The sequence below is a fragment of the Paenibacillus shenyangensis genome (genome assembly GCF_000346635.1).
GTDB lineage: Bacteria > Bacillota > Bacilli > Paenibacillales > Paenibacillaceae > Saccharibacillus > Saccharibacillus dauci.
In genome coordinates, this window is sequence record NZ_AOIG01000014.1 from 1 (window position 1) to 115,343 (window position 115,343).

Annotated in this window: 97 protein-coding genes and 2 riboswitches (1 of these 99 running past the window's edge); of the genes, 49 read left to right on the plus strand and 48 right to left on the minus strand. The window is 48.4% G+C overall.

Annotated elements, in window-relative coordinates:
* Positions 1-84 precede the first annotated feature (84 nt).
* Both H065_RS0112085 and H065_RS0112090 read right to left on the minus strand, forming a co-directional pair.
* Positions 85-501, minus strand: a complete 417-nt coding sequence (locus tag H065_RS0112085; RefSeq protein WP_017813327.1) for a LysM peptidoglycan-binding domain-containing protein — start codon at positions 499-501, stop codon at positions 85-87.
* A 211-nt stretch (positions 502-712) separates the two neighbouring features.
* A complete protein-coding gene (locus tag H065_RS0112090; RefSeq protein WP_017813328.1) occupies positions 713-1,627 on the minus strand; it encodes a phosphatidate cytidylyltransferase in 915 nt (304 codons plus the stop codon).
* A gap of 97 nt (positions 1,628-1,724) precedes the next feature.
* Here H065_RS0112090 and H065_RS0112095 point away from each other — a divergent pair, with 97 nt between their 5' ends.
* The 3 genes from H065_RS0112095 to H065_RS0112105 all read left to right on the plus strand — a co-directional run bounded on the left by H065_RS0112095 (position 1,725) and on the right by H065_RS0112105 (position 4,226).
* The gene (locus H065_RS0112095) at positions 1,725-2,276 is read left to right on the plus strand and encodes a C40 family peptidase (RefSeq protein WP_017813329.1); all 552 of its coding nucleotides are present in this window, start codon (positions 1,725-1,727) and stop codon (positions 2,274-2,276) included.
* A gap of 208 nt (positions 2,277-2,484) precedes the next feature.
* A complete protein-coding gene (locus tag H065_RS28255) occupies positions 2,485-3,066 on the plus strand; it encodes a hypothetical protein (protein WP_051058720.1) in 582 nt (193 codons plus the stop codon).
* A 413-nt stretch (positions 3,067-3,479) separates the two neighbouring features.
* Positions 3,480-4,226: a class I SAM-dependent methyltransferase gene (locus tag H065_RS0112105; protein ID WP_026136191.1), complete on the plus strand. Its 747-nt coding sequence runs from the start codon at positions 3,480-3,482 to the stop codon at positions 4,224-4,226.
* Between the two features lie 104 nt (positions 4,227-4,330).
* Here the strand turns inward: H065_RS0112105 and H065_RS0112110 are convergent, their stop codons facing one another.
* The 4 genes from H065_RS0112110 to H065_RS0112125 form a co-directional block, all read right to left on the minus strand.
* Complete coding sequence (locus H065_RS0112110; RefSeq protein ID WP_026136192.1) at positions 4,331-5,230, minus strand: diacylglycerol/lipid kinase family protein; 900 nt, start codon at positions 5,228-5,230, stop codon at positions 4,331-4,333.
* A 348-nt stretch (positions 5,231-5,578) separates the two neighbouring features.
* Positions 5,579-6,814, minus strand: coding sequence for an MFS transporter (locus tag H065_RS0112115; RefSeq protein ID WP_017813332.1), 1,236 nt, complete (start codon positions 6,812-6,814; stop codon positions 5,579-5,581).
* 249 nt (positions 6,815-7,063) lie between these two features.
* A complete protein-coding gene (locus tag H065_RS0112120; RefSeq protein WP_017813333.1) occupies positions 7,064-8,338 on the minus strand; it encodes a sensor histidine kinase in 1,275 nt (424 codons plus the stop codon).
* Positions 8,338-9,015 (minus strand): response regulator transcription factor, encoded by a 678-nt coding sequence (locus H065_RS0112125; RefSeq protein ID WP_017813334.1) that lies wholly within the window; start codon positions 9,013-9,015, stop codon positions 8,338-8,340. The genes H065_RS0112120 and H065_RS0112125 overlap by 1 nt, the downstream gene beginning before the upstream one ends.
* A 250-nt stretch (positions 9,016-9,265) precedes the next feature.
* Here H065_RS0112125 and H065_RS0112130 point away from each other — a divergent pair, with 250 nt between their 5' ends.
* The 4 genes from H065_RS0112130 to H065_RS27005 all read left to right on the plus strand — a co-directional run bounded on the left by H065_RS0112130 (position 9,266) and on the right by H065_RS27005 (position 14,771).
* Positions 9,266-10,453: a hypothetical protein gene (locus H065_RS0112130; RefSeq protein ID WP_017813335.1), complete on the plus strand. Its 1,188-nt coding sequence runs from the start codon at positions 9,266-9,268 to the stop codon at positions 10,451-10,453.
* A gap of 418 nt (positions 10,454-10,871) precedes the next feature.
* Positions 10,872-11,681 (plus strand): polyphosphate polymerase domain-containing protein, encoded by an 810-nt coding sequence (locus H065_RS0112135; RefSeq protein ID WP_017813336.1) that lies wholly within the window; start codon positions 10,872-10,874, stop codon positions 11,679-11,681.
* The gene (locus H065_RS0112140) at positions 11,674-12,366 is read left to right on the plus strand and encodes a DUF4956 domain-containing protein (protein ID WP_017813337.1); all 693 of its coding nucleotides are present in this window, start codon (positions 11,674-11,676) and stop codon (positions 12,364-12,366) included. The genes H065_RS0112135 and H065_RS0112140 overlap by 8 nt, the downstream gene beginning before the upstream one ends.
* Positions 12,367-12,497: 131 nt before the next feature.
* Positions 12,498-14,771, plus strand: a complete 2,274-nt coding sequence (locus H065_RS27005; protein ID WP_017813338.1) for a carbohydrate-binding domain-containing protein — start codon at positions 12,498-12,500, stop codon at positions 14,769-14,771.
* Between the two features lie 70 nt (positions 14,772-14,841).
* On the opposite strand, the gene H065_RS0112150 is transcribed toward H065_RS27005, so the two are convergent.
* From H065_RS0112150 to H065_RS0112160, 3 genes are all read right to left on the minus strand, one after another.
* A complete protein-coding gene (locus H065_RS0112150; protein WP_017813339.1) occupies positions 14,842-15,792 on the minus strand; it encodes a copper amine oxidase N-terminal domain-containing protein in 951 nt (316 codons plus the stop codon).
* Positions 15,793-15,940: 148 nt separating this feature from the next.
* A complete protein-coding gene (locus H065_RS0112155; RefSeq protein ID WP_017813340.1) occupies positions 15,941-16,474 on the minus strand; it encodes a hypothetical protein in 534 nt (177 codons plus the stop codon).
* 218 nt (positions 16,475-16,692) lie between these two features.
* On the minus strand, positions 16,693-18,351 hold the full coding sequence (locus H065_RS0112160; protein WP_152425886.1) for a glycoside hydrolase: 1,659 nt from the start codon (positions 18,349-18,351) through the stop codon (positions 16,693-16,695).
* Positions 18,352-18,823: 472 nt separating this feature from the next.
* Between H065_RS0112160 and H065_RS0112165 the strand changes: the two genes are divergently transcribed.
* From H065_RS0112165 to H065_RS0112175, 3 genes are read left to right on the plus strand one after another with little or no spacing between them, the layout of a single operon-like run.
* Entirely contained in the window at positions 18,824-20,071 is a 1,248-nt protein-coding gene (locus H065_RS0112165) for a hypothetical protein (protein WP_017813342.1), read from the plus strand.
* A gap of 48 nt (positions 20,072-20,119) precedes the next feature.
* Positions 20,120-21,358, plus strand: coding sequence for a Zn-dependent hydrolase (locus H065_RS0112170; RefSeq protein WP_017813343.1), 1,239 nt, complete (start codon positions 20,120-20,122; stop codon positions 21,356-21,358).
* Entirely contained in the window at positions 21,351-22,556 is a 1,206-nt protein-coding gene (locus H065_RS0112175) for an amidohydrolase (protein ID WP_017813344.1), read from the plus strand. Before H065_RS0112170 ends, H065_RS0112175 begins: the two co-directional genes overlap by 8 nt.
* Before the next feature lie 133 nt (positions 22,557-22,689).
* On the opposite strand, the gene H065_RS0112180 is transcribed toward H065_RS0112175, so the two are convergent.
* Positions 22,690-23,433, minus strand: a complete 744-nt coding sequence (locus H065_RS0112180) for a hypothetical protein (protein ID WP_017813345.1) — start codon at positions 23,431-23,433, stop codon at positions 22,690-22,692.
* A gap of 181 nt (positions 23,434-23,614) precedes the next feature.
* Complete coding sequence (locus H065_RS0112185; protein WP_026136195.1) at positions 23,615-24,553, minus strand: prenyltransferase; 939 nt, start codon at positions 24,551-24,553, stop codon at positions 23,615-23,617.
* Between the two features lie 222 nt (positions 24,554-24,775).
* On the opposite strand from H065_RS0112185, the gene H065_RS0112190 reads away from it, so the two are divergent.
* From H065_RS0112190 to H065_RS25860, 4 genes are all read left to right on the plus strand, one after another.
* Positions 24,776-25,117, plus strand: coding sequence for a zinc ribbon domain-containing protein YjdM (locus tag H065_RS0112190; RefSeq protein ID WP_017813347.1), 342 nt, complete (start codon positions 24,776-24,778; stop codon positions 25,115-25,117).
* A gap of 505 nt (positions 25,118-25,622) precedes the next feature.
* On the plus strand, positions 25,623-26,681 hold the full coding sequence (locus tag H065_RS0112195) for an LLM class flavin-dependent oxidoreductase (RefSeq protein WP_017813348.1): 1,059 nt from the start codon (positions 25,623-25,625) through the stop codon (positions 26,679-26,681).
* 115 nt (positions 26,682-26,796) lie between these two features.
* On the plus strand, positions 26,797-26,952 hold the full coding sequence (locus H065_RS27895; protein WP_193746777.1) for a hypothetical protein: 156 nt from the start codon (positions 26,797-26,799) through the stop codon (positions 26,950-26,952).
* Between the two features lie 77 nt (positions 26,953-27,029).
* Positions 27,030-27,395, plus strand: coding sequence for a DUF3139 domain-containing protein (locus H065_RS25860; RefSeq protein WP_017813350.1), 366 nt, complete (start codon positions 27,030-27,032; stop codon positions 27,393-27,395).
* Positions 27,396-27,616: 221 nt separating this feature from the next.
* Here H065_RS25860 and H065_RS0112210 read toward each other — a convergent pair whose 3' ends face one another.
* Positions 27,617-28,804, minus strand: coding sequence for a hypothetical protein (locus tag H065_RS0112210; RefSeq protein WP_017813351.1), 1,188 nt, complete (start codon positions 28,802-28,804; stop codon positions 27,617-27,619).
* 196 nt (positions 28,805-29,000) lie between these two features.
* A complete protein-coding gene (locus tag H065_RS0112215; protein ID WP_017813352.1) occupies positions 29,001-29,834 on the minus strand; it encodes an undecaprenyl-diphosphate phosphatase in 834 nt (277 codons plus the stop codon).
* 205 nt (positions 29,835-30,039) lie between these two features.
* On the opposite strand from H065_RS0112215, the gene H065_RS0112220 reads away from it, so the two are divergent.
* The 3 genes from H065_RS0112220 (at position 30,040) to H065_RS0112230 (ending at position 33,287) form a co-directional block, all read left to right on the plus strand.
* Positions 30,040-31,062, plus strand: a complete 1,023-nt coding sequence (locus tag H065_RS0112220; RefSeq protein ID WP_026136196.1) for an SDR family oxidoreductase — start codon at positions 30,040-30,042, stop codon at positions 31,060-31,062.
* A gap of 220 nt (positions 31,063-31,282) precedes the next feature.
* The gene (locus H065_RS0112225) at positions 31,283-31,816 is read left to right on the plus strand and encodes a sigma-70 family RNA polymerase sigma factor (protein WP_017813354.1); all 534 of its coding nucleotides are present in this window, start codon (positions 31,283-31,285) and stop codon (positions 31,814-31,816) included.
* On the plus strand, positions 31,803-33,287 hold the full coding sequence (locus tag H065_RS0112230; RefSeq protein ID WP_017813355.1) for a DUF4179 domain-containing protein: 1,485 nt from the start codon (positions 31,803-31,805) through the stop codon (positions 33,285-33,287). The genes H065_RS0112225 and H065_RS0112230 overlap by 14 nt, the downstream gene beginning before the upstream one ends.
* Before the next feature lie 164 nt (positions 33,288-33,451).
* On the opposite strand, the gene H065_RS0112235 is transcribed toward H065_RS0112230, so the two are convergent.
* Positions 33,452-33,880 (minus strand): MarR family winged helix-turn-helix transcriptional regulator, encoded by a 429-nt coding sequence (locus H065_RS0112235; RefSeq protein ID WP_017813356.1) that lies wholly within the window; start codon positions 33,878-33,880, stop codon positions 33,452-33,454.
* Positions 33,881-34,000: 120 nt separating this feature from the next.
* Between H065_RS0112235 and H065_RS0112240 the strand changes: the two genes are divergently transcribed.
* The 3 genes from H065_RS0112240 (at position 34,001) to H065_RS25865 (ending at position 36,778) form a co-directional block, all read left to right on the plus strand.
* Positions 34,001-34,591 carry an NAD(P)H-dependent oxidoreductase gene (locus H065_RS0112240; protein WP_017813357.1) on the plus strand — a complete coding sequence of 197 codons (591 nt, stop codon included), beginning with the start codon at positions 34,001-34,003 and terminating at the stop codon, positions 34,589-34,591.
* A 159-nt stretch (positions 34,592-34,750) separates the two neighbouring features.
* Positions 34,751-35,344 carry a TetR/AcrR family transcriptional regulator gene (locus tag H065_RS0112245; RefSeq protein ID WP_036629904.1) on the plus strand — a complete coding sequence of 198 codons (594 nt, stop codon included), beginning with the start codon at positions 34,751-34,753 and terminating at the stop codon, positions 35,342-35,344.
* 525 nt (positions 35,345-35,869) lie between these two features.
* The gene (locus H065_RS25865; protein WP_017813360.1) at positions 35,870-36,778 is read left to right on the plus strand and encodes a copper amine oxidase N-terminal domain-containing protein; all 909 of its coding nucleotides are present in this window, start codon (positions 35,870-35,872) and stop codon (positions 36,776-36,778) included.
* Between the two features lie 284 nt (positions 36,779-37,062).
* On the opposite strand, the gene H065_RS0112260 is transcribed toward H065_RS25865, so the two are convergent.
* The 9 genes from H065_RS0112260 to H065_RS0112300 all read right to left on the minus strand — a co-directional run bounded on the left by H065_RS0112260 (position 37,063) and on the right by H065_RS0112300 (position 49,862).
* Positions 37,063-37,746: a DUF4956 domain-containing protein gene (locus H065_RS0112260; RefSeq protein WP_017813361.1), complete on the minus strand. Its 684-nt coding sequence runs from the start codon at positions 37,744-37,746 to the stop codon at positions 37,063-37,065.
* A gap of 26 nt (positions 37,747-37,772) precedes the next feature.
* Entirely contained in the window at positions 37,773-38,480 is a 708-nt protein-coding gene (locus H065_RS0112265) for a polyphosphate polymerase domain-containing protein (RefSeq protein ID WP_017813362.1), read from the minus strand.
* 28 nt (positions 38,481-38,508) lie between these two features.
* Entirely contained in the window at positions 38,509-40,293 is a 1,785-nt protein-coding gene (locus tag H065_RS0112270; protein ID WP_017813363.1) for a CotH kinase family protein, read from the minus strand.
* Positions 40,283-41,986, minus strand: a complete 1,704-nt coding sequence (locus H065_RS0112275) for a CotH kinase family protein (protein ID WP_017813364.1) — start codon at positions 41,984-41,986, stop codon at positions 40,283-40,285. Before H065_RS0112275 ends, H065_RS0112270 begins: the two co-directional genes overlap by 11 nt.
* 113 nt (positions 41,987-42,099) lie before the next feature.
* Positions 42,100-43,521 carry an exopolysaccharide Pel transporter PelG gene (gene pelG / locus H065_RS0112280; protein WP_017813365.1) on the minus strand — a complete coding sequence of 474 codons (1,422 nt, stop codon included), beginning with the start codon at positions 43,519-43,521 and terminating at the stop codon, positions 42,100-42,102.
* Positions 43,497-44,936 (minus strand): GT4 family glycosyltransferase PelF, encoded by a 1,440-nt coding sequence (gene pelF / locus H065_RS0112285; RefSeq protein WP_017813366.1) that lies wholly within the window; start codon positions 44,934-44,936, stop codon positions 43,497-43,499. The genes pelG and pelF overlap by 25 nt, the downstream gene beginning before the upstream one ends.
* Complete coding sequence (locus tag H065_RS0112290) at positions 44,933-46,786, minus strand: DUF2194 domain-containing protein (RefSeq protein ID WP_017813367.1); 1,854 nt, start codon at positions 46,784-46,786, stop codon at positions 44,933-44,935. The genes pelF and H065_RS0112290 overlap by 4 nt, the downstream gene beginning before the upstream one ends.
* Positions 46,787-46,789: 3 nt before the next feature.
* Positions 46,790-47,689, minus strand: a complete 900-nt coding sequence (locus H065_RS0112295; RefSeq protein WP_017813368.1) for a hypothetical protein — start codon at positions 47,687-47,689, stop codon at positions 46,790-46,792.
* Entirely contained in the window at positions 47,682-49,862 is a 2,181-nt protein-coding gene (locus H065_RS0112300) for an NAD-dependent epimerase/dehydratase family protein (RefSeq protein ID WP_017813369.1), read from the minus strand. The genes H065_RS0112295 and H065_RS0112300 overlap by 8 nt, the downstream gene beginning before the upstream one ends.
* Positions 49,863-50,238: 376 nt before the next feature.
* On the opposite strand from H065_RS0112300, the gene H065_RS0112305 reads away from it, so the two are divergent.
* Positions 50,239-51,273 (plus strand): hypothetical protein, encoded by a 1,035-nt coding sequence (locus H065_RS0112305; RefSeq protein WP_017813370.1) that lies wholly within the window; start codon positions 50,239-50,241, stop codon positions 51,271-51,273.
* 133 nt (positions 51,274-51,406) lie between these two features.
* Here H065_RS0112305 and nudC read toward each other — a convergent pair whose 3' ends face one another.
* The gene (nudC, locus tag H065_RS0112310) at positions 51,407-52,252 is read right to left on the minus strand and encodes an NAD(+) diphosphatase (RefSeq protein ID WP_238557951.1); all 846 of its coding nucleotides are present in this window, start codon (positions 52,250-52,252) and stop codon (positions 51,407-51,409) included.
* Between the two features lie 116 nt (positions 52,253-52,368).
* Positions 52,369-53,190, minus strand: a complete 822-nt coding sequence (locus tag H065_RS0112315; protein ID WP_017813372.1) for a YkgJ family cysteine cluster protein — start codon at positions 53,188-53,190, stop codon at positions 52,369-52,371.
* A gap of 419 nt (positions 53,191-53,609) precedes the next feature.
* Here H065_RS0112315 and H065_RS0112320 point away from each other — a divergent pair, with 419 nt between their 5' ends.
* Positions 53,610-54,395 carry a class I SAM-dependent methyltransferase gene (locus tag H065_RS0112320; RefSeq protein WP_017813373.1) on the plus strand — a complete coding sequence of 262 codons (786 nt, stop codon included), beginning with the start codon at positions 53,610-53,612 and terminating at the stop codon, positions 54,393-54,395.
* Between the two features lie 66 nt (positions 54,396-54,461).
* On the opposite strand, the gene H065_RS0112325 is transcribed toward H065_RS0112320, so the two are convergent.
* The 4 genes from H065_RS0112325 to H065_RS0112340 all read right to left on the minus strand — a co-directional run bounded on the left by H065_RS0112325 (position 54,462) and on the right by H065_RS0112340 (position 60,930).
* Positions 54,462-55,475, minus strand: a complete 1,014-nt coding sequence (locus tag H065_RS0112325; RefSeq protein WP_017813374.1) for a catalase family peroxidase — start codon at positions 55,473-55,475, stop codon at positions 54,462-54,464.
* A gap of 92 nt (positions 55,476-55,567) precedes the next feature.
* A complete protein-coding gene (locus H065_RS0112330; protein ID WP_238557952.1) occupies positions 55,568-58,279 on the minus strand; it encodes a DUF4084 domain-containing protein in 2,712 nt (903 codons plus the stop codon).
* 439 nt (positions 58,280-58,718) lie between these two features.
* A complete protein-coding gene (locus H065_RS0112335) occupies positions 58,719-60,416 on the minus strand; it encodes a DUF4179 domain-containing protein (protein ID WP_017813376.1) in 1,698 nt (565 codons plus the stop codon).
* The gene (locus H065_RS0112340) at positions 60,403-60,930 is read right to left on the minus strand and encodes an RNA polymerase sigma factor (protein ID WP_017813377.1); all 528 of its coding nucleotides are present in this window, start codon (positions 60,928-60,930) and stop codon (positions 60,403-60,405) included. Before H065_RS0112340 ends, H065_RS0112335 begins: the two co-directional genes overlap by 14 nt.
* 269 nt (positions 60,931-61,199) lie before the next feature.
* Between H065_RS0112340 and H065_RS0112345 the strand changes: the two genes are divergently transcribed.
* The 5 genes from H065_RS0112345 (at position 61,200) to H065_RS0112365 (ending at position 67,372) form a co-directional block, all read left to right on the plus strand.
* Positions 61,200-62,360: a hypothetical protein gene (locus H065_RS0112345; protein ID WP_017813378.1), complete on the plus strand. Its 1,161-nt coding sequence runs from the start codon at positions 61,200-61,202 to the stop codon at positions 62,358-62,360.
* A 253-nt stretch (positions 62,361-62,613) separates the two neighbouring features.
* On the plus strand, positions 62,614-63,951 hold the full coding sequence (locus H065_RS0112350) for a hypothetical protein (RefSeq protein ID WP_152425888.1): 1,338 nt from the start codon (positions 62,614-62,616) through the stop codon (positions 63,949-63,951).
* A 244-nt stretch (positions 63,952-64,195) separates the two neighbouring features.
* Complete coding sequence (locus H065_RS0112355) at positions 64,196-64,756, plus strand: ECF-type riboflavin transporter substrate-binding protein (protein WP_017813380.1); 561 nt, start codon at positions 64,196-64,198, stop codon at positions 64,754-64,756.
* 82 nt (positions 64,757-64,838) lie between these two features.
* A complete protein-coding gene (locus tag H065_RS0112360) occupies positions 64,839-66,545 on the plus strand; it encodes an ABC transporter ATP-binding protein (protein ID WP_017813381.1) in 1,707 nt (568 codons plus the stop codon).
* A complete protein-coding gene (locus H065_RS0112365) occupies positions 66,542-67,372 on the plus strand; it encodes an energy-coupling factor transporter transmembrane component T family protein (RefSeq protein ID WP_017813382.1) in 831 nt (276 codons plus the stop codon). The genes H065_RS0112360 and H065_RS0112365 overlap by 4 nt, the downstream gene beginning before the upstream one ends.
* Positions 67,373-67,984: 612 nt before the next feature.
* On the opposite strand, the gene H065_RS0112370 is transcribed toward H065_RS0112365, so the two are convergent.
* The 4 genes from H065_RS0112370 to mdxK all read right to left on the minus strand — a co-directional run bounded on the left by H065_RS0112370 (position 67,985) and on the right by mdxK (position 72,714).
* A complete protein-coding gene (locus H065_RS0112370; RefSeq protein ID WP_017813383.1) occupies positions 67,985-68,839 on the minus strand; it encodes an alpha/beta fold hydrolase in 855 nt (284 codons plus the stop codon).
* A gap of 250 nt (positions 68,840-69,089) precedes the next feature.
* The gene (locus H065_RS0112375) at positions 69,090-69,347 is read right to left on the minus strand and encodes a hypothetical protein (RefSeq protein ID WP_017813384.1); all 258 of its coding nucleotides are present in this window, start codon (positions 69,345-69,347) and stop codon (positions 69,090-69,092) included.
* A gap of 347 nt (positions 69,348-69,694) precedes the next feature.
* Complete coding sequence (gene pgmB, locus H065_RS0112380) at positions 69,695-70,381, minus strand: beta-phosphoglucomutase (RefSeq protein WP_017813385.1); 687 nt, start codon at positions 70,379-70,381, stop codon at positions 69,695-69,697.
* On the minus strand, positions 70,381-72,714 hold the full coding sequence (gene mdxK, locus H065_RS0112385; protein ID WP_017813386.1) for a maltose phosphorylase MdxK: 2,334 nt from the start codon (positions 72,712-72,714) through the stop codon (positions 70,381-70,383). The genes pgmB and mdxK overlap by 1 nt, the downstream gene beginning before the upstream one ends.
* A 640-nt stretch (positions 72,715-73,354) precedes the next feature.
* On the opposite strand from mdxK, the gene ypfJ reads away from it, so the two are divergent.
* The gene (ypfJ, locus tag H065_RS0112395; RefSeq protein ID WP_017813388.1) at positions 73,355-74,206 is read left to right on the plus strand and encodes a KPN_02809 family neutral zinc metallopeptidase; all 852 of its coding nucleotides are present in this window, start codon (positions 73,355-73,357) and stop codon (positions 74,204-74,206) included.
* A 266-nt stretch (positions 74,207-74,472) separates the two neighbouring features.
* Here ypfJ and H065_RS25870 read toward each other — a convergent pair whose 3' ends face one another.
* Positions 74,473-77,142: a DUF4084 domain-containing protein gene (locus H065_RS25870; RefSeq protein WP_017813389.1), complete on the minus strand. Its 2,670-nt coding sequence runs from the start codon at positions 77,140-77,142 to the stop codon at positions 74,473-74,475.
* A 254-nt stretch (positions 77,143-77,396) separates the two neighbouring features.
* Between H065_RS25870 and H065_RS0112405 the strand changes: the two genes are divergently transcribed.
* Both H065_RS0112405 and H065_RS0112410 read left to right on the plus strand, forming a co-directional pair.
* The gene (locus H065_RS0112405) at positions 77,397-78,170 is read left to right on the plus strand and encodes a TIM barrel protein (RefSeq protein WP_017813390.1); all 774 of its coding nucleotides are present in this window, start codon (positions 77,397-77,399) and stop codon (positions 78,168-78,170) included.
* A gap of 252 nt (positions 78,171-78,422) precedes the next feature.
* The gene (locus H065_RS0112410) at positions 78,423-79,736 is read left to right on the plus strand and encodes a hemolysin family protein (RefSeq protein WP_017813391.1); all 1,314 of its coding nucleotides are present in this window, start codon (positions 78,423-78,425) and stop codon (positions 79,734-79,736) included.
* A gap of 174 nt (positions 79,737-79,910) precedes the next feature.
* Here the strand turns inward: H065_RS0112410 and H065_RS0112415 are convergent, their stop codons facing one another.
* From H065_RS0112415 to H065_RS0112435, 5 genes are all read right to left on the minus strand, one after another.
* The gene (locus H065_RS0112415) at positions 79,911-81,287 is read right to left on the minus strand and encodes a hydroxysqualene dehydroxylase (RefSeq protein ID WP_017813392.1); all 1,377 of its coding nucleotides are present in this window, start codon (positions 81,285-81,287) and stop codon (positions 79,911-79,913) included.
* Between the two features lie 198 nt (positions 81,288-81,485).
* On the minus strand, positions 81,486-81,794 hold the full coding sequence (locus H065_RS0112420; protein WP_017813393.1) for an ArsR/SmtB family transcription factor: 309 nt from the start codon (positions 81,792-81,794) through the stop codon (positions 81,486-81,488).
* Between the two features lie 167 nt (positions 81,795-81,961).
* Entirely contained in the window at positions 81,962-82,849 is an 888-nt protein-coding gene (locus H065_RS0112425; RefSeq protein ID WP_017813394.1) for a TIGR01777 family oxidoreductase, read from the minus strand.
* A gap of 517 nt (positions 82,850-83,366) precedes the next feature.
* Complete coding sequence (locus tag H065_RS0112430; RefSeq protein ID WP_017813395.1) at positions 83,367-84,284, minus strand: SDR family NAD(P)-dependent oxidoreductase; 918 nt, start codon at positions 84,282-84,284, stop codon at positions 83,367-83,369.
* Positions 84,285-84,434: 150 nt separating this feature from the next.
* Entirely contained in the window at positions 84,435-85,346 is a 912-nt protein-coding gene (locus H065_RS0112435; RefSeq protein WP_017813396.1) for an SDR family NAD(P)-dependent oxidoreductase, read from the minus strand.
* 315 nt (positions 85,347-85,661) lie between these two features.
* Positions 85,662-85,764: riboswitch (TPP riboswitch) on the plus strand.
* 168 nt (positions 85,765-85,932) lie between these two features.
* Here H065_RS0112435 and tenA point away from each other — a divergent pair.
* From tenA to H065_RS0112460, 5 genes are all read left to right on the plus strand, one after another.
* Complete coding sequence (gene tenA, locus H065_RS0112440) at positions 85,933-86,619, plus strand: thiaminase II (RefSeq protein ID WP_017813397.1); 687 nt, start codon at positions 85,933-85,935, stop codon at positions 86,617-86,619.
* On the plus strand, positions 86,616-87,212 hold the full coding sequence (locus H065_RS0112445) for an ECF transporter S component (RefSeq protein WP_017813398.1): 597 nt from the start codon (positions 86,616-86,618) through the stop codon (positions 87,210-87,212). The genes tenA and H065_RS0112445 overlap by 4 nt, the downstream gene beginning before the upstream one ends.
* Positions 87,190-88,782, plus strand: a complete 1,593-nt coding sequence (locus H065_RS0112450; protein ID WP_026136200.1) for an ABC transporter ATP-binding protein — start codon at positions 87,190-87,192, stop codon at positions 88,780-88,782. The genes H065_RS0112445 and H065_RS0112450 overlap by 23 nt, the downstream gene beginning before the upstream one ends.
* A complete protein-coding gene (locus H065_RS0112455; RefSeq protein ID WP_017813400.1) occupies positions 88,779-89,522 on the plus strand; it encodes an energy-coupling factor transporter transmembrane component T family protein in 744 nt (247 codons plus the stop codon). The genes H065_RS0112450 and H065_RS0112455 overlap by 4 nt, the downstream gene beginning before the upstream one ends.
* Positions 89,523-89,949: 427 nt before the next feature.
* Positions 89,950-90,360, plus strand: a complete 411-nt coding sequence (locus H065_RS0112460) for a GNAT family N-acetyltransferase (protein WP_017813401.1) — start codon at positions 89,950-89,952, stop codon at positions 90,358-90,360.
* Positions 90,361-90,550: 190 nt separating this feature from the next.
* On the opposite strand, the gene H065_RS25875 is transcribed toward H065_RS0112460, so the two are convergent.
* From H065_RS25875 to H065_RS0112475, 3 genes are all read right to left on the minus strand, one after another.
* The gene (locus H065_RS25875) at positions 90,551-91,018 is read right to left on the minus strand and encodes an SMI1/KNR4 family protein (protein ID WP_017813402.1); all 468 of its coding nucleotides are present in this window, start codon (positions 91,016-91,018) and stop codon (positions 90,551-90,553) included.
* Between the two features lie 6 nt (positions 91,019-91,024).
* A complete protein-coding gene (locus tag H065_RS0112470) occupies positions 91,025-91,588 on the minus strand; it encodes a pentapeptide repeat-containing protein (protein WP_017813403.1) in 564 nt (187 codons plus the stop codon).
* Positions 91,589-91,900: 312 nt separating this feature from the next.
* Positions 91,901-93,301 (minus strand): amino acid permease, encoded by a 1,401-nt coding sequence (locus H065_RS0112475; protein ID WP_017813404.1) that lies wholly within the window; start codon positions 93,299-93,301, stop codon positions 91,901-91,903.
* A gap of 541 nt (positions 93,302-93,842) precedes the next feature.
* Between H065_RS0112475 and rlmN the strand changes: the two genes are divergently transcribed.
* The 4 genes from rlmN (at position 93,843) to H065_RS0112495 (ending at position 98,768) form a co-directional block, all read left to right on the plus strand.
* Entirely contained in the window at positions 93,843-94,949 is a 1,107-nt protein-coding gene (rlmN, locus tag H065_RS0112480; protein WP_017813405.1) for a dual-specificity RNA methyltransferase RlmN, read from the plus strand.
* Positions 94,950-95,247: 298 nt separating this feature from the next.
* Positions 95,248-96,339 (plus strand): hypothetical protein, encoded by a 1,092-nt coding sequence (locus H065_RS0112485; RefSeq protein ID WP_017813406.1) that lies wholly within the window; start codon positions 95,248-95,250, stop codon positions 96,337-96,339.
* A 35-nt stretch (positions 96,340-96,374) separates the two neighbouring features.
* Positions 96,375-97,250: a GGDEF domain-containing protein gene (locus tag H065_RS0112490; RefSeq protein ID WP_017813407.1), complete on the plus strand. Its 876-nt coding sequence runs from the start codon at positions 96,375-96,377 to the stop codon at positions 97,248-97,250.
* 222 nt (positions 97,251-97,472) lie between these two features.
* Positions 97,473-98,768 (plus strand): glycosyltransferase family 2 protein, encoded by a 1,296-nt coding sequence (locus H065_RS0112495; RefSeq protein WP_017813408.1) that lies wholly within the window; start codon positions 97,473-97,475, stop codon positions 98,766-98,768.
* A 190-nt stretch (positions 98,769-98,958) separates the two neighbouring features.
* Here H065_RS0112495 and H065_RS0112505 read toward each other — a convergent pair whose 3' ends face one another.
* Positions 98,959-100,452, minus strand: coding sequence for a peptide MFS transporter (locus H065_RS0112505; protein WP_017813409.1), 1,494 nt, complete (start codon positions 100,450-100,452; stop codon positions 98,959-98,961).
* A gap of 315 nt (positions 100,453-100,767) precedes the next feature.
* Here H065_RS0112505 and greA point away from each other — a divergent pair, with 315 nt between their 5' ends.
* Both greA and H065_RS0112515 read left to right on the plus strand, forming a co-directional pair.
* Entirely contained in the window at positions 100,768-101,256 is a 489-nt protein-coding gene (gene greA, locus H065_RS0112510; protein ID WP_017813410.1) for a transcription elongation factor GreA, read from the plus strand.
* Between the two features lie 336 nt (positions 101,257-101,592).
* Positions 101,593-102,681, plus strand: a complete 1,089-nt coding sequence (locus H065_RS0112515; protein ID WP_036629917.1) for a metallophosphoesterase — start codon at positions 101,593-101,595, stop codon at positions 102,679-102,681.
* Between the two features lie 147 nt (positions 102,682-102,828).
* Here H065_RS0112515 and H065_RS0112520 read toward each other — a convergent pair whose 3' ends face one another.
* The 5 genes from H065_RS0112520 to H065_RS27900 all read right to left on the minus strand — a co-directional run bounded on the left by H065_RS0112520 (position 102,829) and on the right by H065_RS27900 (position 107,611).
* Positions 102,829-104,706, minus strand: a complete 1,878-nt coding sequence (locus tag H065_RS0112520; RefSeq protein WP_017813412.1) for an ABC transporter permease — start codon at positions 104,704-104,706, stop codon at positions 102,829-102,831.
* Positions 104,681-105,445 carry an ABC transporter ATP-binding protein gene (locus H065_RS0112525; protein ID WP_017813413.1) on the minus strand — a complete coding sequence of 255 codons (765 nt, stop codon included), beginning with the start codon at positions 105,443-105,445 and terminating at the stop codon, positions 104,681-104,683. The genes H065_RS0112520 and H065_RS0112525 overlap by 26 nt, the downstream gene beginning before the upstream one ends.
* Positions 105,446-105,617: 172 nt before the next feature.
* Positions 105,618-106,613: a sensor histidine kinase gene (locus H065_RS0112530; protein ID WP_017813414.1), complete on the minus strand. Its 996-nt coding sequence runs from the start codon at positions 106,611-106,613 to the stop codon at positions 105,618-105,620.
* Positions 106,610-107,317, minus strand: coding sequence for a response regulator transcription factor (locus tag H065_RS0112535; protein ID WP_017813415.1), 708 nt, complete (start codon positions 107,315-107,317; stop codon positions 106,610-106,612). The genes H065_RS0112530 and H065_RS0112535 overlap by 4 nt, the downstream gene beginning before the upstream one ends.
* 123 nt (positions 107,318-107,440) lie before the next feature.
* The gene (locus H065_RS27900) at positions 107,441-107,611 is read right to left on the minus strand and encodes a hypothetical protein (protein WP_193746778.1); all 171 of its coding nucleotides are present in this window, start codon (positions 107,609-107,611) and stop codon (positions 107,441-107,443) included.
* 175 nt (positions 107,612-107,786) lie between these two features.
* On the opposite strand from H065_RS27900, the gene H065_RS0112545 reads away from it, so the two are divergent.
* The 8 genes from H065_RS0112545 to H065_RS0112580 form a co-directional block, all read left to right on the plus strand.
* Positions 107,787-108,806 carry a YdcF family protein gene (locus H065_RS0112545; RefSeq protein ID WP_017813417.1) on the plus strand — a complete coding sequence of 340 codons (1,020 nt, stop codon included), beginning with the start codon at positions 107,787-107,789 and terminating at the stop codon, positions 108,804-108,806.
* 82 nt (positions 108,807-108,888) lie between these two features.
* Positions 108,889-109,665, plus strand: a complete 777-nt coding sequence (locus tag H065_RS0112550; RefSeq protein ID WP_017813418.1) for a dihydroorotate dehydrogenase electron transfer subunit — start codon at positions 108,889-108,891, stop codon at positions 109,663-109,665.
* Positions 109,646-110,581 carry a dihydroorotate dehydrogenase gene (locus H065_RS0112555; protein ID WP_017813419.1) on the plus strand — a complete coding sequence of 312 codons (936 nt, stop codon included), beginning with the start codon at positions 109,646-109,648 and terminating at the stop codon, positions 110,579-110,581. The genes H065_RS0112550 and H065_RS0112555 overlap by 20 nt, the downstream gene beginning before the upstream one ends.
* Before the next feature lie 287 nt (positions 110,582-110,868).
* A complete protein-coding gene (locus H065_RS28455; protein ID WP_017813420.1) occupies positions 110,869-111,003 on the plus strand; it encodes a hypothetical protein in 135 nt (44 codons plus the stop codon).
* Positions 111,004-111,409: 406 nt separating this feature from the next.
* Positions 111,410-111,513: riboswitch (purine riboswitch) on the plus strand.
* 186 nt (positions 111,514-111,699) lie between these two features.
* A complete protein-coding gene (locus tag H065_RS25880; RefSeq protein ID WP_017813421.1) occupies positions 111,700-112,401 on the plus strand; it encodes a xanthine phosphoribosyltransferase in 702 nt (233 codons plus the stop codon).
* Entirely contained in the window at positions 112,401-113,750 is a 1,350-nt protein-coding gene (locus H065_RS0112570; protein ID WP_017813422.1) for a nucleobase:cation symporter-2 family protein, read from the plus strand. The genes H065_RS25880 and H065_RS0112570 overlap by 1 nt, the downstream gene beginning before the upstream one ends.
* A 223-nt stretch (positions 113,751-113,973) precedes the next feature.
* The gene (locus H065_RS0112575; RefSeq protein ID WP_017813423.1) at positions 113,974-114,915 is read left to right on the plus strand and encodes a helix-turn-helix transcriptional regulator; all 942 of its coding nucleotides are present in this window, start codon (positions 113,974-113,976) and stop codon (positions 114,913-114,915) included.
* Positions 114,916-115,032: 117 nt separating this feature from the next.
* Positions 115,033-115,343, plus strand: the 5' portion of a protein-coding gene (locus H065_RS0112580; protein WP_017813424.1) for a DinB family protein. 460 nt of this gene lie beyond the right edge of the window; the window shows 311 of its 771 coding nt (coding positions 1-311); its start codon is at positions 115,033-115,035; the stop codon falls past the right edge of the window.

Genomic DNA, 115,343 nt, shown 5'->3' on the forward strand with positions numbered 1-115,343 from the left:
CGTTAATGCAGCAAAGCTGCTATATATGAAATGGCTCTGGCAGGAGCGTATTTTCATTTTGCGGAACAGGACAGGAGCATGTTCTTATTTTTGTGGAACAGTCAGCTGGTAGCCGGCAGGCAGCAGGTTGTTGGCAGCAACCAGTTCGTCTACAGTTACGCCGTATTGAGCAGCGATTTTAGTCAGGCTGGCACCTTGTGGAACGACTACGAGAATATCCTGTTTGGTAGCATCTGTAGACGGTGCAGCGTTATTTTCCGGTTGAGTTGTAGTAACTTCTTCCGGAGTACCGAACAGTGCGTTAAATTGTTCTGCCTGAGCAGCGAGGAAAGCAGCATTATTAGCGCGATCTTCTGCGCGGTCTTTATTTTTTTCGTGAGCGGATTGAGTATTGGATGCAGCAAATGCATGGCTGCCTCCGACTGGTGCGACAACAGCCACAGCTCCCAGGCTGGCGGCTAAAGCAGTGGACAACATTACTTTTTGAATAGTGGTTTTCATGATAACAATCTCCTCTTATTTAAATTATTTTTTTGTAGTTAGTTACGTTTAATAATCTTATATACTTATAATATTACTAAATTAAGATAATTACAAGTCTATTTAAAAACTTTTTTTGATTTATTTCAGAATATTTTCAAAAATAACCTTGTATAGCAGAAATAGCCCTTATCGAAGACAAGGGCATGTATTTCATGCTTGGATCGTCTATTCACATAAAATCGTATACATAACGGATCACATGAAAGAATACGGGAGCCGTATAAGTCAGACTATCGACCCGGCTGAGGTAGCTTTCTTTGAGCGCTTCGGCACGGTCACTGTCGCCAATCAACAAATCACGCTTCAATACGGAGATGGTCAGACTACCAAAGAACCCTGCCAGACTAACCATCATACCGATGATCAGAGCAAATTGTGAACCAAATGGTGTCAGATACGGATGGGCCAGATAAGAGACAGCTGTCGTTACTACAAAGGCACAGATGAATCCTTCCCATGTAATATGCGGATTGGCTGTCGGCACGATTTTCCTTTTCCCTATGTACATGGAGGCCAGGTAGTGAATCACGTCGTTCAGCTGGGTGAGCAGCACGAGGAACAGTACCAGCCCTCCGCCATACGCCGGCGTCGCGAATGGAAAGTAGGCCAGATGGCTAAGTCCGAACACCATCAGCATGAGTCCCCACTGGGTCGAGCTAACACTGCGCAGGAACCCACCGGTCCCTTTGTTAATCAGCCTTGGCAGCGGCAGCAGCAGGAATACATAGATGGGGATAAAGACGATAAACATCCCGTACCAGCCAATGTAGATCCAGTAAAATTGCAGTGGGATCGCCAGGTAGGCCCATAGAAACAGCCGCCGATCAGCCTTGCGCGTGCGAATCATGGAAAAGTATTCCTTGAGTGCAAAAAAGGTCAGTGCCATCAGCGACAGCAGCGAGACGATCGGATTGAACAGCGTTGCGAGACAAAAGATAAAGAACATGCCCCACCAGGTTTTGATCCGGGTGCCGATCACTTTGTAATCCCGGTCCGGCTGAAGCTTGATCACGATCAGATAGACGATTTGCAAAATAAATAAAGCCGCGAAAACCAGAATTAACGTAAATAACGAACCGCTCACAACCGATCACCAACCTGTCTTGAATTCGACTCCCAACACAGGAATCATATGTTATTATGAAGGAATAATTCCAACTTGATAAGGGGACATTTTGACCATGACCGACGAGCAGTCTGTCTTTATCCTGCTGACCAATACCGGGACGCTATTTACCCGTGTCATTCAGACCTATACTAAGGCACCCTATAATCACGCTTCAATCTCGTTTGATCGTGGACTGTCCGAGCTGTACAGCTTTGGCCGCAAGCAGCCCAATAATCCACTGAATGGCGGATTTGTGAGAGAAGATATTCAGACCGGCACCTACAGCAAATATCCGAATACTACCTGTGTAATCTATGAGCTGCGGGTCTCCAGCCGGGAAGTGGAGAAAATGAAGCGGGTACTGCAGATTTTTGTCCGCAGTCAGCAGAAATTTCTATATAATCTGCTCGGTGTAATCGGCGTCGCGATCAAGGAACCAGTTGAATTCAGCAACTCCTATTTCTGTTCCCAATTTGTTGCAGAGATTCTGCAGCGGTCCGGCATTCGGTTGTGGAACAAACTGCCGGCACTCGTCACACCGGATGATATGCGGCAGAGTGAACGGCTGCAGCTGGTATATGAAGGCAAATTGAGTGAGTACCGTCCGGAAGTAGAGAGCAGGTAAGCTGCATTGTTAGTGGAAATCAAAGAATAAAATATGCCTACAATGAGTAAAGGCTGGCTCCTTGAGATAGAGAGTCAGCCTTTTTATGCTGTCTTTTTAAATATCCAATAATTTCAAAATAATAAGTATGAAATCGTTTGAACATGCTGTCAAAGGTTAATACTAGCCTAGCAGGAACATTACACCATTAAAGAGGAGAGACAACAACATGTACAAAAAACTTCAACTGGTATTTCTCGCTTCACTGGTAATATCTGCGACAGCAGTAACCCCTACCTTTGCTACCACAGGTGGAACGACAGGGACGACCGGAGCTGCTGGAACAACCGGAACTACAGGAACCAGTACAGATGCTGGCGGAACAACGGGTACGACTGGAACAACAGGAACAGACAGCACCGGAACCATGGGTACGGATACAGGAACAACAGGTGGAACGACAGATACATCCGGAACCACGGGAACTGGAACAACGGATGCCACCGGAACGACCGGTACAGGAACGACTGATCCTGCAGGTACAACCGGAGGTACTACCGACACTACAGGTACGATGGGTACAACCGATACGACGGGAACAACAGGCACGACCGGAACAGGTACTACGGATATGAACGGTACTACCGGAACCACGGGAACCGGAACAACAGATACTACTACAGGTACGACTACCATGGATATGGAAGATGACGATGACAATGATTGGGGCTGGATCGGATTATTCGGACTGCTGGGTCTGCTCGGACTATTGCGCCGCAGAGACCGTCGTGACGTCAATGGACGGCGTTAATCGTTAATTGAATATACTGTATTGAATCGAACATATAATAATGGCATCCATCCCCCTCTCACCTGCTGTGAGCAGAATGGAGCGCTATTCTCAAAATGCCAACCGCTGATCTTATGCGGTTGGCATTTTTGGTTCTGACAACGATGGTGCCAATTTGAAGATGGATTGTCATTAAAATTGGAATAAAGGTGAATTTGGAATAAGCTGCCAATGAGGGTATACTGGAATTAATTCTCAGTATAATGGGGTGAACAGGTGCTAATCCGTATGATTCGAAGTAAGTAGACGCCGGGCTGGATCAAAACGCGTACCAGCTATACAGGGAGCAGTCTGTCTTCAGGCAACCCACCGGCATCCACGAATCGGATACACACCGTAGGTCCATTATAATAGAGAAGGAATGAGATCAGATGATGAATGAATTTGAATATAGAGCATTTTATGACCGGGTAGGACCGGATAATGGTTGGGATTTCAGCCGGATGAAGTATGAGTCAGAAGGGATCGCCTGGGATTTGTACCAAGAGGTTACCGAGCAATGTACGCCTCATGCCTTGCTGCTGGATATCGGAACGGGCGGTGGAGAGGCGCTGCTGGAGCTTGCTGATGAAGCTCTGCTGCTGGTCGGCATTGAGCAGTCTGCCGGAATGATGCAGCGAGCGGCTGCCAATCTGGCTGCATCGGACAAACGTAATGTACGAATCTTGCAGATGGATGCCAGAGAGATGCAATTTCCGGATGGGTTTTTCAATATCATATCCTGCCGTCATGCTCCATTCTCTACCAGCGAGACGGCGCGGGTACTGGCACCGGGTGGAATCTTTCTTACCCAGCAGGTCAGTGAAGGGGACAAATGGAATCTGGTAGAAGCTTTTGGCAGAGAACAGGAGCGGCAACCGGATGGTACACTGTTAAATCGGTATCAAGAAGAGCTTCATGCCAAGGGTTTTCAGCATATTCACTGTGAAGAATACGATGCTGTAGAATATTATAGAACGGTAGAAGATCTGATTTTCTTGCTCAAACATGCACCGATTATTCGTGATTTTGGCGAACAGGCGAAGGATTTCGCGATTCTGGAGCGATTTGTACAGGAACATCAGACCGAGCGGGGGATTAGAACCAATTCCAAACGATTTAAAATCGTCGCACATCGATAAACATAGCAAAAAGGATACCGGCATAGCGTCGGTATCCTTTTTTGATATGACTTTACGCATCCGCCGAAGCATCTGGTATGTTGGACAGGCCCGTCAGACGTGAATTAGACAACCTGCGCTTCCGGTACGACGACCTTGATATGACCGGGCAGAATATGCATATCGATAGGCAGCGCCGGACCTTCCTCGCCGTCCACATTGGTACGAACCGGCTGGTTAGAGGTAACTTTGATATGATGCGCTGTAAAATAAATAACATCCTGGTGATCTTTGAGATGACCGAACAGCAGAGAAGCACCGACAGCCAGCGTATTGAACAGGTTCAGATCTTTGAAAATGAATCCGTGCAGCAGACCGTCATCGACTGTCGCTTCCGGAGCAATCTTCTCAAATCCACCGACCGAGTTGGTCAGTGTAGCGATGAAAAGTGGAGATTCACCTTCCCAGACTTCGCCGTCGTATTCAATACGCAGCGGTGCTGCCGAATTATTCACCAGCTCACGCAGTCCCTCGCGGAAGTAGGCAAATGCGCCAAGCTTGGATTTGTCCTCGGAAGAGACCGAGGAGAGGGATTCGGCCAGGGAGCCTGCAGCGACTACATTCGCAAATAACTGCTCGTTGAGTCGTCCCATATCAACATCTTTGACCTGCGAAGAGGTCAGTGTGCGAATCGCCTCATCCGGATCAAGCGGAATCTGCAGTGCGCGGGCAAAGTCATTGACTGTTCCCAGCGGTACAATACCGAGCAGTGGACGGTGCTTCTGATCGAGCAGTCCATTGATCGTCTCATGCAGAGTACCGTCGCCTCCGATCGATACGACTAGGTCGAAGCAGTCTTCACAGGCGGAAATGCAAAAATTGGTCGCGTCCAGTTCCTTGGCAGTTTCGTTAATTACAACGTCATATCCGGCTTCATTGCGCAGCAGCTGTTCGACTTTTTGCAAGTATTCCAGCGCCAGCTCTTTGCCGGAGGAAGGGTTGATAATGATCATGGCTCGCTTCACGGACATGTTCCTTTCTCATCAATCAGTAGTATGGTTACGCTGCATGGCAGCGGAGTACATGGAGCAGAAGGGTGAATCATCTACTATTTACCCCAAATAACCGGGATTGCTGTAATTTTCCATGCAGGAAGTGGAAGAATATTCCCTGAGTATCGTCAAAATTCAGATAACAAACAATTAGAAAGCGAAAAACCAGGTGAGAATCAGTAGTTCATCCAGAGGATGATTCTGTCAGATGCCATGGATAACCGTCTTGCCGATTAAAAGCAGCAAGTATGCAAAAAAAGAGCCTCTTTGTAAAAGAGGCTCCTAACCGTTCACGCATTTTATCTATTTGGAGATTTATATTTATTTATGCGCTGTATGGGCTGAGGGTAGAGCATTTTCTGTCTCTGTCTGTGGCTGCTTCATTTGGAGCGTCAGAACACAGCAGAACAGAGTAAGCAGAGCAGACAGTCCAAATACAACGAACAGTGAAGAATGATTTACAATAAAGCCCGATGTGGTTGTACCCAGCAGCATGCCTGCCATCAGGATCGGCATAATGACTCCGCTGGTTCGGCCAATATATTCTTTACGTACTTCTTTGATCATGATTGCACTGAAAATAACTTCAAAGAAAGCAGCAGACAATCCGGATAAAACACGCGCTCCAGCTGTCAGCAGAGGCCAGAACGACCATACTTCAACAACGGTCAGAACAGACCATATCAGCATCAGAATCGTCATGACATTACGTCGATTGCGTCCTACCCATACCGTAATGGATGCAGCGAGCAGTCCGCCTATCAGCATACCTACTCCTTCGGAAGCAGCAAACCACTGTATACTTTCTTTGGGCAGACCCAGCCGGTTCATGGCTACAAAAGCATCCAGTGGCTGGGTCAAACCCATAGAGATGCCGCTAATTAGAAATAGCGAAGCGATCACACGCAGATTGGGGCGTCTCCATACATAATGTAGTCCGTCTTTCAGGTCCGCCCAGGCTGAAGTTTTCTCTAGACGTGCTTCCCTTATTTTCTTTGGCAAAAACACCTGAATGACTGCAGCAGTTATAAAAATGATCATTAGGATTATAAGCGATGAATACAGACCAAACTGGGAATACACAAAAGTCCCCAGAATCGGACCGAAAATTGTAAATACAGCCATCATACTCTGTGTAATACCTATCGCTGTGCCTATTTGCTCTTCAGGAACATGCTGCCGGAACAGTACAGAAGAGGAAGGCTGGGAGAATTGGCTGACGATGGCGGAAATGACAGTGGCGACAAATACAGCCTGCCAGATACCGGCGTGAACCAGTATAATCACGAGCAGGATGGAAAGGGCGCTCAATGTATCCCCTATAATAACCGTCTTGCGTGGTTCCCAGCGATCAGCAAACGTACCGCCAATCAGCGAGAAGATAAAAATAGGCAGATATTCGAACATGGTGAGCAAGGAAACGGCAACAGGGCTATTGCCGCTCTGCTCCATGATATAGAATAATAACGCCATGTTACGGATCCAGATCCCCATTTGCTGAAGTAAATCTGCCCCCGCTACAATAACAAATACTTTGTTTTTTAATAAAGAAGTCATAGTGTCCCCTTGGATTCCGAGAATGAATGTAGTCGATTCTCCTTGATAGTATGTTTCTCTATTTTAAAATAAGGTATACCGTAACCGGATAGTCAAGTGGAGAAAATAGACAATAACCTAAAAGAAATGCGAAAACCCATCATGGAGTTGGCTGAGGCATACAACAAAGAAGCCTCTTGTTAAGCAAGAGACTTCTTGTATGTTCAATAGATTCATACAGGCAGACCGTCATACGGCGATTCGTAGCGGTTACAAATATATCGAAAAGGTTGTGGATTCGCCTACTATACTCTTCGCCTCGATCCGTCCGCCATGCTGCTCTACAATCGACTTGGCAATCGCCAGACCCAGTCCGTGTCCGCCCTGAGAGCGTGCGCGCGAAGCATCCGTCCGGTAAAAGCGGTCGAAAATCCGGTCCAGATGCTGGGGAGCGATGCCTTCGCCGGTATTGCTGACCGAGAGTACAGTCTGTTGATTATGCCGATGCAGAGTCAGGGTAATGCTGCCGCGGGGATTGCAATACTTGATCGCATTATCCAGCAGAATCATAATGACCTGCTGCATCTGCTGGCTGCTGCCCTCGATCGTCAGTCCGGGTGTAATATCATACTCCAGCGATAATTCCTTTTCGAAAATGACAGCCTCCATCGTCAGGATCAGGTTCTCCGCCGTCTCGCTCAGATCAAACGTACTGTGCATCATCGTGGGACGTGCATCCTCCATTTCGGTCAGGTAGAGCAGATCGCCGGTCAGACGGGACATACGCTCGGTCTCGCCTTTGATATAATGCAGCCACTTGGACTGGCTGCGAATCGTGTCGTCGGGATTCGCGAGCAGTACATCGGCATTGGTGTTAATCACGGCGAGCGGTGTCTTCAGCTCATGGGAAGCATCGGCGATAAACTGCTTTTGCTTGTCAAAAGCGTCCTGTACCGGTCGGATCGAGCGGTTGGCAAAGTATCGACTGGTGAAAAAGAGCAAGATCAGCATTACTACGCCAACTGCGGTAAACGTATAGATCAGATTGGTCAGAATACCCTGCTGTGCCGTTACATCCATAAACGTATACAGATGCCCGCTGTTCAGCGGCTGCCGGACAAATGCCCAGTCGCTTCCATCCAGCGAAAACTGACCTTGATCGGTATTTATGGCGATAGCTTCCTGCAAGGCACTGGAAGAGACACTGCCGTCAATCTCGACCTGTGATTTGCTGTTTACCTGCTTGCCGCTGCTGTCCGTCTCGATCATAAAGGCAACCGCCCGTTCCGGCGGTGTATTCTGATTCGGACTACCAGCCAGGCTGCCACTGCTGCCTGTCGTCGCTTGTCCACTACGCGGGGGCTGCTGACCGCCAGCATCAAAAGGTCTTAAATACGAGTCCGAGATTCGCATGAGATCCATGCGGACATCATTTTGGACATCCCGGTAGGTAATAATATAAATAGAGGCAAAAGCGACCAGCATCAGAATCGAGATCGTCGCCAGATTCAGAATCAAAAAGCGATTGCGCAGCTGCTTGAACATCAGATGGTTCCCTCCAGCACATAGCCTACATTGCGAATCGTAGTAATGCGTACCGCAGCGTTCAGGAAGTTCAGCTTTTTCCGCAGAAAGGAAATGTAGACTTCTACATTATTATGCTCCACATCCGAATCGAACCCCCACAGTTTCTCGATAATCTGCTCTTTGGACGTAACGCCCTGCTTGCGGATCATGAGCAGCTCCAGAAGCTCGCTTTCCTTGAGATTGAGCTTCATTTCCTTGCCACCGACGGTCAGCTTGAGCGTGGAGGTGTTCAGTTCCAGATCGCCGTATTTGAGTCCGTCTTCCGGTACCACTTCCCCTTTACGCCGTAGAGCTGCCCGGATGCGCGCCATCAGTTCCTCGGACGAAAAAGGTTTGGCGATATAATCGTCTGCGCCATAGTCGAGCCCGGTTACTTTGTCCGAGATCTCTCCCTTTGCGGTGAGTAGAATAACCGGCGTCGCATCCCCCTGGCTGCGCAGTGTCTTCAATACCGTTATGCCATCCATCTCCGGCATCATAATATCCAGCAGCAGCAGATCGTAGATCCCGCTTTGCGCATAGTCAAGCCCGGTGCGCCCGTCATGCACCGCATCTACGGAGTAGTTGTGTTTTTTGAGAATCTGCGACAGCGCTTCGGCCAGATGAAGTTCGTCCTCTACAATTAGTATTCGCATGATTGTTGCCACCTCTTGGAATAATTTGAATGGATCTGTGATTCTATAAGTAAAAAAGCAGCTATTGTTCTAGGGTGTTTATACAGTGTTCATATTTTTATTGTAAAAGGTATACCTTTAACTAACCTTAACTATCTACGAAACCAACCTGCTGCATAGATGCCAGTTGAATCTGGCGAAGTGGTATATTATATTTACATTCGGTCAAAAAGTAATAAAACATAATTGTCCCCAAGAAAGGGTAACCGCCATGAAGCTTTCCTACATAACCATTCCTGATGAATATGAAGTTATGCAAATGCAGTTTTTGTACCATGATACCCGATTGTTCTCGCTGAAAACTAAAGTAGACATGTCGGATGATGATTTTGATTACGATGCACATATTGATGATTTATGGTTTTACAAAGGTATTCTTTCCTATCATGCAGATACAGAGACAACTGTAGCTTATTGCTTTGAACAAAAGAAAGTATTCGAGCTGGGTACAAACTGTGGAAGTGCTCCCGTGTTATTCTACGCAGCATGCAGTGAAGATTATAGTAAGGTCTTTTTCTATAAAAGGGATCTGGTCAAAGGAAGCAGCACTCTTGTACACACACTGGATACCTGTTTGCTGGATATCGAGCCGCTGACTGCTCCTTTACATTTAAGTCATATGTATACATTGAATGAACGATATGCCCTGATATCCTATATGGTAACTGGCAGGAAGGTCAGATACGAACGATACGATGCACTGCTCGACTCCCTGACTGGAGAATGTATTTATTTTACTGCCGATAAGATATGGAGCTATATGGAGTGTATGCTGCCTTATCATTATTCCGGAAAAGATTATGTATGGACCAAAACTGGAGAGCATATGATACATGAGAGAAGAATGGATTGGCTCAAAAACGAACGGGAGCCTGAAGATATTATACTCATTGAAGTAGAGAAGTTGATCACCATGGCACTCCAGGATCAGTTGGATTTCGCGCCATTCATACTGCATTCCTCTCAACCTAATGAGGCCTTTACAGATTATATTACTGTAGACGGGCAAATCATTTTGTTAATAGAACAGTTTGATACTGAATATTCGGTTCTAATCACTTATGATATCGACCAGCAGGCAATAGACCGAATTGCCCAGCATCGTGTTTACGATAGAATCTATCCTAAGCAGGGGAAACTATACGCCAGAGAACAAACCGATCATTCCAGCATTCTCTATGATCTGCAGACGGGCAATCCAATCTGCGAAGTTCCCGATCCCAAGCAGATTATTGCTCTATGCGAGCAAGGAGTTCTCACTACTAATACGCGATTGGGCAATGAAGACAATACAGTGTATCTTCACACCGATCAGGAGATGACTATATTTGCCGAAGGTCATTATTTTATGGATTATGAACAAGAATTGATGCTGCGCATTCAAGACGAACTACAGTAATCTTTCTATAATCTCGTTTGTCCTGCATACCAATGACAGACTGTTACATATCCAAATAGAAGAAAAGCAAAAAGCCCTTTTGTTATGCCACGAGCCGTGCCATGCAAAGGGCTTTTTGCTTTTCTCAATATAGGTATACCCTCTCCCAGCGGATGCCTATCCCCGTTACATCAGACAAACAATCAGCAAACCAACCTACCTGAGCAGGTGATCAACATGAAGTACAAGCCCAATTCGAGAAAAATGTAAAAATGTTAACGCCATGTAAAACATTTAAGATTCACTAAAGGTTGACCTTCTAATATACAAATATAAGCAAGAGACGTCACACCAACCAACGACAAAACGTCCCACACCATACAGCTTACCCGCATGGCAGCACACGCCATACGTACCTTAAGAAAAAGGAATGATCCCCATGGCTATTGAGGTTTTTAACCGCTACGAGAGCAAGTATCTGATGAACACTGCCAAGTTCAATGCATTCTACAGTGATCTACTGGAATACATGGAGCTGGATGCCTACAACAAGCAGCATGACTTTTACTCGATCAGCAATATTTACTATGACACGCCGCATGATTCGCTGATCCGGGCGAGCCTGGCGAAGCCCAAATACAAAGAAAAGCTGCGCCTTCGGGCATATGGCGTACCAGAGGCCAATGCCAAAGTCTACATGGAGATCAAGAAGAAATTTACCGGTCTCGTCAACAAACGCCGAACTGCCCTCAAGCTGGATGAAGCCTACGAATTCGTACGCACCGGTCAGGCGCCGGAATATCAGGAGTACATGAACAAGCAGGTACTGAATGAAATCACCTACTTTCTCCGCCTGTATGATCTTGCTCCAAAGCTGTATCTGTCCTACGACCGTAAAGCATTATTCAGCAAGGAGAGCCGCGATCTGCGAATCACCTTTGATACCAATATCCGCTGCCGCCGCTACGATCTGAAGCTGGAGCAAGGCGATTACGGCGAACAGCTGCTAGAGCCGGATCAGTGGCTGATGGAGGTCAAGGCGGAGAACACTGTACCGCTATGGCTGTCCAGGCTGCTGTCCAAGCATGGACTGTATCGGACGAGCTTTTCCAAATACGGCAATGAGTACAAGAAAATGTTGAAAAATCAGGCTGTTCCTACGATTCAGCCGCAGTTGCCGGCGATTGAGATTCCTGCTGCAGCCATTATCCAGATTCCGAACGAGAAGGAGACTATCCGCTATGCTTGAGACGTTATTTAACAGTACAGTAAGCGCGAGTACAACCGAACTTACCCTGAGCGGCGCGCTGTTGACCATACTGGTATCCATTATTCTGGGTGGTATTATCAGCCTGACTTATATGAAAACGAACCAGAACGGCTTTTCCCAGAGTTTCACCCTGACGATGGTACTGCTGCCAGTGATTGTGTCTATCATTATTCTGCTGATCGGCAGCAATATCGCCCGCGCATTCAGTCTTGCCGGCGCGTTCTCGATTATTCGATTCCGCAGTGCACCCGGCGATCCGAAAGACATCGCCTACGTTCTGTTCACCATGGCAGCCGGTCTGGCTGTCGGTACCGGATACTTTGGTTATGCCGTCCTGTTCACCCTGATTCTCTGTCTGCTGATGTTCCTGCTGAACCGCTTTAACTTTGGTACACGCAAAACGATGCAGCGCACCCTGAAAGTCACCATCCCCGAAAATCTGGGCTACGAAGAAGCCTTTAACGAAGTATTCCACAAGTTCAACGTACAGCATGAACTGAAAAAAATCAGAACAACCGAGCTGGGCAGCCTGTATGAATTAATCTACCTCGTCACCATGAAGCAGGAAACCAACCAAAAAGAATTTTTGGACGAAATCCGATGCCGAAACGGCAATCTGGATCTGTCATTGACGATGAGTCCAACCCCAGCTAACGAGTATTAAGTATGCGAGAAAGAAGATGTAAGACTGAATGCCGAAACGGCAATCTGGATCTGTCACTGACGATGAGCCCCACTCCAGCTAACGAGTATTAATTCACCAATACAGTCAATTATGGAAGGGAAATATCCATTATGAGAAAAGTAAACCAAAAACAAACCCACCCCACGTCCAGTCTATTTAGCAAACCAGCCTCCAAAAACCTTGTTAAAAAAGCAACAACGACTCTAAGCGCGCTGCTGCTGTCGGCTTCCCTGCTGGCAGCATGCAGTACATCTGCCAGCACGGCGGCGACCAATACCTCTGCAGCAGCTACTACAACGATCTCGACGTCGGCCGTGACGACACCGGTCAAATTGACCAGCGCCGATCTGGTGACGTACAAAGATGCTGACCGCAGCGTGGATTGGAGCACAGATAGCTCGACCCAGATCAAGCTGAGCGGCAGCAGTGCATCCATTACCGGTTCGGGAGCCAAAGCTTCCGGCAGTACGGTAACGATCTCGGCAGCAGGCACATACGTCATCAGCGGCAAGCTGACTGATGGACAGATCGTAGTGAATAGCACGGGGGATGGCGACGTCCATATTGTCCTGAACGGTGTAAATATTACGAACAACGATAGCGCGCCGATCGATATCCAGGAAGCGGATAACGTGATCATGACCCTGCAGAAAGGTACGGAGAATACGATCACCGATGGAGCCAATTATGTATTCGCGGATAGCACGACCGATGAACCGAGCGCTGCCCTGTTCAGCAAAGCAGACCTGACGATCAACGGTACCGGCACACTGAATGTGAACGCCAACTACAAGGATGGCATTACCAGCAAGGACGATCTGAAGATTGTCTCCGGTACATTTAATATACAAGCCAAGGATGATGGAATTGTCGGCAAGGATATGGTTGCGATCGAACAGGGTTCCTTTACAGTAATTGCGGGTGGAGATGGTATCAAAGCTACCAATGATGAAGATACTGAAAAAGGATTCGTGGCGATTACCGAGGGTACCTTTACGATCAAGGCTGAAAATGATGGGATTCAGGCAGAGACCAAGCTAGTCACCGACGGCGGAAGCTACAATATTACGACCGGTGGCGGCAGTGCCAATGCAGAAGCACATACCGAGTCCATGCCTCCAGGCGGTTTTGGTGGCGGTGGCGGTACGCCTCCACAGATGAATGGTCAGCAGGGAAATGCTCCAACCAGTACTAACAGCACAACGTCCGCTGTATCTACCAGCAAAACATCTGCATCTACAGTAGCTACATCCTCCAGCACAACAGGTAATGCGACTGCAGCGACACCTGTAAAAGCAGCAACTGCTGCTTCAACTACAGCAGCGAAGGCAACAGATACGACTACAGAAGCAACATCCGAGAGTGCCAAAGCATTAAAATCCGGCGGAGATCTTGTAATCAATGGGGGTACATTTAATATCAATGCCAAAGACGACAGTGTACACAGTGGTGCCAGTGTAACCATTACCGGCGGTACACTGAATCTGGCGACCGGCGACGATGGCATTCACGGCGAGACCCATCTGAATATCACTGGCGGCAAAATTAATATTACCCAGAGCTACGAGGGGCTGGAAGCTGCTGTAATCAACGTAGCGGGCGGCGATACCCATGTGATAGCCAGCGATGATGGTGTCAATGCTTCCGAAGGCGAGACGACAACTACAGCAGCAGCCCAAGCAGCAGATACTACGACCACTACAGAGACAGCACCGCCAGCGGATAAACCAACTGGCTTTGGTGGTGGCGGTCCGGAGTCCGCAGGCAATGCACTGCTGAATATTAGCGGCGGTACATTGTATGTCGAAGCAGGCGGTGATGGTCTGGATGCCAATGGTTCGATCACCATGTCCGGCGGTACCGTGATTGTGAACGGTCCGACCGATAATGGTAATGGTACACTCGATTACGATGGTACTTTTGAAATGACAGGCGGTTATCTGGTTGCATCTGGCAGCTCCGGTATGGCGCAGGCTCCATCGGATGCATCCACCCAGTATTCGGTAGCCATGAGCTATTCGGCAGTTCAAAAAGCCGGTACACTGGTGCATCTACAGGACAGCGATGGCAGTAACATTCTGACCTTCACACCTGACAAAGATTATCAGTACGTTGTTGTCAGCTCTCCGGATCTGGCTAAAGGCAGCAGCTATACCCTGTACACTGGCGGTACATCTACCGGTACAGCAGCTGACGGATTATACAGTGACGGTACGTACAGCGGAGGCACCAAAGTCGTAGACTTTGATATCTCCAGCAGTGTCACCTGGCTGTCCGAATCCGGCGTATCCACCAGTAACCCGAACGGTGGCGGTTTTGGCGGAGGAGGCGACAGACCACAGCGCGATGCTGCTCAGGATACAACAACTACAACAACCAATTAAGCAAAAAAAGCACGGATGGGGTACGACAAACCCTCCGTGCTTTTATTCGGATATTTATCTGTTCGACAGATCATTGCACCTTTGCCAGTTCTTTTTGATCTACAGGAAATCGTTCTTTGGTCTGTGCAGGGTCGGTATGGCTTAGTTCGGTGTTATTACCTTCGGTATCGATCAAGCCATAACGTAGATCGGATACGGATGCGCTATATTGATAGTAGGCGACAGTAGTAGTAATGGATGGTCTTTTGCCTATTTCTTTCGTGATTTGCGATGGAACAAATGGTAATCCTTTGCTGCCAGCAGATGATTCGCCGCTATAGTTGGCTGACCATATTTCTTTGGCTTTATTATTTTTCACTTCATAATAGCTGATGCGATCAGGCATAGCTTCGAAAAATACATTGGCTTGTCCTACCGGGAAATAGTGGGTTACCGTCTGCATCCCTACTGTAGGCAGTTCTGTTGGCAATTCGGTTCTGGGTAAATCATATATCACTTTCGCTCTTTGTTTGGACAGGATCTGAAGGGTCGAATCAGCAGAAGTCTCCGCAGGATCAACCGGTGACGAGCTGGCTTCACTAATATATACAATTCGGTTCACTGCATCCCAGGTTACTTTCACACCAATAGACTCGCCAATAAAGCGGAGCGGAACCATAACGATACCGTCTTTTAAAGTGACAGGCTGTGCCAACTCGATTCGGGTTCCATTTTGCATAGCATAATTCTGATGAAGTTGAAGTGTGATCTTTTGACCTGGAGCCGTGATGCTTACTGTTTTACTGGTATTATTCCACGATACATACGTATGGTTGCTTCCCAGTTTGCTTACAACATTGATCGGCACCATCGTAACGCCATTCAGAATATATGGAGCTACGTCCGATGGAATCGTGCCGTGTTCTCCCTGGATCTGGATAGGTGTCTCGGCGGCGTAGGTTGGATGATCCCATGGAGATGTTATCAGGGTGCCAGCTATGAGGGCTCCCAGAACTACGGTCGAAATATATTTGTTCTGCATGATTTGGATGCTCCTTGGTCTGGATTAGTTATTTCAAAAGATAAGTATTTTTCAAAGGGTATCGTTGGGAATGCTTCTGGTTGTTGCGACAGTAGTGCTACATTGTTTCTCATAAGACTTTTCCAGCTTGCTGTTGGGATGAGCCGGCTTAATCAATCGATACAATTTGCCAATCGCCTTGTTGATCTTTTTCAAAATAAAACGTATAACTTGACTCATTCACTTCTTGATCTCCGGGAAGCTGCATCTCACCGGCAGCAGGGACGAGAATACGTCCTCCTTCTTCATGTGCAGTATCAAGATGGGTAAACTTCATAGTGTTATTCAGCAAATAATCATGTGCGGTTCCCAAGTCCTGCCCGATCGCCTCATGAAATTGGTCAACATCTTTGGCTACGATCGCATCAATTACTGCTTTCAACTTGGCCTTCATGGCCTTGTCGATCAGAGGATCTTTAATTTGACTCCAATCCATCTCATCTGTACTTGGGGCTGTTACTGTCGTTTGTTCTGCTGCAGCACCATCTTGTTCAGAAGAGGCTGGAGTATTAGCAGGAGCAGGTGGAGGCGTAGCTGGTACTGCGGTTTCTTGATTACAAGCAGATAATAAGCCGGCAGTCAGTGTGAAAGCCGCAAGGGTAAGTGTTATTTTGTGTATGATGTACACATCCTTTCTAAGCATATTGACGTATATTCTAGTAAAAAGTGTGCATTTTATCTAATTATTAACATCATATATCTGCTGCTCCCCAAAAAAAGCGAAGTCATCCATGATACAGATGACTTCGCTTTTAAGATTTCTGGTGGATAGAACAATACGATACATAGAAAGCGCATCGTTGTTATATCGCTCGGTTTTGATGGTGTAGTCAACCATTTGGGATGGGGGTTATCCGGTGTTTAGTTTTTCCCTACCAGGGTCATCAGGGAACGTGCCGGAATGGTAATGTCTTTTTTCACCGAGACAGTGGACTGCTTTTTCAGATCGGCATGGTCGGAGGTGAGATACGGCTTGAACTGCTTCACGTCCTTGCCGCCTGGCAGGTTGGTGACGTCCAGATGGATCGTTTTGGCTTCGTTGCTGCTGTTAACGAAGACGACGGACAGCTGCTTGTCTCCGTCATGATAATAGGCCGATCCCATCAGGCCGTTCGGATCATTAGCACCCTGCAGGTCGATTCGCTGTGCACCCGGGCGGACAAACTTGCTGTAGTTGCCGAGTGCCCACAGCGTTTTGGATTCGATAATGGACTGGGTATCACCCGGATTTTTGTAATCGGTATAGACGAGGCCGTCCTTGTAATCTTCCTTGGATACGGCAAGCCACCACTGCCATGCAGAAGCCTGGGTTGTTACCATATCGTAGTGAATGACTTTGGCTACATCTAGCGCAGTATCCATTGTCAGATCGCGTCCTGGGCCACGGTCGCCAAGGATGCAATATTCGGACATCCAGAATTTGGCGTCCTGCACATACCGGTTGAGGTTTTCCCGTACCAGCTCGCGCAGGCGAACTAGGCGGTCGTCTCCCGGCTTGGCTTCGTCAGACCAGTAGGAGTGGGCACTCATCTTGTTGCCGATGATGCCGGCAATTTGCGGATCGCCGAGCATCTCCTTGATATATTCACTGTATTTGCCTTCAAAGGCACCGCCGGCGTTGCCGCTCGTATACGTACTGCCTGCTTTGCCGGTATATGTAGCGTACATGTCGTTATCCAGCAGAGACAGGTATTCAACCGCTTCGATTGCATCCACTTCAGTATCGATACCGCGCTTGTGCAGTTCTTTGTCGAGAGCAATCAGTACTTTTTTGATATCTTCGATATTGTAGCGGTTACCTTCCTGTCCGGCACGGTTCCAGTCCCAGGTTGGTTCGTTAATCGGACTGATATAGTCAAAGCCCAGCTTTTGCTTGTGGAAATGTTCCATTACATCCGCGAGGAAGACGGCATAATCATCAATATAGTCTTCTTTGAGGTTGGTGCTGCCTACCGATGGGTCCGGCTGGCCGTGTCCATTTTTGGTCATCCATACGGGCGGGCTATTGACAAAAGCGACGGTTTCTTCCACGCCGCGTTTTTGGGCTGCTTGGAGGAACCACTGCTGCCCGGCTTGTTTGGACCAGTCATAGGGCTTGTCTTCGCCGGACTTGAAGCTCTCCGCCCGGCGCCATGGATCGCTGATCATATCCTGATCGGTGTCTACGCTGCCTGCACCAATATTAAAGCGCCAGATCGACAGGCCGATCCCCTTATCTTGGGAGAAGAGCAGGTCAGCAACTTTGTTTTTGTTCTTTTCCGACCATTCGGAGCCGATATGATCAATACTCCACGCACCGGATGCACCGAATCCATCGATTTCCTGATACCGCTGCTGCCCATTGATAGTAATCTGCTGTATGCCGGTCTGCGGGTTCCCTTTGGCGGCAGCCGTGTCGCTGCTGTCCTCTGTGGCAGCTCCTGCGCCGGATGCCATGCCGGAGAACAGCATTACCGACAATGATAACGCCCCCAGCCTGGGTAAAAAGCGTGTTTTGTTACCGTGCACATTTCTCATCATTATTCCTCCTCTGAATTGGTGAATAGAGATACAGTTGTGGTGTCGGTGAGAGTAGAGAGTGAATGTCACACATTTATTGTATACGCTTACAATATGTTAAGTATAGCTAATTATAGCTTTTTCAGGAATGCAGATTATAAATAAAGATCAGTAATGATCTGATAAGCGCTCTTATAAGCCCTCGTTAGAAGTATCTATGGAAGCGACAGTTATAGAACTCGGCTGCATAATCCGTATACCAACACCTAACAACAGACCGATGCAACGGAATCCCAAACCGTCGCATCGGCTTTTTATTATTTTATCCTTTTAAAGCATTAATTCGGTTGACTGATCCAGTGAACTGTACTATATTCAACAATTAATATTGCCCAAAACACAGCAGGGGAGGCAGCGAAGCTTAGCCGTACATCAAAGAAACGGGCGGGATACATATTAGTTCCATACAACAGCACAACAGGGAGGGAATGGAATGTCACAGTTATTGGCTCTGGTACTGGTGGTTTTCATTTTGTTTGTAGGTGACGCAGTGTCGGTGCGTACGAAGGCATGGATTCCTTCGGTCTTTATTAGCGCCATTCTGTTCCTGATCGGATATTGGACGTTTTTCCCAAAAGAAATTGTAGCGATTGCGGGCATCCCGTCTACCGTGGCGACGATGCTGATGTATCTGCTGATCACCAATATGGGTACGCTGTTATCGATTCGTGAGCTCAAGCAGCAGTGGAAAACAATTATTATCGCGCTGTCGGGTGTGCTTGGTATTGTCATTTTCCTGTTCGCGATCGGTACGTTTATTTTCGATTACCAGACGATGCTGGTAGCGATTCCGCCGCTCGTGGGTGGCGTGGTATCGGCTGTTATTATGTCCGATGGTGCCAAAGCAGCTGGACTGGCTTCGCTGTCGGTATTTGCTATCGTTATTTACGTAATGCAGGGTTTTGCCGGATATCCGCTCACTTCTGTGATGCTGAAAAAAGAAGGAAGACGATTATTGCAGCAGTATCGCAGTGGTCAGCTTCCCGAAAAAAATACAACAAGCCACGCAGCAAATGCACAAGCCAAAGGAGAGTCTGCTGCGACTGCCACTAGTGGACAATCAGCATCTTCGTCCAAAGCGCAATCCGAATTGCGGATGTTCCGCTGGCTGCCTGTGCAGTACAATACAGAGTTTTTCAAATTCTTCCGTCTGGCACTGGTAGCTTATCTGGCCTATCTGGTCTCTACACTGTTCAGTCCATGGGTGAGCATCAGCCCGTTTGTGCTTTGTCTGCTGTTCGGTATCATCGGTGCGAGTACAGGATTCCTGGAGAAACAGGCACTGCAAAAGGCGAATGGATTCGGCTTCGCCATCCTTGGTCTGATGCTGTTTATCTTCGACGGACTCAAGCAGGCGACTCCGCAGATGATGGTGCAGATTCTGCCGCAGCTGATCGGAACTATTGTGATCGGAGTCATTGGTATGTATGTGTTCTCCATGTTGATCGGAAGACTGCTCAAAGTAAGCAAGGAAATGGCCTTTTCCGTCTCGCTCACGGCGTTATACGGATTCCCGGCGGATTACATCATTACGTCGGAAGTGATAAAATCACTGACAGAAGACGAGCAGGAACGCGAAATGCTGACCAGCCGGATGCTACCACCGATGCTGGTAGGCGGATTTATCACCGTCACGATTGTGTCGGTAGTCCTGGCAGGGATTTTCGTAGAACTTTTGTAAAACAGATCAATCCGGGATAAAGCAGATCAATTCAAGGAGGGAATCACCATGAAGCAGCTTCAGCAGCGGATCGAGGAACATATTGAAGCCATCAGTGCCTTTACGGCTACACCGGGACAGGGAACGACGAGGCTTACGTACAGTCCGCAGGATATGCAGGCCCGAGAGTATATCAAGGCGCAGATGACCCGTTATGGACTGACAGTAAGAGAAGATGGAGTCGGCAATATTTTTGGCAGGCTGGAAGGTACACAGACAGATGCTCCGGCTGTAATGGTCGGATCGCATTTTGATTCGGTGCCTCATGGTGGCAGTTACGATGGTCCGGCTGGCGTGGTAGCAGGTCTGGAAGTGGCCGCCCTGTTTCAGGCAAATGGTGTGCAGCCAGTCTATCCGCTCGAAGTCATCGCCATGGTCGAAGAGGAGGGTGCCCGGTTCGCCGGTGGTCTTATGGGCTCACGCGCCATGCTGGGTATTCTGAGTGAACAAGCATTCAGCGAGCTGCAGGACAAGGATGGAATCACCACGATTCAGGCGATGGAGCAGGCCGGACTGGATACTTTGCTCCCGAGAATCCGTGATCCGCGTACGATTCGTGCCTTTCTTGAACTGCATATTGAGCAGGGACCGATTCTGGAGGAGAAAGATATCCCTATCGGTATCGTCGAAGCGATTGTCGGACTGGCCCAGCTGGAGATTACCGTGCAGGGTCAGGCAGGACATGCCGGTACGACGCCTATGGATCGGCGTGCAGATGCACTGGTCGCCGCAGCTGGTATAATCGCCGCACTGCCGGGTATTGCCGTAGAAACCGGGGATGGATCGGTTATTACAACAGGCAAGCTGAATGTGTGGCCGGGCGGCGCCAATGTGATCCCGGACAAAGTAGTATTTACCGTGGATCTGCGCTCCGGACGTGAAGAAAATGTACAGACTCTGATCCGCCGGACAGAAGAACTGGCTGCTTCCTATATAAGAGAAGGAATCACCGTATCGGTGCAGCAGCAGCTATATATGAAACCCAAAGCGATGAATGAACATATCCGCTCCCTGCTCCGGGAAAAAAGCGAACAGCTTGGCATTATTCACTGCCCGATCAACAGCGGTGCCGGTCATGACGCGATGGTGTTCGCGGATGTGACCGACGTAGGGATGCTGTTCATCCCGAGCCGTAACGGTCTTAGCCACTGCCCGGAGGAATGGTCGGATGCAGCGGATATTGCAAGAGCAGTGCAGATTTTCTACGAAACGATCAAATCGCTGACGGAGGTGGACGATCATGAGTGAAGTACAGACCTTGCCAACCGATATTTTGAACGCCCGAATCAAGGAAAGCATAACTGCTTCCGGTGAAGAACTGATCCGGCTACGCCGTCATCTGCACAGCCAGCCCGAGCTATCCTGGGAAGAAGTCAATACAACCGCATTCGTCTGCAGTTATCTGGATGAACTGGGCATCCGCTATCGCAAGACGACACCGACTGGAGTCATCGCAGAGATTCAGGGCGGTAAGCCGGGCAAAACTGTAGCCCTGCGAGCCGATATGGATGCGCTATCGGTCGAGCAAATCGATAAGCAGCTACCCTATGCTTCGCAGGAAGAAGGCAAAATGCACGCCTGCGGACATGATGCCCATACCTCCATGCTGCTTGTGGCTGCGCGGGCGCTGAATGAGATCAAAGCAGAACTGCCGGGTACGGTGAGACTTATTTTCCAACCGGCAGAGGAAGTCGCCCAGGGAGCACGGGAGATGGTGCGTCAGGGGGCGGTAGAAGGCGTGGATAATGTATTCGGCATTCATATCTGGTCGCAGATGCCTACCCATACGGTAGCTTGTAGTCCGGGCCCATCCTTTGCTTCGGCGGATCTGTTCACCGTGACATTCCAGGGACGTGGCGGACATGGAGCGATGCCGCAGGATTGTATTGATACGGCGATTGTGGCTTCTTCCTTTGTCATGAATGTGCAGTCGATTGTCTCCCGTACGGTAGCGCCAAGACAGCCTGCAGTGGTAACGGTAGGGAAAATGACGGTAGGTACAAGGTTTAATATCATCGCCGAACATGCCGTGATCGAAGGCACGGTGCGCTGCTTTGACCCGGCGACCCGCGATCATATCGAGCAGCAGTTGCAGCATTATGCCGATCAGGTAGCTGCACTGTATGGAGCTAAGGCTCAGCTGGATTACGTACGCGGCACCCAGGCCGTCATTAATGAGGAAAGCAGTGCACGGCTGGTCCAACAGGTTGCTGCTGCGGCCTTTGGAGAACAGGTGTTGTATGAAGAAGAACCGACAATGGGCGGCGAGGACTTCAGCTTTTATCTGGATGAGGTACCTGGCAGCTTTGCACTGGTCGGCAGCGGCAATGCCGACAAGGATACACAGTGGGCGCATCATCATGGGAAGTTTAATATTGATGAAGATGCTCTGGCGACTGGAGCAGAGCTGTATGCGCAGTATGCATGGGCGTATTTAAATCGGTGATTATGGAAATATCGGTATACTTTTATAGACGTACTATTTCATAGCGATTAGACAGATATGAGAAAAGCCGCTCATTGTATGTAAAATGAACAGCTTTTCTCATATTGATTTAATTATCGTAGCCAAGATATCTTCAGTGTTTATATGCAATAAACTTTAACTGATCCGGCTTAAATCGTTGACTTGCTGAGTCGTAACGATATGTAATCTTCACCTCACCTGCAAACATAGCAACATGGTAATTACCGCTCACGGTAGCAGTCAATTGGTGATTCTGAATCGAATAGATGCGGATCGATCCATATCTTAGCTGATCAAAGTAAGCATCGTCTTCTGCCGGATAAGTAACTGTGTATTTCTTGCCGTGGATATCTACTGTAATATTTAGCCTGTCACCTTGCTTCTGGATCGTGGAATTGGTCTCCTGCTCGGCGACTTGGACAGCCTCGGGTACTGGAATTTCTGTCAGATCCGATGTCCGGATCACATGAACATCGTACGTATCCAGCTCTGTCCCCCGCCCGGTATTGATCGTAATTACTGCTTCCTCCTGCTGATCGCCAGTCAGATCGGTATACATAACCTGCAGAGGGGTACCGGTATCGATAGCTTCCCAGTTCCATGCTTTTTGCTTGCCATGAATGTCCAGCAGTATGCGTGTAACGGTACCTTTGCTTTCCTGAAGGGCATAGAGCTTCACCTCTTTGTTCGGAGAAGCTCCGATAAGCCGGTGTTTTACTGGATGCGAAGACACAGTATCTATTTGAGTATCGGTAAGTGCTTCTGTAATAGGACTGACTACACGGGCTTTATTTGTGCTGCATCCTGACAGCAGCAGAACTCCAGCTAATACAAGGCTGACGAATGGCTTCTTCAATGATATGTACTCCTTTCGATTAAGAGCTGTTGTCCATTGTAACAGAATGAATGCACATAATATTTACATAATAGAAATATATTGTTAGTTAAAATATACAGATAACGTTCTACGCCACAGCAAAGGACTTGCCGAATGCCTTGAGCAGGCAGCAAGTCCTTGTTAATTTGCAATCCCATATTCAAATGAAAATCCCCAGCCATACCGCTCCACCTACAGCGAGCAGCAGCAGCTTTTTCTCGCAGTTCGTAACTTGCTCCGGATCGCGTACATCCATCCGGCAGATCCAGTACACCGATAGAGCGACCATCACAGCGATACCGGCGGCTCCCCATAATCGTCCTGTTCCCAGTAACCAGATGACACAGAGTGCGATCAGTCCCAGATAGACCAGCGCAGGCAGCCTACTGTAGCCGATTCCCCACCGGTCTGCTGCCCAGACGACACTGGTGCGTTTGACCGGAGTAGCCTGGCGATCGGCGTCCACGTCCGGGATATGGTGCACCATGACCCAGGCCACACAGTAAAGCGCATTAATCAGCGCATTCTGTACGGCCCACTGCGGGAATGTACCGAGCATCAGCCAGGCACCGCCGAGTCCCAGGAAAAAGGTGGACGGGAACGTGCTCAGCCATTCTCCAGCCAGGGGAGCATAACTGAAACGCAGCGGAGGCAGCGAATAGGAGACCGCGCCCCATATTCCGATGAGCAGCAGGGCGGCCAGTGCGTAATGACCGAACAAGGCAATGATCGCTGCAGCTGCTACAAGCACAATCGTAAGGCCGATACCAAATCGGTGCAGGGCAGCGGGAGAAATGCGTCCTTCCTGAATCACCCGGCTGCCGCCGGATAGCATAGCCGGACTGAGCTGATCGGTCCCGGACAGATAATCGGCGTAATCGTTCAGCGCATGGGTCAGTACACCATGGATCAGAATACAGCCAATCAGCAGCAGCAACGCAGTTGTCACAAGCGAGGAGACCGACAATTCATAATAGACAGCCAGCGGGAACACGCCGGAGAAAATAATCGCCACACTGGAACAGAGCACCGCCGCCGGACGCAGCAGTTTGAGGCTGTTCTTCAGTGTAAAAGCGCGCAGAATCGAATCGCTCAACATATTCACTCCTTCAGGGTATCACACGGATAGGTCATTCTATGTAACGACCGCAGCGCAAGAGAACGATGCGGCTATAATGGTTCGATGTCGTAGGCTACTATATACTACACAGCCAGACAACCGTGGAACCATACATCGCAAAAAGAATACCCAAAACATTGTCAGCCGCACCTTACTGTGGGAAAATAGACAAATCTGACAACGAAATGGAGAAGTGAAGGTATGACGGATTTACCGAACTGCCCGGAATGCAATTCCGCGTATACGTATGAGGATGGCAATCTGCTGATCTGCCCGGAGTGTGCCCACGAATGGACACCGGGTGAAGATGTGGACAGCACGGAAGATGCACTCGTGGTACGGGATGCCAACGGTAATATTTTGCAGGATGGCGATGCTGTAACGGTGATCAAGGATCTCAAGGTCAAAGGCAGTTCCTCTGTACTCAAAATCGGTACCCGCGTTAAAAGTATCCGTCTGGTAGATGGCGACCATAACATCGACTGCAAAATCGACGGATTCGGTGCCATGAAGCTCAAATCGGAATTTGTAAAAAAGAATTAATATGTCCTTTAAAGACACAGTGCAGATACGCGGCTGTGTCTTTTTCATACATAACTTCCCATACCAGTACACAATAAGGATGCCTATAGCAGAAAGAATATACAGCAGGACCAAATAGCAGAGTGACATTGTACGGATGCTGTCTATTTTCAAAATAACAGGGGGCGTATTCCATCTTATTAGCGAAAAGAACAGCTTGGCGAAAGAAACAGCGATTATTACATAATGCTTGCAATATACCGAAAAATAGTTTTAAATAAAGATAATATAATATTTTGATTTAAAGATATTTTTGGAATACTGCTTGCCAAGTATGCAGTATACTCCATACGGTCAATAATAAGCACAATAAATATATCAAACCCAACAACGATACGACAGCATATAACGTGATGTTATAACAGCAAACGGCGGCTTGCTGAAAACAGCAAACGGCGGCTTGCTGAAAAACAGCAAACGATGGCTTGCTAACATAGCAAAGCCCACCCAATAGGAGGATATAATCATGGAAATCGGAATCAGTACATTTGTAGAGACCACACCGGATACAGAGACAGGAAAGACAATCAGCCACGCCGAGCGTATTCGTCAGGTCGTAGACGAGATTGTACTCGCGGATAAAGTAGGACTGGATATCTTTGGCGTAGGTGAGCATCACCGTGTCGATTATGCAGCATCCGCTCCAGCGGTCATTCTCGCCGCAGCGGCTTCACAGACCGAACGCATTCGCCTGACCAGTGCAGTAACCGTATTGTCTTCGGCGGACCCGGTACGTGTATTTCAGGAATTCGCTACACTGGATGCGATCTCCAACGGACGAGCAGAGATTATGGCAGGCCGTGGCTCCTTTATCGAATCTTTCCCACTATTCGGTTATGATCTGGATGATTATGATGCCTTGTTTGACGAGAAGCTGGAACTGCTGCTGAAGATTCGTGATTCGGAGAAAGTCACCTGGGAAGGTGGTCATCGTCCGGCCATCAACAATCTGGGTATCTATCCGCGTCCGGTTCAAGAGCCACTACCGGTCTGGATCGGCAGCGGTGGCAATACGGAATCGGTTGTGCGTGCAGGCCTGCTCGGACTGCCGCTCGTACTGGCGATTATCGGCGGTCGTCCGGCACAGTTTGCTCCGCTCGTAGAGCTGTATTACAAAGCTGCCGCTCATGCCGGACATGATGCTTCCAAGCTGAGCGTCGCTTCCCACTCGCACGGCTTTATCGCGGATACCACCGAGATGGCGGCCGATAAATTCTTCCCGTCTACCCAGGCGAGCATGAATGTACTGGGACGCGAGCGCGGCTGGGGACCGTATACACGTGCCAGCTTTGACGCTGCCCGCAGTCTGGAAGGCGCCCTCTATGTAGGCGATCCGGAGACCGTAGCCACCAAGATTATCAACCTGCGCAAACAGGTAGGCATCACCCGCTTCATGCTGCATACACCGGTCGGCACCATGTCCAATCATGACGATGTGCTGCGCGCTGTTGAACTGCTGGGCAAAGAAGTCGCTCCACGGGTACGCGAAGAAGTAGCCCGCTGGGAAGCGGAAAATGGCGAGTAATAAAGCCGGCATCCAATCGATTTCACTTCTAGACTCATCCATGCTCAGACGCCTTCATAATCGTTAAGGTGAAATGGAATGTTACGGTTTGATACAGGATCTGCAGTGCCATAATATGAATGACAAATTAACAGACAACCAAATCAATAGCGGACTGTCGCTATACTATAATCTGCCCAAAGAACCGGATGCTGAACAAGCTGTTCCGGTTCTTTTTGGCATTCCTGTATCCGGTTCTTTTATAGATTTTTATATTTGGAAAATAATATAATGAGAGTATAAGCAGCCAACAACTTATGCAAGCGAGCATGTAGGTTTTACATATCCATCTGAAAGGATGAGCTGGCCATGAACATCGACAAGAGTATGATTATAAAGAATATCAAAGCTTTGGGAATGTTGCTCCTGATCATCGCTGCTATCTGGTCTGTATTCACGATCACCCTATCGATTATTCAGGATCGAATGACGAACAAAGTAATGACCTACCTGGTACAGGAGAGAGGCTACAAAGAGTCACAAATCGCCGAAATAGAAACATCGGGTATTAGTAAAGCTCCGGTTATGTCGACTATGGTAATGTTTCGCGGGGAGCCCAATGCCATGTATTTTTACAAAATCGAAGAAGGAAAAGTCGTGCAGTATAGTCAGGCTCCCGCAATCTATGATTTCAAGCAGAAGTATATCCACTCCGAGCATCCTGATAACTTTTAAGAAGGCGCTATAGGATGTAAGGGACAAAATGCTGCACAGGAAAACCGCACAAAAGACGACAGATAAGTCGGAAGAGGATTATTTCCAATATCCCGTTCATGGATTTCCAGCGTGAACCGGATTAGATACTGTTATTCCTGTGGAGAGTGGATACCATTAATTCAGCCCGCCAACGCAAAAAGCCTGATCCTCTCAAGGAAGACCAGGCTTTATTCGTATAGTTAGAACTTGGAAGGATACTTCTTCACAATGGCTTCAGACAGCGTATTGCCAGTCATCCACATATGATTGTAGCCGGTACGCAGTGCTTCATACGATTTGGCATAACCACCTGCATGATAGGAATCAAAAGCAGTGATCACATGAGCACCGTGCATCGCATTCGCCTGATACGTTTTGGTTTTGTTCAGCGGCAGACGGCCAGTCTGGAAAGCGGTCAGCTCGGCGACAAACTTGCCAAGATCTTTTTTGGCAGCAGCACGTCCAGCCTGATCGTTATTCATGGTAGCTGTCATGTAGTCCTGGTAGTCACGGATATGACGATTCCAGAGACTGTTGAATGTGGCTGCGGCATTGGAGCCGAATAGACGCTGGTGAGTATTGGTCAGTGCCTGGGTGTTGCGGTCCAGAGCGGCTTTGACACTGGCCAGATCCGGTGCATTGTCATTGCCTTTTTGCAGCATCAGTACGGACAGAATGGCGTGTTCGCCAAGAGCTTCACCGACCTGCTGACGGAAATAAGCAGCTTCGGTCTGAGTCGTGCTGCGTTTGTAACGGGATGGATAACGCTCGGCAATATCTGTCGCCATAGAAGCCCCGATCATCGTAGCACGTGCATAGGCACTATGTGCTGCCGAGTAAGTCGTTCCATATTTCCCCTCTGCATAGGATGTAAAGGACTGCAGCAGATACGTATCATGAGCCTGCAGATTTTTGAGCAGCTTGGTCTCATTGATATTCGGATTCTGCGTGTTCATGGCAGTGACCATGGCATTTGTGCTGCTGTTCATGCCGGCTTGAGCGGCTTTGCGGGCATCTGCATTGTTATCGCGCGTCGCAGTCACATAGTCCATAAAGTATTGAATATGTCTTTTCCACTGATCCTTGATCTTGGATGCTGCGGCATCCGTGTAAGTACTGGACAGAAGTGCTGCGATACTGTTGGTGTTGGCATTGAGGGCTGCCATAGCCTGCGGCAGATCCTTGGACTGGTTGAACTGCTGTTGCATCGCGATAACCATCATATAGCTGTGCTCGCCATATACTTTGGCCATGGTCGCGCGCAGATCTGCGGCTGGTGTCGCTGTTGTAGGACGGGCTGCATCCGCCGTTTTGAAAGCGATTGCAGGAGAAATCGCAAGTGCCAGGCAGAGCAGGAGAAGAACCGTTAACCGAGACTTTCTTTTCATTCTATTCGCCCCTTTTGAGAGATTATGCGTTCCAAGACTTTATAAAGAAAAATTACTATTTTGAACCACAAATAATGGAAGGTGAAGAATTATTTTCTGAATAGTAGAGCTTATAAGACAGATATGAAGCGAAAAGGTTAAATAAAAGCCACTCTCCAGGATAGAGAATGGCTTTGAGCCTGCGTATAAATAAGGATTACAGGAAAATCAGAATACACAGAGCAAGCAGCAGACAATAGGCCGAGAAGTAGACCAGCTTGCCATTTTTCATAATATTAATAAACCATTTAAGAGCATAAAAAGAAGCTACAAAGGAAGCGACAAACGCTACAGCATACGACACAATCAATACCGGTGTCCATTCCATGGCGAGCAGGTCTGGCAGTTCCAGAATAGCCCCACCCAGGCTAATCGGTATGTATAAAAGAAAAGAAAAACGCAGCGCCGTCTCCTGCTTCATTCCAATCAGCATCGCGGTTACGATGGTAGCTCCAGAGCGACTGATCCCGGGTATGAGCGCTACTGCTTGACCAAGACCAACAATAATCGCATCTTTCCAGGACAGTTGGGCATCATTTTTTCGCCCTCGCATATTGCGTATAACAAAAAGAGCAATCGCAGTGACAGCCAGACTATAGCCTACAATATGTACACCTTTGAGATGTTCGCTAATATAGTCGTTAAACAGTACACCGATGACCCCGGCTGGAATAGTACCGAGAACCAGATAGATCACAAACAAAAAATCGCTTTTCTGCTCTGTGCGCTGTTCATTGTCCGTAGAAGCCTGTCGGGTGATATAGGCCCAGGTCGAACGAATTAAACGGCGTATATCTTCGCGGAAAACAATCAGAACAGCAAGCAATGAAGCCGTATTAACGAATGTCTCAAAGCTGAGCCCTTCAATTTCAAGTCCCAGAAGCTTCTGTACCAGCACCACGTGTCCACTGGAAGAAATGGGGATAGGTTCGGTAAATCCCTGCAATGCGCCAAGAAACAAATACTTGAGTACGGTTAAAATAAAGTCCATAATAACTCCTCTCCGGTTAAAGTGGCAAACAGTTGAACTGCTTTCTCTGTGTACGCAGGCAGCTGGTAACCCTCCTATACTGTACAGGAGATGATTTGGAACAATCAACTTTAATGGATATCTGCCTGATTTGTAAACGGGATGGGGGCATGCTATCGTATAGAGCAGAGTGATGAACATTCAATTTTATCTGCGGGGTGTATTTATGAAAGCGCTATTTATTGGAGGAACAGGAACGATCAGCGATGCGATTACGCGTCAGCTGCTGGAACAGGGACATGAATTGTATTTGCTCAACCGGGGCAGTCGTAATGATAATCTGCCGGAGAATGCACATATACTGCAAGCCGATATCAATGATGAGGAAAAGGTGGCCGGTCTGATCGCCGACCTGGAATTCGATGTGGTCGCTGACTTTATCGCCTTTGTGCCAGAGCATCTGGAGCGGGATTACCGGCTGTTCAACGGCAAGACCAAACAGTTTATCTTTATCAGCTCGGCTTCGGCGTATCAATCGCCGCCGTCAGATTATCGGATTACGGAAGGTACGCCGCTGGCGAATCCATTCTGGGAATACTCGCGCAACAAGATTGCCTGTGAAGACTATCTGATGAAGCAATACCGGGAGCAGGGCTTCCCGATCACGATTGTGCGCCCGAGCCATACGTACAGTGAACGCTCCATTCCACTGGGTGTGCATGGCAGCAAAGGAAGCTGGCAGGTCGTTCGCCGGATGCTGGACAATAAACCGGTCATTATTCATGGAGATGGTACATCGCTGTGGACACTCACACACAGTGAAGACTTTGCCAAAGGATTCATCGGACTGATGGGCAATATCCATGCGCTTGGAGAGTCGGTGCATATTACATCCGACGAATCCGTCACCTGGAATCAGATTCATGAGGTGATCGCCAGTGTAGTAGGTGTACGCCTGAATGCAGTACATGTGGCGTCCGAGTTCCTCGATGCTTGCAGTCCGGAAGATTACCGGGGCAGCCTGCTCGGAGACAAGGCCAATACCGTCGTATTCGACAACACCAAGCTGAAGCGTCTGGTGCCGGAATTCGTGGCCACGATTCGCGTAGATCAGGGTATCCGTCGTACCGTGCAGCATATTCTGGAACATCCGGAGCTGCAGCAGGAAGATCCCGAGTTCGATGCCTGGTGCGACCGTGTGGTCGATGCACTGGATCAGGCGACAGCACAGATCAAAAGCGGGAAATAAAGCTGCAAGTAACGCAGCCGCAAATATAAGTATGGGCAGCAGTTCACGATCAAGTGGACTGCTGTTTTTTTGTGACGATATCGAGTAGGCTAAACTTTTTTTGCCAAAGGATGTAACCTTTTAGGTAGTCCATTTATCTAATTGTGTGATTTTAGGCTGTTTTACTTTTGATAGACAGTCCACAGCAGTCCAGTCGATAGCAAAGAAGGTGAATCTCCTATTGGATATACAACAGCAAGTCGAGCATGCCAGAAATGGTGACCATCGTGCATTTCTCCAATTAATGAAGCATATGGAAGGACGACTATACCGGATCGCGCATGCTATGGTCAAACGCCAGGAAGATATTGTAGATGTGATGCAGGAGACGATTATTAGCGCGTATGAAGCATTGCCCCAGCTGCGGGAGAGTCATTTTTTCGAGACATGGGTGATTCGCATTCTGATCAATCAATGCAATCTAACCCTGCGCAAGCGCAAGCAGATTATTCCTTTTTCCGAGATCAGACAGTCTACTCCGCCCCACACTGCCTACGATTCGGTCGATATCCGTCAGGTAGTGGATCAGCTGGAAGAGGACAAGCGGCAGCTGATTATTCTGCATTATTTTCAGGATATTCCGCTCAAGCAGGTGGCCGAGATTCTGGATATTTCGGAAAGTACGGCCAAAACCCGGCTCCACCGGACACGCAAACTATTATCCCGCTGGATCGAAGATCAGGAAGAAGGGGGGCATACCCATGAAAAACGATAAGCTGGACGAATGGCTGCGCAGTGGTGCGGAGCAGACAGAGAATGATTCGATTCCACCGGATATACAGTCTCGCCTCCAGCTCGTGTATGACGCTATCGAACAGGGGCAGACAGGACAAGGTATCCGGGAGAATCTGTCCCGAGATCCCCAGGAGGAACAAGCAGCAGCTGTTCCGGACACGATGGAGGTACAGCCTGTCGTCAAGCGCAAGTCCCGCAATATGCTGCGTTATGGCATGACAGCGGCCGCGATGCTGATCGGTATAGGCGGTACACTCGGGTCCGGTTATTTCTCGGCTGATATGGCCCATACACTCAAGCAATTGCCAGGCGTACCTGCTGTCTACCAGCTGACCTCGCATCTGGGCTGGGTTACCGCCGATGAGCGGGAGAGCGAACCAGATCCTCTGAGTATAGAGCAGCAGGGTGTCACGATGACAATGGAATCGGTCGTATATGATGGCAGAAAAGTATACCTTGAACTGAAGCAGCAGCATGATACGCAGAAACAGCCTGTTCAGGACGTGGAAATCTACATTAATGGCAAGTCAGCCGCTTCTGCCAAAGAACAAGGGAGGATCCAGGCACAACATCATAGCGAACGTACGGATCAATATCGTCTGTATTTGAATCTCGATCCCCAAGTATTATTTGGTCTGCCTGATGGGATTGTTTCCAATGAGCCGTCGGATATAGAGCTTTCTCAAATGCCTGCACAATTGAATATGCAAATCCGGGTCAGTCTGAAACAGAATCCGAATTCTCCGTTTATTTATAATGTAAATGTACAAAAGCAGGCTCAAACTGCAAGGTATATTCTGAAAAAGAAAGCTTCTCTATCCGAAAATCTAGCGGTTAGAACCGTTGAAGCGGACGTCACACCGGCAACAACCTATGTAGATCTGAAGATCGACGGGTTTGACAAGTGGCATCATCGATATGAAGGAGGCGGGGTTCATTTTATTCTGCTCGATGCGCTGAATCGTCCGTACCATCCTTTGGCGGATTCGGGAGAGCCTGCCACTCCACATATGGAATACAGCAGTCTGCCTGATGATGCCGGTGATCTCACACTGATCCCGTATACGTTTAACCTGGAGCCGATATCCCGCAAATACCCGGTTCCGATCAAGAACGAGCCAACTGATGATCATCCCATCGAACTGGATATGGGAACAACCGGAAAAGTGAAAATCATGGAGAGAACGTCTACAGACAATGAGATTACTTTGCGCATACAGCCAGGCGAAGCATATCAGGCCTATATGGTCGCTTATAGCTTGTGGTATGGCGATCAGAAGATGCATGAAGCAAGAGGACGCCCGGCTCAGATCATTCCTGACTCTGCTCATGCAGGACAATATCTCATCACGTATGACAAAACGAAGCTGAAACCGGGTGATCGATTGTGTTATTACGTGAGCAATATGCGTTACCTGGGAGAGATTCCTCTTACCCGAGTTACCAAGTAGCGTTTGCTTATGAAGCTATGTGGTAACAACGAGGTAGTCTCCAAAAGATAGAGACATTGTATGAATTGCTTGATCTTTGTATAGCAAAAAGGCGCAGAATTATTCTCTGTGCCTTTTTGCTATGCATTGTTTATTCAGCTGAATAAGATTGACTGCAGACAAGCTCAATCCAGTATTTTCTGGCGAAGCAGTGTTATTGCCTGCTCAATCTGTACCTTCTCTGCATCAGACAATGCTGCGGTCCGCTGAGCAAAGCGTTCTCGGACCGTCTGGAAAATATCGTTCATCAGCGCGCTGCCTTGATCGGACAAGCGGATCAGCTGCTTGCGCCGATCCTGGGGGTTAGTGACTTTTTCACATAATCCTTTATCGGTGAGCTTGCGCACTTCACGGCTGGTATTGGGCATGGACATATGGATACATTCGCTGATCTCACTCAGCGTTATCGGCTGACTGACCATCAGGTACTCCATAATTTTATATTGAGCCGGTGTCAGTTCGCCGGTAGGGATATCGCGAGTCATCTCGCTGCTCATCTGATGTACAGATGCAATAAAACCGACAAACTGCTGGAATAAATCATTGGTTTTCATTTCTTCACCTCGTCTTCCAAGATAGCAAAATGATTATCATAAAACAATTATCATTTGACAACTAAAATGATATCCTCTACTATTTAATTATCAAATGATAACTAAATGGAGAGTGAATGTATGAGTACACTGCTGATTTACACCCATCCCAATCACCAGAGTCTGAATTATGCCATGATGCAGCAGGCTATTCGAGGTATCCGGGATCATCATCCCGACGAAGAGATTCAGATTATTGATTTGTATGCAGATGAATTCAACCCGGCTTTGGTATTCAATGAACACAAGCAGCGCCGGGATATGCATATCGATCCCGAGCTGAATACCTACCGGGAACAGATCCTGTGGGCAGATCGGATCGTATTCGTCTACCCGATCTGGTGGGGACGTCCACCAGCGATGCTGCTGGGATTTATCGATCGTATGATGGCGTCCGGTTTTGCCTACGTTTATCGCAAAAAAGGAGATTTAACACCGGAAGGACTACTGAAAGGTAAGTCAGTGGTGTGCATTTCCACCATGCAGGGACCCGCAGGCTATTTGCAGTTATGGCTGAATAATGCGCACCGTGTACTGATGCGCAGGGCTTTATTTAACTATATAGGTATCCGGCAGGTGAAATTCTTTGAGTTTGGCAGTATGGAGAGTCCCAAAGGCAAGCATGAACGTAAGCTGAACAAGGTCTACCATTATTTCCGCACAGCCCACTAAAGCAATGACAGAATCAGGATATTGATACTCCTCTACTATTCGTTATGCTAAGATAAAGTATACCTTGGCATGACGGAATGACTCGGATTATTAATAGAAGCAAGGGGGAAGAAGACATCGGCAGGCCAGCTATATAGCCTGTCCGTGTCTTCGCAGAATATGGCATCAGATCTTCCATTAACCAAAGAAAATATTCTCGATGCGGCAGAACAGGTACTTCGCCGCTACGGCCCGGATAAAACATCGGTCGTCGATGTGGCACGGGTGCTCAAAGTCAGTCACGGCACCATTTACCGGCATTACCCGAGTAAGGCGGCACTGCGTGAAGCAGTAACCGAGCGCTGGCTGCATACCCTCTCCGATCCACTGGAGAGAATTGCCAGGGAGACTGGCGGAAGCGAGCTGCAGCGGCTGCGTCACTGGTATGATACGCTGATCCAAAACAAGCGCAGATATGCGGTAGAAGATGCCGAGATGTTCGCGATGTATGCAGCGGTATCCGCGAAGCCGATCCCGATTATTACAGAACATATCCGGGAAATGAACGAGCAGATCGCCAGCATTCTTCGCCGGGGCATGGACAGTGGGGAGATCGCAGCAGGCGACCCGGCCATCACAGCCCGTGCGCTGTTCAATGCAACATCCTATTTTCATCATCCGGCTCATGCGGCCGAATGGGTAAATGAAGAGATTGACCGGTATTTCGATGAAGTATGGATGCTGCTCTGCCAGGGTGTGCAGACTTCGTCGTAATGTTGAAATAGGCTGGGACAACCACATGGCACTGTACACAGCCAAGCGGATGGGGCGCAATTGTGTGCAAGTGTACGGATAATTGAATAGACCCGCTTGCCTATAAACAAAAATAAAAAGAATTCTTAATATCAGATAGTATTCCCCAGAGGTAAACAGTAAAAAGATCTCATCGCGTCTCGAGGTTAATACTAAATACCGAGGGGATTTTTTATTAAATGCCAGCTTTGAAGCAGTATTCCAAACCAACTTATCTGAAGAAGAAAAATTTATTTTCTGTACTCAATTGTGGTAAAGCCATACTGCCTGACCAAAGCCATAATTATAAAGGAATAGCTAAAACGCTCCAGGTGACTACAATTACCAACATCAAAAGAGAAAATGAAAAGCGTCTATGACAAACTCAATCTGTAGAAAAACGAGGCTGGATCTTGGTGTACGATTTGATTGATCAATCAGCAAAAATGGCATAAAATCAGACAGGATTAAACATAAGAAAATTAAAATTCAAAAGGTGATACTATAATGAAAAAATCAATTAAACGCACACTTCCGCTGATCGTTGCAGCAGCGCTCGTCAGCACAGCAATTCCACCCGTGGCATCGCAAGCTCATGCCGCTGCAGAGATTCGTGTAGCAATCAATGCAGGAACCGTCACATTCCCAGATCAAAAGCCGATCATGAATAACAACCGTGTACTCATTCCGACCCGCTTTGTCGCAGAATCGCTTGGCGGCAATGTGTCTTATGTAAGTAGCACCAAGACCGTGACGATCAAACAAGGTTCAAAAACGATTGTACTGAAAGCAGGTAACTCCAATGTTACGGTGGACGGTCGCACAGTAAAACTGGATGTACCGGCTAGAATCGTCAACAAGCGTGTGATGGTTCCTCTGCGTTTTGTATCCGAAGCTATGGGTGCTAATGTAGATTGGCAGCAGCAAAACAACCTGGTGGCAATTACCACTGGATCAAATATACCTACGCCAACTCAGCCACCATTTGATAGCTCCAGTAACTTCCAGTTCGATCCGGAATTCAGTTCGATCGCTAAAACACTATTTAGTAGCATGACTGAAGCTAACGGTGAGGTTACATTTACTCTTCCGAAAGGTGCTACAGCTAACTACTATCCCGGCAATGGCGGGCTAATTAAATTAACATCTGGTAAAAAATATACCTACAAAGTTGGTAAAGGTAATGGGTCTGTAATCATTTCTTATGTAGATCCAACAAAAGTAAAACCTGACGCTCCTAAGCAAAAAGAAACCTACGTTATCTTTTTTGATGCATCCCGGTATATAGTTAAAAATGGTACAAATAACTATAGTACTGACAAAGCGATCGTAGTTTCAAATGTTGTCGTCAACAATAGAATCGTCGATAAAATTGGCACCATCGATGAAGTGAAAAAACTGGCTCAAAACCTGTAACATATCAAACCTAAAGACACTTCGCATGTATTTGCGAATATGAACAAAATAAAGTTTGCACGTATTCAAAAGAAAACACCTGTTCAATATTACAGTTCGAGTATTCAAAAAAGGAAAAATCCCAACATAAACTAAACGACCTTTCCTCAAAAGATTTCTGAGAAAAGGTCGTTATTTAATTCTATGGTTTTTCAAATGATTTATTTGTCGCTGTATAACTAAACAGGACTATGGTTCACTCATCTATTTAACAGGATCATACCACCTGTTAAAAGCCTGATTTCTTACTGCGCGTAATCCCCGTTATAACTCACCAGCACAACATCCGATACGCCGCTCACATTGGACAGCTCATTAATAAACTGTGTATTATCCGGATCGGCCAGACGAATCTCGACAGTCATCTCGGTAATGTTTTTGCGAACGGTTTTGGATTTCAGTACATACTTCAGCTTGCGCAGGGCAATCTTGACCGGCTCGGCTGCGGATTCGTCATAGTGAATCACGAGCAGATACGGTGCCTCGCCGTTCTGGCGACGGGACATAAAGAAAATCACGAGCGTAATAACAATCGAACCTACGATAGCAAAAGCATACAGCGTCGCGCCAGTCGCGATACCAGCGGAAATCGCCCAGAACATAAACATGATGTCCATCGGGTCCTTGACCGCGGTCCGGAAACGGACGATACTCAGCGCGCCGACCATCCCCAGGGACAGCACGATATTGCTGCTGATCGTCATAATGATCAGTGAGGTAATAATCGTCATCAGTACAAAGGATACATTGTAGTTATGACTGTAGACCACGCCACGATAGCACTTGCGGTATACCCAGTAGATGAGCATTCCGATCGCAAACGCGATCAGCAGGCTCCAGAACATTTCGATAAAAGAGACCTGGTTGAATGAATCCAGCTGCAGGAAGCTCTTTTTGATTACATCACTAAAATTGGTCGTTTCGTTCATGTTGCTATTTGTCCCCTTCCAGGCGGTCAGCCCGTAAACACTTTTTGTTTTTCTTTACATAGTACATATTTGGAAATGGTGGAGCGGTTATGTGAAGACAGCTGAATCAGATGCTTGATAAAATCCGGCAGGAACTGATTGTATTTCACTTCGAGAATCTGGCGCGGACCATCGATCGACTCCAGTGTCACCAGATCCGGATCGAAGATGTCAAAAGACTGCACACCGGCCTGCAGCTGCTTGTCGAACGTTATCCGTACATCGCTCACCGGGTAGATATAGGCTTCGCGGATATAATCGACGACGACAGAAGGCTTGAGCTGCGCATGCAGCATATCGTAATAGAATTCACGCATCAGCAGATCGCCGGACTCCAGCAGGAACTTCGATTCTCCTGCCATAAGCGAGTCGAACTGCGCCCGGTTCAGTGACGCGGATTCCTTGGCTGTGAACTCGTTGAATTTGCTTTTGCGCTCCAGTTTGATCACGGCATCACTGCGATTGTAGATGCGGATCCGGTACTTTTTACGCTGGAAAGCGCCGTTATTTTTATCAAATAAGGCGGTTTCGTTGATATTGTCAAAATACAGGCTGCGGATATGGTAACCTTCATTGCCAATCGAGTTGCGATCCAGCCGCATCACGGTAGCGACCCGGCGCCGTAGCGCTTCGTATTCGTTGGGAGCAATATAGTATTTCAGCTCATGCCGCAGCCGTTTATTGGCGAACTTCATGGTTGTCCTCTTTTCTGTTCACTGGCATTCAGGGAATATACAAGGATTTGACGCCAAAATGCGCAATGTTGTCGATATCGGTGTATTGATCATAAGGTGTCATGGTATGGCCGGATGTATCCTCTACAGTAACCGTCCAGAAATATTGGCCGGACGACAGACTGTTCATGCTGGCTGTCGTCTCGCTGCCGACCTGCTTATCCAGCAGCGGAGCCGCCATATCCGGTGTACGAGAGACGAGAATATGATAGCTTAGCGCTTCTCCCTGCAGATCGTAAGAAGGTTCCCATTGGAAGGTCAGCTGATCCTGCTGCACTCGCGGCTCGAGCAGCCGGAAAGGCATCGGACGCTCCAGACTCTCGCGGTACAGGGTATTGCTGCTTTCGCTCCAGGCAGGCAGCTGCTTCAGCTCCTGCTCGCGATCGCTGATCCTGCCAGGCAGATAGCCGGGATCACTGGACTGCAGCACCGCTGCATCCGCAATCTGACGGTAGCCGGCGATCATCTGGGCAGTCTGCGCTGGTGTAATAATTTTGCGGAACTGATCTATTTTGGCGGTCAACAGCCGCACATGGTCCGGGTTCTGGAAATAACGCCGTACCAGCTGGTTGTCCCAGTAGCTGGCGATCCCGTGCTGCCACGGTGCCCGCTGGTTGATCGTTGTACCGGACAGCTGTCCTTTGCCCCAGGCGCTGTCGTAATCCCATGGAATAAAGAACCATTTGCGGGATTCGGTCGGCGAGTAGAGCAGGTAATTCTCCGAGGAGGTGGAGTCGTTATCCATCAGGATATTGACAGCCATCCAGCTCAGGAAGTTATTCTGGTCAAAGTAGCGGTCGAATACACTGTCAAATTGACTTGGACTGCTGGCATTCACATCATCCAGCATCTGCAGCAGTTTCTGGTGATCTTTGCTGCCTTTGACCTGGAGAATGTCCTGGAACTGATGCTTGTCAAAGGAAGGATCATCTTCCAGCTTGAGGGCTTCGGCATGACGGTCAAACTTGAAGTTTTTGGCTTTGTACAATCCGCCGCTGGAGTCGAGTCCATGTGTACGCAGGAACTTTTTGTTGGGCTGTTCCATCTGCGTATACAATCCGTAATCGACAAAGTCGGTACTAAAATCCTTTTCCTGCGTCAGATCTTTGACATGCAGCCGTACAAAAGAAGTCTGCATACTGACCATATCCGGCAGCCGGGTCATATAGTCAAAGCTGAGCCGGTTACGAAAACGGGTCAGATCATTAACCGACTTGATCAGATTAATGGTCGATTGATCACGCCATGCACCAGTTTGTCCATTCAGCTTGATCTTGTACGACTTTTGCGCGGAACGCAGAGAGTCGCTGCCCCGCAGGGAGATGGAGCTGTTGGACTGATAATCCGAGTAGCCGAACATGCCGTGTACCGGTCCGTCTGCGTTGCCTTCCTGGAAAATGGCATCCAGCGAGCGGTTATTCTCATCGTCCGGCTGGGAGACCTCGCTGAGCTGTTCCCAGCTGAGCGGGTGGTTGCGATCCAGATTCTGGTGCATGATCGTAATGTAGATATCGGTAATACCTGTACGGCTCTTGTCTTCATACAGGGCATGATTATCGCTGAGCGTGTCGCTTGAATAAGCTTCCTGCTGTACGCTCGTTGCCGGGTTCACGTCCCAGGGCAGCAGCCCTTTGGGAACGCTGCATCCAGTGAGCGTTAGAGGCAGCAGTGCAGCAGGTAACAGTAGACGCAGCAGCCAGCGGCCACCGGCCTGACGATGGTCTGCACCAGCCTCACGGAAGGAGTGCAGACGGGAGACGCGCTTATTTGACATAGAATTCACGCACTCCATAATGATTCACATTATTCAGATCTTCATAGATATCAAAAGCAGGCATGGCATGTCCCTGGCTGTCTTCCGCGAGTACACGCCAGTAATAACGGCCTGGAGTCAGTCCGTCCAGCTTCAGTTCGTTGACGGTAAGCTTCGATTCGTCCCGCAATGCATTGGTCATATCGGGCGTACGGGCAATAGTAAAGTGATACGTAATGTCATCTGCCTGCATGTCATAGGAGTTATCCCAGCGGAACGACAGATTGCTGTTCTGCTGCTGTACATCCCCCATAAAGAAAGGCATCGGATACTGGAGCATTTTCTCAAAGCGGGCGACTGATTCTTCGGGAATATCCATCAGATGGTTCACTTCGCCGCTATACTCTTCAATAGGCTCTGGCAGATTGCCCAGATCGGGTAGCTGATACACATACTTTTCTGTAATATTGCGATACTTGTCGACCTGCTTCTGGGTCTCTTCGCGGTTGATGATGCTTTGCAGCTCTTTGATCTTGGTCTGCAGAGCGGTCACATTGGCCGGATTTTTGAAAAAGCGGTTCTGCAGCTCACTGCCCCAATAGTTGGCAATCCCTGCTTTCCATGGAGCACGGCGAGATTCATCATCATCATAGAATCCCCAGGCACCGTCATAATCCCATGGCAGGAAATACCAGGTGTTGGAATTCAGCGGGGAGTAGAGCATAAAGTTCTGGGTCTGGGTATCGATATTATCGGTCAGAATATTGATGGCCATCCAGGTCAGGAAATTATCCCGGTCAAAATGCTGGTTGAATACCTCATCAAAATCCTTGGTCGAATCGTTCACATCATCCAGCATCTTGAGCAGCTTGGCATGATCATGATTGCCCTTGATCTCAAGAACCGATTCAAAGGCTGTCCGGTCAAAAGCAGGATCGCTCTCCAGCTTCAACTCCTGCTCATAACGATAGAACTCAAAATTGGATGCCTTGTATAATTGACCATTCGGATCGAGTCCGTGGGAGCGCAGGAACGTACGATTCGGCTGCTCTACCTGGGTGTACAGGCCATAATCCTGGTATCCGGCATCACTGCCAGCTGTCAGATCCCGTACATGCAGCTGCACATACTGGGTACGCAGGCTGACCATGTCCGGGATACGCTGCATCATATTGTAGCTGAGCATATTACGCATACGGGAAAAGTCATAGGCGCTTTTGACCAGATTGATCGTGGTCTGACTGCGCCATTCGCCCGCATCTTTGTACAGGTTAATCTTGTAGGATTTCTGGTTGGAGCTCAGGGTTGATTTACCACGCAGTTTGACCATGACGTTCGGCGCTTTGGTATTATAGCCAAATTTGCCGGCGACAGGTCCTGCGGCATCACCCTGCTGCAGAATGGCATTTACGCTTTTGTCGGGCGTATTGTCATCGGGCAGCTTGATCTCGTTCAGCTGTTTCCAGCTTTCCGGATGTACAGCGGTCAGATTGTCTTTGGTAATCGTCAGGTACATATGGATCACGCTATCCTGACTGTCGGTTTTGTAGACGCTCTGGTTATCTTCCAGCCGTGGATGGTAGTTGGCTACCGCTCCGGCTGCAGGGGTACTGGCGCTGGCGGCGGAGGTATCCTTCCGATCCTCGCACCCGGCCATAATCAGTACACCCAGTATTACGGTCAGCACTGCGGCTGCCTTCTGGTACATATTCATAACTGCCTCCGATCTTCTCATTCCGGGGCCGGGCTGGTCAGGCTGGATAATCGGCCTGCTTCAGCCCGGCATAACTTATCTTCAACTTGTCGACGGTAAGGGTATAACTATCCTCAGCGCTTCAGCAGCGGGCCAAAGCGGTTCTCTGTTTTGCGCGCTACAAGCGGCTGCGCACTGAACGTATAGTAGTTAATATGGTTCAGCACATATACAATCCGTGCGAGCGCAGCGATCAGCGTCACAAAGGAAGCGGCGAAGAACGAGAAGCCCTGATCATTCGCCCAGAGGGAGATTACCGTAAAGAGTGTATTCATAGCCAGGAACGCAATCGCCAGCCACAGTACCCCTTTGCGATCATCAAAATAAAGCAGTACCAGTGCCAGCACATTATAGATAATGTAGGCAAAATATCCGATCACGAGAATATTGAACAGATCCACCTGGGTCGAAGTAAAACCGATCAGCGGCAGGAAGCGGATACCGATCGCAATCGAGATAATCGAGAAGATCATCTGAATGCCCATAATCAGTGTGAACTGCTGCCCCAGTACCTGATACATCTCGTTGCGGGCACGGTTAATGTCCAGAATCGAGCCTTTGGACAGGATAAAGTCATAATAATTGCGGAACTTCGGATAAAAGCTCGTCTCCAGCGAGACCACAAATACGATCAGCGTCGGTACCGCCGACAGAAACGCACAGAATACTGCGACATCATACTGCGGTGCCATCAGGAAAGCTCCGCTGACCTGCACACCGGCCGGTCCTGCCCACTGCACAAACTGATGGGCGAACAGCCCGACCGAATTCAGCAGCCCGATCGCGATCAGCGATGGATAACGGCGCAGGAACGCGAGAAAGGAAAAGTTCGATACGGTCTTGCCGGGCTTGAAATAGCGCTCGATCTGGATCATCAGCATTGCACAAGTGACCAGAAAACCTCCATCAAAAGCGAATAGTGCCGATGAAGCGGTCCGCAGCGGTGTCAGATACAGGATCACAGCGAGTACAATAATCGATACTGCCGCACCACTGGAAAAGGCCAGTACGATACGCTTGTAATTCTTCATCGCAGATACATAGACCACCTGATTCCAGATCATCACCAGCAGCATATACAGCAGGAACAGTCCTACTTTGATCGATAGCGGCAGATCCGCGAATACCAGGAACACGAGAGCCGGAATGCCGCCGAATACCAGACTGATCTGGATACTGCCATATAGCGACGGCAGCAGGGCATTATGATAACCTTCATTCAGAAAGTCCGAACTGACCCGTGTGAGATACATCGTCATCAGACTGCTAATAATATAAGAGAAAATAAATGCATAAATGACGCAGCTCTGAAACAGCTCGACATTCAGATAATCCGTGCCTGCTCCGCGCAGCATCCGGTTGAAGACACCAACCATCACAATACAGAGCAGCATCGGACCGATCGTGATCAGGGATGAATACGTATAGGCTTTGGCCTTGTTGACCAGTCCGCTCTTATCAAATAATTTTTTTAGTTCGAAACCGATACCGGCCATCCGTTAAGCCCTCCACATGTTTGATACAAATTCTGATAGCCGGTAATAAAGTTGTGATTGGTGTACAGCGAACGTACACGATTCCGGCCATTCTCGCCCATCCGCTGACGCAGTTCTTCGCTACGGCACAGCTGGATGACTTCTTCGCCAATCCGTTCATAGCTCATAACCGGCACGACGCTGCCGGCAGGACCGAACTCATCGTCATTGCCGTAGATTAATTCTTTGCAGCTGCCGACATCGGTAGTGACCATCGGCTTGCCGGCGGCCAGACCTTCCAGCACAGCCAGCGGCTGGCCTTCACTGATACTGGTGAGCAGCAGGATATCCATCTGTCCGATATATTCTTTGACGTTGATACTGCCGGTGAAGATGACATCCTCCACCTGCAGCAGTTCGACCATCAAGCGGCATTCTTCGTAGTATTCCGGGTCCTCTTCATAAGGGCCCATAATGAAGAACTTGGCTTCCGGCACCTGCCGCTTGATCACATTGAAGCTCTGGATCATCGTCTTGATATCCTTGATCGGCACGACACGTACGACACCGCCGATGTAGATCGGTTCATCCGGAGCTTTGGCCTGCAGATTCTCATAATCAGCTGCAGTCACTCCATTCGGGATAATACGGATTTTGTCTGCTTCACAGCCCAGTTCGATCTGGATTTCCCGGTTGCGGTTGAACAGGGTAATGACTTCATCCGCATATTGGTACGCACAGGTGGACAGGGTATAGAAGTAACGAATCCAGATATCCTTGAAATATCCGTCTACCCAGTCTGCTTTGATAATCTCTTCTTCCCGTTCACGCGAATAGATACCGTGTTCGGTCAGCATCACCGGTTTGCCATACAGATACTTGGCGAGGCTGGCGAGTACGCCGGCATAACCGGTGGATACGGCATGATACAGATCCGCCTGGGGCAGCGGCTTTTGCACGGTCAGCAGCAGCGGCAGTACCATCGAGCGAACCGTCCAGAACATCTCGGTAAATGGAAGCTGTTCATATTTCTCCTCGCACAGCTGGCTCATAATATCGAAGAAATCACGACTCATAAGGAAATTGGCGGCATTGCTTAGCTTGGGATCACAGAGCACGCTGAAAATGCGGCTCCAGTCCAGATCCCCTTCACCGGAAATCAGTGCTTTGATCGATTGGCGCTGATCCGGCGTGAGGCGTAAGTGATGTCCCCATTCGCCTTCCAGCTGCATATATTCATCCAGGAAAATCTCCTGTACTTCGACAATATTGTCGGGCAGTGTGTATTTGAACTGCCCTTTGTGCTTGCGTTCAGCGGCGATAGCATAGATCACAAATTCATGTTCCGGCATATTGCGGGCCAGGGAATGAATCCAACTGGACACCCCGCCGGTCACATAAGGGTACGACCCTTCCGCTACAATACAGATTCTCATTGTTTCTTGTCCCCCAAACCGATCGTAAATTGATCCCGGGTTACTTCTACCAGATACGAACCGCTGTCAATCCGGGTTACTTTGCAGTTCTCCTGGGTCGTAATCGGCCGGTCGGTACGCAGTACATAGAAGAGGGAACCTTCCGGGAAATGATTGATATAACCGTCAATCTCGTTATCTTTGTGTACAAAGTGCGGTTCGCTGATCTGGTACTTTTGCAGCTCAACAGCTGCCTGGGAGGCAGTCATCGGACGCAGCCAGCTGTACTGCTGCACCGATTTGCTGATGTATTTCTCGAACATGTCGCGCATTTGTTCCCAATTGTAGGAATGGCTGCGATCCGGATCGAGAATATCATCCGGATGGACAAAATGGGAGAACACACCAAGCGAAGTTACGGCATTGGCCGTTGCCCAGTCATTAAATTCATCTTTCATAAAACCGGATGAAATACGTGGCAGCTCGGCAATACCGTCATCGGCAATCTCGAATTCCTGTACATAGGAACGGTTCTCCGGATCTTCACTGTAGACGGAAGAGATGCTTTTTAGATCCGGCCAGCTGCTCTTCAGCGCTGCCCGTCCATCGGAGTCGAGTGCATTGGATGGGGGCACGTAGGTCATCACTTTATAATTCACAAAAGACTGATGGATAAAGTCCAGCACACTGGTGATTGATTCGGACATGCTCTTGCGGTCCGGCCAGGCATTATAGCCAAAGCTGCCTGCAATCCGTTCATTTGTGGTCAGCGACTGGTGATTATATCCGTGCACACCGATCTCGCCGCCTTGCTTAATCAGCTCGCGTCCGAACAGTGTCAGATTAAGACCGTCTGCATCGGTAGGTGCACCGAATGGGGGGTTGACCTGGTTGTTGTATGTCTGAATAACGACGCCGGTATATTTGAGATTATGCTCGGCAGCGATCTTCAGCATATCCGGCCACCAGATATCCTTGTAGAAACGGGCAGTGTTGCGATGATATTCCTGATACACTTTGTCATTGGTGCCTGCAGGAATCGGCGCGGGGAAGTCGTCAATATATATCAATTCCACATTAAGCACCGGATAGATGGTATCCGGCAGCATCAGGCTAATCGCGCCGGACAATACGCCGCGGCTGGTCTTTTCCTGGAACATGGATCCGTTAAATACGACGAATTTGCCTTGGCCATAAGGCGTCTCCCATAGCAGTGGAACGTTCTCGTCACTGGTAGCATGAACGGTACTGTCGCTGCCCAGGCTTACGCGGATCGAACCGTTCTGGATCAGTTCCGGCGAATATTTGGCATTCTTGTCATTCAGCAGCACATTGCTCTTCATTTCCAGACCGGTAGACGTCAGATAGCCACCCAGCTCGATAATGCCCATTTTGCGGTAGTTCTGATAAAGGGCCTGATCGATCTGGGGCATGGAAGTGAACAGCAGGCTGCCACCGTTTTGTACATAATTGTCGATCCATCCTGTGCTTGGCAGCTGGGACAGACTGGACAGCGTCAGGATGACTCCGTCGTAGGCTGTCATATTAGTCGGCATTGCGCTGACATCGATCGCATCAAAGCGGATTTTCATATATTTCAGCATATGCTCGGCATTGTTTTTAATTTTGACACTGGCACTGTCTTTGGGATTGAACAAGAGCAGCAGCTGCCGTTCTCCCTGCAGTGCCGTCGTCTGCTCCGGTGTGAGTGCATTGGTCTGCTTGATCCCGGAAATGTCCTGGATATGGTTCTGATTGCCTTTCATATGAAGAATGGCATCGGAACGCGAAGCCTGAATGATCAGCGCCATGACCAGCATAAAAGCCAGCATGGCGTAGACCTGCGTGGTTAATTTAAATGAGAATTTCATGGGTTACGCACCTTTTTCCGACCAGTACCGAATAACATTCAGGCCCGTATTGGATACTTTGATATTGGATTGCTTGAGTGCCTGCAGGGTCTGGAAAAAAGCTTCCTTCATCTGCAGATCATAATACAGCTGCAGCGCGGTCAGATACGGCTGTTCGCTGTCGGCATGTGTTTCGCGGAATTTCTGTTCATACTGAAGAGCGATATCGGGACGCTCCAGTTCCATCTCGCTGTGGATCTTGGCGTTGAATACCTGCTCATCTCCGCCGCCTGCCTCGATCAATTCACCGAGCAGACGGGCGTAGGTGGACAGATAGGTACGGCGGGTCGGGCGGTCCATAAATCCGCTGTGCATATACTGTCGGATTGCTTCCGCATATTCGCCCAGCATGTCGATCGAGCGGTCGCCTTGTTCATAACGAACCGAATAATGCTGGATCGACAGGGTCAGCTTGCGCTTGATCTCCACGACAGCAGTCACGGCATAGTGAGAAGTCTCGGTATCTTCGTTGCTGACTGCCTGTTCGAGCAGCGGCATCATCGCACCGGGATCGTCTTTGAGAAAGTCCAGCATCAGCCGGCGGCGGCTGGTATGGTCATTGACGAGCAGTGCTTCTTCCAGAGGAACCAGATTGCTCTCCTTGCGCACATCGAGAGTACGGAATACACGCACTGGCTGATCGTCTGCCACTTCATCGGTCAGATGTCCAGTGGAGCGGGACAGACGCAGATAGCCGGAGCGCAGTCCATCCCGCAGAAGCGAAATAAACAGACCGAATAATGGCAGCAGGACAACCAGCGTAATCGCTCCGGCTGTATCTTCACCGCAGCGGTCGCGGTATTTCCAGCGCAGGACGCTGTATACCGCTACCAGTACGTAATACAGCAGCAGGAGACTAAGCATAAGCGATCTCCTCCTGCACGACATGGGCACTGATGCTGTGATGATGCAGACGGTTAATGACAAGCAGTGCTTCTTCATGATTGGCATTGGACAGCAGCAGTACAGGCTGCCCGTTGATCATGCCGAGATAATCGGAATCACGTTTGACGCTATCAACGAGGTGAGCGAGATCGGACAGATTGCGTCCTTCTTCCACCAGATTCAGGAGCGTATAGTCACTGCCATGCATCCGGTATGCTTCTTCACGGGCACGCAGAATCTGACGGAACGCGGATTCATTCAGTACAGGCAGATCATCAATATACCGGTGCTGACGAGTGGCTCCTTCGTACTGGAACGCACGGGCCAGGGAGGAGGAGATCATATCCACGCTGACTTTGAGCATATTCTCGTAATTCATATTCAGACTCTCAAATGAAGGTTCATGCAGAGAGACGAGTGCGATGACCTGCTGATTGTGGATTACGGGGGTAATATACATAGGCACTTCCGGAGTCATCGTTTTGTTCACGAACATGGTCTTGCTCTCGATCGCATCACGGAAATAAGGATGTTCGTCCAGACGGATTGTCTTGGGCAGGGTAAAGCCGTTATTTTTGGATTGAACCAGCAGACGCATATGGTTGGTTTCATTCACAGAGTAGATCGAGATATGGCGGGTATCCAGGAGATTCTCCAGCACATCAATCGAGGCAGTGATGACTTCTTCGGATTCGAAGCTTTCCAGCTTGCGGGTGATGGTATAGATGCGGCCGATGCTGTCTTTGCTGCCGATCAGCTGCCGCTGCAGTTCTTCCTTGATTTTGCGTGTATCTTTGTAAATGTGACTGAGGAATAGATAGCGTTCTTTCTCGGCGGCGAGTTCGTTGTGGATCGAGACCGATTCGCGCTTGTGCTTGTCGGAGACAAAGCCGACGACCATACCGAAGAACAGATAGATTGCGAATATAAACAATGCTTCCGGATCGTACAGCAGTGTTTGCCAGTCCCGTCCATTGGAGAGTGCTTCATAGAAGAACAATCCCGATGCGAGTACAGAAGACAGAATCGACTGACGGGCACCATATACGATACCGAGCAGGATAATATATACCAGTTTGAAATCAATATCGGCAGAGATCGACCATTTGCTGCCGTACTGCGAGATCATGAACAGGACTGCAAAAGCCAGCAGATTCTCGGCATACGGACGGATCACCGGGAACCAGCCGGTATAGCCGGATTTGTCAGCAGCAGCTGCACTGCTTGCAGGCTTGCTGCTATGATTTTCCCGGAACCAGGCAAAGGTTTTCTCCATGCCTTCCTGTACGGAATACAGGGGCAGCCAGTCGAGGTCCTTTTTGACCAACGTGTTATCGAGCGAGGAGCGGTAGATATCGCCTGCACGTTCTTCCTTGTAATTGACGTCCTGTATTGGTTCTAGCTGCTCCAGAATGCCGATCAGTTCATTCAGGCTCGTCTCCGTATTGGTCGACAGATTGTAGACCCCTGTCGCATCACTGATCGCACCACGGTAGATGCCGTCCACAATATCTTCGACATAAACGAAGTCACGTGTCTGCTCGCCATCACCGAAAATATCCAGTCCGCGTCCTTCCATCATGCGCTGCATATAGATAGAGACAACGCCGCCTTCACCGATTGTGCCTTGACGCGGGCCATATACATTGGCAAAGCGGAATGCGAGAGTAGGCAGTTTGTAGATGTCGTTCCATTTGCCGCAGTAGACTTCGCCAAGCAGCTTGTTAATTCCATAGGGAGATACTGGTTCTGTTTTCATCCGTTCATTGAGGGGGACCTGTTCATTGGGGCCGTACACTGCTGCAGAAGAAGCAAACAGGAATTTGGATACGCCGTACTTGTGGGCACATTCCAGCATGTTGACGAGACCGAGGATGTTGGTCTGCGCATCTTGGCGGGGCTCACGCATGGATACCGATACATCGACCTGGGCGGCCAGATGAATGACGATATCCGGCTTGATACTTTGGAAAATCTCTTCGCACCGTTCATCTTCTACACTTAATTCATAAAACTTATGGGGGACGTTTACGTTCTTCTTACGTCCTGAGGTCAAATTGTCGATAATGTAGACTTGGTGACCTTCTTTGTGAAACCGTTCGGCTACGAACGAACCTATAAAACCGTAGCCTCCTGTGACCAGCACATTCACGTATGTTCCTCCTAAAATAATTTGTCCAATCCGTCCATGTAACGTATAACTGGATGTAACTATTTTAATAGTAACTAAGTAAATTTGACAACTATTTTCTTACATTTCAGTAATATTACTCACGATTTTATTTAATGAATATTTAATTGGGTAAATTAGTGGTATAATTCACTGTATTATTGATGGTAATTGCTTGTTTAATGATCCTGTCCAGCTGCAGGAAAATGAAAGAAACCCGTTTACTTTTGCAAAAAGTATGTTATTTTTTAAACTAATCTTTGGTATGGTGGCACATAACCTACCCATGGATACACAACACAGATGCAGGTAGAAGCAAGCAGCAGATACCGGTACGATAAAAGAGGAGACAAAAGCGATGAAAAGGTATGGCCGAATTGCGCTGTGTCTGTTCGCTCTGGTGGCGATGATGTCTATCACGAATAGTGCTTCAGCGCTGGCAAATAGCAACCCGGGCAACAAATTATTAATTTATTATGGCATTCCGGAGTCGGTGAACAACGTATCAAACAATGAAGAAGCAGCTCAGATTTTTGCAAAATACGACTATCTTGTGCTGGGAGACAAACTGGAGTTACCGGAGCATGCGCAGCATGAGAGTACGCTGCAGATTATTGCCCGGATCAAGGAAATCAATCCCAAAATCCAGATCTTCGGCTATGTGGATCTCGGTATAACGAATTCGACGGATAACCTCAGCATGGATACAATCAAGCAGCGCATCAATCTATGGAAAGCCGCTGGGGTATACGGCATTTTCCTGGATGATGCCGGTTATGATTACGGTGTATCCCGTGTGCGGCTGAATGAAGCGCTGACGATAGTACATGATCAGAGCATGGCTGCTTTTGTCAATGCATGGCATCCCGAAGATGTAATGAGCAGTGCCAAGCAGGAGGAATTTAACCCGGATGGGGTAAAAACCAAAATGAACGCGAACGACCTGTATCTGATGGAAAGCTTCCTGCTGCCTGCCAATCTGAACGGCAGCGGCATCTCCAGCGCCTACCGCGATTATTTTGAAGATAAGATGGAGAAAAGCATGATGTACCGCAGAGTGCTGGGAGTACACATGCTCAGTGTGAGTACGATCGATTATCAGGCGAGCACTGATGGCGTGCTGAACCAATTCTTCAAAATGAACGAAGCGGCAGCCGGTGTATTCTCGCTCGATGGATACGGGGTATCTCCGGTGCATTACAGTTCGTCCGAACCGAATTCGGATGTGGTACGCACATTCCCGTATATGAGCAATTATATGGACTACTACACATTGAAGCCGGAATATGAGAGTTCCCGCGGCGGACAGGATTTCACCCGTGACGGATTCCGTCTGCTGTCAGTCAAAGGCATGAACAAATACGCATTCCCGGATAGTGCATTGTATCAATAAGAATAAATAGAAAAAGCATTCTTCCCGTGCAAGGTTGCAGAGGAAGAATGCTTTTTGTTATGTGATCGACAATTTTGGAACAGGGATCGCTCTAATCACAGATTATTGCTGAACGATTATTCCGAATTCAGAATCAGCTGTACTGCTCGATATACCAGTCAATCATCTTGCGGGCGATACTGATACGCGGCGGAATAGTCGGCAGGTTGTCCACTCCGAACCAGTCTGCATGCACGATCTCTTCACCATCCACCTGAATCTCGCCGCTCTCATAGTCCGCGATAAATCCGACCATCAGCGAATGGGGAAACGGCCATGGCTGGCTGTCAAAATAGCGAATATTGCCAATCTTGATACCGATCTCTTCCATGGTCTCCCGCTGTACACAATCTTCCAGCGTCTCACCCGGCTCGACAAAGCCGGCAATCAGCCCGTACATATTGTTCTTGAAATGTCCTGCTCTCGCCAGCAGCAGCTGGTTATCCTTGAGAATCAGTGTGATCACCGCCGGAGCCAGACGCGGATAGTGGGACAGTCCGCAGTTCGGACATACTTTGCTGCGTTCATGACCGGCATGATCCAATGCCGTACCACAGCGTCCGCAGAACTGGTGGGTGGCATCCCAGGCGAGCATCTGCAGGCCGCGTCCAGCGAGATGGAACAGATCTTCATCGATTCGGTCATACAGCGCGAATAGCGGCAGGAAGGTCATACCTGCCGGAGCTTCCGCATCCTTATCCAGCTCGGCGGTATAACAGGAAGCCTGTTCGATGCTGCCCAGGTAGAGGGAGCGTACAGGCTGCAATCCATATGGCTCCGGTCCGCTGGTTACAGGCAATGCTGGCTGCTCCTCATGCTCATGAACAAGCAGCTCACTGCCCCGGAAAATAAACCAGTAACCGGTGCCTTCTTCCTGCTCGGCAGGCGCCATGGCAGGTTGATATCGTTTATAGATACTTTCTTTGGGCTTTCTCATCATCTCAGAACCTTTCATGAAGTTAATCTTGATCGACGTTGTCTATTATTTATACCCATCAAAGGAATCCAGATGAAAGTGTGGAGGTGATGGGCTGTAGCGATTACAGTGTCAGCCTATCACGCCTCGTGTCTGGCCATTCTGGCGTTGTGTTCATCCAGCGGCAAATCAAAATGGTCACGGTTGCCAATCTGGGCCGTCATGCCGCCGCCATGCCGTGCATACAGTACGAACCAGTAAAAGATCGGATACTGGCGCATCCGGGTCTGCTTTGGACCGACACGTACATCGGCAAGCTGGTCATACTGCGGCCAGTAGTCTACGATATTGGGCGTGACTTTGCGGTGCGCACGGCTGCTGGGGATATGCTCGCATACTTTCTCCGGCAGCAGCCGTTCCCGCCATGATCCGTAAAAGGTATGCGAGCTGCCATGTGTGCGGCAGATGAACGGTCGCAGCGGATAGACGCGGCAGATCCCGCGTTCCGGGTCCAGCAGCGGACAGGCAAAGCTGTTGCGTCCGGCATACCGGCGAATCTGCTCCAGTTCCTGCTCCTGGCTAGTACGGCTCGTCAGCGACGCATACATCTGCGGATTCTCCTGCTGGAAAATCTCCACGTTAATCAGGGACTGCTCAAATACAGCCTGAATCTCGGCTTTGCTCCAGTGACGTTCCATATAAGTGAGCAGCAATTCAAACTCCACCTGGGAGACCGGGAAATAATCCGAACAGCAGCTGCTGCATCCGGCAGCGCAGGGAGGATGCGCTTGATGGTGCACCCTGTAATCTTCAATCGCCTCGTCTACTTCCTGATACAGCTGATGCACATGGGCAGCCCGGCTGTCGGGTGCAGCCGTCTTGTGACAGTGCTGCAGCTTGCGACCGCTGCCGCAAAAACAGGGGCTGCTGCCCGATAATGGACGGGTAGGTTCATCCGGCATATACTCACGTCCTCTGTGTTGGAATACATTATTTTAAATAAGGATAAGACCTGAACCCACAGGTACAGATCGGACTCAGTTGGCCATAATCAAAGAAACAAAACGTCTAAGGTCTCATAACAATCAATGATACTGACAGTAGCGTATTTACTGATCGGTTGCTCGTGGTATCGTACATCCGTCAGTTTGTAGCGCATCCGTCTGAGTCTAACTTTACCCTAACCGGATAAAGCTTGCAAAGCAGAAGCATCCTCCGGCGAATGACCGTTCTATCGCATTCATGAATCAGTGTTGTCCGGTAGAAAAACAGGTAATCTACAATACCTGCCCGAAATCTGCCTCTTTCCCGGAAGTTGATGGTAGAATAGAAAGATCAATTTTGATGAATACGGCGTGTAATCACGCATGGAGGCACAATCATGCAATCTTCAGAACAAAACAAAAATGCCTGGAACAGCGGCGCATACCAATCCTGGCTGAACCGGTTCGGTACACCGGTGGAAGCTGCCGAGAAAATAAAATCCGATCCCCGCAAACGCCTGGGAACTGCTCTGGATCATATGGGCGATGTACAGGGACGCAAAATCATTAATCTGATGGGCTCCAACGGCAACAAGGCAGTCGCTCTGTCGCTGCTTGGCGCCTCGCTTACGGTTGCCGACTTTTCCGAAGAGAATCGGCAGTATGCCATGGAGCTGGCGCAGGCTGCCGGCGTAGATCTTCGATATATCGTGTCGGATGTACTGCAGATGCCGGAGAACGAGCTGGATGGGTCTTATGATATCGTATTTATGGAATTCGGGATTTTGCACTATTTTACCGATCTGCTACCGCTGTTTGAAGTAGTGCGGAGGCTGCTGCAGCCGGGTGGAAGATTGATCCTGCAGGATTTCCATCCGATCTCCACCAAGCTGATCTCGTCACGCGGCACTACTGCCAAGATCCGCAAGCACAAGGTCGATGGGGATTATTTTGATACTTCACTGGTCGAGAAAGAGGTATCCTATTCCAAATTCTCCGAGTCTGCGCCTGCCGATGAGCAGCAGCAAAAAGTATACCTGCGCAACTGGACACTCGGGGAGATTGTGACCTCTGTCGCTGCCACAGGCCTGGTAATCAAAGTACTGGAAGAACTGCCGAATCTGTCATCCGACGTATTTGATAAAGGTATTCCCAAGACATTTACCATTGTGGCCGAGAGATAAATCGATCCAACTCAAAAATGCTGCTGACCTATAACGTCAGCAGCGTTTTTGCTATATTAACAAGCTTTAGCTATCTTTACCTTGTTCTTTGTCGTTCCCTTCAGCAGCTTCATGACTACGGCGTCTCCAGGATTCTGCATACGCGCTGCGGCGGAAGTTCAGGATCGGATCATCCGACAGTTCCATTCCCTGCGGAGGAAGGATAGTAGGATTCATCACCAGACCTTCCGGTTCCTGGACAGGAGCGGTTAGCACGAGTCGTCCGGCATCGATACGCTGGCGATTTTCGGGCCAGGAAGTTGTTGGGTCATCGGTCGGATCGCCTTCTTCGCCGATGATGATATTCAACCGGAAAGCAGCAGGGTGCTGCTGCAGACGCTCATCGAGCTCACGCTCCAGGTAATCCGGCGGCTGGGAGGTCGTATCTTTGATGGACAGCATATGTACACCAGCCTCGGGCAGCCATTCAAATTTGACGGGCTGTCGTTGTCCTGCTTCGTTAACGAGCAGGTAGGCATGGATACAATAGTACAGATTGGTTACATAGCTGGCGGGTGGACGCAGCCGCTGAACAGACAGGAGGCTTTCTTTGGCTTCACCAAAATGTCCGGTGATCTGGTGGATAATCTCCTTGATTCCCAGATTGCCGGCGCGGGCTTTGTTCACCGCTTTGAGCATATCCATAAAGGATTCCGGGGTACGGGCAAAAAATACAGGTACGGTTACAGCAACCAGATTGCTGACCTGACCTTCTGGCAGGCGGAACTGCACGGCCATTCCTTTGGCAGGAGACAGCAGATCGGCGAGTGCAGGATCGGTAGAACTTTCGGAAAAGCGAACCAGTGCTTCTATCTGCTGTCCCTGCAGATGTGGCGCTGTGGTCCAGGCAGCGGCTTCACCGCTGGGCTGAAAAGTGGCCTGATAACAGGCTCCCTTGGCATGGGCACGCCGATAGCTGGGATGCCGGCCGGTTAATTTCTCGATTTCATCAACAGCCTGTACGTCCAGATCCCTCGCTTCCAGCATGTCAGAGCGGGATAATTCAGAAGCAGAGTCGGAGGAAGAATGGGAGTTGTGCATCAGGATCACCTCATCTATTCAGAGATTGGGATTCTATACCATTTACCCTTTGGGACGACGACCAACGCTTGGGACCCATATCCTTTTCGAATCTAACGGTCTCCTTTGGGTGAACGTGGAGAGGAGATGCGATTCGAGCGGCGGGATTCGGCAGATGGTGATGGATAGGAGAGCAGCAGCTGTTCCAGATCTTCGGAAGAGACAGGCTTGCTGAACAGATAGCCCTGCATTTCATTACAGTGAATTTCTTTGAGCATGTCGACCTGATGTTCGCTCTCGACACCTTCGGCGATCACGTCCATATTCAGGTTGCGGGCCAGATTAACAATCGTGCTGATAATCATCTGATTGGCCTGACTGCTGCCGATTTTGCTGGTGAATTCACGAGCGATTTTTAATTTGTTGATTGGCAGATTCTCCAGGTAGGACAGTGAAGAGTAGCCGGTACCAAAATCATCGATAGATAACGACAGTCCCAGCTGGCGAAGTGCGTGCAGCTTATGAATCACGTCCTGAATATTCGTCATCGCTGTGGACTCGGTCAGCTCCAGCTCCAGATAGCGCGGATCGGCCTGTGTCTCTGCGAGGATAAGAGCGATTCGCTCCACGATATTATCCTGGCGGAACTGCTCCGGGGACAGATTGACGCCGATCGTAATATAACGTCCTTCGTCCTGCCATTTCTTGGCCTGGGTACAGGCTTCGCGCAACACCCATTCACCGATCGGTACGATTAGTCCGGTCTTCTCCGCAATCGGGATAAAGTCACCCGGCATAATGCGTCCAATCTCGGGATGTTCCCAGCGCACCAGTGCTTCAACGCCGATCACTTTGCCTTTGCGGGCATCAATCTGCGGCTGGTAATGCAGGAATAGCTCATTATGGTACAAGGCTTGACTAAGTTCTTTTTCGATCAATAGCTGCTTGGAATACAAACGATCCGTATCCCGGTAGAACCGGAAGTGGCTTTTACCATTGGCTTTGACCTGATACATGGCGATATCCGCCTTTTTCATCAGGGTGACTGGTGTCAGATCGTCATGCGGATAGAGAGCAATACCGATACTTGGGGTCGCGATAATCTCATGCCCCTTGATATAATGCGGCTGGCTCAGGCTGTCCAGGATACGATTCGCTACGCTGGCAGCTTCATCATTGCTGGTAATCTTGCGGATGATCAGGGTAAATTCATCCCCGCCCTGGCGTGCAATCACATCCTGCTGTCTTACGCAGTGCTGAAGACGCTGGGCAACCGACCGCAGCAGCTGGTCACCGATATCATGACCGAGCGTATCATTGATATTTTTGAATCGATCCAGATCGATGAACATCACGGCAAACATGCTGTTATCCTGCTGGGCCTCCATTACGGACTGGCTTAACGATTCTTCAAAAGACAGACGATTGGACAGACCGGTCAGCGGATCATGATAAGCGAGGAATTTGATTTTTTCCTCATTCATTTTGTTCTCGGTAATGTCTTTGGCCAGGCCATAGATACCGACCAGTTCATCCATCACCACAATAGGAATATTGGTCATGCGAATATGGGAATACTCGCCCTTGAGATTGCGAATCGACAGATCATACTGTTGCGGAATACCCTGGGAGACGATGCGCAGGTGTTCTTCTACAGCATCCACATAATTCTCGGTAACCAGATCACAGCAGTTCGTCCCGATCAGTTCTTCGACTTCTGCACCGAGCAGCTGGGCACCCGCTACATTCACACTATCAATCGTGCCATCCAGGCGGAATGAAAAGACTGCATCCGGATGGTATTCAAAAATCGACCGGTACCGCTGCTCACTAACTTCCAGCTGTTGAGTCTTCTCATACAGGCTGCGTACCAGCCGCTGATTCTCCAGAATAATCATTAGCTGTCTTGCAATAACGAGCAGAATAGCTACACTGGCACCTACTGTTATTGCCAGCCCTCCCTGTGGAAAAAACACCATAAAGGCGAACAGTCCAGCCAGTCCTATATAAGGCAGCATCAGACGAAAAATATCCGGTACAAGCAGCTGTCGCTCCTGGCATTTCTTAAAAGAAAGTCGGGGTACGGATATAGCACGGCTATGCAGATAGCCTGCAAAACCAACCAGCAGTAGTCCGAGAATAAAGAGCGGATCCGACCAGCTCCCTGACGAATAGGTCTCATCCACAGTCATATACAAAAAGATGGTATCGCCGACGACCTGGGAGAGCAGTCCTATAAACAGCGTAAGAATGACCGTGTTGGACAAGGTATGGCGAATATCAAAATAAATACTCATGGCACCGAATAATAGGGCCAGGTCACCCAGCGCGTAACCAACAGACAGCATAATGGAAGGAGATAACGGATCAGAGCCCATGGTTGAGATAATCGGTCCAATCAGAAATTCCCAGCTGAAGGTAGAAATCACCGTCATAATAATGGAAATATCCAGCAGCAGCCGGATCACCGGATAGCCTCTTTTCTCACGGGTTAGTTTGTAGATAAATGCGGACATATAGAAGATAACTTGTAGAGTGTAGAAAATATCAGAGGGGCCGGGGAAAGGAACTTCCAACCCGAGAATGTTCTCATAAAACAGCCAGATCACTTCCGCGACTAAATAGCTCCAGCAGCCCAGTGCTGCTAGCAGCCAGAACAGACGTTGATGATTAGTGCCCTTTTTCCAGGCGGAGGTCAACCAGAGCGCAGCGAGCAATGTCCCACCTGTAGACAACAGGTTGCCGCCCCAGGTCTGAATGGATTCATTGGTATTCCAATACGTAATCCAGAAGTAGTAGAAAAAAGTAAAAGCAATAATAAACATTAAAATCAAAATAGGTTTATACCGCGACAATGTATGCATTATAATCCCTCTAACTTGCTTATTTTAGTCTATATTACCCAATAAGTAGATTTTTGTACCTAGTTAATAAAAATAAATATATAGGTCTAAAGGTAAATAGCTTAGGTAGTTAATATTAAAGTATTTGAAACATAAATGAAATACATAAATGAGAATTTTGGGAAAAAAAGTACAGTAAATATGGACATATCAAGGGATTGGCGAAGAAATAGAAGGCGATTTATACTTTTAAAATAGATTAATGGATGAAAGTGGAAAAATAGGTTTGAAAATGTATGTAAGTAAAAAGCTCCTTTCTCCATATCCCGCATTGGAAATAGCGAGATGTGGAGAAAGGAGGGAGTGAGCAGAAATATGGAAGCAAGTAGGATCAATTATCCTGTTATTTTAGATCAATCGGTTACGGCTGCGTGGAGTTAGAGGCGGACAAGGGAATGGTTACATCTACGGTTTGGTCCGGTTTTTCCTCCGTATAAAAGAGAATATCAACCACTGCGCTGGAATCGGTAAATTGTCTGTATACTTCGATGGATTTGTTGTTACCATCACCTACAACATTAGTGGTCAGCGGCTGTCCAAGGATCTGTTCGCCATTCTGCATCATCGAAGTCTGACTAATTCCGCCAAAATGAGGATCATTGCTCTCAGTCTGAACATAGAGATGTCCATCCTGGCGATAATACGTCCACTTGACTGGCAGCCCATTAATCATAGTGTGCAGCGATTTGTGCTGCGCTGTAATATCTGGAAGAGTAACCGATAGATGCTCACCATGATGAGAAACAATCCCGTGTTGAGCTCTCAACATCAACGTCGTCCTGTTGCTTATCTCTATCCCCTGTGGACGTTCAAAGATTAAAGTAGATGATCTTGCAGTATCTCCATGAGTGTCCGGTAATATCTCTGCATACCCTGTCAGAACCTTGCCATCAATCATTAGATCATATTTGGCAAAAGGCAGTACAGAATCCGGATTGGATTCGTTAAGCTGGAGACGAATCTGGGTAGGCGAGATGACGATATGCGTCAGCCGGATAGTTGTATCACCAGATTCCAGCGGAATAGATAGCGGCTGCTGGATCGTGTCGCCCTGCATCTTTCGTTTATCCAGTGGTATATCAAAATCCCAGCTGTCTGCAAAACGCTGCACTTCCCTGCTGTATTCCAGCTGGTAAGATAATCCCTTTTGCTGCAGGTCGGCAGGGAGATAATAATCCTGAGCAGTATAACGCCCTTGCTCATCAGGTGCTCCATAAGTTCCGCTGCGAGAAGGCTGGACGATTTTGCCTTTGGCTGTATAAAGGCGAAGCTGAGGATAACTCCATGTTCTGACTTCTTCATTTGTAAAGGAAAGAGCGGAGCGAACAAGTGTCTGCTCATGGCTCTGCCGAATAAACTGTACCTCCATTTGTTTCATACCGTCCTGCTGAATATCAAAGCGCTGGAGCTGCTCCGTTTGGGAGTTGAGAGAGAGCTTCTGTTTGCCAGATTGCAGGAACTGTAAATTATCGAGAGAGAGATGTACAGATACTGTATTGGAAGGCGGTGTCCATCCCGTCTCCAAATAGCCTGTAAAACGCTGGCTATTCTCATCCCACTGCTGGTGAATAGTCAGTCCCGGAATATCTTTTCCTTGGGCATCTGTTAGTTTCATCTGCAAAAATCCAAAATGCTGTGCTGTTCTGGTAACAGGATCAAGGCTGTACAAAAAGACTGTACGATTCTCGTCTACGACAGCAGTATGAATCGTCATGGTTACGCCGTTATGTGTAACCGATTGCTCAATAGGCTGTCCCAGCTGCTGAGACAGTGCAGATTGTATGCCGCTGCGATCATGGAGTACCTGGTTCCAATTCATCTGTATAGCTGCATATACGGGAACAGCTGCAACAAGCAGGCTGAGGGAGGCGATGAATAACGTTTTTTTCCAGGGAGCTTTTTTCTTTGGCAAAAAAGGAAAAGATACATTTTGTGTGGGTGTGGACACAGGATATGGATGTCGGGCTGCTTCAATATGAGCCCACATATGATCGAAATCAGGATAAGTTAGTTCTTCTTTTGTAACCTGCTGCTTTACTACGTCCTCAATAGGTTTCATAGTGCCCTCCTTTCAGATTGCCGTGCTGTCCTTGCTGCTCCAATATATGTCGCAGCAGTTGCAATCCCTTATGCTGTCGGGATTTAACGGTGCCGACCGGAATCTCCAGAATACCAGCAATTTCGTTCAGACTCAGATCATGCACATAGCGTAATGAGATCACCGTTCTAATTTTGACTGGTAATCGGCTAAAGTAGACCGCCCATTCCGCTTCCGACTCCCGATTAGCCGTTAATAAGTCAGGTGTATCCGGTGCCGGACGAGCCCAAAACTGGGAATAAGACAGCAGCTTGTCCCGCAAGCTTCGTCTACGCCGAAGATGATTCAGACATAGATTTACCGCCACTTTGATAATCCAGGCCCGCAGCTGCTGAACCTGCTGCCAGTCACTGCGGAAAATAGTAATAAATACGTCCTGGCAGAGATCTTCCGCATCGGAAGCGTGATGAACCATGTAATAACAGGTACGGTACACATCCCTGTTATAGGTCTCAAACAGCTCCTTGTCTGTCACTGTATGTCCTCCTTGATTTGATGAATTTATATGTATAACAAACGGGAGAGGAATAAGGTTCATTTTAAGTGGAGAAAGTATAGATTTGCATAATTATGATAGTGAAAAGAGTAGTGGGTAACTAATGACATATGAGTAATATAATTTATAATGGAACATGGTGTAATCATGAACAGGAGGTAAAAACTGTATGAAAGTACAGATTAGTATGTAAAGAAGTTACTCGAAACCCATCAAGTAAAGACTGAAACTTAGAAAAGAGGATTTATATGTTTTTACGCAAACGAAATCTGATTTTATTGTCTATCTTGGCTTCCGTTACGCTTACCTCGTGTACTCCGCATGAATTGCATAAAGTGGGGGATTTGGAATCAAAAGCCGAAGTCAATAGTAGTCACCAAGCAAAGATTGAAGACAAGGAAGAACAATCATTAAATACATACATTTCAAAAATCTCTTCTTCGGAAAAGCATCAAATAAAAAAATTACAGCAGAAGGATTTCGATATTACGTACAAGCAGGAAGTAATTCATAAAGATACCGATATTCAAACAATTATTAAACGTTTGGGTTATGGAGAAGGCTATGAGGATAATAATAAAGGGTTTATAAACAGCAAGGGAGATTATCGAAGATGGAACTTGTCCTATCCTGATTATCATCAACCCCAAATTCGCTTCATTATACAAACAAATATGAATACAGAAAAAGAGAGTCTTGCAGCTATTAGTATAGAATCTCCTGGTATTCAGACAAAAAGAGGACTAAAAGTAAGCGATTCCATAGATCGATTGTATGAGCTGTATGGACACCCTACAAGCTATGATAATACTAATCAGATTTATTCATGGGGACAGCTATATATGAGTGTCAGTCTGGACGAGCAGCGGAAAAAGGTTAATAATATTTTTGTTGATTATGCAGGTGACCCTCTGATTGATCCAGAGGAACAGGATATCCGACTGCAAGGAGAGCCATGGAGTGAAAAGGCTGAATATACCCTGATTGCCAATCAATCTTTTGATTTGCCGATGTCTGGCTGGCAGAACTCCAGATTTGTATCTGCCCACTATACTATCGAAGGCAAAAAACAGGCAGCCTTCTTTATTACAGATAGACAGGAAAAGCGTATGAAATACAGATTAGCAGATTTCTATGGAAACTATCTCGGACAGCTTGACCGTATTCGGGCAGTGGATTTTCGAGATATGAACGGAGACGGGCGCAAAGACATCATTATCCTTGCCAGCTATAAGAAAGACAATGCGAGCAAAGTTACTTTGTCGATTGCCAGCATTTATTTTCAAAAGCAGGACAAGATGTTTACCTTTGTCCCATGGCTGGATCAAGAACTAAACAGTCGTGGATACAATCATAGTTTGAATGAAATCATTCAATACGCGAGTGAGCAGCATATAGAAGTCAACTAAATAACGCATCAAGCAGAAATGGCCAGGTAAATTCATGTATCGAACAATAGCAATTGCCATATTAACCCTATGCTGTATTACAGGCTGTAGCTCGGCAGTTAACCAACCGGAAAACATACAATCTGAATCCGAGAAGATAGCCCCTACAACAACAGCTGGTGCTCAAACTGGAGCATATCTGATAACCAGTCATACGTACCATCAGGGGGACATAACGATTCGCTATCCCCAGATTGATCAGATGGCAGACACAATGAAAGAGCAGCAGCTGAACAGACTGCTCAAAGAACAGGCGCTCTCTGTTCTTCCATATAATATCGATAACACCAGCACCGCTCATATGGATGTGGACTATACACTGAACACCCAAACAGAAATAGGTCTTCTCAGCGTACAATATGCGGGCATTCTCTCCATCGATAATGGCGCTTATCCAAACAATCTATTTTATACAGCCAATATCGACATGAAGAAAAAAGAGGGAATGGGATTATCGGACATACTGCATGCAGACGAGTCACTGGAAGATTGGCTGCTAGCCCAAAATCCCAAGGCGTTGCAGACAGAACAGCCAACGCTAGGTGAGATCATAGATCGGCAGGAACTGATACGTATGCTCACTGATCCTGATTCCACCAATGCCGAGCAATACTATGAGCTTTCTCTATCTTTGTATATTCACGAGGACAAGCTCGGGTTCAGTATTCCGGTCATTCATGCACTTGGCGATCATGCCGAATATGAAGTCCAGTTATGTAGCATCCCTGCAAAATGGCGGACTCAAGCGAATTTGTGGCAGCAGTGTACAAAACAGCCAGACACGACTATACCTACAGGTGAGGGCAGCGCTGTACAATCTGGATCTGCAGCGTATACAGCCAAGCCGACGACGGAAGATATAGCGGTATCCGATTTGGAGGAACAGCTGAAGATAATTAATGATTCTCGGAATAATCAGGACACCAGATCTGAGACAATAGAAAGATTCTCTTCTTTGTTAATTAATTGGTTGCAAAATGATGATAGTCTGGTTTGGAATAAAGACAAGTCAGATCCTCTATTATCAGCTAATCTGACTCTGACGACTCCGGTCATGATAAATAATAATGAACAGAATATACGGATAATAAGCTATCATGCACCTGTGGAAATAAATGGGGAGTTAGAAAGTGAATATGTATATATACAGTGGAAGGATGAACATGGGCAGCTACATGCACAGCTGCTAATCGACGGCGGAGCCGAACGGGTAAGAGAAGGAATCGTGCAAAGTTCCGGTTCAGGAACAACGCTTCTTCTAGGTGGATATGTGTCGTTGTATTCCCCAGAACCCGTATTTGCTGCTGTATGGCAGCTTGATTTCGGAGCATGGACAAAGCAAGCTCTGCACGTTCTTCTACCCACTACCAGCGAATGGACGGTGGAGAGAACAGATAATGAAGCGATCATTTATAATCCAAAATATTCGACAAATCAGCTTCTGATAGAACAGCATAATCACAGTCTTATTATTACCGCTGATGACAGAATCGGTATCGAGGCAGAGCTGAATAAGCAGGGAACGGATTTGAACCTGAAACTTCTTCCATAACAGAAAGCGTGAGGAAGACGGATAGACTGAATTCATTTCTGAATAACGGATGATCCTCCATTTAATGTAATTCCAAGCAGTGATCAACAAAATCCCATAATGAAAATAACAAAAAAATCGTTAAAATCGCTTCTTTCCCCTTACAAAACTATAGTATTTCCTAACATTGGATTGTATAATCGTACAGAACGTACATATTATTCAGTCACGTATGTTATTTTATAATTGAAAGTGGGGTTAGAGGATGGCAAGAACAAACGGGCTATCCGTAAAAACAATCGTAGCAATCGGTATCGGTTCTGCATTGTTTATCATTTTGGGGCGGTTTGGTTCTATTCCAACAGGTATACCCAATACAAATATTGAGACAACTTACGCGTTATTGGCTTTGTTTGCGTTGTTATACGGACCGATTGCCGGTCTATTGATCGGACTGATCGGACATACGCTCAAGGATGCCATTTTCTACGGACAGCCATGGTTCAGCTGGGTCATCGCTTCCGCTGTAGTAGGGCTTCTGATTGGCTTGATGACAAGACGTATCCATATTCATGACGGAGAATTCGGCAAAGGCGGCATCCTGCGTTTTAATCTCGCCCAGATCGTAGCCAATATCATTGCATGGATCGTCGTGGCTCCTGTATTGGATATTCTGATCTATTCCGAGCCAGCGAGTAAAGTATTTACACAAGGTGTGGTCGCTGCTATCTCCAACATCGTGACTGTAGCCGTTCTCGGTACACTGCTGGCGATCGCTTATTCCAAAACACGCACCAAGCGCGGCAGTCTTTCACGCGAAGCTTAATCGTATATACGAATTACACAGTTCAGGCCGGTGAGTCTCACCGGCTTTTTCTATTGAACAGGGACAGGAAGGAAGGGCAAACATGAGAAAACCTGTAATACAATTTCAGGACTTCAGCTTTCAGTACAGGGCTCAATCGGAGCCCACACTTCATCATATTAATCTGACCATCTATGAAGGGGAGAAAGTGCTCATCGTAGGTCCGTCCGGTTCGGGTAAGAGTACATTGTCCCACTGCATGAACGGACTAATCCCGTTCTTTTACCAGGGAGAGATCAGCGGATCGCTGCAGATTGGCGGACAGGAGTCACGCGAACTGGGCATCGCCGAATTATCCGATCGTGTGGGAACGGTGCTGCAGGACCCGGACGGACAGTTCGTCGGGCTGACGGTTGCCGAGGATATTGCCTTTAAGCTGGAAAACGATACCGTACCGCAGGCAGAGATGATCCGGCGGGTAACCGGAGCAGCCGAGACGGTGGAATTCGCTGCTTTTCTGGAGGCATCGCCGCACTCTCTCTCTGGTGGGCAAAAGCAGAAAACGACGCTCGCCGGGGTGCTGGTGAGCGAAGCGGACATCCTGCTGTTTGACGAGCCGCTGGCCAGTCTGGACCCGTATACCGGTCGTATGACCGTCGATCTGATCGATCGTATTCACCGGGAAACCGGGCGTACTGTGGTCATTATCGAGCACCGGCTGGAAGATATGCTGCACCGTCATGTCGACCGGATCGTTGTCGTTAATGACGGCAGAATCGCTGCGGATATGACACCTGCCGAGCTGCTCTGCTCGGGGCTGCTGCGCGAGACGGGTATCCGGGAACCTCTTTATCTGAATGCACTCCGTTATGCCGGCTGTACCATTACACCGGAGATGCAGCCGCAGCATATTGACAGCATCCAGCTGGATACATGCATTCCTGTGCTAAATGAATGGTATGACAGGCAGCAAGGAGATGTGTCTGTCTCTGCTGCCGAACCGGTCCTGGAGCTGCAAAGTGTATCGTTTGGCTACAGTAAAAGCAGTCCTGTGCTGCATGATGTCTCCCTTACGGTTCGACAGGGCGAGATGATCTGTATCGCTGGACGCAACGGAGCCGGCAAATCCACCATTTCCAAGCTGATCTGCGGATTCTATCGTCCCACTTCGGGACAGATTCTGCTGAACGGACGTAATTTGGCCAAGGATACGATCAAGGAACGGGCGGACAAAATCGGTTTTGTGATGCAGAATCCGAACCATATGCTGTCCAAGCCGCTGATCTATGACGAGGTGGCATTGGGACTGCGTACACGCGGTGTACTGGAGGAAGAAATCCAACAGCGTGTTCATGATGTGCTGCAGGTATGCGGACTGTATCCGTTCCGCAGCTGGCCGGTCTCCGCACTCAGTTACGGACAGAAAAAGCGTGTAACCATCGCTTCTATCCTCGTGCTACGGCCGGAGATTCTGATCCTCGATGAACCGACTGCCGGACAGGACTACCGCCATTACAATGAAATGATGGAGTTCCTGATGGAACTGAATGCGCAGGGAATCACCATTATGATGATTACCCATGATATGTATCTGATGATGGAATATGGACAGCGTACGATTGTACTGTCCGAAGGACGCAAGATTGCAGATGATATACCTGCACGTGTACTGAGCGATGAAGCCATCGTAGCGGCTGCCCATCTCAAGACCACCTCACTGCATGAACTCGCCCAGCGCTCCGGTGTCGGCGAACCATCCGAGCTGGTGAGCCGATTTATCGCATACGACAGGGGGACACGGCAGGCATGAGTACACAGATGTTATCCTATACGAATCTGAATACGCCGATTCACCGCCTCACCGGTGTGACCAAGCTGATTTTCTTTATTCTTTGGGCGCTGACCGCGATGATTATTTACGATACCCGCTGCCTGCTGGTAATGCTGGTGCTGAGTCTGGTCATTTTCCGGATGTCCCGTGTGCCGTTCCAGCAGTATTCCTTTGTGCTGTATCTGATCCTGGTATTCTTTGCGATCAATCAGGTGGCGATCTTCCTGTTCTCGCCGCTGTATGGGGTGGAGTTGTACGGATCGCAGCATGATATTGTGCATATTACCGGACGGTATACACTGACCTGGGAGCAGCTATTTTACCAGTTCAATGTCGCCCTCAAATATGCGGTTGTGATCCCGATTGCTCTGCTGTTCCTGCTAGTGACCGACCCAAGTGAGTTCGCTTCATCGCTGAACCGGATCGGGGTCAGTTACAAAATTGCCTATTCGGTGGCAATCGCGCTGCGGTATATTCCGGATGTGCAGCAGGATTTTCAGAATATTGCGTTCTCTGCCCAGGCGCGGGGTATCGATATTTCGCGCAAGGAGAAGCTGGGTAAACGCCTCAAAAATGTAGTATCGATCCTGATGCCGCTGATCCTGACCAGTGTGGATCGCATCGAGAAGATCAGCACAGCGATGGAGCTGCGCGGATTTGGACGCAAAAACAAACGTACCTGGTACAAGAGTCGTCCTTTCCAAAAAGGGGATTATATGGCGCTGACGCTGGTGATCGTGGTAGCGGTGGTGAGCTTTGCGGTTACTTTTGCAGACGGATCGAGATTTTATAATATTTTTCAGTAAAGAGTAAAGAGTAAAGAGTAAAGAGTAAAGAGTAAAGAGTAAAGAGTAAAGAGTAAAGAGTAAAGAGTAAAGAGTAAAGAGTAAAGAGTAAAGAGTAAAGAGTAAAGAGTAAAGAGTAAAGAGTAAAGAGTAAAGAGTAAAGAGTAAAGAGTAAAGAGTAAAGAGTAAAGAGTAAAGAGTAAAGAGTAAAGAGTAAAGAGTAAAGAGTAAAGAGTAAAGAGTAAAGAGTAAAGAGTAAAGAGTAAAGAGTAAAGAGTAAAGAGTAAAGAGTAAAGAGTAAAGAGTAAAGAGTAAAGAGTAAAGAGTAAAGAGTAAAGAGTAAACGATCGACATACCAATATGAAGCAGCTAGAGTAGGATGATAATCCTGTCGCAGGATTGAATGGAGATAGCAGTCATCAGGTTATCAAAAGCAAGTTGTTAAAAAGGATGTACAACTCGCTCCAGATATACAGCCTATTCCAGATGTATGACAGCATCCATCTATCTTCATAAATAGAAATAACTATTCACTCAAGAAAAAACAAGCCAGCCGTCATCAATAAACGGCTGGCTTGTTTGTCTATATTAAAGAATCAAAGCAATATTCGTTATGCCGATGCTGTATCCTGCCTAGAGGTTCTGGCTGGCCGGACGCGGAATCTGGTTGGCAGCAGCCATCTGGTTCAGGAACAGCAGCAGCTCTTTGTTGAACTTGTCCATTTCGTCGAACATCATCGCATGTCCACTGTGTTCAAATAGTACTACACGTGCATCCGTGATCGATTCACTGAGTAGCTGAGCCAGGTCCGGGGGACAGATTTTGTCCTTGGTTCCGTGGAAAATGACGGTTGGAACCGTCACCGCAGACAGGTCGCCGCGCAGATCTTCATCGCGCAGAGCGATAGCGGCTTTGATGGTAGCGTGATGAGAGGCCTGAAGACAGAGGGATTCCAGCCATACCATCATGCCGGCTTTGGTTTTGGAATGAGTGAAGTCCAGACTGAATTTGCTAAGCATTTTTGGACGGTCCTTGTATGTCGCTTCGATCAGATGCGAAGTTACAGTATCCGGGTCCATGCCATGGTCGAAGTCTTCGCGTTTGGTAAATAGAGGTGCTGCTGCACCCGCCAGAGCCAGCTGGGCGATTCCATGTCCCTGGTGACGGGCCATATAGCGAATAGCGACTGCGCCTCCCATGGAGAATCCGACCAGTACAGCATTTTCGAGCTGCAGTTCGTCAATGACTGCACGCAGATCATCAGCCATGCGGTCATATGTATAACCTTCCCATGGTGCATCCGATTTGCCAAAGCCGCGGAAATCAATTCCGATACAACGATATCCATCCAGTGGAAGTCGGGAGAACTGATATTCAAACATTAGATGATTCGAGGGCCAGCCGTGCAGGAAAATGACTGGAATGCCTTCACCAAGGTCTTGTACAAAAAGTTTTACGCCGTCTTCTACCTGAATATATTTGCCCATACGTATTGCCTCCATGTCTGAATGTTTTACCGTCGCAGTGCCAAACTGTATACGAATTATATGAAAATGTAAGCGAATTACATTTCTCTTTTAACGGTTGTGTATACATTAAACACTTTAGTTTCTAAGCAAACGATGAGGAGAAAGAAATAGAGACAGAGATTTGCTATACAGTAATTTGATCATAAAAAAGGTACTTCTTCTCTGGACTGAAGAAGTACCTTTTTAGCATTCCAGACTGATCGAAAGCTTATTTATACTGATCGACAACGGTTTTGGCATGTTTAAGAGATAAACCGTAGCGGCTGCGAACCTGTTTGATCGCTTCGATATACGGCAGTTTGTTAAGATCTTCCTTAATAAAGGCTTGGACTTCCGGGCTGTCCCGATGAGCTTCATACAAGGAATCTTCCAGTTGATTTAAACGGCGGGCATTGAAGAAGTTATTCATTGCCAGGGATACGAGTGCCAGTACCAAGCATGCAATGACCAGAGTAGTGTTATCCATAGACAGTCTCCTTTATCATAGTGTAAGCAGCAGGCTAGGGAGTAATGAATCAAATACGTTTTAAGAAAAAACGTGTTCAATCTAGTGTAGATACCTGTGCTGCTTCTATATTCACCGTATCATACGTGAACAGGTAATTTAACAAAATTCCGGCATTTTACTGAAATTGGTAAAATGGATATAGTGAGATGGGGCTAGATTATGGTAAATTGTAGTGAACTCCAGCCTATAAATACATAGCATATCAAGAAGCCGCCTTTTCACAATCCCATGGAAAAGGCGGCTTCTTTTATTCAAATCGATTATTCTTATCTATTTCTACTTACTTTATTCACATTAATTAAATCTTACATCTGCTCTACAGCCGTACGCTGATACTGCACCAGCAGCTTGTCCAGCGACAGCTCAGCTGTACTTGCGTACACAATATCCGCTTCAGCCAGCGTTGTGCTGTCTCCAACACCAACTGCGAACATGCCTGCGCCCTTGATCGACGTAACGCCTGCGGCTGCATCTTCGATACCAAGGCAGGCAGCGGGATCAACTCCGAGCTGCTCGGCAGCTTTGAGGAAGATCTCCGGGTCAGGCTTGGAGTTGCGGATCTTGGCAGCGTCGACGATGGTATCGAACGAATCGCGCAGCTGCAGCGAATCCATAACGGAAAAGGCATTTTTGCTAACCGAAGCGAGTCCGATCTTGAGACCTTTTGCATGGATATCCGCAATTAGCTCGCGGATGCCCGGGAGTACATCATCCGGCGTCACCTGCTTGATCAGCTCTACATAGTGATCGTTCTTTTGCTTGGCGAGCTCCAGCTTCTCTTCATCAGAATAGCTGTTTTCCTTGCCGCCCAGCGCGAGGATCTTATTGAGCGAATCCATACGGGATACGCCTTTCAGTTCCTCGTTGAACTCGCGGGTAAAAGGAACACCGATGCTTTCGCCGAGTGCCTTCCACGCGAGGTAGTGATACTCGGCGGTGTCTGTCACGACACCGTCGAGGTCGAAGATAACGGCTTGCAGTTCCGGACGCATCAGGCTTCGCCTCCTACCAGCACCTCGGCCGCTTTTTCTTTTTTGAGTACGGGTACCGTATGCTTGCCGTCTGCCGGCAGGGTGATCTTCTCACCGTACAGCTGCAGTGACAGTTCCGGACCTTCCTGGGTCAGCTGTACCAGCTCGCGGGATACTTCCACTTTGATAAAGTGATCACGGTACACGATATTGAAGCTGTAACGATCCCAAGCCTGCGGGATAAATGGAGCAAAGCTCAGTGTCTCATTGGCAGTGCGCATACCGGCAAATCCCTGTACAATCCCGAGCCATGATCCGGTCATGCTCGTGATATGCAGACCATCTTCGGTATCGTTGTTATAGTTGTCCAGATCCAGACGTGCAGTCCGATTGTACATCTCGTATGCTTTTTCTTCCATACCCAGTTCCGCAGCCAGAATGCTGTGGATACAAGGAGACAGGGAAGATTCATGAACCGTCATCGGCTCGTAGAACTCAAAGTTGCGGCGCTTTTCTTCCGCCGTATATTGGTCGTTCAGGAAATACAGACCCTGCAGTACGTCTGCTTGTTTGATAAAGCAGCTGCGCAGGATTTTGTCCCATGACCATTTCTGATTGATCGGGCGATCTGCTGCGTCGAGGTCGGCAGCGCTCATCAGATCCTTGTCCAGGAATGTATCATGCTGAACGAATACGCCTAGTTCTTCGTCGTAAGGCAGGTACATGTTATCGACGATATGCTGCCATTTGGCCAGCTCTTCATCGGTAATATCCAGCTTGGATACTGCTTCAGCGTGTTCGGATGCTTTCAGTTCACGCACCACTTCAATAGTATATTCCAGTGTCCACGCCGAGATCCGGTTGGTGTACCAGTTGTTGTTAACATTGTTCTCGTACTCATTCGGACCGGTGACGCCATGGATCATGTACTGTCCCTGACGCTTGCTATAGTGGACGCGATCTGCCCAGAAGCGGGAAATGCCTGTCAGTACATCCAGACCGTACTGGTGCAGATAGTCACGGTCGCCGGTATAGTTCACATAATTGTATACCGCATAGGCGATCGCACTATTACGGTGAATCTCTTCAAAAGTAATCTCCCACTCGTTATGGCACTCTACGCCGGTAAAGGTAACCATCGGATACAGTGCACCCTGCAGACCTTGCTGCTGGGCGTTATGATAGGCGCCGTCCAGCTGGTTATGACGATAAATACAGAGATTACGGGCAACCTCAGGCTTGGCTGTAGACAGATAGAGCGGTAGTGCATACGCTTCTGTATCCCAGTAGGTAGCGCCGCCGTATTTCTCGCCGGTGAATCCTTTGGGGCCGATGTTTAGACGGGCATCTTCACCATAATAGGTAGAGAACAGCTGGAACAGATTGAAGCGGATACCCTGCTGGGCTTCGTCATCGCCTTCAATCGCTACGTCCGCCATTTCCCAGCGTTTGCTCCATCCTTGGGCATGAGCGGTAAGCAGTGCTTCGTATCCCTGATCGGCAGCACGATTCAGTACAGCTTCGCCGTTCTCCGGCAGCGTGCCGCGCGGATGATCACGGTCGGTGGTCAGAGCGATGTATTTGTACAACGTCATTGTCTGTCCCTGTTCTGCCTGGAAAGTCACCGTATTCTCTACATATTCTTCTCGGGAAGCGTAGGAGACTGTCGATGTACCGCCTACTACATCAAGTCGCATGGAAGCAGCAATCTGGAAGGTCGGTGTACCAAAGGAATTCTCCTTGGTCTGCATCACCAGATGACCATTCCGCTCACTGGCGGATTTATCGATTTCGACCCAGAAATCTTCGTCATAGTTGGAATCTTCGTTGCGGATATCGCCGTCCAGATAAGGGATCAGGGTAACTTCGCCGCTGTAGTTCACAGGAGTGACCGCATACTTGATAACCGCCAGTTCCTGTTCGGCAACCGAGAGGAAGCGGGAGGTCTGGATACGGGTTTCCTTGTCCCCGTGAATAATAGTAAATTCGCGGGATAGCACGCCCTGCTGCATATCGAGTTCACGGTAGTAGTTTTTGAGCTTGGACTGGCTCAGATCCACCTCTTCGCCATCCAGCAGCAGGCGGATACCGATATAGTTGATGGAATTGATTACTTTACCAAAATAATGCGGATAGCCGTTCTTCCACCAGCCAACACGGGTCTTGTCCGGGAACCAGACGCCGGCGACATAGGAGCCGCGGTGCATATCGCCACTGTAATTCTCTTCGAAATTACCGCGCATGCCCATGTGACCGTTACCAAGGCTCATCATACTTTCTGCAAGGCGGAATTCTTCCGTATGCAGTTCGTGTTCAACAATTTTCCACGGGTGAATATCAAACAATCTTTTCATGAGAAATCACTCATTTCCTGGAGAGTTGGGTACAGCTGGTGACTATTGTGCAAACGTTTGCCTAAAGCGCCGAAAAAAAAGCCCTGGCCATCAAGCTGGATTTGAGACTCATTATACATGATTACCATTTGCCCCGCTAGTACCTTTTTTGATAGCGTATTCAGTCCCGATAATAAAGGCATTTTACAGAATCGAAAAGGGCTGACTTATAGTCTCCTTTTTGGGCTGATAGCGGGCGTATATGCATCTTCTTGTTTTATAAAGTAGGGAATAGGTTGGGAAAGTATTAGGATAAATGGAGGAAGGAATTAGTAGCAATTTTTGTAATTAAATACTGTAATATTCATTAAGGCTGTTAGGCAGAAATTAAACCGGAATTCTGCATTTAACAGAATTAAATTTTATAGAGATGGATACAGCCCGAATACTTGCAAGCATCCCGCGCGGATTTTCATTCATTTATTAGCATGCAGCTGTCAAAAGGTATACCGGATTCACAGCAAATGTAGGCGATTTTCCCGATTATGGGTACAAGATATTAGCGTCAGATATATATAGGTGCCAGGCATATATGAAGCTTGCCCATATAAAATAAAAAAATGAAGCCAAACGAAGAATGAAAAAAGCAGGGGGTTGCAGCATGAAATGGCAGGGTAGACGAGCAAGTACGAATGTGGAAGACCGTCGCGGCAGAGGCGGCAAGACGATTGTGGGAGGCGGCATTGGCGGGATCATCGTCATTATTATCGTGATGCTGCTGGGTGGTAATCCTTCCAGTCTAATCAATAATATGACCTCCAGCGGAACGCAGACCGTTGGCAATTATCAAGGTACTTCTCAGGAAGAAGAGCTGGTCGACTTTGTCTCGGTCGTACTGGCGGATACAGAGGATGTATGGAGCGATGTGTTCAAGCAGCAGGGACTCACCTACAAGAATCCGGAGCTGGTTATCTACAGCGGCAGTGTACAGTCTGCCTGTGGTACAGCAAGTTCGGCGGTGGGACCGTTCTATTGTCCCGGTGACCAGAAATTATATATTGATCTGAGCTTCTATGATGAATTGAAGCAGCAATTCCAGGCACCCGGTGATTTTGCGATGGCTTATGTGGTTGCCCATGAGGTTGGTCATCATGTACAGACACTGCTGGGTACAATGGACAAGATTGAACCATACCGTCAGCGTCTGAGCGAAAAGGAATTCAATACCAAATACCAGGTACGAATCGAGCTGCAGGCCGATTATTATGCGGGAGTATGGGCTCATTATGAACAGGGCAAGAACTTGCTGGAACAGGGCGATCTGGAGGAAGCACTAACGGCTGCGAGTGCTGTCGGGGATGATACGATCCAGCAGCGTGCACAGGGTTATGTGGTGCCGGACAGCTTTACCCATGGTACTTCCGAACAGCGCAAGCGCTGGTTCTACAAAGGATTTGAGTCGGGAACGATTCAGGGTGGAGACACATTCAGTGTGAGCGATGGCAGTTTGTAAGCTGTTATGGATAGCAAGCGATCAGGGATATATATACGTAATAGAAGCACAGCCAAAAGGCTTGCCTTCTCCGTCTGGAGTGGGCAAGCCTTTTGGCTGTATATAGATGATGCTGTGTATGCATGGATAAGAGTGATGTTCATGTAGCTACGGGAGAAAGCAGTAAATGAAGCAAACTCATTGATTATTTGTTCGGCAGCTGGATATATTGGTTTGCTTTTTATGCTACTCGGGTTGGCTTGGTGTAGCACTCCACCTGCAACCTGCTAGTGCAGATGATCCTGCTGGAAAGTCTTCTCGATCTCCGAAGCGGTTACCGGTTTGCTGAACAGATAGCCCTGCATTTCATAGCAGTCAATGCCTTTGAGAATATCTGCCTGCTGCCGGTCTTCGACGCCTTCTGCGATAATATTGAGATTCAGTCCATATGCCAGATTGATAATAGAGGCAATAATGGAGTGGCTATCCTTTTCATTGATCTTGCTAATGAATTCGCGGGCGATCTTCAGCTTGTCGATCGGGAAGCTGGCGAGATAAGACAAAGAAGAATATCCGGTTCCAAAATCATCAATAGAAATAGAGACACCCAGACTTTTCAGTGCATGCAGCTGCGGGATAACATTATGGATATGGCTCATCGCAATCGACTCGGTAATCTCCAGATCGAGATAACTCGGGTCCAGACCGGTTTCGCGCAGCACTTCGGCTACCGTATCCGCCAGATTGCCCTGCTGGAACTGACGCGGCGACAGATTCACACCCATTTTGATATAGTGTCCCTGATCGGCCCATGCCTTGGCTTGGTAGCAGGCCTCCAGCAGCACCCAGCGTCCAATAGATAGTATGCTGCCGGTATCTTCGGCGACGGGAATAAACTCCAGTGGTCCGATCATTCCGAGCTTCGGATGATGCCAGCGCAGCAATGCTTCGACCCCAATCACTCTACCGGAGGAGGCATCTACCTGGGATTGGTAATGCAGCAGCAGTTCGTTATTATCCAGAGCGGTGCTTATACTTTGCTCAAGCAGCAATTTACGAGTGATTTTCTCGTCATTATCGTCGTAAATCAGATAATGTGCTTTGCCGTTGACCTTGACCTGATACATGGCTCGGTCAGCTTTTTGGACCAGTATAGCCGGATCGTCGGAATGATCCGGGTAAATCGCGATGCCGATGCTGGGCGAGCAGATAATTTTGTGTGAATCAATGTAATGGGGAAGCTGCAGGGATTCCAGCAAATGCTGTGCTGTCGTGGTAATCAAATCATTATTCCCCACTATCGGCAGAATAAGTGTGAACTCATCTCCGCCTCTACGGGCAATAACACTGCCTTCCGGCATCTGGGCAGTCAGTCTTCCGGATACGGAGAGCAGCAGCTGGTCGCCTACATCATGTCCCAGGGTATCGTTCACATGCTTGAACCGGTCCAGATCAATGAAGAAAACAGCAAACCGGTGGATATCAGGGTGGGAAGCCATGCTTTTCAGATTATCATCATAGGCTGCCCGGTTGTAGACACCTGTCAGTGGATCATGATATGCCAGATAATGGATACGCTCTTCATTGTTCTTTTTCTCTGTAATGTTATTGGCAATGGCAAAGGCACCTACCGTACGTCCACGGACCATAATTGGAATATTGGTCATTTGCACCTGAATCAGCCGTCCAGCCCGATCTTGCAGACAAATCTCGTAGCTCTGCGGCTGGCCTTTCCATGACTGTTGGAAATGAACGCGCGCGGTCTCTCTGTATTGCTCTGGAATAAAGGTGATATTCGTCAGCAGGTGCAGTTCATCCTCGCTGTACCCAAGCATCCGGGAAGCAGAATCGTTGAGAGTCATAATATTTCCGTGCAGATCCAGCGAGCAGACCGCATCCGGATGATAACGGAACAAAGAGCGGTACTGCTGCTCACTGGTCTCCAGCTCATCTGTTTTCTCGGACAAATTCAGGATAAGGGAACGATTCTCCTGAATGATAAGCAGCTGCCTAATCACGACCAGCAGGATTGAGATCCCGGAGCCGAGCGTAATGATGTTAAGGCTACCATCATCGATGACCATGACGATAAAAAGAATGATCACTGTAATATACGGCAGCAGGATTCGTATCCAGTCCGGCTTTTCTATGGATTCGACCGGCAGGGGGATCATCGGCTCCATCTGTGATTTCAGTAATGATTTGTTATAGATGATACCTGTCATGCCAATCAGCAGCAGGCTCAGACCGAAACAAGGGTTGGACCAGATACTCCAGTTGATATCTTGGGTGAAAATCGAAACAGAAAATAGGCAGTCGCCAATAATCTGCGTCAGCATTCCCACAAATAAAATTAATAACAGCCGTTCTGGCCAAATGGTACGAAAGCCGAAATATATGCCCAGTGCAGCCATTAGAAGTACCAGATCACCGAGGGGGTAAGCTAGAGCAATTCCAAAGGTCAACGGAGGGATACCCGGAGTGTCCAAAATCGGCTGGAGTATATACTGCCAGCTCAGACAGATGGCGACTGTCATGACGATGGCAATATCAAATACAAACCTTACAATCCCATAAGTTCGCAACCTGCGCGAGATTTGATAAAAGAATGCCGATAAATAAAGCAGCGGCTGCAGAATATAAAAAATATCGGCAGCGCTCGGAAATGGAAATCCGGATCCCAGGATGGATTCATGATAGAACCAGATCGTATTTGCTATTACACTGCTCAGACAGCTGAGTGCCATCAGAAGCCATAACGGACGGCAGGACTTTTGTCCGCGTCGAAAAGCGCTTAGCAGCCATACCACGGCTGTGATACCGGCTAGTATAGTGAGCAAATCACTGCCCCAGTTTAGAACGACATCGTTATCTCTCCAGAGCAATATCCAGCCGTAATATAATACGATATATATGATGATGAGTAGGGTGGCAGCAACCAGCTTATTGAATCTCATTTCCAAAACTCCTTAGTGTTCGCATCCGGTTTTTCGACCAGAGTTTGCATATAAACTATTTCTCTATATAGTCAAAAAGTCCTTATTCTATATAACGGAATAAAAGCTAAGTAACTGAATAGGTAAGGTGTTTAAATGACGATTTAAATGCATATTGATGAGGCGGGATTGGGAATGCGTAATTGTGTATTATATGATTAGAAGAGACCTGCTGATTTGGTTCCATTTACAGAAAGATACAGAGGAGTGGAAGTATGAATAATATGCGTCTAAAAAGCAGTCTGGATCGGGAAAGTCTGGATGACCGTCTGCAGTATGAACCGGAGATTATCGAATTTTTCCTGAGCGTGGATGATCTGGAGCAGAGCGATCTGATTCGCTCGCGGATTCGTGAACTACGGGAGCGCGGTATTCGTGTCTATCTGCATCATCCGACCCGATATAACGGCAAATTCCTGGATATTCTGAGCCCGGACCCGGATCGCTATCGATATTATCAGGAATCAACGGAACGTCTGGTAGCCATCTGCCAGGAGGAAGGTGCCAAATGCGTAATTCATGCCAATTACGTCAAAAGCGAGAACCCCGAAATTACGCGGGAGCGCACCCTGCTGATGAAAGCAGAGATCGAGAAGATACTGGTCTATGGACGGGATGTGCTACTGTGGGAAGATTCGACCGACGGGCTGTTCTGTTATGCCAACCCTTATTTGATTGATGAAGTAATCATTCCACTGCAGCTGCCGGTTAACGTCGATGTCAGCCATACCTTTATCAGCTTCCGCGGAGATAACGAACGTCTGCGCGACGTGTTGGAACGGACAGCGCCCTATGCGCAGTATTATCATCTGGTGGACAGTATGGGAGAATATCATGACTCACTGCCGCTTGGTCAGGGCAAAATTGATTGGCAGATGGTCAAGAAGCTGGTGAACGGCAAGGACTATATTTTCGAAATCAATCTGAATGGCGGACATATCGACTGTACGCCGATGGTAGAAAGTGCGCGTTATTTTGATACCCTCTGAACCCCTATATCATCCTATAAGGCATCACTATAAAACAAGCAGACTTCCGGTCACAGGAGGTCTGCTTTTTGTTTGCTTCATTTGCTATATTTTATTGCTCATGCATTTTTCGCCATTTTGTCACTAATGTGAAATATTCATAGCTTCTGTAGACACCAATTCGGTTACTATACCAATAAAGGGACACGCTTGATACAGCATGACCGATCAGAGCCAGCGGGCCTTTTCTATTTTACAGGAGGTGCAGATTTTTTGGGCTTTGAGATTGTGGTGTTGATTGTACTGATTCTGATCAATGCGTTTTTTGCGGCATCGGAGATTGCACTGATTACGGTAAATGATAACAAGATTCGCATTATGGCCGAGAATGGTAATAAAAAAGCAGCCATTATTCACAAGCTGACTTCGGAGCCGAGCGGCTTTCTCGCTACGATCCAGATCGGGATTACGCTCGCGGGCTTTCTGGCGAGTGCATTTGCTGCAGATACGTTTGCGACAGTGTTGGTAGATTATCTGGTCGCTCGCGGCATCGAGATTCCGCGTAATGTGCTGTCTACCGCTTCGGTGATTGTGATTACACTGGTGTTGTCCTACTTTACCCTGGTATTCGGTGAGCTGGTCCCCAAGCGGCTGGCTATGAAAAAGGCGGAATCGATCGCCATGTTGGCTGCCAGTCCGCTGCATGTATTGTCCAAAGTGGTAGCACCCTTTGTCAAACTGTTGACGTTCTCAACCAATATGACTGTGCGGCTGTTTGGTGTCGATCCGAATGCAGAAGATGAGGAGGCGTCCGAGGAAGAAATCCGGATGATGATTGATACCGGGCTGGAGCGCGGGACGATTCAGGCGAATGAGCGCATCATTATCAATAATGTATTTGAACTGGATAACAAGGACGCTGCCGATGTGATGACGCCAAGGACCGATGTGGCTGCAATTCCGGTAGATATTAGCCGGGACGATGCGATTGCACTGGCAACTGCGGAAAAGTATACCCGTTATCCGGTATATGAAGGTCATATCGATAATGTGATCGGTATGCTGCACGTCAAGGATATGATCGGTTATCTCGTTCATGACGGCGCCCGGTCGTGGGATGTACGTGCATTTATGCGACCACCTTATTTTGTATCCGAGCATCAGCGCGGAGACACCCTGCTGGAAGAGATGCAGCAGAACCGTATACACATGGCAATCGTAGTGGATGAGTATGGCGGTACCGCCGGTATTGTGACGATTGAGGATCTGATCGAAGAGGTGATCGGCAACATCTATGATGAGTATGATATGGATGAGACTGATTATGAGCAGATTGACGAGAGCACTTATATTTTCCCGGGATCGGCACGTCTGGATGAAGTGCGCAGAGTCGTTCCTGCCGAACTGCCGCTGGAGGATTACGATACGCTGAGCGGATTCGTGATCGGAACGCTTGGACGGATACCGACTCGGAGTGAGAAGCCGGAGTTTGAATATGAGCATTTTCGCTACAAGGTCGAGGAAGTCGGCAGGCAGCGGATCAACAGGGTACGTGTGCAGCGGTTACCGACTTCTTCTTTGAAATAATTTCCAGAGCAGCAATTGAAAAAGGCAGCCATCCTCTTAAAAGATGGCTGCCTTTTATTAAAATAACACCTTACATATTTAGAATTCGCCAAGAATGGCGATTTATTCTGCTAATTTATCAGCTGCAACAAGAAGCGTAAAGGATTATTTGCCTGGATTTCGATTCGAACTCGTTTATTTATGACCCTTGAGTACACCGCGCGCCGCCCGCTGACCGGAGATAACCGCACCTTCCATGGTGGCCAGCAGCGGTTGCTTGGTATAATCTCCGGCGAGGAACAGGCCGGGTACCGGAGTTACCTGCTGCGGACGATGTTTCTCATTGCCGGCAGATAACCGGTAAAAGTTCTCTTTGCCACGGATGATGCGATATTGGGTCATCGTATCCACATTGGGCAGATCCACTGCATGCAGCGAGTTACGGGTCAATTCCCATACTTCTTCATCCGGCAGGTCGATCAGTTTGTCGGGATCGACGAGGATAATCGATGCTCGTCCTGTGGGACGCTGGAACGTCGTACGTGACTGCTCGCTGAACGATCCCAGCTGGGTCCCCGGTCCAAAGTTCGTATGATCCGCTCCGGCAAGCTTCTCGGTAGCTTCGAACTGGGCGGTAACATAAGGCATGATCTCCAGTGCCAGGAAGTTCCGGCACCACTCCTGCTCGCTGAAATGCTCACCGACCAGCATCTGCGAGCGGCGCACATTGGTCGCAACTACGACCTGTTCGGCTTCCATGCGAGTACCGTCTTCCAACTGAACACCGGTCACGGCGCCTTCCTCTACAAGCAATTGAGCAACCGGCTTGCCTGTCATGACCTGCCCACCACGCTCCTCAATCGCCCGGCTAAGCGGTTCGGTCATCACCTCGGTCATACCGCCCTTGAATGCACCAATACGAATGAGATGCGGACGAGGAATTGCCGGAGCGAACAGTCCAAAGAACGCATAGGTTGAATATTGTTCAATCGGCAGGAAGAAAATGCCGGAGGATAACGGCTCGATCAGACGCTCCAGCGCTTTGTCGGTTACACCGTGCTTTTTGGCATATTCTTTGACCGGTATCTCATCCAGCTCTTCCGGATTCGCCAGATAATCCTTGAATCCTGCCGCAAAGAAAGGAGCGAGCGAAGCCTTGTCGAGTGGAGACAGCAGATCATTGTTGCCCAGAGCACCGGCCAGTGTTTTGAGCGGAGCCTTCAGCAGATCCAGACCGAAGGTGCCTTCTGCCTCCGGATGACGGATATTGGTTGTTGTCTCCCAGTGCACAATCTCGTCCAGCACGATCCCTGCGCGTTCCAGCAGTTCCGGCAGCGCAACGTAATAGCCGATGAATTTGTGGAAGCCGGATTCGACGCCCATGCCGTGCTCATTCCAGTTGGCTGTCCGTCCACCAATATAGGGAGCAGCCTCCAGTACGATGACTTTTTTGCCCTGATCCGCGAGCTCGAATGCACAGCTCAGTCCGGCCAGTCCCGATCCAATAATAATAGTTGGTTTATCTGATGTTGGTTGGTCTGATGTTTCCTGATTGGTATGTAGCACGATCATTCACCCACCTTGGTTGTGTTTAGTATGTTATTAACCAGAATCAGACATTTGATTGCCCGAAGAGATGGAATGAAGTGCTGTATAGACGAAGTTCACGTGAATAGACAAAAAGACCTGCATCTGGATGCAGGCTTTTCGTAGAGGATTAATGGTGGGAAAAGAAGCCGTATTTCTCCTGACACAGCTGCCGCTGCCGGATTATTTGGAAAAGGAACTCATCTCGTTCGCCAGATTGCGCAGATGATAGACGATATAATCCTGATCCATCCAGTAATATACTTCCTGTCCGCTCTTCTCATATTGTACGATTCCGGCATCTTTCAAAATACGAAGATGATGCGAGATAGCCGGACGGCTGATTTTGAAATTGGAGGAAATCTCTCCTACATTCATTCTGCCTTTCTTACCGAGAAGAGACAGAATCTGCAATCTCATCGGGTCACTCAGACCATTCAGAAATCGCGTCGTTTTCCCCATATTATTGGCATCCAAGTAAGATTGGTTCATTGAAAATCTCCCGTTAGTAGTTAAATTTGGCCCAGCTTGCTCTGCAGCCAGTGAATAGATCAACAAGCTCGCATACTGTAAAGTTACTGTGGAATATAGCATAGTGATATAGGTGAGTCAACCAGGCATAAATGCGGCTAACAGTGAGATTGTACGCGTAAATTGTGTTATTGCAGAATATCCTGCAGGGTTCTCTCCAGCCTACCATAGCGGAACATATAGCCTTCCTTGATCAGTCGGTTGGGAACCACCCAGCGGCTCTTGAGCACCAGTTCGGTCTCGGTCCCAATCATTCGGGCGCCGAGTTCCAGCATCCAGCGCGGTGCAGGAAGTCCTATCTTGCGTCCCATGGCTTGCCGCAGAGCAGCCATCAGCTCGTGATTGGTAACTGACGATGGAGACGAGCAGTTGAATACACCATCCAGCTGGGTATGCTCCTGAAGAAACAGAATGATATGAAACAGATCATCCACATGGATCCAGCTAAAACGCTGGTTGCCGTCGCCCTGTTTGCCTCCAAGACCATAGCGGACCAGATTCTGATACGGTGTCATTACGCCGCCGCCCGGACCCAGTACAATAGCAATCCGCAGAGCAATCTGCCGGGTATGAGGCAGCTCGAATTCAAAAAAGGCCTGTTCCCAGGCTTTGGCAACTTCCACAGAGAAACCGGTACCTATCTCGCCTGTCGATTCCGTCATCGGATGATCTTCCGAATGGCGATAGATTGTCGCGGTGCTCGAGTTAAACCAGAGAGCAGGCGGTGATTGGCAAGAGAGGATAGCGTTTCCAAGAATGCGTGTCGTCTCCAGCCTGGAATTCATAATTTCCCGCTTGTTACGTTCCGTATAACGACAGTTGACCGATTTGCCAGCCAGATTAATGACCATTTCGGCACCTTCCAGTGCCTGTACAATGTCAGACTGCTGATTCCAGGGCACATGACCGGACTGCCTGGAAATAATAACAACCTCATAACCCATTTTGCGGAATTCGGCTTCAAAATATTGACCAATAAATCCGGTGCCGCCAGCAAGCACAATTTTTCCAGACATAGCATCAACCCATTTCGTGGAATATAGTGAATTCAACCAGTTACTCGCAGATCCAACCGGTATAATTATTTCAAAATTAAAATAAAAGCGAATAAACAGAACTGTTGTTCACTATATTAATAAACCACGCAGGCAGGCTACGAAAGGTGATTCGTAAAATAAAGCAGGTTTGGATCACTATTCAGGTTACTTTACAGTATGAAAATAAAGGATCAAGAAAGTATTCCGCTGCAAATGATACGGAATACAGAAAGATCAATCGGATTGTTCATCGTTCCCGATCCGGCTATGTAGTTACTTTTTTATTCTAGATGTACCATATTATTCTATATCTATAAGCAAGCTTTGTCATGCACTTAGCGATGTATTTCCGAATAGACGAAGATAGAGAGCACAATAGTGTAGACGAATGGTGCAGCATAAGGCGCAGCAAAACCCCCTTTCTTCATGAAGAAGGGGGTTCTGTCTGCATATAGCCTGGATCGAGGAGGTTGCAAGCTTGAATGATAGGCTGCGTTTAATCAGGCATCTGGTTTGGTTCACGCTTCATCCGTTCACGGTTACCACCATCTACATCCTTACCGCTCAGCATCGGCTGGTGCAGACTGCCTGAAGTAGAGCCGGCGGGTGGAGCGCTCTGGATTACTTTTTGCAGATATTTGGCATTAAGGCTTTCGGTCAGACCAGGCATCAGATTGCTGGAAATGGTAGTTCCTTTGGTCTTGACACCTACTTCGACATTCTCCTGAGGATGGTCGAGCAGATCGATAATGGCGTCGATGACATTTTGCGGATCATCCATCGGCTTCATCTCGGCACGGTGACCGGTATAATTGCCACTATGTTCGAACCATGGCGTATCGGTCGCCCATGGATGAACAGTACAGACATGAATATCCTTTTGGTCTTCCAGCTGCATCTCCTGATACAGCGCGGCGCTGAGTCCGGCGACAGCAAACTTGGTTGCTCCATAAGCAGTGTAATACGGGAAAGGTACCTTGCTAACAATCGAACCCAGATTGATCAGCGTTCCATGTCCCTGCTGCTTGAACTGACGCAGTGCATAGTGGCTGCCGTACATTGTTCCGAGCACATTGGTCTCGACGAGACGGGTCAGATCCGAGGTGGGAATCTCGGTGTACGGACCGATCGCGCCTACACCGGCATTATTGATCCATACATCAATTTTGCCAAAAGCGGACATCGCCGCATCGAACAAACGGGCAATCTCTTCTTCACGGCCGACATCGGTTGTGACGGCGATAGCATTGGGACCGATCTCGGCTGCCATTTGTTCAATCAGCTCGGTACGGCGGGCGGCGAGAACCACATTGGCTCCTTCAGCAGCGAGCTGCTGGGCGACCCCTTTACCAATACCACTGGATGCACCGGTGATTACGACAGTTAACTGGTCATGCGGAATTGTGCTGGCCATACGTATTCCTCCTGTTCGGGATAAAATAGAATATAAAGCCCTATCCGGAGTCATAGCTTTGCAGCAGCAGATTGGATAGGGGGAGATATGCAGATCAGAATATCTACAAATGCCAACTTTCATTCGACAATCGCTTATGCGATCATATCGTTACGATTTATCGGTATCTGTCCGTGAATGTCCATGACCGTCTCCATGCACACTGCTTCCTTCAAATACGGGATCATACAGGCTGCCTGAAGTGAACCCTGCCGGCGGCGCGTCATAGATCAGATTCTGGACGAATTGGCCGCTGATGTTCTCAGTCATCCGAGGCAGCAGGTGGCTGGATAAGGCAGTGCCTCGTACCTTGAAACCGACTTCAATACTTTCTTGCGGGTGGTCGATCAGCCTGTACATGGCATCGATAATATCGTCCGGATCATCCAGCGGCTTCATATCAATCTCGTGACCGCTGTAATTGGCGGCATGATCGGTCCAAGGCGTATTCATTACCCATGGATGTATGGCGCAGACATGAATATCCTTTCGTCCTTCCAGCTTCATCTCCTGATTCAGTGCATAGCTGAGACCGGAGACGGCAGATTTGCTGCCGCTGTAAGCTGCCAGGTAAGGAAAAGCAACCTTGCTGGCAAAGGAAGATACATTAATCAGCGTCCCGTATCCCTGTTGCTTGAACTGGCGTAGCGCATAGTGACTGCCATACATATTGCCAAGCAGATTGATCCGGGTCATTTGTGCTAGCGCATCTAATGGTGATTCGGTAAATGGACCGATTGCAATAGCTCCGGCATTGTTGACCCATACATCGATCCGGCCTAGTTCGGACATTGCTGTCTCGAATACGGCAGCAATACCTTCTTCCCGGCTGACATCGGCGGTGACAGCAATCATTTGGGGAGCATACTGCCGCTCCATTTCCTTGAGTAGATGGGTACGACGGGCGGCAATAACAACGCTGGCACCTTCGGCAGCAAGCCGCTCGGCAAGTCCACGTCCGGTACCACTGGAAGCTCCGGTGATGACAACATTTAACTGATCATGCGGTAGATGTGATGACATGATGTTCCCTCCAGAATAAATCTGACCTCTGTGAATTCCCTTTTATTTCCTTATTCCGATGTAATACACATACCCGTTGGTACAGGCATTTACTCGTTATTTGAGCAATTCATTCGATAATTATGACAAGCTGCCAAGCTGGCAGAAATGAGAGTACCGTGCATTTTGGTAGAGAAGAAGATAATTATTATGGAGAGGAGCAGCCTTGACAGGTGCATCGATGCTGTGTAGAGTAAAAGGCAATCAAACAGACTTCTGTCACACCCTGTTCCGGTATATTATGCAGGAATAGGGAGACAGCAGGCTTATATTGTGAAAGACCACTAGGGGAGCCATTTACTGGCTGAGACGAGATTGCCTCGGACCCTTGGAACCTGATCTAGTTCGTACTAGCGTAGGAAAGTGGAGACCGAGCAGGGCTAATTATGCCATTATTCTGCCGCTCCATTTGGAGCGGCTTTTTTGCGTGGATATGCAGCCGTCAGCGACTGTGATCCGGCGGCAGAGATACATATGAAGCCTGTGAGCATCCATTTTCCTCAGGGAGGTTCTTTCCGAATACTTCAGACAAGGGAGAGATAATAGTATGAGTTTTTCAGCAGAGATTAGACAGGCGGCCGATCCGGTATTTGAGGCCATTTATAACCATCCGTTTGTACAGGGGATTGCCAGAGGAGATCTGAAACCGGAACAGCTGGTTCATTATGTAAAGCAGGATTTTGAATATCTGAATGCCTTTATGCGGATCTATGGAACAGCGATCTCCAAATGCAGCAGCCGCGAGGATATGGACATGTTCAATCAGCAGATTTCCTTTGTACTGAACAGCGAAGTCCATCCGCATAATAACTTCTGTCATGTCGCCGGTGTGCCATATGAGCAGCTGCAGGGTTATCCGGTAGCACCATCTGCACACAACTATATCCGCCATATGCTGACCGCTGCGCAGGAAGGTGATTTGGGCGATATTCTCGCCGTACTGCTGCCATGTCCGTGGACGTACTGGGAAATTGGCAAGCGGCTGATGGAAGATGTAAAACCGGATGTATCCCATCCGTTCTATGACTGGATCGATTTCTATGGCAACCGTACCGATACGATTACGAGCCGGTTCTGCACAAGACTGGATGAGATTGCTGCGGCATCGACGCCGGCGCATCGGGAACGGATGAAGCAGCATTTTATCCTCAGCTGCCAGTTTGAATATATGTTCTGGGATATGGCTTATACGCTGGAAGATTGGCCGGTACAGCTGGAGGTAACCTCCGTATGAACTGGAAAATGAAAGAGGTTGTACTGACCGTTATTCTCGCGGTTGCCTGCGGCGTCCTGTATCTGGGCTGGTCAACGCTGTGGATTCCGATCTCGGCACTGGTCGGGCCGGTAGGCGCCGGATTTATGTTTGGGATCTGGATTATTGCCAGTCCCATCGTTGCATACATTATTCGCAAGCCTGGCGCAGCGCTGATCGCCGAAGTCGCCGCCGCAGCGGTCGAGATGCTGACAGGCAGCCATTTTGGACTGTCTGCCCTGCTGGTTGGTGTATTTCAGGGATTGGGAGCAGAGATTGCTTTTGCGATCTTTGGCTACAAACGATATAACGTGTTCACATTGATGCTATCCGGAGCACTGGCAGCTGTCGGCAGTATTGCCTACAATCTGGTAGCGAATGGCCTCGGCTATTATACAACCCAGATGTTCTTCCTGACGCTGGGTATTCACGTGATCAGCGGCATCGTGCTGGGCGGATTGCTGGCCAAGGTCATCGTCGAAGCATTGGCCCGTACCGGTGTACTGAATCCATATGAAATTATGAAATCACGCCGTAAACAGGGTAAATCGCATGCAATGGCATCTCGGGTGTAGGAACCTGTCGGTAGGCTTCGACCATCAGGAGGAGACCGTGCAAGTACTGGATCAGATCACCGTATCGATCCGGCGCGGGGAGAAGGTACTCATCCTCGGACCAAGCGGCAGTGGCAAATCCACGCTGCTGTCCGTCCTCTCGGGTATTATCCCGGATCACGTAGAAGCCGAAGTGACCGGAGAAATCGACCGTCAGGAAGCCTGCGGCGTCATGTTCCAAGACCCGGATTCCCAGTTCTGTATGCTGCATGTGGATGAAGAGATTGCGTTTAGCCTGGAGAATCGGCAGGTACCACGAGCAGAGATGGACAGTATCATTCAGCAGATGATGAGTATGGTCGGCCTGCATATCGCGCCGCATACGCCAATCGACACGCTATCCGGCGGCATGAAGCAGCGTCTTGCGCTCGCCTGTCTACTGGCGCTGGAGCCGGATGTATTATTCTTCGACGAACCGACTGCCCAGCTCGACCCGGTCAGCCGCAGGGATGTATTTCGGCTGCTGCAGGATATTGCTGCTACAAGCAATCAGACCATGGTGTTTGTTGAGCATGTACTGGATGGCTGTATTGAATGGATGGACCGCGTGATTCTGCTGGATCATCGGGGACGCGTGATTGCAGATGGAGAGCCGGCACATATCGTCACTGCCTATCGTCAGCAGATGGAAGAGGCAGGTATCTGGCTGCCCCGGCTGTTTCCCTACAGCTGGTCGGATATCGTGGCAGACCCGTCGCATCCACTGGCTGCCGAGCTGCACCGGGAATACCGGGAACAGATGGAACGGGATCGGTCATTCACGCAATCCTCTGTCCGTGTACAGACCGACCGACTTACAATTGGTTACCGCAAGCGTCCGGTCATGCAGGATATGAATCTGAGCCTCTACGCGGGCGAATGGGTCGCTATCGCCGGGCAAAATGGCAGCGGCAAAAGCACACTGCTCAAAAGTCTTCTGCGTCTGGAACCCGCATTGTCCGGGCGCATTCTACTGCAGGACAAAGAGCTGCGTAAATGGACGGATCGTGATCTGTATGCCGAAGCCGGATTTGTTTTTCAGAATCCGGAACTGCAGTTTGTGACCGATACAGTCTACGACGAGATTGCTTTTGGCGGCAGACAGCGGGGGTGGTCCGAATCGGAAGTGGAAGCCAAGACGGTACAGTTGCTGCGTGAATTCGGGCTGGAGCAGCACCGTGAACAGCATCCGTTTACCCTTAGTCTGGGACAGAAGCGCCGCCTCAGTGTGGCGACTATGCTGCTGTTCGATCAGAAGCTGCTGTTGCTGGATGAGCCGACGTTTGGACAGGATGCCAAGACATCGGCAGAGTTGCTGCGCCGCCTGCAACAAAGGCAGCAGCAGGGAACGACGATCATTATGGTGACTCACGATATGGAACTGGTGGATCAATATGCGGATCGGATTATTCTGCTGCAGCGCGGAGAGGTGGCTTACAATGGTCCTCCTTATCAGCTGTTCAGTAACGAGAGTATGCTGCAGGACAGCTCGATTATTGCTCCGCTGCCCTACCAACTGATCCATCAGCGAAAGGAGCGGAATGTGATATGAACAGTAACGGTTCCTGGCTCGCTGGTGTGAATCCATCCTGCAAGCTGCTCGCCCATCTATGCGTCATGTTCATGTTGATGGCTGTCTCCGATCCGGTCATTACACTGTGCCTCTGGCTGCTCGCTGTCGTGACAGGCATTGTACTTGGAGGCTGGCGGCTCGGGTATCTACTGAAGCGGCTGCTGCCGTATACGTTGTTTTTTGTACTGATCTTCTGGATGCTGGCTGCCTTTGGTAAAGGTGAACATGTCATCTGGCAGTGGGCCTGGTTCCGTATTACCGAGGAGAGTCTGAATAATGGACTGACGATCGGACTGCGGATGCTGGGGTTCGTCACGTATGGACTGCTATTCACCTCGACGACCGATCTGACCGCACTTATGATGAGCCTGATCCATCAGCTGCGTTTGTCTCCCAAATGGGCGTATGGCATGCTGGCAGGGTTTCGCTTTATCCCTTTGTTCCAGAGTGAACTGCAGCAGATGAAAGCCGCCCACAAGATCCGTGGCTACAAGCAAAAGAACAGCTGGAAAGCCTTTGCCCGCTATGCACTGCCGCTGTTTACCCAGGGAATTCGCAAGTCCGAGCGCATCGCGGTGGCGATGGAGGCAAGAGGATTCACTGGAACGCGGGATCGGACGTATTATTTGACGCCGGTGATGGCGGGGAAAGACTGGCTGTATGCCGCAGGATTGCTGATTGTCGCTGGAGGTATGATCTGGATGCTGGGATTTATGTGATCATTCTTTATAGATAATAAAGCCAACAGAGAAGAAAGCTATTCTTTCTCTGTTGGCTTTATTTATTGTACAGGTATAGTGATTTCCAGCTTGGGAATGTATTTCACTTGGATATCTTATATTTCCATCGCTTAAGATTTCTTTTTTATTTGGAAAAGTTACGCCAGGAACAGGAGAAAAGCTTATAACATTATCTTGTTCACTAACCGAGGTAGTGTTAGCAATTTTCTGGGTGTCGTCTTCTCGTTTCAGGCTATTTTTTAGACTTTGATTTTATTCCAAAAAAAGGAATTTGATCTTTTGACGTGAATACTTAATGGTAGTGTAGTTCCAACAAGTATCTATATACATATGAGGTGAAAAGGATGCTGCTTTACTATTGAGTTGGACTCTTCTTGTGCGCAATACATGATAAGGAGAGATACTATTGAAGTATGTAACAGATAGCAAAGAAATTCAGGCGCATATGCTAAAAGGTTTTTTTGTCGACTGGCTGAGCCATCCGAATGAGGAGACACATCTGAAGCTGCTGGAGAATAGCTACCGGATCGTACTGGCAATAGATGAGCAGATTCAGCAGGTAGTGGGCTTTATTACTGCGATCAGCGACGGAGTACTATCCGCTTATATCCCGCTGCTGGAAGTACTGCCTGAATATCAGAACCAAGGGATCGGTAGCGAGCTGATCCGCCGGATGATGGCGGAACTGGACGGTATTTATATGATCGATTTAATGTGCGATCAGGAGCTGCAGCCCTATTACAGAAAGCAGGGAATGCAACCTGCCTCAGGTATGATCCATCGCAATTATGCGGCGCAGACAGGGACAGTGAGTTAATAATTACGTAAGGACTATAGACCAGAATACCAAAAGCCAGCCTCTTGAAATAAGAAAGAGAGCTGGCTTTTTTGGTATTCTGGTCTATATCATCTGATGATCAAAGCGTATTACTGCTTTAGACAAGGAATGACTAATGTTCCCTGTTTGCTTAATATCGGGCAATCTTTATTATTCGCTGCGCAGGGAGCTAGCTTTCCATTATCTTTTGCTGCGCTTCCAGGGCCCATTCGCACAGCATAGTCAAAAGTGAAGGTAAATCCTTTGCGATCCATTCCAGTGGTGAATCGTCGTACCCATCGTGATAAAGTCGGTACACTACGCCACCTGGCTGCAGTACCAGCAGATCGCCATCACCGAAACTACCGATGGGCAGCAATTCTATTTTCGGTGGGAGTGCCTGTTGTTTGCGATATTCGGCGATTAAGTCCATACCACGAGGATAGGCCCATTCCAGTTCGTTTAGTCCATAGATTTCTGGCTCCATAAAGCGCAGCGAGCCGAAATGTTCCAGCAGCTGGCGATACTCTTCAGGAAAAATCATTTTGTGCTGCTGCTGGAAGGCTGCCAATTTTTCTCGGGACTCAGGTATGATTCCAGAATCACTGCAGGCCGTATAGGCTTTGTTCAATAAATAATCCAGTTCATTGGTATACATAAATAATTATTCCTCCCCTTTCATCGCATTCTGCCGGATTGCTGCAAACGTTCGTCCTGTCGGTGGAATCGCCGATGATAGATCGCAATCGGTAAAATCAACGTATTTGCCCAGCTGTGCCTTGGAGAAATCGACGTTCCTCATCGGATTTGGTCTGGCATTCGGGTATAGGTCGCTCTCGTACCGTCCGCGAAATCTCACATCATCCAGCTTCCCTGTAAACCGGCAGTTCTCGAAAAAGCTGGCGTTCAGATCGGCGCCATTCCAGCGGCACTGCTCAAACAGGCAGCCGACGAATTCGGGATTATAAAAAGAAGCCTGTCCGAATTTGCATCGCTCGAATATACAGTTTCGGTAGGCACCGCTCTGGGCGCCAATCGTGGAGGATTCGAACTTTACTTTTCTAAAGGTACAATCAATAAAATCGCATCCGTAAAAGCGGGCATCGTCCAGGATCGTACGATCGAATAGACAATTCTCGAAGACAACATTCGTGAAAATGGGATGGTTCAGATGGGTCCGGGTGAAATTAATTTGCTGAAGCGAACAATCTTTGACTTCCGACTTCATGGGCCATTGGAGATTGGATTGATCCTGATTCAGAGCGAAGGCCTCCTTTGGATACAGCCTTGTTTTGTTACAGATTAAACGTATCCGGAGCCGGTTTCAAGACGAGAACATATCAAAAAAACCTTCTGTCCACCGAGCGATAGTTCGCTGCTGGACAGAAGGTCTGTGATTATTCCAATATTTGAGATGATAGCCAGAACAATCATCCTATCCATGATCGAAATGGACGAAGAGCGGCTATGGCTATCTTTTTGTATAAAGTCGTAAGTGGCTTACCCATAGATCGCTATCTTATATAGTTGCATCTACTGTCTATGCTTTGCTTCGCAGCTGACGCAGCAGTAGCGGGTAGAAAACAATCCCGCTCGCGATCATCAGCACGCCGAACCAGAACGTTCTCCAGTCGGCGGTACCCGCATAGATCACCCATACCGAATAGATGGTTGCCAGTACAGCGATCAATCCATCCCCGTAGCGACGTTCACCTGCACGGTATCCATCCCCGGTAATGACCAGACGCAGCTGATACAATGCCGAGATCAGATAAGGCACCAGATACGCCAGCGTCGCAATCGCGATAATAAAGTCAAAGGCCTGCGAAATCGACCCGGAGATCGTGGAGAAGATCAGCAGCTGTCCAAGCGCATTGGAGATCCAGAGGGACAGCTTGGGCATTCCCTTACTGTTCACACTACGGAAAGGGCGGAGGAACACGCCCTGCTTGGCAGCTTCATACGGCACTTCGGCACTGAGCAGTACCCAGCCGATAGTGGAACCGATCAGGCTCACGAGTCCCAGTGCAGCGAGCAGATAGCCCCCGATCGGACCCAGCACAGCCGTCATTGCGTCAACCAGTGGATTCTGCGAGTGGATTAGCTTCTCACCCGGCAGCAGTCCCATGGTCAGAATACTGATTCCCACGTACAGCACGAGTGCCATCAACAGACCGACGATTGTCGCGCGCTTCACATCCTGCTTGCGACGGGCACGGGCAGCGAATACCATCGCCGACTCGACCCCGATAAAGGCCCATAGTGTAACGACCGCTGCGCTGTTCACCTGTGACAGCAGTCCCATGGTCTGACCGTCTTCAGTGACATGCGGTGCAGCGAAGGGGCCAATATTCGCTTCCTGAAAAGCGAACAGGGCGATAATAATAAACAGCATAAAGCCGATTACCTTGGTCGCCGTAGCGATCAGGTTCATTTTACCGGCACCTTCGATCCCGCGCAGTGCCAGGGCATGAGTCGCCCACAGCAGCAGCGAGCAGACGATAAAGTTCAGCGCATTGCCTGTCTTGATATCCAGCGTTCCGATGCTGAACCAGACTGCGCTGCTTTTCATGGCCGGGATAAAGGTAGACAGATAGCTGGAGAATGTCGTAATGACCGCGACGAATCCGGCCACATTACCGACCCAGTAGCCCCAGGAGGACATGAATCCCGACAATACCGACAATACCGGATTGTTGGGGAACAGCTCTTTGGCATAAATTTGCGGTCCGCCGTTTAGTTCCGGCTTGCGCAGTGCCAGATTACCGAAGACGAGTGCCAGCATCAGTACGCCGAATCCGGTTATTGCCCAGGCCAGCACCGAGCCTGCCGGGCTGGATACTTCCGCCAGCGAACGGGGAAGCATGAATATTCCGGAACCGACCATATTGCCCACGACGAGGGCGGTCAGAATCCAGAAGCCAACTTTATTGTTACTCACAGTGAAGACTCCTTCCATTGACAGAACGTATAGAGAGCTTGCTGGATGACCATTAATCAGACATACAGCAGGCTGCATCATTAGGATGTGATGATTCAGCGTCAGTTCATGAATCTGCTCCATAAGTAGAGGCGGATTTTAGCGATAGCTGACGTTTACAGTCATATAAATATCATGACAGTATCCTACTATACACTTTTCTCTGGTAAAGCGAAAGAGTGAATTTTGGCAACGGTAAATGCAAATTTATCAAATTTGCTGTAATAACTGTGTATTTTCTATTGTTTTCACGTGTGAATTTTGGGACAATAGGAGGCATGAGCAGTATGGGTCTGGCTGACAGTTGGCTGGGCCTGTACTGCATTTTATAGTGTACAGGATGTGTGAATGAAGCTTCAGCTTCAACAGAAGACAAGCTGGGGATAGAATCACACTGGCATATAACGTAGTCGCATATACAATTTGACCGGATCAGGTATATACCATCGGTTCTCCATAGGCACAGAATGACAGAACAGGGTATAGGAAAAGAGGGTAACCAATGAATAAACCATCCATATATGGATTTACTTTAGAACAATTGGGCACATGGCTGGAAGAACATGGACACAAGCGCTCGCGTGCGCTGCAGGTATGGAACTATCTGTATCGCCAGCGGGTGACGACATTTGAAGAAATGACCGATGTGCGTCCGGAATGCCGTACGCTGCTGGAAGAGAATTTTGCGATTCAGACTTTGGAAGAATTCGTCAAGCAAGAGTCGGCAGATGGCACCGTGAAGTTCCTGCTCCGTCTGCAGGACGGCAATCTGATCGAGACAGTATTGATGCGCCAGAAATACGGCCAGTCGGTCTGCGTAACGACCCAGGTTGGCTGTAATATTGGCTGCAGCTTCTGCGCCAGCGGTCTGATCAAGAAGAGCCGTGATCTGACTGCCGGCGAGATCGTCGAGCAGATCATGAAAGTACAGTTCCATCTGGATGCTGCCGGACAGGATCAGCTGGTGACGCATATCGTCGTAATGGGCATCGGCGAGCCATTCGATAACTTTGATAACATGGTAGACTTTATTAATATTGTCAAAGACCAAAAAGGTCTCGTGATCGCACCAAAACGTATTACCGTCTCTACAAGCGGTCTGCCGGACAAAATCCGTGAATTCGCCGATAGCGATCTGCTGGTGAATCTGGCGTTGTCCCTGCATGCACCGAACAATGAACTGCGTACACGCATTATGAAAATCAACCGTGCCTATCCGCTGGAGCAACTGATGGATGCTGTCGATTACTATCTGGAGAAGAGCAATCGCCGGATCATGATGGAGTATATTCTGCTGCAGGGTGTGAATGACCAGAAGGAACAGGCTCAGGAACTGGCTGAACTGCTGGCTGACAAGAAGCAGGTAACCAGTGTCAATCTGATCCCTTACAACCCGGTTGATGAACACAGCCAGTACCAGCGCAGCAAACAGGAGGACATCCTGGCCTTCTACGATATTCTTAAAAAGAATGGCATTAACTGTACCATCCGTATGGAGCATGGTACGGATATCGACGCAGCCTGTGGACAGCTGCGAAGCAAGCAGATCCGCAAAGACTCCCAATCCCGCAAAACCGAGTCTGCACGAGGCGAAGCCGTTACAGGATAATAACAGATTGTTGAACTGATTTTATTTCGTTATAAGCAAGCTGCCGGATGATCTCCGGCGGCTTTTTTTGTGTTCTTTTTTAGAAGAAAGGCAGTAGAATATCCTTCTTTTCAGGATAGTACAAATGGACTTGAGTTATCTTTTTAAAATTTTTGCGTATTTTCACATAAAACAGTAAAAAAGTTCTATACGAAGCGGTCTTTTTATGTCAAAATAAGTCGAATATATAAAAATGAATGATTACTGACAGATAATGTAGTGCTAAATAACTAAATTATTCACCGATAAGGAGGAATATATGCAGAAGCATTCGCGGCACTTCAAACGGCGACTCTGGTACATCCTGCTCGCTGCTGTCATAGTGATTGCTGCCGTCTGGGTTGCTGTCTGCAGCCTGATGAAAACAAAAGATTCTTCAACAGCGGTCTTTATGCAGTCGTATATGACCAATAGCAATGGTACGGTCGCTTCCTATCTCAAGGATAAGCCTTCCACCGATCCCAATATCGTAGCGGGCCGGGAAGCATTGTCCGAATCGCTTGGATTATCCATGCAGTATGCGCTGCTCAGCGATGATTCCAAAGCGATGCAACAGCAGGTGCAGCTACTGCAGACCCATTTCCTGTCGCCGCAGCATTATATCCGGTGGAAGCTGGATGCGAGCGGTCATGCACAGGTAAGCACGAATGCGCTGGGGGACGATCTGAGAATTGTGGGAGCGTTGCTGGAAGCGTATGAACGCTGGGGGCAGGAATCTGATTTGACGATTGCCCGTCAGATTACGGATACGCTATGGGCGCAGGACCAGAAGCAGGACTATCTGGTCGATTATCATGATTTTGTACACAACACCTCATCTGATCTGCTCAGCCTGACGTATGTGGATATCGCTACTTTTCAGCGGATGAAGCAGTATGGGCTGATGACCGATGAGCAGTATCGCCGGTACAGTGATCTGCTGCAGCATATGCCGAATGACGGCACCTTTTATCCCCGGACGTACGATGTGAACAGCAGTGAGTACGGCTATGACGATACGATCAATCTGATCGATCAACTGATCCTCGGTATCCATCTGACCGAATCGGGACAGCCACCGCAGCAGCTGGTTGCCTTTATGAAAAAGGAGTTCGCCCAGCAGCATCGACTCTATGGACGTTATGACCGATCGACTCATCGGGCTGCAGTAGATTATGAAGCGCCATCAGTATACGGACTGGCTATCCAGCTTGCCATTAAGATGAATGATATAGACTGGGCGAATCAGCTGTACGAGCGCATGATCCAGTTCCGGACAGCGGACGGCCTTTATAAGGGCGGATATGTATCGGATGGCGATACTCATGCATTCGATAATTTAATGGCGCTACTGGCAGAGACAGAGCTTTAGAAGGCTCAATAAGAACAGAAAAAGGACGGAAACACATGAACAACCGAATCCCTATCCGGCGTACAATGATTGGCTATACTCTGTTGATTGCTTTGGCTGTGGTCCAGCAGCTGCTGGTGTTCTGGGATGTATATGCCCAGCAGCATTATGGATTATTGGAACTGGGTATCACGATTGGCTCTCTGGCAGCATTGCTGTTGGGCTTCTGGCTACCGCGCGGTATTGCAGTGGTGATGATCTTTATATTTTTGGTGAGCTATTTTGTGTGGCTGGTTACCTTTGCTCCGGTCAAAGGGCTTACCTTTCTGGAATTGTTCCTGATTCCGGGTAGCACGCTGGTGGCGTTGATAATCAAATACAGTCTGATCGATACCCGCAGACTGGTGGAGCGGCTGGAGGAACTGGCAGAGATTACCCCGCAGGTGGATATTGATACAACGCTCGGCAACAAAGTGGCATTGACCGAAGCACTGGTCAAGCATTCCAATCTGGCGAAACGCTACCATGAACATTACAGCTTTTGCGTAGCGATGTTCAAAATCGAATTTCTGCCGCTTGTGCAGGAATCGGTAGGTTCTGCAGGGTATGCACGTCTGCTATTGACCCTGTCGGATACGATCCAGAAGCAGATCCGCTTTGAAGATTACAAGTTCGCTATCGACAATGGACGATTTATTATTCTGTGTCCGATGACCAATAAAGATTATTTGCAGCCGCTCACCCGGCGCATTCGGGATGCGATGATGGATGTGCATTTCCCGGACAAGCGGGGGCAGGAGCTGCAGCTGGTCGTACGTGCAGGTGCACTGGTGTTCCAGCCGGAGCAGTTTGAGAAATACGAAGATATTGACGATGTTATTGCTGCATTGGAGCGTAATACCGAGACGGATCTGATCGGAGAGTATATCTAAACCGAATCGTGATGCGGAACATGCTGGCTAGACTGTAAGTAAATATTAAATTCTCCTTTTCAGAAGGGACATGTGAATGATGGAATATACACATTGGTTTATACCTTTATGTGTAGGCGTCAGTATTTTCTTTGTGATCGCTATCGGATTTTTGACCTTTGCTACGTTATCGTTTCGAAACCAGGTATATCGTAAATATGATCGTGGACGGTGGCAAAAAAAGTGAATGATTTCATGCTGCTATTTTCAATTTTTAGTATCTGGGTTGCTGTCGCTGAAGCTATTATCATTATGATCGGTGCAATCCGTTTTTTATCGAGACAAAATAAACAAACGATTCATATACCTGAAAACATGGATCATTATCCTACCGTTACCGTCATGGTTCCGGCTCATAATGAAGAGTTGGTCATTGTAGCGACTGCGGAACGAATATTACAGTTGAATTATCCGGTAGATAAGCTGCAAATTATTATAGTAGCCGATAATTGCACGGATTCCACTGCTGCCAGGTTATATGAACTAAAAGAAAAGAAAGAGTATCAGGGTCGTGACTTTCAGATTATTGAGCGTAAAGGAAGCGGCGGCAAATCCGGTGCACTGAATGAAGCACTAAAGGATACCGTTGGAGAATGGGTATGTATATTCGATGCGGATGCTGCTCCCGAGCGGAATTCCTTGCTGTTTCTTGTACAAAAAGCTCTTGAAAATCCCAAAGAGTACGGGGCTGTATTTGGAAGAAATAAGGCGCGTAATCGCGGGCAAAACTTTCTCTCCCGATGTATCAATCTGGAGCTGATTACTGCGCAAAGAGTCTATCATACAGGATTGTGGGAACTGTTTAAGCTGGGAACCATTCCCGGAACCAACTTTATTGTGAGAACGGATTTGATGAAGGATATCGGTGGATGGGATGTAGAGGCCATCACGGAAGACACCGCTGTTTCCTTTGAGATCCTTACCCGCGGCTGGTTGATTGCACTGGCTCCTCAAGCCGAAGCGTACCAGCAGGAACCTGAAGATCTGGATATTTATATCAAGCAGCGTCAACGGTGGGCGAAAGGGAACTACCGGGTCATTATTGATAATATTCATCATTTATTCAGACCTACCAGTTGGAGAATCAAATTATTTATACTGTATTATGCAGCCAGTTATTTCTGGTTTATGCTGGCTATTATTGTATCTGACATTATCTTTGTCATTAATCTGGTATATCTGATCATCTCCATGTTCAATCCAAGTGTCGTCTCGCCGTTCCAGTTTGCGGGGGATGTATATATCTATCTGGTTATTTCCTGGGCGCTGATGTATTACATTTATGTACTGCAGATCAATCTGGCGCTGTCATCGGATATCGGGCAGAGCAATACGCGCAATTTTGTACTGTCCTGTGTGTCGTATTTCACCTATGCACAGCTGTTCCTGCTGATCTCGGTCAAGGCATTCTATTCGCTGTTGGTCGATATCTTCACCGGCCGCAAGACCAGCTGGTACAAAACAAAGCGTTTCGGTTAAAGGCAAAATTACTATTTTCACCGGTTATATCATAGTCGCAGTTACTTTATTTTGCTGCAACAAGCCAAAAGGCGCTTTCTCCCGAGAACTACAGGAGAAAGCGCCTTTTGTATACACAGGATCAGACCAACGAATCGGCTTCCCTGTCTATTGAAATGATTATCCATCGGCAATTCATCCATACGGTGGATTAACGAATGCCTTTCATGTAGCTCTGGATTTTCGGTGCGAACAGATACAGGATAATACTCAGCAGAATCGACACACCGCCGATTACACCAAAGTAGATCATCTCTGTCTCTTCGCTGTAGAAGTTGGTCAATAGGGCGTTGATCGCCTGAGCTGCCGCATTGGACAGGAACCACAGGCTCATCGTTTGTGCAGAGAATGCTGCTGGCGCGAGCTTGGTCGTTGCCGACAATCCAACCGGCGACAGGCACAGCTCTCCGATTACGACGAGGAAATAGCTGAGTACCAGCCACAGCGGACTGACCAGTGCATTCTCGCCGCCAAAGTATGCTGGCAGCAGAATAACCAGGAATGATAGTCCTGCGAACAGGATACCGATTGAGAACTTGCGTGGGATGATCGGCTGACGATCTCCCATTTTGGTCCAGAGCCACGCGAATACCGGTGCCAGAATAATAATGAACAGCGGATTCAGGGACTGGAACCAGGCCGGCGAAACGTTAATACCGAGGAAGTGCAGCTGTGTGCGCTGATCGGCAAACCGGGCCAAAATAGTCGATCCTTGTTCCTGTATCGACCAGAACATCACCGAAGCGATGAACAGCGGGATATAAGCAAGCAGACGGGAGCGCTCCACATCTGTTGTTTTATCGCTGCGATACATAACCGTAAAGTAGCAGATTGGGATGAGTATACCCAGACAGGCAACCACGAGTACAAAGGACTTCAGTGTCAGCCAGCCCATCCATACAGCAATGATGCCTACAATTGCAATGACAGCTACACCGATACCGATGCGAGTCAGTGCTCTTTTCTTTTCGCCGCCAGTCAGCGGGTTTGGCACATTTGTTCCTGCCAGACCAAGACTCTTTTTACGGGTAAACATGAATACCAACAGACCGAAGAACATACCGACTGCAGCCAGGCCAAAGCCCAGATGGAAGTTGTACTCCGTACCGATCGTACCTACCGTCAGCGGTGCTACGAATCCACCGAGGTTGACCCCCATGTAGTAGATACTGAATCCGCTATCACGACGTGCGTCCTTCTCGCTGTACAGCTCACCGACGAGAGTGGAAGCATTGGGCTTGAGCAGTCCTGTACCGAGGACGATTAATGCCATGGAGACGAACAACATTCCGGCTCCGCCCGGAATCGCCAGTACGATATGACCAAGCATAATGAAGATACCGCCATAAAATACAGCCCGCGACGTACCAAATACCCGGTCGGCGAGCCAGCCGCCAATAATACCGGACATGTAGACAAGCGAGCCATAGATGGACATGATGGCTGTTGCGGTATTCTGATCCATAGCCAGACCACCGCGAGTTACTTCGTAGTACATGTAGTAGATCAGAATTGCTCTCATTCCGTAATAAGAGAAACGTTCCCAGAACTCAGTGAAGAATAGTGTGAACAGTCCGCGGGGATGACCGAAGAATCCGCGCTGCGGTACACTTTCTACAATCTTTTCCTTGGTGATATCGGACACAGATGAACCTCCTTGATGACTTAATCTAAAAATAGGCAGTTGACCGAGTGTAGTCAGCTGCCAGGGGTTTCCACATACTGAAGCTTGTCTGTCGAAATTACTTACACACTGTGATATACACTCGAACCATTAGAATACAATACCTGTACAGGTTCATCAATAACAAAAGTTAACAAAAAGCCGCAGAATTACGTTAACAACTGTACAAATGAAGGTGAAATAAATAAAGAAGGAAGATCTCTACCGCAGATTTGCAACAATGCAAGGAAAATCGCAGCAGATGAGGTATAATAGAAATTAAGGAGTTGAGAGTAGATGGCAAATGAGAACGAAGAAGTAATCCTGACCCCAGATGGTCTGGCGAAGCTGGAAGAAGAACTCAGAGAACTGAAAGGTCCTCGCCGCCAGGAACTGGCTGCCCGCTTGAAAACAGCGATTAGCTATGGCGATTTGAAAGAGAACAGTGAATACCATTCTGCCAAGGAAGATCAGGCATTTATGGAGACACGCATCCTGACATTGGAGCGTATGCTGCGCAATTCCCGTGTAATCAGTGCGGAGAATCTGGACGTATCCAAAGTAACCCTGGGTTCGATTGCAGTACTGAAGGATATCGAATTTGACGAAGTGCTGGAGTATCAGCTGGTAGGACCGGCTGAAGCGGATCTGGCCAATAACAAACTGTCCTACGAAAGCCCGCTTGGTAAAGCATTGATGGGCCATCAGGCAGGAGACAAAATTACGTTTGAAGCTCCAATGGGAACTTTCCATTACGAACTGCTGGAGATCAAGAGCGCCGGTTAAGTGCATAACAGGTATCCGGCTATTGGCTTCATTGGCAGATCGGATGATAAATACAGAAAAATGCATGTTTAACAAACAGCCCGCTTTTACATTTAATTGTAGAAGGCGGGCTGTTTGTTGTATGCATGAATCCTGCTCAAGCGTTATTCAACCAAAAAGCGGATTCAGGTCAAAGGTTAGAACTTAAATTTTTACTTTTCATTTGTTCCGGGGCGGGCAATCTTATATACTATTGTATGACCTGCCGATACTTCAAAATTAAGAATTTTCCATGTTAACCAAAGATAGATACGGCATAGGAATAAGATACTCAGATAGGAGATCGCTACTGTGTGGATGGGAATTGCAATTTTGGTATTGTACCATCTGATTATATTCTATATTGGATGGAATGGATGGGTATGGCTGGCGGAGTTGTCTCCGAATCATGCATATCCGCGTTATATTTGGATCGTTGTATTGTTGATTCTGGCGTATGCGTTGTTCCTCGGATTCTGGAAAAATGAAATGGTTATTTTCAAACAGGTTGGCGCCGTCTGGATTGCACTGCTGTACTTCTCGATATTATGGATGCCCGTTATGAATATTGTCGTTGCACTCACCCGCTTGTCCTCGTTGTCCCAGCATTCCGTTATTATATGGGCGGGCTGGATTACGGTTGTCGCCTTTATCGGCGTATTCTCACTCGGGATGTATAACGCTTACAGTCCGGTTGTCCGTAGTTATGATATTACGATCAACAAACCTGTCGAAGGCAAAAAGGAAATGAATATCGTCATGGCGTCGGATATGCACTTTGGGGTGTTATCCAACGAAGCCCATGCACGTCGACTGGTAGAGCGAGTTAACGCATTGCAGCCGGATCTGATCCTGATGCCGGGCGATGTGATCGACGATAATCTGCCGTACTACGTCAAGACAGAGATTCCCGAGATTCTCAAAGGGCTAAAAGCGCCTGTCTATTCTTCACTGGGCAATCATGACCGGTTCGAGAAAGGCATTAATCTGATCGATTCCCTGAACCAGAGCAATCTGCATGTACTGTATGACGAGTCTATTGTGCTGGATAACGGCATTACGCTGGTCGGACGCCAGGATTATAGTGATCGTCCGCGTGCCGAGCTGAGCAAGCTGCTGGAGTCTGTCGATCATGCCCATCCGATTATCGTCATGGATCACCAGCCATATGAGCTGGACAAAGAGCAGCAGCTGGGTGTCGATCTGATGGTATCTGGACACACTCACCGCGGACAGATGGCACCATTTAACCTGATTACCAAGCGTCTATTCGAGAATGACTGGGGTTACTTGCAAAAAGGACAATTGCACTCGATTGTCTCTTCCGGATTTGGCTTCTGGGGTAGTCCGATGCGGATCGGTACACGCTCCGAAATTGTACAGATTCATGTGAAGTTCCAGCCTTAATGAATAATTAAAGCCCGCTGTATCCAACACCATGATGGTATTGGATACAGCGGGCTTTTTGCTTCTTTTATTACTTTTAAACAGGAGCAAAGACGGAATGTCTATATGAATCATCTACCCATATGGCTGTGGTCTGGCAGAACATGATTAGCGAATCGCGGAACGTACCTGCTTGATATAGAAGAAACGCACGATCAGGAAGTAAATGAGCTGGATCAGGAAAAAGATACCCAGTACCGTCAACGATTCCTTGAATAGTGAAACCTGAAACATATTTGCAAGTGTCGTGAGTGCGACCGCCCCATGCAGCAGTGCAACAACAATTGGAGCAAAGAACAGGAGAATGATCTGCCGGTTCAGTACCCGATTCAGTTCGGAGATGGTCAGCCCCAGTTTGGCGATAGAATGGAATTTTTGTTTATCCTCATCCAGATCGCTGTAGAGTCGGAAATACAGGAAGCTACCGGCGGAGACAAAAAAGACAATTCCTATAAACAGTCCGATGAACAGAATCGCTCCATACGAACCCAATTCCTGGTTGACGTCGTAGGCAGGCACAGTAATCCGATGAGACTTAGTGGATGGTTTCAATTCGCTATAAATTTCTTTGCCTGCAGCCAGAATACCTGTCTGCTCCTGATCACCAGCCCATACATACAGCTGTCGTTGTCCCGCTGGTTGGCCAAGACGGTCATAAATATCATCCGGAACGACGAATGTTACTTCATCGACAGTCAGAACACCGGATTGGATAAGTCGATCAGGCTTGACCGCTATACCGTTTGCAGTAGCAGATGGAAGCTTGAGGCGATCTAGTTCCAGTGAGTAGGGGTTTATTGCAACTGTCTCTCCGGTAGCCAGCTGGATTAGAGGCCGCTTGGAGAGTGCAGCCAGCTGGTTATACATGGAGACACTGATAATAAGCTGAGTATACTTGTCATTCTCCATATTGTACTCTGTAAGGACCTGCTCTGTACGTGCAGCTTGAAGACCGTGTTTGTTAAGTATCTGGTTAATAGCAGCCATAGTATTCGACCGATCGGTATCGCTACTTTGAGACACAAAGCTGATTACATAGGGGTTACTGAGTGCCACATTTCTGGTTACTACCGTCTGTAGTCCATACAGGGAGCCGATGGCGCAAAAGGATACTGTAGAGACAATGCAGACAAGGAAAAAGGTACGTGCATTATCCTTCATCCGGTAGGACAGATCGGATAGCAGAAGCATATTGGTCCTGTTCCAGAAAAAGGACTCTCTGCTTTTCAATGTACGGATGATGTAGACGCTGAGCTGGGTGAATAATAGATAGCTACCGATCGATACGATTATGCTGACAGGTACCAGTAAAACAAAAGCATCGGAACCCCGGGCAAGAAGCGACAGCGTATAGCCGGTACCAATAAGCACCAGTACAAGCAGTGACAGCACCAGTGAAGCTTTTGGTTCACTCCGGGCCTGCTGACTGCCTTTGATCAGATCGATCAATTTGCCGCTGCGCAGGACTGAGGAGATGAACAATGAAATCAGCACAAACAGAATAAAAAATGCCAGACAGGTCACCAGGATAGCACGAGTAGGGAAATAAAAATCCAGACTGCCTTCAATGACCAGTATATGCTCGCCCGCCAGCAGGATAGCTTTGGCCAAGACCAGTCCCAGCACAATACCGCCGAGTGTCGCGGCAAAGCCGATAATGATATTTTCCAGAAATACCATCTGGCGCAGCTGTCCCGGAGACATCCCCTGCATCATCAGCAGACCGAATTCCCTTTTGCGGGTCTTCAGAAAAGAGCTCATTGAGTACAATACAAAGAAAAAGGAAAATACATAGATCATCCATTTGGCAGTCGACATGCCGCCCTGTACATTATGGTTGATCTGCCCACCAGCCAGCAGTGGATGATAGGCGAAGATTGCGAAGGTAAAAAAAACCATGACCGTGAACATGCTGCTCAGAAAATAAGCTGCATACAGACGTTTGTTACGGGCGACATTGTTATAAGCGAATTGACGAAATGTCATTCGAATGCCCTCCCAACAGTGATAGGGTATCGATGATTTTCTGGAAAAAGGCCTGCCGATTGTCTCCACGGTGAATCTCGCTGTACAGATGACCATCCCGAATAAAAATCACACGGCTGCAGTAGCTGGCAGCTACCGGATCGTGGGTGACTAGCATCATGGTTGTCTGCTGCTCTCGGTTGATATTTTCCAGCATCTCCATCACATCACGGGCAGACTTGGAGTCGAGGTTGCCGGTCGGCTCATCGGCCAGCAGCATTTTGGGAGAATGGATCATCGCCCGGGCAATCGCTGTTCGCTGCGCCTGGCCGCCCGAAATTTCATAAGTACGTTTGTCCATGATAGAAGTGATGCCGAGCTTCTCTGCAATGGCTGCAGCTTTTTGCTTCATTTCACTGACTTTGCTGCCGTCAAGTGTCAGTGGCAGTACGATATTCTCCTGTACGGTCAGGGTATGAAGCAGATTAAAGTCCTGGAAAATAAAACCAAGCTCCCGGCGCCGGAATCGGGCCAACTCATTTTTCTTCATTTGGTTAATATTCTGTCCGTTGATCAGAATCTGCCCGCTGGTAGGCTCATCAATCGTAGCGATCAGATTAAGCAGCGTCGTCTTGCCACTGCCGGATGGCCCCATAATGCCGACAAATTCGCCGTCTTCAATCGTAAACTGGATATCGCTCAGCGCCTTGTAGGCAATTTTTCCCTCGTAGATTTTGCTGATCTGATTAACATTAAGCATGTCGATTCCTCCTTGGTCCATGGAATTCATATCGTTCTCATGTACCCAGTATAGGCGGAGAGACAGGAGTGAACTATCGATTTTGCTTTCATCCGGCTTACAGCTATGTAAGGTAGGGCTGGCAGACAGCTTCCGGCATACTCAGAACAATCGCTGTTTTGTCCGTTATGTATCAGTCTTTTTGCTGCCAGGATTGGAATATTATACGGATCGTGGTTCCCTGACCCGGAGACGATTTTAGCTCCAGCACATGACCCAGATGGTCCGCAGCTTCCTTGGTCAGATACAGCCCCATGCCGGTCGATTCACGGAAATGCCGTCCATTCTCGCCGGTAAAGAAGGGATCGAACACCCGCTTGAGATCCGCTGCCGGAATGCCTACGCCGTGATCACGCACTTCCAGTATCGCCTGCTGGTCACGAATAAAAGAGTGAATGTGAATCTTCTGTCCGTTACCGGATGAATATTTAACACTGTTCATAACCAGCTGGGACAACATGAAAAAAAGCCACTTTTCATCCGATTCTACAACGAGAGCTCCATCGCACTCCTGTACCTCGGGATAGACATTATTGCGTATAAAAGAACGCTTGTGCTCATGAATCACTTCATGCACGATCTTTGCCAGCGAGATGGAGCGTGGATGAAAGTCCTGCTGAAAAGTACGAAGTCTTGCCATATACAGAATCGTATTCAGGCCGGAGCGCATCCGCTCGGTCTCTTCGCGAATGCTGGCATATTCGGGCTCATCCACCTGCTGCACGGTCAGCTCAATGACGGATAGAGGGGTCTTCATCTGATGCACCCACTGGTCCATAAAGGTTAAGTGCTGCTTTTGCTCCCGCTGCGTTGCTGCCAGCTGCTCTTGATAGAGTCGATACTGCTGACGAAGCAGTTCTTCAAGTGCTTCGCTGACCGGTGTCTGATCCAATCGCTGAATTGCCTCTTCCATATTTGCCGGCGGACGACTGAGTATACCAAAGTAGCGGCGCCGGGTGAGATAGTGATACGTCAAATAGCAACCCAGCAGAAACAGCCCGAGAAATACTGAATACAGTGCCGGAGCAAGATGATGATAGCCATCCAACCAGTAAATGCCCAGTACGACAAAAAGCTGGACCACATGCAGTACAATCAGCAGCGCATACTCACGTACAAAAAGTTTCATCGCTGCTCCTCTCCAGTCCAGGTGACATACAGACGGTAGCCCAGCCCGCGTACGGTCTCAACTGCATCCTCCAGCCCCAGTTCCTGAAATTTCTTGCGCACACGGGTGATATTCACATTCAGTGTATTTTCATCAACAAAGGTCTGATCATCCCATAGCTTCTCCAGCAATGCTTCCCGGCTGGCTACACGGGGATGACGTTCCATCAGACTGCTGATAATATCGCATTCTTTGCGGGTTAGCAGAATGGTATGGTCGGCATAGACCAGTTCCATGCGTTCCGGATAGAGGCGCAGACCGGCAACGTCCAGAATATTTTCTTCGGTTCGGGCAGCATATTCGCCATAAGCACGGCGGAGCTGGCTGCGGACTTTGGCCATCATGATGCCATAGTCAAAAGGCTTGGTAATATAGTCGTCAGCACCATTTTCCAGAGCCATGATCTGGTCCATTTCTCCGGAGCGTGCAGAGATGAACAGAACCGGGCAGATGGAGTGATTGCGAATCTGACGGCACCAGTAATATCCGTCAAAGCTTGGCAGATTCACATCCAGCAGTACCAGATCAGGTTGAGCTCGCTGGAATTCTTCCAATACGTTATTGAAATCAACAGTTAGAATTACTTCATATCCGTACCGGACCAGATGGTTTTGCAGCAGCCCGGAAATTTTGGGATCATCTTCGACAATCATAATTTTCTGCATGGCTGTAGACTCCTTACAAATGGAATCATCCCACACGTATCCGCAGATTCGGTGGGATGCTTTATTATTATACTATGTTGGTTATGAAGTTCCATTTTGTGGATAAGCATACTGCGAATCCAATCAGAATGTACGGCCCTTCGCCGGCAGTATATCGGTAAGTATGTGCGAATATTGTTTGGCCAGCAGTGCGATCTGATCCAGCTCGGGCCATTTATGATGCAGGCCGATATAGACGATGGCACCGGTAAACAGGGCAGCCATTATTGTTTTGAACAGCCATTTTCCCATCATTGATTCCTCCTTGGATGGATATTGTTTTATCCTAACATAGTATACCTTCGTATAATGTCGCATTGTCTTAATCTTTCCTTACGTTATCCTTACACTTTTGTAATCTCAAAATAAGGGTAAGAATAGAGTGGACTCATGGTATTATGTTCATAACCGGAGAAGAGGAGAGAAATAGATGTACATACTGGGTATGGCCGGATTATGTCTGGTCATGTTTGTGATTAGCTATACACAGGATCGCAGACGACTGCAGAACGGTGTCTTTTTGACAATCGGGATTATTCTGCTGCTGTTTGGTCTGATCATTTATGCAATGAATCATCTGGCAGGCCACATCCCTTATATCGCTGTGCTGCTGATTCTGATTCTGCTGCTGCTGGCTCCGGTCGTTGTGCTGGGGATCGGTGTAGCACTCATTTATAACGGCCGGATTCTATTGCGCAAGGAAGGCTGGAAGCTGCCCAACCTGCTGTCCATGCTGACTGGCTTTGGTATTCTGGTGCTGCCGCCGCTCGTACTGATCGCGCCGTACAACAGTGTGCTGGCACCGTTCGTGATTGTAGTGCAGCTCTGTGTAGCTTATTTTGGATTGCTGTTTATCTGTTATCTGGTATCTTCGCTGCTCTATAATTTCCATCGGCCGCGTTACCGACCGGACTTTATTATCGTACTGGGAAGCGGACTCATTCGCAACAAAGTACCACCACTGCTGGCAAGCCGTCTGGATCAGGGAATTGACGTGTACCTGCGGCATCAGGATGGAGAACCGCCACGGATCGTCGTATCCGGCGGACAGGGCAGTGATGAACAGACTGCGGAAGGCGAAGCGATGGGACAGTATTTGCTGGAAAAGGGCATTCCGGCCGACCATATCATTATCGAGAACGAATCAGCCAACACCCTGCAAAACATGCGTCTGTCCCGGCAAAAGATGGATGAGCTGATGGGCGGCAAGCCGTACTCTTGCATCTTTGTGACCAATAATTTTCATCTGTTTCGCGCTGGTATTTATGCAAGGCAGGCAGGTATACAGGGCGACGGCGTGGGATCGCACACCGCGCTGTATTATCTCCCCAACGCCTTTATTCGCGAATATATTGCTATTATCGTGATGCATCGTCGTATCCATATCCGGATTATCGCAGCCGGGCTGATTCTGGCGATGATGGCGGTATTGGTACTGATGATTGTATGATTTGCCTGACATTGTGAGAAGAGTTACAACCGTATCCGCGAGCCGCTGGTATGATAGGTAGCGGCGAAAGGGAGGCGGAAGCATGACTCGTATTATTTCCAATGAACAGATAGCACCGGATGTTTTTGTAATGAAGATTGCAGGATCGTATAAGGGACGGATGGGACAATTTTATATGCTGCGTGCAGATGACGGATACCGGGGAGACAGCTATCCTCTGTTATCCCGTCCTCTTAGCATTCACGATAGAGGCGATGATTACATCGCCTTTTTGTACAGGGTGCATGGCCGCGGTACCGCGATTCTGTCATGTATGACAGCAGGGCAGCAGGTGCTGCTGGAAGGTCCGTTTGGCAATGGATTCCCGGTACTGGATGATCCGGGACGAATCGCGCTGGTTGGCGGCGGGATGGGTATCGCTCCGCTGCTGCTGGCGGCCCGTCATTATGCGCAGGCCGATATTTATCTGGGATTCTCCGGTGATACATTCGGAGTAGAGAGCTTACGTCAGGCGGTAGAGTCGGATACTCGGGTAAAGGTAATGAACAGCAGGCACAAGAGCATACTGGAACTGCTGGAGCCGGGCTGGTACGATACGATTCTGGCCTGCGGACCGGCAGGGATGCTCAAGGCACTGGCCGAATGTACAGCAGCTGCGAATGAGGCTGCCTTGCATGATGGTGAAGGTTATCCGGCGAGTACACATCTGTATATTTCTACCGAAAAGCATATGGCCTGCGGCATTGGAGCCTGTCTGACCTGCACGGTGCAGACGACCAGTGGCAATCGCAGAACCTGTGTAGAAGGACCGGTATTCGCAGCAGAGGAGGTGGATTGGAATGACCTCACTACAGTGTAATATCGGCGGTGTCCCCATGCGTAACCCGGTTATTATGGCATCGGGAACGTATGGATTTGGTAGAGAATATGCAGCGTACGTAGATGCAGGCACACTGGGAGGCATCTCCTGTAAAGGGTTAACCCTGCATCCTCGTTCCGGTAATCCGGGCTGCCGGGTACAGGAGACCGCTTCCGGGATGATGAATAGTGTAGGATTGGAGAATCCGGGGGTTGCTGCTTTTCTGGAAAAGGAACTGCCGTACATGGCGACACTGGATACAGCAATTATCGCCAATCTGGGTGGTTCCAACGCTGAAGAATACGTCGAAGGCGCAAGAATGTTGTCCATGCATACCCGGCAGCAGAAACAGCAGGGCAGCCGCGGCATCGATATGCTGGAGCTGAATATTTCCTGTCCCAACGTGCGTGAGGGAGGTATTCAGTTCGGGATTCAGACAGACACGGCACGCAGTATCGTTCGGCAGGTGCGAAGCGTGACCGACCTGCCCCTGATGGTCAAATTGTCACCGGGAGCACAGGATCTGGTAAAGATGGCAGTAATGTGCGAACAGGAAGGCGCAGATGCGGTATCGCTGGTCAATACCTTCTCAGCGATGAAGATCGATATTTACCGCAGGCGCAGTGCTTTTCATAATACATATGCCGGATTGTCCGGTCCGGCGATCAAGCCTATTGCCCTGCGGATGGTACATCAGGTCGCTGGAGCAGTATCGATTCCGGTAATCGGCATGGGTGGAATTAGTAGTGTGGAGGATATGATCGAATTCATTATGGCCGGCGCAGAGGCAGTACAGGTAGGTACGTATAATTTTGTGAATCTGCGTGCCGGTACTGAACTGGTTGAGGGATTGCAGATGTGGATGCAGCAGCAACGGGTGGAATCGCTGGAGGAGATTCGCAGTATTATTGGGTGATTTTGCTAGATGATCGGAAAAGCAGCATCTGTACAGAGAATGTGCCAGAGTTAATGTTGATGTGATAAAGATAGGAATAAAATACACATAGGAAAACCGTGAGCAGCTCTATGGTTCGAATGGGAGCCTCTCACGGTTTTATTTTTGTTAGAAACTATTCTGATTGAGATAGAATGAAAAATATAAACCCGTACGACTTATAAGCGTTATTCATGTTATAATCATCCACGGAAAGATAAGTACCGACGGAATAGATATGGCGTCGCAACCCGAAAGGGGGTGACGCCATGTCACTGGTTGATCTGCTACTCAGAATTCTGGATACGTCAGCAAAGTGTATCGGTTTGATTGTTGGGATCGATAAGCTGTATGAGATCTGGAGACGAGTAAAAGACAACAAAAACCGCCGGGATAAAGGTTAGGAGACCTCCGGCGGTCTTAAGGGATATTTGATTCCGAGCGATCGCCGTATGATTCCGCCGATCTTGTCGATCCAGCCTGTAGTGGACCAACACTACAGGCTTTCTTTATGTATAGTATACACAATCCAGATTTCAAATGAAACATGGATCTTCAAATGAATATCATATTATAACGTAAATAAGTGTATACTTAATCAAGAAATAAGCAATAAATAACATCTTATCCATGCTTGAACAGACTACTACTTTTTATGAAAATAGTTCCTTATGAAATTTACTGAAAGTCTGAAAAATATCCTTGAAACATAACATGAATGCGTGTAGTATACATATATAATTTGATACAGGCCGTACAGGAGGAAGCAGCGCTATACCGAATAGGTATCGATTCTGCGTACATACCCACCTCTTTGGTACGGCGACCACTCATATAATATTGGGAATAGGGCCCAAGAGTTTCTACCGGATAACCATTGTAATTGTCCGACTATGAGTGAAGAACGTGCTGATCCTTTTTTGCTGAACGGTAAAAGGGATCAGGATGCGGCTTTTGGCGCATTCTGTATATGAACATGCATACAGGCAGGCTTCACTTGAGTGTATTAACTCAGGTGGCCTGCCTTTTTTTGTTTTATACATGAAAATTGAAGTCCAGACGAATACAGAACAACAGACAGACAAAAGGGGAGAAACAACATGAAATTACTGGAAGAACGCATACGGGCAGAAGGCAAGATTCTATCGGACAAAGTGCTCAAGGTCGATGCCTTTCTGAATCATCAGGTAGATACCATGCTGGCGGTAGAGATTGGGCGGGAGTTTGCCAAATTGTTTGCTCACGAGGAGATTACCAAGGTACTGACGATCGAAGCGAGCGGGATACAGTTCGCGATGGCAGCCGGAATTGCGCTGAACGTGCCGTTTGTCTATGCCAAAAAGAAAAAGGCAGTTACCCAGGGAGATCAGGTCTATGCTGCATCGGTGCATTCCTTTACCCGTGGCGAGACCTACCAGGTGAGCATCGTCAAAGATTACCTGAATCCGGAAGATCGCGTGCTGATCGTTGATGACTTTCTCGCTACAGGTGCAGCGCTGGTCGGACTGGCGGATATCGTCGCCGAATCGGGTGCAACGCTGGTCGGTGTAGGCTGCGTGATCGAGAAGACATTCCAGGAAGGACGCGGTCTGCTGGAAGAGCGCCGGATTCCGGTACAGTCTCTGGCACGCATCGTCTCCATGTCACCGGGACATGTGGAATTCACCGAGGAACAGCCGCTGCAGCCGATTATTGCAGCAGAGCAGTTGGCAGACACGGATCGCCATACAGATGATGTAAAGGAAACTATCCAGTCGTCACCAGCGACTGCAGATCTTAATCGAATCGGGGCGGGTATCTGATGCTGAGTAAACGCAAAGTATTCACGCTGGGACTCCAGCATGTTATGGCGATGTATGCCGGTGCTATTGCCGTACCGCTGATTATTGGTAATGCATTGAACCTGACGCCGGAGCAGATGGCGTACCTGATCGCAGCAGATATGTTCACCTGCGGTCTGGCGACTCTGCTGCAGGTGCTGGGCACACGTTATTTCGGAAGTGGGTTGCCGGTTGTGCTGGGCTGTACCTTTACGGCGGTAGGACCGATTATCGCGATTGCTTCTACGTCCAATCTGCCAACTGCCTATGGGGCGATTATTATCTCGGGGATTTTCGTCGTGCTGGCTGCTCCGTTATACGGCAAGCTGCTACGCTTTTTCCCGAAAATCGTTACGGGTTCGGTCGTTACGATCATCGGGTTGTCGCTGATTCCGGTTGCGATGAACAATGTTGCCGGTGGACAGGGCAGTGCAGACTTTGGCGCACCGCATAATCTGCTGCTGGCCGTAGTAACGCTGCTGGTCATTCTGATCGTGAATCGGGTAGCGACAGGTTTCCTGCGCTCGATCTCTGTACTGGTTGGTCTGGTAGTGGGTACGGTACTGGCTTATGCGATGGGCATGGTTAATTTTGCCGCGGTCGGTGACGCATCCTGGTTCCGGGTGGCGCAGCCATTTTACTTTGGTACTCCGCAGTTCAGCTGGATCGCGATTGCGACGATGATTATCGTGAACATTGTCAGCATGGTGGAATCGACGGGCGTCTACATCGCTGTCGGCAAAGCCACCGAACAAAAAGTAGAGCAAAAACAGATCGTAAGCGGTCTGCGTTCCGAAGGTCTGGCGATCGTGCTGGGCGGTATATTCAACGCATTCCCGTATACAGCTTTCTCGCAAAATGTTGGTCTGATCTCGCTGACCAAGGTCAAGACGCGCAATGTCATCTTCGCTGCTGGTGGAATTATGGTCGTACTTGGTCTGCTGCCGAAGCTGGCTGCACTGACAACCGTCATTCCGAGTGCGGTACTGGGCGGAGCCATGGTCGTGATGTTTGGTTCGGTCGCTGCTTCGGGTATGTCTATTCTGGGTGAAGTCAATCTGCGCAACGACCGCAATCTGATGATCGTGGCCTGCAGTATTGCGATTGGTGTAGGTTCCGCGGTACTGCCGGCTATTTTCGCCCAGATGCCAAGCTTCCTGCAGCCGCTGCTGCAAAACGGTATCGTTACCGGCTCGGTGGCAGCCGTTATTCTCAATCTGATTCTGTCGGACAAACGAACCGTCGATGCCGAAGAGAGCAGCGAGGAACCGGTAGTTGGACTGGGTGTGGATGCAAGCGCTGGTGTCAAAGCTTCAACTGGTCTGGAATAAAATGATAATGCTGCTCAAGCTGCCTTGTAGAGCATTGGCTAGCTGTGTGATACATGCAGTCGACGAAATACAGTCAGTGAGCATTCAATAAAATACAGTCAATGAAATGCAGTTAGTAAAATGTAGTTGATGAAATGCAGTATATAGAAAGACCCTGTGCCTACCGCAGGGTCTTTTTTGTTATATTGAAGAGAGAGAATCATCTGGAAGCGGAGGCAAAGCGATGAATAAAACAGAACGGCTAATGGCGATTGTACTGGAGCTACAGCGTCACTCGACACTGCGGGCACAGGATTTGGCAGCTATTTTCGAGACAAGTGTACGTACCATCTACAGGGATATGCAGGCGCTCAGCGAATCGGGCGTACCGTTACTAGGCTCGCCCGGTCAGGGTTATTCGTTGATGGAAGGCTATTTCCTGCCGCCGATTACTCTGACAGCGGATGAAGCGGTAGCGATGTGGATCGGAACCGACTTTGTCGGGCGCTATCTCAGTACCAAGTATCAAAAGGACGCTGTCTCGGCACGACGCAAAATCCAGTCCATTTTACCGGAATCTATTCATATGCAGTCGTCGGCGGTACGTGAATCGGTTCTGCTTATGAATGGACGCAATATGGAGAAAATCGACGATACGACCCATTTGCAGCAGATTTGTGAGGCGGTTGCGAGCAGGCACCAGCTGACTTTTCGCTATAACAAGCCATCACGTTCAGCAGATCCGGACGATAGCGTGCGTACAGTCTGTCCGTATGGAGTGGTGCTTACCGGCAGCCACTGGATGCTGGTAGCCCACTGTATGCGGCGGCAGCAGATCCGGCACTTCCGGCTATCCCGTATGTCCGAACTGACTATGGAAGCAGACGGATTTATCTGGCCGGAGGATTTCCAGCTTAGTCGCTATCGTCCGGAAGATGATCGCAAGACACTGGTCAAAGTACAGATTAGTGAAGGAATCGCTAACCGGCTGCGGGAGGACGGCAGCTTTTATTTGGAGCAGCTGGAAGAAATGGAGGGAGAGATCATCGCTATCTTGCGGGTACGCCGAATCGACGAGATTGTTCATACCGTGCTGGGCTGGGGAAAAGGGGCCGTGGTATTGGAGCCGGATGAGCTGCGCATTCGCCTGCGTCAAGAATTGCAAAATATGCTGAATAGTTACTGACACTATGCTGTCAGTAGTCATTCGATATACTGGGTACAGTTATTGATCCTGCTCTGAAAAACGGCACAGACAGCCGCTCAAAGCAGGCCTACTATACACTTACCTGGAGGTATACTTATGACAATGCAAACCGATAAAAACATGACTGCGAATATGAAATCCCAGATGAATCCGGCAACAAACAGCACGATCCATACCGCCCTAGAGCCAACTGTGGATATGAACAGCAGCATGGACACTCCTGCCCATATCAATCAATCAGCAAAGATGCAGCTGGCTCTGCAGCGTCTGGAACAGCAGCTGGATCAATATGGGCAGGAACTGAATCGTTATACACTGGAACAGCTCACCCGCCAGCCGAGCGCGGAAGAATGGTCACTCGGACAGATGTATCAGCATCTGATCGCTTCGGCATTGTACATGCAGCT

Bases quoted from the DNA above. Each gene is read 5' to 3' on its own strand.
- H065_RS0112085 (WP_017813327.1), bottom strand. From the start codon at position 501: ATGAAAACCACTATTCAAAAAGTAATGTTGTCCACTGCTTTAGCCGCC.
- H065_RS0112095 (WP_017813329.1), top strand. From the start codon at position 1,725: ATGACCGACGAGCAGTCTGTCTTTATCCTGCTGACCAATACCGGGACG.
- H065_RS28255 (WP_051058720.1), top strand. From the start codon at position 2,485: ATGTACAAAAAACTTCAACTGGTATTTCTCGCTTCACTGGTAATATCT.
- H065_RS0112105 (WP_026136191.1), top strand. From the start codon at position 3,480: ATGAATGAATTTGAATATAGAGCATTTTATGACCGGGTAGGACCGGAT.
- H065_RS0112115 (WP_017813332.1), bottom strand. From the start codon at position 6,814: ATGACTTCTTTATTAAAAAACAAAGTATTTGTTATTGTAGCGGGGGCA.
- H065_RS0112120 (WP_017813333.1), bottom strand. From the start codon at position 8,338: ATGTTCAAGCAGCTGCGCAATCGCTTTTTGATTCTGAATCTGGCGACG.
- H065_RS0112125 (WP_017813334.1), bottom strand. From the start codon at position 9,015: ATGCGAATACTAATTGTAGAGGACGAACTTCATCTGGCCGAAGCGCTG.
- H065_RS0112130 (WP_017813335.1), top strand. From the start codon at position 9,266: ATGAAGCTTTCCTACATAACCATTCCTGATGAATATGAAGTTATGCAA.
- H065_RS0112135 (WP_017813336.1), top strand. From the start codon at position 10,872: ATGGCTATTGAGGTTTTTAACCGCTACGAGAGCAAGTATCTGATGAAC.
- H065_RS0112140 (WP_017813337.1), top strand. From the start codon at position 11,674: ATGCTTGAGACGTTATTTAACAGTACAGTAAGCGCGAGTACAACCGAA.
- H065_RS27005 (WP_017813338.1), top strand. From the start codon at position 12,498: ATGAGAAAAGTAAACCAAAAACAAACCCACCCCACGTCCAGTCTATTT.
- H065_RS0112150 (WP_017813339.1), bottom strand. From the start codon at position 15,792: ATGCAGAACAAATATATTTCGACCGTAGTTCTGGGAGCCCTCATAGCT.
- H065_RS0112155 (WP_017813340.1), bottom strand. From the start codon at position 16,474: ATGCTTAGAAAGGATGTGTACATCATACACAAAATAACACTTACCCTT.
- H065_RS0112160 (WP_152425886.1), bottom strand. From the start codon at position 18,351: ATGATGAGAAATGTGCACGGTAACAAAACACGCTTTTTACCCAGGCTG.
- H065_RS0112165 (WP_017813342.1), top strand. From the start codon at position 18,824: ATGTCACAGTTATTGGCTCTGGTACTGGTGGTTTTCATTTTGTTTGTA.
- H065_RS0112170 (WP_017813343.1), top strand. From the start codon at position 20,120: ATGAAGCAGCTTCAGCAGCGGATCGAGGAACATATTGAAGCCATCAGT.
- H065_RS0112175 (WP_017813344.1), top strand. From the start codon at position 21,351: ATGAGTGAAGTACAGACCTTGCCAACCGATATTTTGAACGCCCGAATC.
- H065_RS0112185 (WP_026136195.1), bottom strand. From the start codon at position 24,553: ATGTTGAGCGATTCGATTCTGCGCGCTTTTACACTGAAGAACAGCCTC.
- H065_RS0112190 (WP_017813347.1), top strand. From the start codon at position 24,776: ATGACGGATTTACCGAACTGCCCGGAATGCAATTCCGCGTATACGTAT.
- H065_RS0112195 (WP_017813348.1), top strand. From the start codon at position 25,623: ATGGAAATCGGAATCAGTACATTTGTAGAGACCACACCGGATACAGAG.
- H065_RS27895 (WP_193746777.1), top strand. From the start codon at position 26,797: ATGAATGACAAATTAACAGACAACCAAATCAATAGCGGACTGTCGCTA.
- H065_RS25860 (WP_017813350.1), top strand. From the start codon at position 27,030: ATGAACATCGACAAGAGTATGATTATAAAGAATATCAAAGCTTTGGGA.
- H065_RS0112210 (WP_017813351.1), bottom strand. From the start codon at position 28,804: ATGAAAAGAAAGTCTCGGTTAACGGTTCTTCTCCTGCTCTGCCTGGCA.
- H065_RS0112215 (WP_017813352.1), bottom strand. From the start codon at position 29,834: ATGGACTTTATTTTAACCGTACTCAAGTATTTGTTTCTTGGCGCATTG.
- H065_RS0112220 (WP_026136196.1), top strand. From the start codon at position 30,040: ATGAAAGCGCTATTTATTGGAGGAACAGGAACGATCAGCGATGCGATT.
- H065_RS0112230 (WP_017813355.1), top strand. From the start codon at position 31,803: ATGAAAAACGATAAGCTGGACGAATGGCTGCGCAGTGGTGCGGAGCAG.
- H065_RS0112235 (WP_017813356.1), bottom strand. From the start codon at position 33,880: ATGAAAACCAATGATTTATTCCAGCAGTTTGTCGGTTTTATTGCATCT.
- H065_RS0112240 (WP_017813357.1), top strand. From the start codon at position 34,001: ATGAGTACACTGCTGATTTACACCCATCCCAATCACCAGAGTCTGAAT.
- H065_RS0112245 (WP_036629904.1), top strand. From the start codon at position 34,751: ATGGCATCAGATCTTCCATTAACCAAAGAAAATATTCTCGATGCGGCA.
- H065_RS25865 (WP_017813360.1), top strand. From the start codon at position 35,870: ATGAAAAAATCAATTAAACGCACACTTCCGCTGATCGTTGCAGCAGCG.
- H065_RS0112260 (WP_017813361.1), bottom strand. From the start codon at position 37,746: ATGAACGAAACGACCAATTTTAGTGATGTAATCAAAAAGAGCTTCCTG.
- H065_RS0112265 (WP_017813362.1), bottom strand. From the start codon at position 38,480: ATGAAGTTCGCCAATAAACGGCTGCGGCATGAGCTGAAATACTATATT.
- H065_RS0112270 (WP_017813363.1), bottom strand. From the start codon at position 40,293: ATGTCAAATAAGCGCGTCTCCCGTCTGCACTCCTTCCGTGAGGCTGGT.
- H065_RS0112275 (WP_017813364.1), bottom strand. From the start codon at position 41,986: ATGAATATGTACCAGAAGGCAGCCGCAGTGCTGACCGTAATACTGGGT.
- pelG (WP_017813365.1), bottom strand. From the start codon at position 43,521: ATGGCCGGTATCGGTTTCGAACTAAAAAAATTATTTGATAAGAGCGGA.
- pelF (WP_017813366.1), bottom strand. From the start codon at position 44,936: ATGAGAATCTGTATTGTAGCGGAAGGGTCGTACCCTTATGTGACCGGC.
- H065_RS0112290 (WP_017813367.1), bottom strand. From the start codon at position 46,786: ATGAAATTCTCATTTAAATTAACCACGCAGGTCTACGCCATGCTGGCT.
- H065_RS0112295 (WP_017813368.1), bottom strand. From the start codon at position 47,689: ATGCTTAGTCTCCTGCTGCTGTATTACGTACTGGTAGCGGTATACAGC.
- H065_RS0112305 (WP_017813370.1), top strand. From the start codon at position 50,239: ATGAAAAGGTATGGCCGAATTGCGCTGTGTCTGTTCGCTCTGGTGGCG.
- nudC (WP_238557951.1), bottom strand. From the start codon at position 52,252: ATGATGAGAAAGCCCAAAGAAAGTATCTATAAACGATATCAACCTGCC.
- H065_RS0112315 (WP_017813372.1), bottom strand. From the start codon at position 53,190: ATGCCGGATGAACCTACCCGTCCATTATCGGGCAGCAGCCCCTGTTTT.
- H065_RS0112320 (WP_017813373.1), top strand. From the start codon at position 53,610: ATGCAATCTTCAGAACAAAACAAAAATGCCTGGAACAGCGGCGCATAC.
- H065_RS0112325 (WP_017813374.1), bottom strand. From the start codon at position 55,475: ATGCACAACTCCCATTCTTCCTCCGACTCTGCTTCTGAATTATCCCGC.
- H065_RS0112330 (WP_238557952.1), bottom strand. From the start codon at position 58,279: ATGTTTATTATTGCTTTTACTTTTTTCTACTACTTCTGGATTACGTAT.
- H065_RS0112335 (WP_017813376.1), bottom strand. From the start codon at position 60,416: ATGAAACCTATTGAGGACGTAGTAAAGCAGCAGGTTACAAAAGAAGAA.
- H065_RS0112345 (WP_017813378.1), top strand. From the start codon at position 61,200: ATGTTTTTACGCAAACGAAATCTGATTTTATTGTCTATCTTGGCTTCC.
- H065_RS0112350 (WP_152425888.1), top strand. From the start codon at position 62,614: ATGAAAGAGCAGCAGCTGAACAGACTGCTCAAAGAACAGGCGCTCTCT.
- H065_RS0112355 (WP_017813380.1), top strand. From the start codon at position 64,196: ATGGCAAGAACAAACGGGCTATCCGTAAAAACAATCGTAGCAATCGGT.
- H065_RS0112360 (WP_017813381.1), top strand. From the start codon at position 64,839: ATGAGAAAACCTGTAATACAATTTCAGGACTTCAGCTTTCAGTACAGG.
- H065_RS0112365 (WP_017813382.1), top strand. From the start codon at position 66,542: ATGAGTACACAGATGTTATCCTATACGAATCTGAATACGCCGATTCAC.
- H065_RS0112370 (WP_017813383.1), bottom strand. From the start codon at position 68,839: ATGGGCAAATATATTCAGGTAGAAGACGGCGTAAAACTTTTTGTACAA.
- H065_RS0112375 (WP_017813384.1), bottom strand. From the start codon at position 69,347: ATGGATAACACTACTCTGGTCATTGCATGCTTGGTACTGGCACTCGTA.
- pgmB (WP_017813385.1), bottom strand. From the start codon at position 70,381: ATGCGTCCGGAACTGCAAGCCGTTATCTTCGACCTCGACGGTGTCGTG.
- mdxK (WP_017813386.1), bottom strand. From the start codon at position 72,714: ATGAAAAGATTGTTTGATATTCACCCGTGGAAAATTGTTGAACACGAA.
- ypfJ (WP_017813388.1), top strand. From the start codon at position 73,355: ATGAAATGGCAGGGTAGACGAGCAAGTACGAATGTGGAAGACCGTCGC.
- H065_RS25870 (WP_017813389.1), bottom strand. From the start codon at position 77,142: ATGAGATTCAATAAGCTGGTTGCTGCCACCCTACTCATCATCATATAT.
- H065_RS0112405 (WP_017813390.1), top strand. From the start codon at position 77,397: ATGAATAATATGCGTCTAAAAAGCAGTCTGGATCGGGAAAGTCTGGAT.
- H065_RS0112415 (WP_017813392.1), bottom strand. From the start codon at position 81,287: ATGATCGTGCTACATACCAATCAGGAAACATCAGACCAACCAACATCA.
- H065_RS0112420 (WP_017813393.1), bottom strand. From the start codon at position 81,794: ATGAACCAATCTTACTTGGATGCCAATAATATGGGGAAAACGACGCGA.
- H065_RS0112425 (WP_017813394.1), bottom strand. From the start codon at position 82,849: ATGTCTGGAAAAATTGTGCTTGCTGGCGGCACCGGATTTATTGGTCAA.
- H065_RS0112430 (WP_017813395.1), bottom strand. From the start codon at position 84,284: ATGGCCAGCACAATTCCGCATGACCAGTTAACTGTCGTAATCACCGGT.
- H065_RS0112435 (WP_017813396.1), bottom strand. From the start codon at position 85,346: ATGTCATCACATCTACCGCATGATCAGTTAAATGTTGTCATCACCGGA.
- tenA (WP_017813397.1), top strand. From the start codon at position 85,933: ATGAGTTTTTCAGCAGAGATTAGACAGGCGGCCGATCCGGTATTTGAG.
- H065_RS0112445 (WP_017813398.1), top strand. From the start codon at position 86,616: ATGAACTGGAAAATGAAAGAGGTTGTACTGACCGTTATTCTCGCGGTT.
- H065_RS0112450 (WP_026136200.1), top strand. From the start codon at position 87,190: ATGCAATGGCATCTCGGGTGTAGGAACCTGTCGGTAGGCTTCGACCAT.
- H065_RS0112455 (WP_017813400.1), top strand. From the start codon at position 88,779: ATGAACAGTAACGGTTCCTGGCTCGCTGGTGTGAATCCATCCTGCAAG.
- H065_RS25875 (WP_017813402.1), bottom strand. From the start codon at position 91,018: ATGTATACCAATGAACTGGATTATTTATTGAACAAAGCCTATACGGCC.
- H065_RS0112470 (WP_017813403.1), bottom strand. From the start codon at position 91,588: ATGAAGTCGGAAGTCAAAGATTGTTCGCTTCAGCAAATTAATTTCACC.
- rlmN (WP_017813405.1), top strand. From the start codon at position 93,843: ATGAATAAACCATCCATATATGGATTTACTTTAGAACAATTGGGCACA.
- H065_RS0112485 (WP_017813406.1), top strand. From the start codon at position 95,248: ATGCAGAAGCATTCGCGGCACTTCAAACGGCGACTCTGGTACATCCTG.
- H065_RS0112490 (WP_017813407.1), top strand. From the start codon at position 96,375: ATGAACAACCGAATCCCTATCCGGCGTACAATGATTGGCTATACTCTG.
- greA (WP_017813410.1), top strand. From the start codon at position 100,768: ATGGCAAATGAGAACGAAGAAGTAATCCTGACCCCAGATGGTCTGGCG.
- H065_RS0112515 (WP_036629917.1), top strand. From the start codon at position 101,593: ATGGGAATTGCAATTTTGGTATTGTACCATCTGATTATATTCTATATT.
- H065_RS0112520 (WP_017813412.1), bottom strand. From the start codon at position 104,706: ATGACATTTCGTCAATTCGCTTATAACAATGTCGCCCGTAACAAACGT.
- H065_RS0112525 (WP_017813413.1), bottom strand. From the start codon at position 105,445: ATGCTTAATGTTAATCAGATCAGCAAAATCTACGAGGGAAAAATTGCC.
- H065_RS0112530 (WP_017813414.1), bottom strand. From the start codon at position 106,613: ATGAAACTTTTTGTACGTGAGTATGCGCTGCTGATTGTACTGCATGTG.
- H065_RS0112535 (WP_017813415.1), bottom strand. From the start codon at position 107,317: ATGCAGAAAATTATGATTGTCGAAGATGATCCCAAAATTTCCGGGCTG.
- H065_RS27900 (WP_193746778.1), bottom strand. From the start codon at position 107,611: ATGATGGGAAAATGGCTGTTCAAAACAATAATGGCTGCCCTGTTTACC.
- H065_RS0112545 (WP_017813417.1), top strand. From the start codon at position 107,787: ATGTACATACTGGGTATGGCCGGATTATGTCTGGTCATGTTTGTGATT.
- H065_RS0112550 (WP_017813418.1), top strand. From the start codon at position 108,889: ATGACTCGTATTATTTCCAATGAACAGATAGCACCGGATGTTTTTGTA.
- H065_RS0112555 (WP_017813419.1), top strand. From the start codon at position 109,646: ATGACCTCACTACAGTGTAATATCGGCGGTGTCCCCATGCGTAACCCG.
- H065_RS28455 (WP_017813420.1), top strand. From the start codon at position 110,869: ATGTCACTGGTTGATCTGCTACTCAGAATTCTGGATACGTCAGCAAAG.
- H065_RS25880 (WP_017813421.1), top strand. From the start codon at position 111,700: ATGAAATTACTGGAAGAACGCATACGGGCAGAAGGCAAGATTCTATCG.
- H065_RS0112570 (WP_017813422.1), top strand. From the start codon at position 112,401: ATGCTGAGTAAACGCAAAGTATTCACGCTGGGACTCCAGCATGTTATG.
- H065_RS0112575 (WP_017813423.1), top strand. From the start codon at position 113,974: ATGAATAAAACAGAACGGCTAATGGCGATTGTACTGGAGCTACAGCGT.